An 85,724-nucleotide genomic window follows, 5' to 3' on the forward strand; every position below is an offset into this window, starting at 1 on the left:
AGTGTCCAGGCACAGACCGGCGTCAACCTGGCGGTCGCCGTCACTTCGCTGGACCTGATCCATTCGTTCAAATAGCGGCGCAGCATGGCTCCCGAGCGGCGGGGAGCGTAGGTGTCGGCCTGCGAATAGCTGCCGAAGGCTCATAGATTCCGGCAGGCCCACTCCGCAGAGGACGGGCCGCCCTGATGTTCAAGGTTGCGGCGCTCGAAGATCACGGCATGGCAACTGTGTTCATGCCGTTACCGTGACCGAAGATTGCGGCGATCCAATATTGCTTGTCTTCGGTCTGACCAGAATCTCAACGCCTCGTGATCGTCCCCCATCGCACAATTTTGAAATCCGCCACGTCAACGGCGATCAAGACCGCTTGATCTCAACTACGGTTGAGGTTCTAGAAGTCCTCCCATACTGCGGCATGTACTCATTTGGACGTGAAGAACGCTCCAATACTTCAGACCAGCGTCTGAGAAAGCCTGGGGGACCGGATGACCAAGACAAGCACAAACAGGGTCGACTGGCGCGCGCTGTGGGCGAGCGGCGACCTGGCGCGCTTCTGCTTCATCAGCCTCGGCATTCTGCTGCACGCCACCAACGAAACCATGGTAGCAACGGTCATGCCGGCCATGGTCGGCGAACTTGCCGGCGTGCAACTGGTCGGCTGGTCGCTGGCGATCTACGAGCTCGGCGCCATCGTTGCCGGTGCGGCCGCCGGACGGCTGGTGAGCTATGTCGCGCTGCGTACCAACATGATGGTCGCCGCAATGCTCTATGCCGCCGGCGCGCTGGTCTGCGCCACCGCGCCTTCGATGCCGCTGTTCCTCTGCGGCCGCCTGATCGAAGGGCTCGGTGGCGGCGCGCTGGTGTCGCTCGCCTTCGTCTCGGTCGAGCGGCTGTTTGCCCGCGCGATCTGGCCGCAGCTTTTCGGCGTCATGTCGGCGATCTGGGGTGTCGCCGCCTTCAGCGGGCCGGTGCTCGGCGCGGTCATGACCGAATTGCTGTCCTGGCGCTGGGCCTTCGGCGTCTTTACCCTCGGAGGCACGGCCATGGCGCTGGCAAGCTTCCTTGTGCTCGATACGCCTGAAGCAACGAGGCCGCAGGCGACGGGCGGCTCGGCGCCGCCCTTCCCCTTTGCGGCACTTGGCTGCCTCGCCGTCAGCGTCGTGCTGATCGCCACCGCTGGCGTCGACATCGCCCTGCTGCGCTCGTCGCTGCTGCTCACCCTCGGCCTGATCAGCCTGGCGCTGTTCATCCATATCGATGCACTGAAGCCGCGCTCGCGGTTGTTCCCGTCGCGGCTGTTCTCATGGCGCTCGCCGGTCGGCGCGGGCATGACCATGGTCGCGGCGTTTTCGGTGGCGACCTGCTCGTTCGCGGTCTACGGACCACTGCTTCTGACCAGCCTGCACGGCATTCCGATCCTGACCACCGGCTACATCATCGCCGCCGAATCGATCGCCTGGTCGATCCTGTCGATCCTCGTAGCCAATGCGCCGCCGGAACGCGAGCGGCTGATCATCGTCGGCGGGGCGCTGATGATCGCCACGGGCGTCGCCGGTTTCGCCTATACGGTGCCGGCCGGCTCTATCCCGTTGATCCTGCTTTGTGCCTTGCTGCAAGGCGGCAGTTTCGGCATCGCCTGGCCGTTCGTCACGCGTGTCATCGTGGCATCGGCCAAGGAAGGCGAGCAGACGATCGCCTCGGCCGCTGTGCCGACCATGCAGCGCATCGGTTATGCCGTGGGTGCTGCACTGACCGGCATCGTCGCCAACGCCAGCGGCTTTTCCGAAGGCCTGAACCGTGAGGCCGCGGCAACTGTCGCCGCCTGGCTGTTCCTGGCGTTTATCCCGCTCGGAATCCTGGGATGCCTTGCCGCCTTGCGGATTTCGGGGGCGACCGACACGAAGCCGGCGAAGCTGTCAATCTCCGTGGGGGAGATTGACTAGACAACGACCGTCTTCATCCGGTCGGCGATCAGCGCCGCGAGCCGCGTCGCCACCTCGTCCTTGCTCATCTCCGGCCATTCCTCGACGCCGGCCTTCGAGACGATCCGCACCTTGTTGCGGTCGCCGCCCATCACGCCCGGGGAACCATCTTCATGGGAGACATCGTTGGCAACGATAAGATCGGCACCCTTTTTTGCAAGCTTGGCCTGGGCATTCCTGACCAGGTCCTGCGTCTCCGCGGCGAAACCGACCACCAGCATCGGCCGCTTTTTGTGATGCCCGACACCGGCGAGAATATCGGGATTTTCCACCATCTGCAGCGCCGGTGGCCCCTCGCCCGCCACCTTCTTGATCTTTTCCCCGGCCGAACTTTGAGTGCGCCAGTCGGCGACAGCCGCGACGAACACTGCCGCGTCGGCCGGCAGCAGCTGCTCGACGGCGTCCTTCATCTCGACGGCCGTTTCGACGTGCAGCGTGGCGACGCCGGCCGGATCGGCAATGCCGACCGGGCCGGAGACGAGACGCACGTCGGCGCCGAGCCTGGCCAGCGCCGCCGCGATGGCGTGGCCCTGTTTGCCCGACGACCGGTTGGCGATGTAGCGGACCGGGTCGATCGGTTCATGCGTCGGCCCGGAGGTGACGATGATCTTCCTGCCCGCCAGCGGCTTTGGCCGGCTGTCGAGCAGCGCCTCGATCGCGGCGACGATCTCCAGCGGCTCGGCCATGCGGCCCTCGCCCACCTCGTTGCTCTCGGCCATCTCGCCCTTCGCCGGGCCGACGAATGCGACGCCGTCCTTGCTCAGCGTCGCACGGTTGCGGCGGACCGCCGGATGCGCCCACATTTTCGGGTTCATCGCCGGCGCCACCAAGACGCGCTTGTCGGTGGCGATGAGCACGGTCGAGGCAAGGTCGTTGGCATGGCCATTGGCGAGCTTTGCCATCAGGTCGGCGGTGGCCGGCGCCACGACCAAAAGGTCGGCCTCGCGCGACAGCCTGATATGGCCGATGTCGTGCTCGTCCTGCCGGTCGAACAATTCGGTGAAGACGTGGTCGGCCGACAGCGCCCCGGCCGACAGCGTAGTGATGAACTCCTGCGCCGCCGCGGTCATCACCACGCGCACCGAAGCACCGCGCTCGCGCAGCCGGCGGATCAGGTCGAGCGCCTTGTAGGCGGCGATGCCGCCGCCGATGATCAGCAGGATGCGCTTGCCGGAGAGGATGCCTCGCGGGCTGGAGACGGCGACCACCGGCGCTGCTGGACTCTGCGAACTCGTCAGTTCGCGCAGTGTTTTCTCGATCTGGTCGATGCGACCGGCCGAACCGAACTGACCTTCGACCGCTGCGCGGATCATCACCCGCGCCTGGTCTTCCATCGACCGGCCATTCTCCGCCGCCAGTCGGCGCAGCAGGTCCTTGACCTCGTCATCAAGGTTGCGGATCGTGATGCTGGCCATCTGATTGCACCTTGCCCGGAATTGCTGAGTGCAATGATAGCAATGCAATCACTTTGCAACAAGCGCTAGAAAATACGCCAGGCGATATACACCAGCGTCAATGCGATCACCCACAGCGCCAGCCGGCCGGAGCGGGTGTAGCGCGCCTCGGCCTTGCCGATCGCGCGTGCGGTCCTTTCGTCGAAGCGCAGGCCGTGTTCGGCCATCAGGTCGATCTCACGCGACAGCCGCTCGGTGCGGGCGGCGAGGTCCGGTGCCTGGCGGGCCAGCGCCAGCAGCGCGTTGGCACCGTCGCGCGCATCGGCCAGCAGGGCGCGCGGGCCGAGATTGCGGGCAATCCAGCCGCTGACCACCGGCTCCGACGTCTTCCACATGTTGAAGGCCGGGTCGAGGGTGCGGGCGACGCCTTCGACAACGACCATGGTCTTCTGCAGCAGCACCAGCTCGGACCGCGTCGCCATGTCGAAGAGGTCGGTCACCTCGAACAGCAGCGTCAACAGCTTGGCCATCGAGATGGTCTCGGCCGGCTGGCCGTGGATCGGTTCGCCGATTGCCCGGATCGCCTGGGCGAAAGCCGCGACATTGTGCTGGCGCGGCACGTAGCCGGCCTCGAAATGAACTTCGGCGACGCGCTGGTAATCGCGCGTGATGAAGCCGTAGAGGATTTCGGCGAGGAACCGGCGCTCCTTCCTGCCGAGCCGGCCGGCAATGCCGAGATCGACGGCGACGATGGTGCCGTCGGCTTCTATAAACAGGTTGCCCGGGTGCATGTCGGCGTGGAAGAAACCGTCACGCAGCGTATGGCGCAGAAACGACTGAACGAGGTTGGCGGCAATCGCCTTCAGGTCGTGGCCGGCGGCGGCTAGACCGGCAATATCGTTCATCTTGATGCCGTCGACCCATTCCATGGTCAGCACGTCACGACCGGTGCGCTCCCAGTCGACCGACGGCACACGGAAGCCGGGATCGTCCTTGGTATTCTCGCCGAGCTCCGAAAAAGCCGCCGCCTCCAGCCTCAGGTCCATTTCGATTTTGGTCGTCTGGGCCAGTGTCTCTGTCACCTCGACCGGCCGCAGCCGGCGCGACGACGGGATGTATTTTTCCTGCAGCCGGGCGGCGAGGAAATAGCTCTCGAGATCGCGAAAGAAGCGGCGGCGCACGCCCGGCCGGATGACCTTTACTGCTACCCGGGTAATGACGCCGTCCTGCAGGGCTTCGGCGGTATGAACCTGGGCGATCGAGGCGGCGGCGACGGCCTCGCCGAAACTGACATAGAGCTCCTCGATCTTGCGTCCGAGCGAGGCTTCTATCGCTGCAACGGCCTCGGCCTTCGCAAACGTCTGCATCTTGTCCTGCAGCATGGCGAGATCAAGCGCGATATCGTTTCCGACGACATCCGGCCGTGTCGCCAGGAACTGGCCGAGCTTGACGTAGGACGGGCCGAGCCGCACGACCGCCTTGGCCAGCCTGTCGCCGCGCTCATAGGCAAGCGCGCGACGGCGGGTGAACAGCCGGGCCATGCGCCAGCCGAATTTCGGCAAGCCGAAGAGCTCGTCACCGGGCAAAGCCGCGATGACACCCTCGCGGACCAGCACCCAGCCGGCCCGTACGAGCCTGAAACCAGCGCCGATGCTGCTCATGGCTGGCTTTGCCCCGCCGATTTCCTGGACCGGCGAAGAGCACATTGAGTACGAAAGATACGGGCCAGCCTCAAAGCTTCCAGCCCGAGTGGAGCGCGGCGATGCCGCCGGAGTAGTTGCGGAACGAGGCGCGCTCGAAGCCCGCGCGCGAAATCATCGCCGCGAAATTCTGCTGATTGGGAAACTTGCGGATCGATTCGACCAGATAGGAATAGGGCTCGTCATCGCCGGTCACCACCTTGCCGATCCGCGGAATGGCGTTGAACGACCATGCTTCATAGACCTTGTCGAGCAGCGGCATCTCGACCTCGGAAAATTCAAGGCAGAGAAAGCGCCCGCCAGGCTTCAGCACGCGATAGGCTTCGGCAAGCGCCACATCGATGCGCGGCACGTTGCGGATGCCGAAAGCAATGGTGTAGGCATCGAAAGTAGCGTTGGCAAAAGGCAGTTCCTCGGCATTGGCCTCGACGAAATCGGTATTTGCCGACAGGCCCTTTTTCTCGGCCCGGTCGCGGCCGACGGCGAGCATCGAGCCGTTGATATCGAGAACCGTTGCATGAGCGTGCCTGCCGCTCGCCTCGACGATGCGGAAGGCGACATCGCCGGTGCCGCCGGCAACGTCGAGAACGCTCCAGCCCGGCCGCTTCGGTGGATTGAGCCAGGCGACCATGGCGTCCTTCCACAACCGATGCAACCCGGCCGACATCAGGTCGTTCATCAGGTCGTAGCGGTTCGCCACCTTGTGGAAAACATCATTGACCAGGGACTGCTTGTCGCCTGGCCCTACCCGCCTGAAACCATAGGAGGTTTCCATGCCGCCCGCAGCCGTGGTTCTTTCAACCGACATCGTTTTGATCCGCCATAAAATCGGCGGGACCATAGCCGATCGATGGTGCGGGCGCTATTGTTTAAGGCGCGGTGTTCGGCCGCGCTTCGAAGCAGGTTCCGGAAAAGTGTCACACGGTTTTCCGACAAGAACCTGCGTCATAAGAAAAAGCCTGACGGGATAATTGAATGCCTTTGAAAGCAGAACTGCACTGCCACATCGAAGGGGCAGCGGCGCCTGAACTCGTCCTCCGCCAGGCTGAGAAATACGGCAAGGATGCCTCGCCCTACATCCAGGACGGCTCCTTCGTCTGGCACGACTTCACCTCTTTCCTCGCCGCCTACGACTTCTCGTCGGACCTGTTCCGCACCGAAGAAGACTATGCGCGGCTGGCCGACCATTACCTGACCAGCCTCGCCCGCGACGGCGCCATCTATTCCGAGGTTTTCACCTCGCCCGACCATGCCGGCAAGGCCGGGCTGTCGCCGAAGGCCTATACCGACGCGCTCGGCGAAGGCATGGCCCGCGCCAAGGCGAAGACCGGCATCGAAGGCCGCATGATCGTCACCGGCGTGCGCAATTTCGGTGTCGAATCGATCGAGCGGGCGGCGCGTTTCGCCGCCCGCTGCGGGCATCCGCTGGTCACCGGTTTCGGCGTCGCCGGCGACGAGCGGATAGGCGACCTGGAAGATTATGTCAGGGCCTTCGAAATCGCCCGCGAGGCCGGCCTCGGCATCACCGTCCATGCCGGCGAATTGATGGGCTGGGAGAGCGTCGAGGCGGCACTCGATCACATCCGCCCGTCTCGCATCGGCCATGGCGTGCGCGCCATCGAGAACCCCGAGCTTGTGCGGCGCATCGCCGACGAAGGCGTCGTGCTCGAATGCTGCCCTGGCTCCAACATCGCCCTGAAAATCTTCGACAGCTTCGCCGACCATCCCTTCCCCGCCTTGCGGGCAGCGGGCTGCAAGGTGACGCTCAACTCCGATGACCCGCCCTATTTCTGGACCTCGCTGAAACGCGAATACGACATCGCTGCCGGGCATTTTGCGATGGACGACAAGGCGCTCACCGCCGTCACCAGGACGGCCATCGAGGCAGCCTTCGTCGACAGGAAGACCAGGGCGGTGCTGCTGGGCAGGCTCGGCGCCAAGGGCAGGTGAATGGTGAATGGTGAATGGTGAATGGTGAACCCGGCGCTTCGGTTCGTCAACCGCGAGTTTTCCGCGCAACCAAGGACTCGCAAACCAGTTCACTATTCACTATTCACCATTCACTATTCACCTGCGCAGTTGGAGAACACCATGAAGGGCGTTACCGTCGTCGACCATCCGCTTGTCCAGCACAAGCTGACCATCATGCGCAAGAAGGAAACCTCGACGGCCGGCTTCCGGCGGCTGCTGCGCGAGATCTCGCTGCTGCTCGGCTACGAGGTCACCCGCAACCTGGAACTGACGACGACGACCATCGAGACGCCGATCGAGACGATGGAGGCGCCGACGCTGGAGGGCAAGAAACTGGTCTTCGCCTCGGTGCTGCGCGCCGGCAACGGCTTGCTCGAAGGCCTGCTCGATCTGGTGCCGGCGGCGCGTGTCGCCCATATCGGCCTCTATCGCGACCATGAGACGCTGGAAGCGGTCGAGTATTTCTTCAAGGCGCCGGGCGACCTCGCCGACCGGCTGGTGATCGTCGTCGATCCGATGCTGGCGACCGCCAATTCGGCGATCGCGGCGATCGACAAGCTGAAAGGCCGCGGTGCCACCAACATCCGCTTCCTCTGCCTGTTGGCGGCACCAGAGGGCCTCGAGCGGTTTACCCAGGCACATCCCGATGTTCCCGTCTTCACCGCTTCCATCGACCGCCAGCTCAACGAAAAGGGCTACATCATGCCGGGTCTCGGCGATGCCGGCGACCGCATGTACGGCACCAAATAGATCTGTTTACCGATTGTTTACGCAAACGACTGGTTTCCGCACTCGTTAAAGCCGCAATCACCATGTCGGACTAAGGATCGGCAACCACAAAGGCCGGTCCATGCTGCGCAAGCTCCTCATCCTTGGCGTGTTTGCCGGAACGTCGGCATCGCTGCCCATCGTCTATCAGTCCAATTCACAGGTAATCGAGCGGCTGTTGAAATCCGCCATCGGAGCCAGGCCGGCCGACACCCAAACCGACCTGAATCTCGCCGCCGTCCCGGACAGGCCCACAACGCCGCAGCCGCTCGGCCGCAAGGTCGTGGTCACCGCGGACTCGCGCGGGCATTTCATGTCGGTCTTCAAGTTGAACGGCCGCCAGATCGACGGCATGATCGATACCGGTGCCACGCTCGTCGCCATCAACAGTTCGACCGCGCGCAGGATCGGCATCTCGCTCAATTCGGCGGACTTCAGCCATCAGGTCAACACCGCCAATGGTGCGATCAAGGCCGCCGTAGTGACGATTGATCGCCTGCAGATCGGCAAGATCACCGTCGAGGGCGTCGAGGCCGTCGTGCTCGACGACAGGGCGCTGCACACCAACCTGATCGGCATGAGCTTTCTGCAGCGGCTCGAAAAATACCAGGTCGAAGACGGCAAGCTGCTGCTGGTTCAGTAGAACGTGATCCCGAACCGCAGGTCCGCGCCAGCGAAAAGTGGGGACCGGTTTTCGGACAAGATCGTGGTCCAAAGAAAGATAGAGCCCATCCGATACCATCGGAATGGCTCTACCCGCGCGGCAGGATCCGCCGGATGACGGTTTTCTCCGTGGCCGGTTTGGAAGTGCCGATGGTATAGGCCGAAAGCACGGCGGCCGCGGCCGCTTCGGCATCCTCGCTATTGCGGGCATGGACCAGCGCCAGCGCTTCGCCGGCCCGCACTTCAGCGCCGACCGGCAACAGCCTGGTGATGCCGACGGCGTGATCGATCCTGTCGTCGGGCCGCGTCCGCCCGCCGCCAAGCCCGACCACGGCAAGCCCGATCTCGCGGGTCGCGATGCCGGTGACAAAGCCGTTCGCGCTCGCCTTGACCGCGAATTCCGTTGCCGCTTTCGGCAGATATTTTTCCGGATTGTCGACAAAGTCGACGGGACCACCCAGTGCCGCCACCATGCGCGCGAAGATGGAAGCGGCGCGGCCGCCGGCCAGCGTTTCGGCGGCGCGGCGCAGGCCGTCCTGGTTGGACGATACCAGGCCTGCCGATTGTAGCATCTCGGCGGCCAGCGCCAGCGTCACGTCCTCCAGCCGCCGGTCGCGAAAGCGGCCGGTGAGAAAATCGACGGCGTTGCGCACCTCGACCGCATTGCCGGCGGCGGACGCCAGCGGCTCGTTCATGCCGGTGACCAGCGCCGAGGCCTTAAGGCCGGCGCCATTGGCGACGTCGACCAGGCTGTTGGCCAGTGCGGTTGCGTCGCGCGATTTCTCCATGAAGGCGCCGTTGCCGACCTTGACATCGAGCACCAGCGAACCAAGGCCGGCCGCCAGCTTCTTCGACAGGATCGAGGCGGTGATCAGCGGCACCGATTCCACCGTTCCTGTCACATCGCGGATGGCGTAGAGCCTGGCGTCGGCGGGTGCGAGATCGGCGGTCTGGCCGATGATGGCGCAGCCGGTTTCGAGCACGGTCTTGCGGAACCGCGCAACATCCGGCTGGCTGATATAGCCGGGGATGGCATCCATCTTGTCCAGCGTGCCGCCGGTATGGCCGAGACCCCTGCCGGAAATCATCGGCACATAGGCGCCACAGGCAGCGACGATCGGCGCCAGCATCAAGGAGACATTGTCGCCGACGCCGCCCGTCGAATGCTTGTCGGTGACAGGGCCGGGCAGATCCGACCAGTCGAGCACATCGCCGGAATCGCGCATCGCCATAGTCAGCGCCACCGCCTCGTCGCGGCTCATGCCGTTGAAGAATACCGCCATGGCGAACGCCCCGACCTGAGCGTCGGTGACGGTGCCGGCGGTCAGGCCCTCGATGAAAGCCGATATCTCCTCAGCCGAGAGTTTTTGACCGTCGCGCTTGCGGCGGATGATTTCCTGGGGAAGCATCAGGCGTCTACCCCGTGCTCCGGAAGCCCGTCCTGAAAAACACGCTGCAGAATGGTCGCCAGCCGCGCGCCGCCGACCGGCGCCATGTCCTTGGTCTCCTGGTGCGACAGCTCGGCTCCGGTCATGCCGGCGGCAAGGTTGGTCACGACCGAACACGCGGCGACGCGCAGCCCAAGGAAGCGGGCGAGGATGACCTCCGGCACCGTCGACATGCCGACCGCGTTGGCGCCCATGACGCGCGCCATGCGGATCTCGGCGGGCGTCTCGAAGCATGGGCCGGAGAACCACATATAGACGCCCTTGTGCAGCGTGGTGCCGGTGGCCTTCGCCGCCTGCTCGATGGCGGAGCGGAGACCGGCGTCGTAGGCTTCGGTCAGGCCGACGAAACGGCGGTCGCTCGGTTCGCCGATCAGCGGGTTGGAGCCCGAGAAATTGATGTGATCGGTGATCAGCATCACCGAGCCCGGGCCCATCCCGGGATCGACCGAACCGGCGGCGTTGGTGAGGATCAGCCTGGAGATGCCGAGGCCGGCGAGCACCTCGAGTGCCGGCCGCATCGCCGCCGCGTTGCCGTGCTCGTAATAATGCGCCCGGCCGGACAGCATCAGCACCGGCGTGCCGGCAAAGAGCCCCGCCACCACCTCGCCGGCATGGCCGCTGACTCCGCTTCGGGGAAACCCCGGCAAGTCGGCGTAGGAGATTCGCACCGCATCCTCGACTTGGTCGACAAGCCCGCCAAGCCCTGACCCCAGCACCAAGGCGGTAGTCGGCGCCAGCCCGTCCAGCCTTTCGACGAGGTGATCGAGCGCTTCCTTCATTTCAGCACATCGCCTTCAAACCCGTATGGCAGCAACTCGCCCATGGTCACGGTCTCGACCACGCCGCTATCATCGCAGAGATAGAACTTCGTCTCCGGCCGGCAGAATTCCGCCAGCCGCTGCCGGCAGCCGCCGCAGGGCGAGCATTTTGCCACGCGTTCGGCGATCACGGCGATTTCCGTGATTTTGCCGCCGCCGCCCATGATGTAGTTGGCAAGTGCGGTGGTTTCGGCGCACCAGCCCTCCGGATAGGACGCGATCTCGACATTGGCGCCGGTGAAGACACGGCCGTCCTCGGTGCGCAACGCCGCGCCGACCGGAAATTTCGAATAGGGCGCATAGGCCTTGGCCATGGCGGCTTTCGCCGCTTCGAACAGATCATGAGCCATGATAGATCAGCGTTCCTTGACATAAGGCACGCCGCCGGCGCGCGGCGGGATTGCCTTGCCGATGAAGCCGGCAAGCAGGATGACGGTCAGCACATAGGGCAGCGCCTGCATGAATTGCACCGGCACCTTGCCGATCAGCGGCAGCGGCGTGCCTTGCAGGCGGATCGACGCGGCGTCGAGGAAGCCGAACAGCAGGCAGGCGAACATGGCGTTGACCGGTTTCCATTTGGCGAAGATCAGCGCGGCCAGCGCGATATAGCCCTTGCCGGCGGTCATGTCCTTCACGAAGCCGCCATTCTGCACCATCGACAGATAGGCTCCGGCAATGCCGGTGAGCACGCCGGTGCAGATCAGCGCCCGATAGCGCAGCCAGGCGACTGATATGCCGGCGGTGTCGACCGCGGCCGGGTTCTCGCCGACGGCGCGCAGGCGGAGCCCGAAGCGGGTGCGAAACAGCACCCACCAGGTGAACGGCACGGCCAGGAAGGCGAGATAGACCAGCACGGAGTGGCCGGAGATGAGTTCCGAATAGATCGGCCCGAGGATCGGAACGCCCCTGAGCGCATCCGCGCCGGGCCAGACGATTGCTTCGAAGCGCTCGCCGGCGGCGAGCGCCGGCGTGCGCCCGCCTTGCTGGAACCAGGCCTGGCCGAGCATAATCGTCGATCCGGCGGCAATGAAATTGATCGCGACGCCGGAAACGATCTGGTTGCCGCGATGGGTGATCGAGGCAAAGCCGTGGATCAGCGCGAAGGCGACCGAGATGAGGATGGCCATGCCGAGGCCGATTAAGGCCGAGTGAAAGACCGAGGCGGCGGCCGCACCGGCGAAGGCTCCGACAAGCATCTTGCCCTCGAGCCCGATGTCGAAGACGCCGGCCCGCTCCGAATAGAGGCCGGCGAGGCAGGCGAGCAGCAAGGGGACCGAAAGGCGGATGGTCGAGTCCAGGACCTGCACGATAGCGTTGAAGAAATCCATCTCAGGCGCCCTTCCCCTTGACCGCTTCCATGCCGACTGATCTCGGGCTGAGCGAGGCGAACAGCGCCTGGACATAGGGCCGGAACATATGCTCGAGCGCGCCGGCGAACAGGATCACGAGGCCCTGGATGATGACGATCATGTCGCGGCTGATCGCCGGCATCTCGAAGGCGAGCTCGGCGCCGCCCTGGTAAAGCATGCCGAACAGGACCGCCGCCAGCACGATGCCGACCGGGTGCAGGCGTCCCATCAGTGCCACCGCGATGCCGACGAAACCGGCGCCCGAAACGAATTCGAGCGCGACATTGTGCTGGTCGCCCATCGTCGGGTTGAGCGCCATCATGCCGGCCAGCGCGCCCGAGATCATCATCGCGATGATGATGATGCGGATCTCCGAAATCCCGGCATAACGCGCCGCTTTCGGGCTGTGGCCATAGGTGCGCATCTCGTAGCCGAGCTTCGTGCGCCAGATCAGCACCCACACCAGAAAGGCCATGGCTAGCGCCAGCAGGGAACTGACGTTGAATGGCGCCGAACGGATTTTGGCGCCGAACAATTCGATGACCCAGTTGAGCTTCGGCAATTGCGCGCCTTCGAGGAAGGTGCGCGTCTGCGGCGCCATCGAGCCGGGCGGCTTCAGCATCCCCACCAGCGCATAGACCATGACGCTGGCGGCGATGAAATTGAACATGATGGTGGTGATGACGATGTGCGAGCCGCGCTTGGCCTGCAGATAGGCCGGGATCAGCGCCCATAGCGCGCCCATCGCCGCGGCGGCGATAATGGCGATCGGGAAGGTCAGCCACCAAGGCAGCACGCTGTCGAAGGCCAGGCAAACAATGCCAATGCCGAGACCGGCGATATAGCCCTGGCCCTCGCCACCGATGTTGAACAGGCCGCAATGCGCCGCAACCGCTACCGAAAGCCCGCTGAAGATGAAGGTGGTGGCATAGAAAAGCGTGAACGCGATGCCTTGGCCGCGGCCGAAGGCACCCTCGACCAGGACGACGGCCGCACGCAGTGGGTTCTCGCCAACCAATATGACGACGAAGCCGGCAACGACGAAGGCGACGAACAGGTTGATCAGCGGGATCAGGACGTAGTCGGCCCAGGCCGGCAGCTTGGCATAGGGAGTGCTCATTCCGCCGCCTCGCGCTGCTCGACGCCGGCCATCAGCAGGCCGAGCTCGCCCTCGGTCGCGTCGGGGCCGCGTTCGCCGACGATGCGGCCGGCAAACATCACCAGGATGCGGTCGGACAGCGAGCGGATCTCGTCGAGCTCGACCGAAACCACCAGCACCGCCTTGCCCTGGACGCGCATGGCGATGAGGCGCTTGTGGATGAATTCGATGGCGCCGACATCGACGCCGCGGGTCGGCTGGCCGACGATCAACACGCCGGGATCCTGTTCCATTTCCCGCGCCAGCACGATCTTCTGCTGGTTGCCGCCGGAGAAATTGGCGGTCTTGAGGCGGCAGTCCGCCGGTCGGATGTCGTATTTGACGATCTTGTCCCTGGCATCGTTACGGATGGCGTCGATGTCGAGGAACGGCCCCTTTAGATAGCGCTCGTCGTCCTGGTAGCCGAGGATCGAATTCTCGTTCTCCTCGAAGGCCAGCACCAGGCCGACATGATGGCGGTCCTCCGGCACATGGGCAAGGCCGCGCTCGCGCAGCTCGCCAGGGTCGGCGGCGCCGGTGAGGTCGATCGGCTTGCCGTCGAGCATGACCGAGCCCGAAACGGCATGCCTGATGCCGGAAATCGCCTCGAGCAATTCGGACTGCCCGTTGCCGGCGACGCCGGCAATGCCGACGATCTCGCCGGCATGGACGTCGAAGGAGACGTCGTCGACCATGGTGACGCCGCGGGAATCCTTGACCGTCAGGTTCTTGACCGCGAGCTTGACGCCACCGGCCTTCGCCTCGCCCTTCTCGACGCGCAGCAGCACGCGCCGGCCGACCATCAGCTCGGCCAGTTCCTCGACCGTAGTCTTCTTGGTCTCCCCGGTCGCCACCATCGTGCCCTGGCGCATCACCGAGACGGTGTCGGTGATCGCCATGATCTCGCGCAGCTTGTGGGTGATCAGCACGATCGTCTTGCCCTGCTCCTTCAACTGCTTGAGGATGCGGAACAGGTGGTCGGCCTCGGCCGGCGTCAGCACGCCTGTCGGCTCGTCGAGGATCAGGATCTCGGCGCCGCGATAGAGCGCCTTGAGGATTTCGACGCGTTGCTGCAGGCCGACCGGCAACTCCTCGATGATGGCGTCGGGATCGACTTCGAGCCCGTATTCGCGCTCGAGCCGCTCCAGCTCGGAACGCGCCTTGGCGATGCTCTTCTTCAGCAGCGCATCGCTTTCGGCGCCGAGAATGACGTTTTCCAGCACCGAGAAATTGTCGACCAGCATGAAGTGCTGATGCACCATGCCGATGCCGAGCGCGATCGCATCGTTCGGTGTCTTGATCGATGCCGGCTGGCCGCCGACACGGATCTCGCCGGAATCGGCCTGGTAGAAACCATAGAGGATCGACATCAGCGTCGACTTGCCGGCGCCGTTTTCGCCGACGATGCCATGGATAGTGCCGCGCATAATCTCCAGATTGATGTCGCGGTTGGCGCGCACGGCGCCAAAGCTCTTGTCGATGCCGATCAGCTCGATTGCGGCTTGCGCCATGCAGCCTGTTCCCACTGTTATTTTTTTACCGCTTGGTCAAACGCCTAGCATGACGCCCAGTCTGTGCCAATTGGGTCCGTACCAATTGGCCGGAGCAGGGTTCACTCTCGACAAATCCCGCCATGCTTGTCAATTTCCAACGTGGCCGCAGCCTGCACAATCGCCTGATCGAGGATTTCAAATGACCATGCCCGAGGACCGGCTGACGACGCTGGAAATCCGCGCCGCCGAGCAGGAGAAGACCATCGAGGAACTGTCCGGCCAGATCGCCGAGCAGTGGAAGGTGATCGAGCGCATGCAGCGCAAGCTCGACGCGCTGGCCGAGCGCTTCCTGGCGCTGGAGGAACAGGCCGCACCCGACGTGCCGGTGACCAAGCCGCCGCACTGGTGAGCGGGCCGACAAGACAAAACCGCCGGGCTTTCACCCGGCGGCTCGTCAGTTCAGCAGTGCCAGTCGATCAATAACGGCAATCGATCAATACGGGCAGGCATTGTCCGACATGTAGTCGTGCACCTTGATGGTGCCGGCGATGATGTCGGCCTTGGCTTTTTCGACCGCCGCCTTCATCGCATCGTCGACAAGCGCCTTGTTGTTGTCGTCCATGGCGTAGTCGACGCCCCCTTCCTTGAGGCCGAGATCGTTAACGCCGGCCGTGAACTTGCCGTCCTTGGCATCCATGAAGGTGTTGTAGACGGCAACGTCGACGCGCTTGACCATGGAGGTCAGCACCTTGCCGGGCTGCAGGCCGTTCTGGTTGGAATCGACGCCGATGCCGAGCTTGCCGGCGTCGGCCGCTGCCTGCAGCACGCCGACACCGGTGCCGCCTGCCGCCGCGTAGACCACGTCGGCGCCCTGGTCGATCTGCGTCTTGGCGATCTCGCCGCCCTTGGCCGGATCGTTCCAGGCCGCTGGCGTATCGCCGGTCATGTTCTGGATGACGTCGGTGGCGCCGGCCGCCTTGGCGCCGCCGACATAGCCGCAGCCAAACCTGCGGATCAGCGGAATGTCCATGCCGCCGACGAAGCCGACCTTCTTGGTCTTGGAAGCCATCGCCGCCATCACGCCGACGAGGTAGGAGCCTTCCTGCTCCTTATAGACCAGCGAGCGGACATTGGGCTTGTCGACGACCATGTCGATGATGGCGAATTTGGTATCGGGGAACTCGGTGGCGATCTTGTCAAGCGCGTCAGCCCACGAGAAGCCCGCCATGACGATCGGGTTGCGGCCGTCCTCGGCGAAACGGCGCAGCGCCTGCTCGCGCTGGGTGGCGTTGCTGACCTCGAATTCCACATAGGGGATGCCGGTCTCGGTCTTGAACTTTTCAGCGCCGTGGAAGGACGCCTCGTTGAACGACTTGTCGAACTTGCCGCCGAGATCATAGAGGATCGCGGGTTGAATGTCCGCGGCGAAGGCCGGAAGAACCATTGCAGCTGCGGCCATGAGGCCGAGAACGATACGTTTCATGTGATCCACACCCCTGTCGGTTATTTGTCCATTATGCATCGCATGCCGGCCCGGTTCTCCGGCAGGCGTGCGGTGTCGGGCAGGAGTGTCTTCCTCCCGCTTCGGGTCAATCTGGCACGGCCCGAAACAAAATTCACGTGGAATTTTGACCTTTTGGAAAAGCATGGCGCCGCATCGCGGCGCCACAGCATATTCCTTGCGTCAGGGGCATAAAATCAGGCGGAGACGGCGGCCGGAATGGCGCAGGAGACGCCGGTTCCCTGCAGGCCGCAATAGCCGTAGGGGTTCTTCGCCAGATATTGCTGGTGGTCTTCCTCGGCGAAGTAGAATTCCGGCGCCGGCGCGATCTCCGTGGTGATCTTGCCGCGTCCGGCGCCGCGCAGCGAAGCCTCGTAGGCGTCGCGCGAGGCGATCGCAGCCTGGTGTTGAGCGTCGTTGAACGTATAGATCGCCGAGCGGTAAGTGGTGCCGACATCATTGCCCTGGCGCATGCCTTGCGTCGGGTCGTGGCTTTCCCAGAACAGCTTCAAGAGCTCGGCATAAGACACGATCTTGGGGTCGTAGACGACGAGCACGACTTCGGCATGGCCGGTGAGCCCCGTGCAGGTTTCCTGATAGGTCGGGTTGGGCGTGACGCCGCCGGCATAGCCGGCCGCCGTGACCCAGACGCCCTCGACTTGCCAGAACAGGCGCTCGGCGCCCCAGAAGCAGCCCAGGCCGAACATCGCCGTTTCCATCCCTTCGGGATAAGGACCCTTGAGCGGCCTGTTCGAGACAAAGTGCTTCGATGCGGTCGGGATCGGCCGGTCGCGGCCGGGCAACGCCTCGGAGGGTTTCGGCAGGTTGAGCTTCTTGTTCAGCATGTCGCTGAGAAACATGTGTGGCTTCCTTTTCTTCTTGGTTGAGCCTTCCTGGTACGGGAACACCGGGTCAGGCTGGAAATGTCAGGTTGCGGCGAACCGCCCGCTGGGGCGCTGCCGCCTGTAACCGATGGCATAAAGAATGAACGCCAGCACCGCGAACACGGCAAAGCCGGGCTGGCTGAGCACCCAGGCGATGGCACCGTCCCACAGCAGTGGGTTGATCTTATCGCGGACGAAGCTTTCGAAGGCGCTGCGCGTATCCGGCGAGACAGCGAGCCAGCTGGTGTTGAGCGGGGTCATCACCAGCGCCGAAGCCGCCACCGAGCGGGTCGCATCGAGCACGGCCATGATGACCGAAACCGAAAGCGCAATCATTGCGGCAAGACGGAAGATAAAGCGGAACATCCGGACCCTTCCTCCCCAGGAGTTTATCAGAATGTCGTGTGGACTGTTAAATAGGATCTGCGTGCTTTATCCGCAATCGCGACACGCGAAGTTGAACCTACGGCAGCCGGGTTCGCCGAAACCGTCGGCGCGCCGGGGACGGCAAGCACACCTCCGCCGCTCCTTTCGATAGGCTCCCAACGGGTGCTCCGATAACATGGGCTGAGCATCCGTATCCGGCAAAGCGAATAGACTGCCGTTATGTCTTGGCATTCGGCACCGGATCGACTAGATGAGCCCCGCGCCTGTTGCTTTGACGGCTCGGGTGCGGGGAAAGGGTATCCGCTGGTTGACGGCGCCCACGGCCGGAATTCCGGCCGGAATCCCAAAGGAGATGCATCTCCCCAACCCGCGCGGCGAAACCGGCCGCGTCGAAAATGCTAAAAAGACGGAGAGGTGGCCGAGTGGTTGAAGGCGCACGCCTGGAAAGTGTGTTTACGGGAAACCGTAACGCGGGTTCGAATCCCGCTCTCTCCGCCAGTTGCCTCGCCAAATTGCTGAAATACCTAATAAATTTCATGGCTCGCAGTATTTGACCCACTTTTTGCCCCACATAATTGTGTGGATTAAAATGGCTGTCACAGGCTTTCTCTGGACGCTATCTCTAGCAAGAGCGCTTCATTGTGGAGCGAAGTTGAGCGCCCCTCCAACTATGTGAGTCTGGGGCCGGATGGTCCTGTCACTACTGGGACGACGGCGACGTTGGCGGGTGTGTGGAGAGGCTTTGATTTTGACCTGTCGCCCGATCCTGTGGGGAGCGAAAGATGGTGACGATACTGAAGTGGATTGCCATCGCTGTACTTGGGCTGCTGGCATTGATGCATGCGGCACTGACTGCTTCACTGATCTGGCACATGTTCCGCTACGATGTACCCGGAGCTTGGATTGGGGAGCCCGAATTAGTCAGGCAATACCTGATTCCGCTGGCTTCCATTTTTGGTCTCTTGATACTGATGCGATACGCCAAGCCGACCGAAAGAAAGGCGTGCATCGCAGTTCTCGCTGCCGTTACTGTGTCCTTTGCGCTGTTTCTATTGTTGCATTTAACCGGTCGATTGACGATCAAATAGAGGGGACACTTGGGGCCCGCGCAGCGATTTTTGGCTGTTCTGCATGCTGATTTTTGCCTCTGATAGTGCTTCGCGCGGGTAGAATTTTGCGTTCGCGGCCTGCAAATTTTGTCATCGAATCCGGTTTGCGCGCACGAAATTTGGGCTCTTCTTGCGGTAAGCTAGCGCGGTTTCTCGTGCATCGGCGAGCGGGATGATCGACGTGCCGCCCAATCCGATGTCTCTACGCCTGCCATGGACGATGATCCGGAGGAGCCAACGCTTCGCTCCCGACGGGTCCACGACGAGGTAAAGGCCATTGCCATCGGCATATCGTCCCGGAGTCTTAGCCGCCGCACCTCGATCGCGCTTAGCGCCTTGTCCGGGTGCTTTCCCGATTTTTGCATCGTCCGCCCAACTCACCCCACCCCACATTTTCACCCACATTGTATCGGCGATTTTGTTGGACGGCAATGAATGTCGTTGGACGAACTGAAAAATTAACAACTTGATTTCAAAGCGTTATTGGACGCTATTGGCCGCAGACGAACAGCCGACTGGCTGCCGCTCTCTCCGACAGATAAATCTCACCGGTTCGCCAGCCTAAAGGGACGCTGGATGGCTACTGCCGCTGCGGTGCAGGTATCTTGGGGCAGGCAGAGGGGGCGCGAAGGCTACGGAGCGGCTTTCATCTTCGCCGCACCCTTACCTCAGATCAGCCTACAACCAATCGGCCCGCGCTTCACCAGAAGCACGGGCTTGGTCGACTCGGCGCCATCGCCGCCCCGTCTAGCGCGGGACCGCTTGTATTCCCGAGACCGAGCGCTCTGTTTCGGCGGAGAAAACCACGAAGGCAAAGATCAGCACGGCGACAGCGACAATCATTGAGCCGGTGGCGACGATCGGCTCGAGCGCCGGGTTTCCCTGCAGCATCAGGTAAAGAGCCGGCAGCATCACGACCAGGCCGAGATTGTAGACGCCGTAGTGGATCATGGCGCTCCTGCGGGCAGCCTTCGCCGGATTCAGCGCATAATAGCCGCCGAATATTGCACTGGTGACCCACCCCAGCAGATTGATGTGCGCGTGTGCCGGAAACGCGCCGTGATCGCCTGAAATTGCCATCTGCAGGCCAGCTGCAATTCCCAGAATAAGAAAGACGATGGCTGTCTTGAAAAAGAGCTCCGAAACTTTAGGCATGCTATTTCTCCCAAACCCGTTTTGCCGCCGCATCATGCTGTGGTTCCGGCGATCTTGCCAAGGGACCGTCGGGCCTGCGGAAGCATGTGTTGCCGGCCTGACAGCCCGTTGGCGACCGGTCGCCGGGCCTGGCCGGTTGCGAGTCCAGCCTGCAAAAAATATGCGCTTACGCTAATTTAATTGCAACATCACCGGCCAGGCTTCGATGTCGTTCTCGCTAGCGAACTGTCCTGCGCGATGGTGGTGCCCATACGCGCCAAAGGTCTGCCCGTCAGTGTTGCAGCAGGGCCTCGCCAAACTTCTCCCACAGCTGTTCGCAATCTGTTGCTCTGAGGCTGGGGGTTCCGAGTGGGCCATATCTGATGACGGCGGCGTGAACATCATAGCCAACGATAGGTGCATTGGCGACAAAGTGGATAGCCTCGCCCAATCGGCGAGAGCCAATTGGCGCATCGGTTTTGTTGGTGATGTCGAAGACACCACAAATATCCACTTCCTGGTTCCTGGCTGCCAACGCAGCTTCCATTACCTGTTCGTGCATCATCGAAGTCTCTCCTATCGGTCTAAGTCTAAGAACCGCGGCTTGTGTTGGCCCGGCAACTGACAACCGGCAAATCGAAGTGCCTTTTGCAGCATCTCGATTGGCTCTTGCTGCGAGCCACTCCGCCCGCTCCCGCGGCAAGCCGATAAGGCAACTGCCAGCGAAGTCCGCAGGCACGTCCACCGTCGCATCAAACACGGCCCACGTGCCAGTCGGCTCCTGAATGGGCAAAAAACGTCATAGAAGCGCCTGCTAATATACGTATGCCGACTGTGGGGACGGAGCTTTGTTCCTACATCGATTAAACGAATGAGAAATGGAGTCGAAATGTCAGGCGACGCTGGTCGAAAACAAATCGTCGGCGACATCGCCAGGAATGCGCTTGAGCTGCGATCCGGCCGCATTCGGGGCTCGCCGACAGGGCGAGCACACGACGCAGCAGGCAAGCGCGGCCAAATGCTCATCCAGAATCGCGATTTCGTTGCGGATAGATCGTCTCGCCGCGCTTCAGCATCTCCACGAAAGCCGCGATCTTCTTCTTGCGTCCGGCTTCGGTTTTCATGTTGTGGATGCGGAAGGCGAGCGCGAAGCGGTTTTGCTGGCTGAGTTTTGCCAGCATCTCTTTCGCCATGGGCTCGGCGTCTATTGCCGCCTGGAGGTCGTCGGGGATCTTCATCTCCTTGCCGCTCTTGTAGGCGCGCGCCCAGCGGCCGTCGGCCTTGGCTGCCTCGACCTGCCTCAGCCCATGCTCGGTCATCCGGCCCTCCTCGATCAGCCGAGCGACATTGTCGACATTGATCTGGCTCCAGATGCTCTTCTTGCCGCGCGGGGTGTAGCGCTGCAGGTAGCTTTTGCCGTCCAAGGCCTTGCGCACCGCATCGATCCAGCCCCAGCACAACGCCACGTCGATGGCTTGCTTCGGAGTGATCGACGGCAGTCCCGAATCGAGCCTATGGATCTTGATCCAGACTTCGTCCTCGCTGTCGTGATGCTCGCCAAGCCAGGCATGGAAGCTTTCGGCATCCCTGAACTCGCGCACCTTGGCGGGGTCGACCTTGACGGGCGCCATCAGCCGGTCCGCCCATGACGCGAGCGCGTAACGACGCCAAACCGCTTGCCGGCCGCGCGCGCGCTCATATCAGCTCCGAGTCCGCAATCCGCAGGCCTGGTGATTCTCGCCGGCACGCATTCAGCCCGCACGATTGGGCGTTCCGAGGACATGGGATTTCGGCGGCAGCATGACGTTGTCGAATGTCTGCGTGAACATCGCCGCCGCAAAGAAAGCGACGGCGCGCAGGGTTTCGGTGCCGGTGTTGACGAGGTCGTGCCGGACCGGCGTCGGAAGTACCAGGACGCTGCCGGGCCCGACCGGGTGGGTGCTGCCGCCCTCGATGTGCAGCTCGCCGGTGCCGGCGATGATGTATTGCGTCTCTTCGGTGGCGTCGCTGTGCCAGCCGAGCCGCTTGCCGGGCTCGATCTCGTAGACAATGACCGAGGACTGGGTGGTGCCGTGCCCGCCGCAAACCGCGAAAGCGCCGGCCCATTTGACCGACGGATCGTCCTCTGCCCAAACCAGCGAACGTTCGAGCCTGTCGGATGCGACGACTGCTGTCACGGCTTCGTTCCTCTCAGCGAATTGCGAACACGAATCTAGATGATTTTTCTGGTCTGCGTCAGCAAAACTGGCTGCTGACCGTTCCCTCGCCTATTGCGCGTGACGATTTGTCGGGCCGCGATCCGACCTATTCTACTCTCGGGCCGGATCACTGAGCCGATTCCCCAATGCAACCAAGCCTTTACCTTTTAGCCAGTTTTGAGTTGCCCCTGCGTTGCGTTCGTGGTCAGGTACAACCAGGGCGCTCAATGCGGCATTCGGCAACGGTCGCCTCACCGACCGTCAAGGCAACACACCGTCGAGCCAATGGGCATTTTCGACAGTATCAAAGGTGCGATTTTCGGAAGCGCGGTTGCGGCCGAAGCGCCGTCGGCGCAACCGTCTGCCGCGCCGGCTCCGAGCACGGCCACGCAGCCGACGGCGCCTACCCGATCCGCCCCGGCTGCAACCCCGGCTCCGGCCGCGCCGGCCGCGCCGTCCTCCGCCCCAGACATCGCTGCCATTCTCGACAAGGCGGTGGCCGCGAAGGGGCAGAAACTCAACTGGAAGAATTCGATCGTCGACCTGATGAAGGCTCTGAATATCGACAGCAGCCTCGGCGCCCGCAAGGAGCTTGCCCACGAGCTGAACTACACCGGCGATATGAACGACACTGTAACGATGAATCTGTGGCTGCACGACGCACTGATGAAAAAGCTGGCCGAGAATGGCGGCAAGCTTCCGAGCGATCTGGCCGCCTAGAGTCATAAGACAAGCAATTCCGGGAAAAATGTGAACGGTTTCCGCCCGGCATTGCGTCAAGCAAAAAAGACAGACCGGTTCGGCGCTTCCGTGAAACGACGAACCGATCTAGTCCTGTCCGCACCGCGGTCTTGCTGCGCTGACTTCAGCCGCAACCGAGCAAACCAGACTGCCAAGCCATCAAACTGCAAAGTAAATAAATTGGGACCCATCCCGGCCGCCGGGATTGGGTCTGTGGCGAAGTCGCATGGCACAAAAGCGCTGCCGCCTCGCCCGGCTTGTCTCACTCAAAACCGATGATTTTCGGTCGCCGTCCGCACGCTGGTAGGACCACCATTTTGCTGGCGAAACGCGACGTTCGGCGTATCATTCTCCCGGGCGAGGGTTCATGGTGGGAGGAAGCCAATGAACGTGGTGCAGAGGGTGACTGTCGCCGACTTGACGGCCCAAGAGCTTGTTTCATCTGCGCTTTCAAGATTCGGCGCCGGCGACACCATATCGACGAGGGCGATGCTGGACATCCTTCGCCGGACGGCCCCAGCCTGCGGCGACAGTGACGACGATCTGGTCGAGCTTATCGTCATGACGGCCGTTGGTAGGACCATGGGGGTCGTGTTCGACCATCGCTCCCGTTAGCAATCCGGAACGAATACCAGGCTGCACCGTTCAGTCCGCAAAACTTATCTCGCTTGAGTTGTGGAATGGTGCCATGCGTGATGAACAATTCGACGTTCCCGTGACAATCGAAACTGGGCGGAACGGACGCATCCTGACGGTGACGCGGGCGGTCGAGGCCGCATCACTGCTGGTCGAAAAGTGGCCGAACGAAAAGCGCGGGCCGAAATACCGCTCGGCCTTGCAAGCAATGATGGACGCCCTGGAGCAGCGGCGGGCGGTTGGCAGCGCTCGACGGGCATTCACCGCGGCCGCCAAAGAGGCCAGCCTTTTTGTGCGCGAAGGCCGGCCTGACACCAAGCCCTTGTTTTGAGCAAAATCGCCGCGCATACCGGGTCATGCCCGAGGGCAGGCAATTGGGCGACACGCTCGAAGGAACTCGCTGAAATCTTGCCCGTTATGCTCTCGTCGAGATGAGGAGAGCTGGCATGGCCGACGACAAAACCAAGACCGATAGTCGCGACCGCTCACGAGTGGCGGGCGGCGGCGAAGATTATGAGGTACATCATTTCGCCGAGGAAGCGGGCATTACCCCGGATCAGGCCCGTACGCTGATCAAGCGCCACGGCACCGACCGCAAGGTGCTGAACGAAATCGCCGAGAGCATAAGAGCGTTGTAATGGCTGACAAGAAAACCGCAATGGCCGACCGCAAGACGCGCGATCCGGACGAAAAGGAGGCTCTGCACCTGGCCGAAACCACCGACGTTTCGCCGAAGCAGGCGAAGGATCTGATGCGCAAGCACGGCAAGGACAACCCGAAGGTCGAGAAGGAAGCCAAGAACTTCAAGGCCGAGGGCTAAGCCGCCGAGCCGATTGGACGCGCGGCATAGGGGCCGCAATCCTGCGGCTTATCGGTTTTCTAACAAATTCGGCCTATGCCTTCCGCTATCGCGGCTCAGGGATGCCATATGCGCGGGATGTCTGGTGAGGCGAGGCCGTCGATAGATGACATGCAGCATGTGAGGCTGGTGTTTTGCCTGTTGGCCGCGGTTGTGATGGCGGCGGCGCTCCTCGCCTTTGCCACCTCCCTCCTGCAGGATCCCGATAGCTGGTGGCACATTAAGGTCGGCATTGATATGCTGGCAAGCCGCACATTCCCGACCATCGACATTTACTCCTACACTTTTGCCGGCCAGCCATGGATCGCCAAGGAATGGCTTAGCCAGGTTCTCCTTGCAATTGCCTATGAAGCCGGCGGTTGGAACGGCGTGGTGCTGCTGGCGACTGCGGTAATCGCGCTGACGGCCTTCTTGACGTCGTGGTATCTCAGCGCGTGGTTGAAGCCGACGCTGGCGATAGGACTGACGCTGGTGCTCGCGCTCGTGATCGGGCCAATCTATGTCGCCCGGCCGCACATCTTTACCTTGCCCATCATCGTCGTCTGGACCGCCGGTCTTTTCCAGGCCGCACGCAACGAGAAAGCACCGCCCTTATGGCTGCTGGCGCTGCTTTGCCTGTGGGCCAATCTCCATGCCACCTTCACCTTCGGTTTCGTCATCGCCGCCTTCGCCGGCCTCGATCTCGTCATGCGCACACGCTTGTCGAACCCCCGGCTGCTGGCCAAGTGGATCGTTTTCGGGCTGCTTTGCCCGCTGGTCAGCCTGCTCAATCCCTATGGCGTCAAGGCCATACTCGCCACATTCACCGTGGCCTATGGCAATGAGGCGGTGCCTTACATTGCGGAGTGGCAACCCTTCGACGCCTCGCGGCACACCCTCCAGGAGCTGGCCCTGCTGGTGGCGTTTTTCGGGCTGCTCGTGTCGAGATTGCGCATTGGCTGGGCCAAGGCGCTGTTCCTTGTCTTCACGTTGCACGTCTATCTCACCCACATACGGTTCATGTACCTGTTCTTTCTTCTCGTGCCGGTGGTCCTTACCGTCGAGGTCGCGCAACAATATCCAGTGCTTTCAGCCGAGAAATGGGCGGCGGAAAAGCGCGACGGACTTGAACAATTTTTCGCACGGAAATTTTCCAGGATTTGCGCTGGACTTGCCGTTTTGCTGGTTTTGGCGGCTGCCGCCTTCACGACCTATCCGGTCGCGCCGAGCCAGAAGACCTCGGCGAGGGACGCACTGGCCTTCGCCCAAACCCATAATCTGTCGGGCAATCTGCTGAACTCCTACGATTTCGGCGGTACGCTGATTTTTCATGGCATCAGGACGTTTATTGACGGCCGCGCGGATCAGCTCTTCCTGAATGGCTTTACGGAAACGGATGAGCAGACTGGGCACAGCCGGGGCAAGCCGATCCTGAAAGCCCAACTCGACAAATATACGATAGGCTGGGCATTGTTGACCGCCGACGACAGCCGCATTCCGTTCTTCGACCAACTGGGCTGGAAGCGGGCCTATGCGGACGATTACGCGGTGATCTACACCCGCGCGGACTGAGCCCCGGCAGCTTCGCGCGCCGGTGCGCACCTCCCCCCTGAAGCTGTGGCCAGCGCCGAGGCGGCGAAATCCTTATGGGATTTTGATTTCTTTGCTCCGCGTCCCGTCTCGAACCTTTATGGCACTTTGATCCATATTCACAGGAGCGGTGTATCCAGCCGCCGATATGATGCGGCGACGGGTTTTGATAGTTTGTTAAAGTAAACAAACAAATACAACATAAGGAAAACGCGCGGTGGACATAGTTGTTGTCGCGACTGGAATCGCGTTTTTTGCTCTATGCTTCGGCTACATCAAAGCTTGCGACAAGCTGTAAGTTTAGGGGATCGTAACATGCTTTTCGACTATATCCTCGGCGGCGCCGTGACCTTGTTTCTTCTCGCCTACCTGACATACACCCTCGTTCGCCCGGAACGCTTCTGATCTCCGCTGGCAAGGAGCCAACCCCATGACAATCAACGGATGGCTGCAGATCCTCGTCTATTGCGGGATCGTCGTTCTGCTGGCCAAGCCGCTCGGCGGCTACATGCATCGCGTTTTCAGCGGCGAGCGCACATTCCTGTCGTCAATTCTGGCCCCGCTCGAGCGCGGGCTCTACCGCATATCAGGGACCAGCGAGCGCGAGGAGCAGCATTGGACCTCCTATGCGGCGGCCCTGCTGTTCTTTAACCTGGCCGGCTTCCTGGTGCTCTATTCGCTGCAACGGCTGCAAGGCGGCCTGCCCTACAATCCGGCCGGCATGACCGCCGTCGAACCTGGGCTGGCCTTCAACACCGCCGCCAGCTTCATGACCAACACCAACTGGCAGAACTACGGCGGCGAAAGCACGATGTCCTATCTCGTGCAGATGACCGGCTTGACCGTGCAGAATTTTCTGTCGGCGGCGACTGGCGTCGCCATTGCGGTCGCATTGATCCGCGGCTTTGCTAGAGCCTCAGGCAAATCGATCGGCAATTTCTGGGTCGATATGACCCGCGGCACGCTCTACCTGCTTTTGCCCTTTTGCATCGTGTTGACTCTGGTCTATGTCTATCTCGGCATGCCGCAGACGCTCGCTGCCTACGTCAACGCGACGACGCTCGAAGGCGCGCAACAGACTATCGCGGTCGGGCCGGTCGCTTCCCAGGTTGCCATCAAGATGCTCGGCACCAATGGCGGCGGTTTCTTCAACGCCAATGCAGCGCATCCCTTCGAAAATCCCGATGCAATCTCCAACCTGATCCAGATGGTGACGATCTTCGCCCTCGGCGCGGCGTTGACCAATGTCTTCGGCCGCATGGTAGGCAACCAGCGCCAGGGCTGGGCAATTCTGTCGGCTATGGGCGTGCTGTTCATCGCCGGCGTTGCCGTCTGCTACTGGGCGGAAGCCGCCGGCAATCCGCTCGTCCATGCGCTGGGCGTCGACGGCGGCAACATGGAGGGCAAGGAGAGCCGCTTCGGCATCGCCCTGTCGGCACTGTTTGCCGTCATCACCACGGCCGCATCCTGCGGCGCGGTCAACGCCATGCATGACAGCTTCACCGCACTCGGCGGCATGATCCCCATCATCAACATGCAACTCGGCGAGGTCATTGTCGGCGGCGTCGGCGCCGGCTTCTACGGTATCCTGATGTTCATCGTCATTGCCGTTTTCGTCGCCGGGCTGATGGTCGGACGCACGCCCGAATATCTCGGCAAGAAGATCGAGGCCAAGGAGGTCAAGATGGCTATGCTGGCCGTGCTCTGCCTGCCGCTTGCAATGCTGATCTTCACCGCTATCGCGGTGGTGCTGCCGACCGGCGTTGCTTCCATCGCCAATGCCGGCCCGCACGGCTTCTCCGAGGTTCTCTATGCCTACACCTCGGCCGCGGCGAACAATGGCTCCGCCTTTGGCGGCCTCAGCGGCAACACGCCCTGGTACAACGTAACGCTCGGCATCGGCATGCTGATGGGCCGGTTCCTGGTCATTATTCCGGCGTTGGCGATTGCTGGCTCGCTGGTTGCGAAGAAGACCGTCCCTGCCTCCGCCGGCACCTTCCCGACCGACGGTCCGCTGTTCGTCGGGCTGCTGGCCGGTGTCATCCTGATCGTCGGCGGCCTGACCTTCTTCCCGGCCCTGGCGGTCGGACCGATCGTCGAGCACCTGGCGATGATCAACGGTCAGACATTCTGAAACGGCGATGCCCTGGTTCAAGATCATACCTCGAAAGGTCCGGCATCGCCCCGAGCCGGAGGGGGAGAAAACGCCCCCTCCTTTCCCGACGCTGTCCACATTCCTCGCTATTGCGGCAGCCTTGATCATGATCTGGCTGCTGGCTTACGGGCCGCCGCACCTTCGTTCGGCACACGATCGACCGGTCAACAACATCGACACTGGAGCTACCAAATGAGCCCGTCGAAATCCGTGAGCATCATGGATACCCGCATTCTGTGGCCCGCTATCGGCGGTTCCTTCAGAAAACTGAACCCGCGCACCTTGATGCGAAACCCGGTGATGTTTGTCGTCGCCGTCGTCTCGGCGCTCACCACCGTGCTGTTCGTCAAGGATCTCGTTACCAGCGGCGGCGATCTTGGCTTCACGCTGCAGATCATCATCTGGCTGTGGTTCACCGTGCTCTTCGCCAATTTCGCCGAAGCGGTGGCCGAAGGCCGCGGCAAGGCGCAAGCTGACTCGCTGCGTCGGGCGCGAACCGAGACACAGGCCAAGCTGTTGAACGGTGGCGACCGCAGCAAGTTCAAACTGGTGCCCGGCACCAGCCTGAAGGTCGGCGACATCGTGCTTGTCGAAGCCGGCGACATCATCCCCTCGGACGGCGAGGTGGTCGAAGGCGTGGCGTCGGTCAACGAGGCGGCCATCACCGGCGAATCCGCACCGGTCATCCGCGAATCCGGAGGCGATCGTTCGGCGGTGACCGGCGGCACGCAGGTCTTGTCCGACTGGATCCGCGTGCGCATCACTGCGGCTGCCGGTCATACGTTCCTCGACCGCATGATCTCGCTGGTCGAGGGCGCCGAGCGCCAGAAGACACCCAACGAGATCGCGCTCAACATCCTGCTCGTCGGCATGACGCTGATCTTCGTACTGGCGACGGCGACGATCCCGAGCTTCGCCTCGTATTCGGGCGGCTATATCTCGGTGACCGTGCTGGTCGCCCTGTTCGTTACCCTGATCCCGACCACAATTGGCGCCCTGCTGTCGGCTATCGGCATTGCCGGCATGGACCGCCTGGTGCGCTTCAACGTGCTCGCCATGTCGGGCCGCGCCGTCGAGGCGGCCGGCGATGTCGACACGCTGCTGCTCGACAAGACCGGAACCATCACGCTGGGCAACCGTCAGGCGACGGCATTTCGACCGGTCAAGGGCGTCACCGAACAGGAACTGGCCGACGCGGCTCAGCTTGCCTCGCTTGCCGACGAAACGCCGGAAGGCCGCTCGATCGTCGTCCTGGCGAAGGAAAAATATGCCATCCGCGCCCGCGACATGGCAAGCCTGCACGCGACTTTCGTGCCCTTCACCGCGCAAACCCGCATGAGCGGTGTCGATCTGGAAGGCTCCTCGGTCCGCAAGGGCGCAGTCGATGCGGTACTTGCCCACGTCAACCTCTCGACCGTTGCCACAGGCAGTACGCGCCCCAGCAGCGACACCGTCCGCGACCTTCAGGCGATCGCCGACGAGATCGCCAAATCGGGTGGCACTCCACTCGCGGTCGAGCGCGACGGGCGCCTGCTCGGCGTCGTCCATCTGAAGGACATCGTCAAGGGTGGCATCGCAGAACGCTTTGCCGAATTGCGCCGCATGGGCATCCGCACGGTGATGATCACCGGCGATAATCCGATGACCGCGGCGGCGATCGCGGCGGAAGCCGGCGTCGACGACTTCCTTGCCCAGGCGACGCCCGAGGACAAGTTGAAGCTGATCCGCGACGAGCAGGCCAAAGGCAAACTGGTCGCGATGTGCGGCGATGGCACCAACGATGCGCCGGCCCTTGCGCAGGCCGATGTCGGCGTTGCCATGAACACCGGCACGGTCGCGGCGCGCGAGGCCGGCAACATGGTCGATCTCGACAGCGATCCGACCAAGCTGATCGAGATCGTCGAAATCGGCAAGGCGCTGCTGATGACGCGTGGCTCGCTGACCACCTTCTCCATCGCCAACGACGTGGCCAAGTATTTTGCCATCATCCCGGCAATATTCGCCGTCTTCTACATCGCCCCGGGCCAGACCGCCGGGCCGCTGCAAGCGCTCAATGTCATGCATCTGGCGACGCCGCAGAGCGCTATCCTCTCGGCCATCATCTTCAACGCGCTGATCATCATTGCGCTGATCCCGCTGTCGCTGAGGGGCGTCAAATACCGCGCGGTCGGCGCCGGTGCGCTGCTCAGCCGCAATCTCATTGTCTATGGCCTTGGCGGCGTCGTAGTGCCCTTCGTCGGCATCAAGATGATCGACATGGCCATCACCGCTCTCGGTCTCGCCTAAGGAACCACGTCGATGCTCAATCAAATCAGGCCCGCGATCGTCATGATCGTCTTCTTCACCATTCTGACGGGTTTGGTCTATCCGATCGGCATGACCGGCATTGCCCAGGCGCTGTTTTCGCGCCAGGCCAATGGCAGCCTGATCGAGAAGGACGGCAAGCTCGTCGGTTCCGAGCTGATCGGCCAGGCTTTCGAAAGCGACCGCTACTTCCATGGCCGCCCGTCGGCTGCCGGCGACGGCTACAATGCCGCCGCCTCGGGCGGCTCGAATCTCGGCCCGACCAACCCGAAGCTCATCGACAGGATCAAGAGCGACGCCGAAAAGCTGAGAGCCGAAAACCCGAGCCAGCCGGTACCGATGAATCTGGTCACCACGTCCGGCAGCGGCCTCGATCCGCATATCAGCCCCGATGCGGCCTATTTTCAGGTTGCCAGGGTGGCCAAGGCCAGGGGCGTCGATGAATCCAGGATCAAATCGCTTGTCGACAGCCATGTCGAAGATCGCGAATTGGGATTCATCGGCGAGCCGGTAGTCAATGTGCTGGCCCTCAACCTTGCGCTGGACGATGCCATGAAACAGTGAAGGACCGGCGCCGGGATCGACACCGAAGCCGGCGCCGTTCATGATTGACCCGTATGCCAGACGACAGACGCACCGCCGAAACCAGGCCCTCTCCCGACGCGCTGCTCGAGCATGCCGAGCGGGAGGAGCGCGGCCGCCTGAGGATATTTCTCGGCGCCGCCCCCGGTGTCGGCAAGACCTACGAGATGCTGATGTCGGGCCGCGCCAGGCTGGCCGACGGGGTCGACGTGGTGATCGGCATCGTCGAGACGCACGGCCGCAAGGAAACCCAGACGCTGGTCGAAGGCTACGAGGTCATTCCTCGCCTTGAGATCGATTACAAGGGGCGGATCCTTGAGGAGATGAATCTCGACGCCATCCTCGCCCGGCACCCGGCGCTAGTTCTGGTCGACGAACTCGCCCACACCAACGTCGCCGGCAGCCGTCACCCCAAGCGCTATCTCGACGTCCAGGAAATCCTGACGCACGGCATCGATGTCTACACGACGCTGAATATCCAGCACGTCGAGAGCCTGAACGATGTCGTGGCGCAGATCACCCGCGTCAGGGTGCGGGAAACTGTCCCCGACTCCATAATCGACCAGGCCGACGACATCGAGATCATCGACCTCACCCCCGACGATCTGATCAAACGGCTTGAGGAAGGCAAGGTCTACATCCCCAGCACCGCCCAGCGCGCCATCGAGAACTATTTCTCGCCGGGCAATCTGACGGCGCTCCGGGAATTGGCGCTCCGCCGCACTGCCCAGCGGGTCGACGAGCAGTTGCTGACCCACATGCAGGCCCACGCGATACCCGGGCCTTGGGCGGCGGGGGAAAGGGTTCTCGTCTGCGTCGATGCGCGTCCGGGCGGGGCGGCCCGTGTACGTTATGCGCGGAGGTTGGCCGACCGGCTCCGCGCCCCTTGGACGGCGCTTCATGTCGATACCCCTCGTTCAGCTGCCATGCCCGAGGAGGACAAGGATCGGCTGGCGACGCAGCTGCGCCTTGCCGAGCAGCTCGGTGCCGAGGTGACGACCATTCCGGGTCAGAACGTCGCGCAAGACATCGTTCGGCATGCGACGGCGAACAACTTCACCCATATCGTGATCGGCAGGCCGACCCGATCGCGCTGGCGGGAATTGATCGAAGGCTCGCTCACTTACGATCTCATCCGCAATGCCGGCGACATCAGCGTCCATGTCATTTCGGGAAGCGAACGCAACGCCGAGGCGACGTCGAGGACCGTCAAGGCGGCGGACGAGCAGTGGCAGTTCGAGATCTGGCCCTATCTCATGGCCACGGCCTATGTTGTTGGCTCGCTCGCCTTCGCCGTCCTTCTCGACCAGTTTCTCGACGTCCGCAATCTGGCGATCATCTTTCTCATTGGGGTCCTGACGTCGGCGGTGACCGGCGGTCTCTGGCCGGCTTTGTATGCCTGCCTCATCAGCGCCATTGCCTTCAACTATTTCTTCCTGGAACCACGCTACACGCTGACGATCGAGGATCCGGAGAGCATCGTTGCGCTGGCTGTCTTCCTGGTTGTTGCGGTCATTGCCAGCAATCTAACAGCGCGCGTGCAGCGTCAGGCGGTCGCTGCGCGCTCGCGGGCACGCGCCACGGAAGATATTTATCTCTTCTCAAAGAAGCTCGCCGGCGCTGGGACGCTTGATGACGTTCTCTGGGCGACTGCCTTCCAGATCGCCTCGATGCTGAAGCTGCGCGTGGTGCTGCTTCTGCCGGAGAACGGCACAATTGCGGTCAAAGCCGGCTACCCACCCGACGACACGCTGGCCGAGGCCGACATCGCAGCAGCCCGCTGGGCCTGGGAGCATAACCGCGCCGCCGGGCGCGGCGCCGACACGCTGCCCGGAGCAAAGCGCCTCTATCTGCCCTTGCGGACCGGACGCACGGCGGTAGGCGTTGTCGGCCTCGACAACGACAAGCAAGGTCCGCTGCTGACACCCGAGCAGCAGCGTCTGCTCGATGCGCTCGCCGACCAGGCGGCGGTCGCCATCGAGCGCATCCAGCTCGTCGCCGATGTTGACCGGGCCAAGCTTGCGGCCGAGGCAGACCGTCTGCGCTCAGCCTTGCTCACCTCCATTTCCCACGATTTGAAAACGCCGCTTGCCGCCATCATGGGCGCGGCCGGAACACTCAGGGACTTCGAGGCCGCGCTTCCCGAGCAGGACCGGGCGGAACTGCTGTCGACCGTGCTCGATGAAGCGGAGAGGCTTAACCGCTTCATCGCCAATCTGCTCGATATGACCAAGATCGAATCCGGCACGATGGAGCCGAACTATGCGTTTCACTATCTCGGCGACATTGTCGGTTCAGCTCTGTATCGGGCCCGCAAAATCGTCGGCGAGCATAAGACCGAGATCGACATTCCATCGGATCTGCCGATGTTGCGGGTCGACCCCGTTCTGTTCGAACAGGTGCTGTTCAACCTCCTCGACAATGCTGCAAAATACGCGCCGCCAGGTTCGACGATCCGCCTGCAAGCCTGGGCCGACAACGGCTTCGTCATCCTGCAGATCATGGATGAGGGACCAGGCATTCCGCCAGCGGATCTAGAGCGCGTTTTCGACACTTTCTACCGTGTGCGCAAGGGTGACCAGGTGCGTGCCGGCACGGGGCTCGGCCTGTCGATTTGCCGCGGCTTCATCGAAGCGATGGGCGGGACGCTCTTGGCGGCAAACAGGTCCGACCGCTCGGGGGCGGTTTTCACCATCAGGATGCAACTGGTGCCGGCGGAACTGCCCAATCTCGGCGAACCCGAGACGGGCCATCAAAATATGGACGATCTGGCATGACGAGCCTGGACGTCAGGATATTGGTGGTGGACGACGAACCGCCGATCCGGAAACTGCTTCGCGTCGGGCTTGGCAGCCAAGGCTATGCGATCAGCGAGGCGCCGAACGCCAGGGCGGCGATTGAACTCATCGCGACGGAAAAGCCGGACCTTGTGCTGCTCGATCTCGGCCTGCCCGGCATGAGCGGGCATGAGTTGCTCCGCAAATGGCGGGATGATGGCCTGGACATTCCCGTGGTTATTCTTTCCAGCCGAACCGACGAGGCCGGCATCGTCTCGGCCCTCGAACTCGGCGCCGACGATTATGTCACCAAGCCATTCGGTATGAACGAGCTTGTCGCACGCATCCGCGTCGCGCTTCGCCACAAGTTCCAGCAGCAGGGTGAGAGACCGGTGTTCCAGACCGGCGACCTCTCCGTCGATCTGGTGAAGCGCATCGTCAAGGTCGAGGACAAGGAGATAAAGCTCTCGCCGAAGGAATACGACATTCTTCGCACCTTGGTGCAGCACGCCGGCAAGGTTCTCACCCACCAGTTCCTGCTGAAGCAGGTCTGGGGCGATTCCACCGACGTTCAATATCTCAGAGTCTATGTCCGGCAACTCAGGCTAAAGATTGAGAAGACGCCCGACCAGCCCCGCTATATCACGACCGAGACCGGCGTCGGATACCGGCTGCGCGAAGTCGATTGACGGGACGAGCATCCGAAGCGGAAATGCCCCTTCCAATCCGCTTCAAATCAGCGGCGGCCATGGTGTCGCCGGACAAAAGCCCTATATTAAGGGAAGATCGGTTTGTGCGGGAATGAATGGATGTCACGGCTTCGTCTATTGACGTTTTTAGGGTCGGCAATGCTGACTGCGGCGATGCTGTCGGGCGTAAATCCTGCTGCATCGGCACAGGTCGTCAGTCCCGCCGACCGCAACGTGTTGATCCAGCAGGACCAGTTGCAGATGTTGGAGAACAGGCTGCGTCGGCAGCAATACCAGCAGCAGCAACAGCAGTACCGTGCCCAGGATCGCCAAATCCCAATACCGCAACGGCAGGAGGTGCCGCAGATGAGGCCAACTTGCCAGTTGCTGCCGTCGGGGAGCGGCTTTGTCAGCTCTTGCCGCTGACGACCGGTCCCTTTCATTTATTTAGCCGACTTATATACTGGGGAAACCGCTCCGCCTGCGCCCCATTGAAAGCGGGCGAGTTTGCAACGCTGCCCTTGCCGTCTGGGCACCGATTCGACTGGATTATCGAATGGCAGCCAGCAAGAAGAAGGTTGTACGCAAGGCAAGGAAGGGCGACGGGGTTCGCCAGGTCGCGGCGATCCCCTTTCGGCTGAATGGGCATGGCGGAGTCGAGGTGATGCTCGTCACATCGCGAACGACGAGGCGCTTCATCGTGCCGAAGGGCTGGCCGATGAAGGGCAAGAGCGGCCGCAAGGCGGCCACTATCGAAGCACAGGAAGAAGCCGGCGTTCTCGGCAAGACACTGAAACAACCGGCCGGCACCTATTCCTACTGGAAGCGGCTGGCAAACCGCTTCGTCCGTGTCGACGTCGTCGTCTATTTGCTGGAAGTAACCGAGGAACTTGCCGACTGGCAGGAAGCCAGGAGGCGGCAGCGGGCATGGCTGGCACCAGCCGACGCGGCGTTGCTCATCGACGAGCCGGATCTTTCGGCGCTGGTGAGGAACATCAGGATTGCCGAGCTGGAGCATAATCCCAAAAAGCAGAGTCCGGCGTTCGGAAAAGATCCCGCTCAATAGAAGATGGAGGCCTGTCCCGACTGTGTCGGGATGGAATTGATTCCAGCGCCCGCCGCCGCCGTCTCTTGAACCGATGCCTCACTGACTGCCATCGTCTTCCTCGGGCAGAGGCCGCGCCGGCGTGCCGGCATAGGCCCACAGCCATTCGCGCGGCAGCGGCCCCTTGTTGCGGTCGCTTTCCTGCGACTGTTCCCACGCATGTGCGAGGATACCGACCGAGCGCGACAGCACGAAAAGGCCGCGCGTCAGCGGCGGCGGAAAGCCGAGCTCGCCGTAGATGACGGCCGTGGCGCCGTCGATATTGAGGGGGATTTTTTTGCCCTTGCGCCGCGCCACCTCGGCCTCGATCGCCTCGGCGATGTCGGCGAAGCGCCCGCTGACGATGCCGCGCGCGGCAAAGTCGTGGGTTAGCTCGATGAGGCGGGGCGCCCGCGGGTCGACCGGATGGAAACGATGGCCGAGCCCGGGCACATAGCCGTTTTCCCCGGCAAGGAAACGATCGAGCCGCGCCGACACGGCGTCCGCAAGCGGCATGCCGGCGTCCAGTTCGGCAGCGATGTCTCCGTAGAAGGAAAGCGCCTGTTCGCCGGCGCCGCCATGCACATCGCCAAGCACGTTGACGGCTGATGCCATGGCGCTGTTGATGCCGACGCCGCAGGTGATCGCCATACGGGCGATGGCGATCGACGGCGCCTGCGGCCCGTGGTCGACGGCAGCACCCAGCGCGATGCCAAGCAGCGCCGCCTGCTCCTCGCTTGGCAGTTCGCCGCGCAGCATCAGCCAGATCATTGCCGGAAAGCTGACGCGGCCGATCAGATCCTGGATTTCATAGCCGCGCAGCCGGATGACGCCGGGGCGCATCTCGATGATGCCGGTCTGCCACCATTCCTCGCCGCGTGTGCGACCAGTCTTGTTTTGCGTTCCGCTCATGCCTTCGCTCTTTTCCTGGCACGCGGCGGCAGGCCGGCAAAAACCTCGTCCATATGCTCGCCGAGCCCCGGCGGCGGCCTGCTCGGCAAAGGTGCCTCGCCATCGACCATGAAGCCGCCGCGCACCACGGTCAGCGGTCTGGCCATCCCGGACACAGCCTGGAAGCGTGCCGTCATGCCGCGCTCGACCACCTGTTGCTCCTGCAGGACCTGCGGGATCGTCAGCACCCGGCCGGCCGGCACGCCGGCGCGATTGAACGTCTCCTCCCAGGCGGCGGCAGAGCCGCTCGCCAGGGCGTCCTCGATCAGCGCTTTCAATGCGATCCGGTTCTGCTTGCGCGTTTCGCGCTCGGCAAAGCGGACATCCGAGGCCAGCTCCGGCCGGCCGATCAATCGGCAGAGCGCGACGAACTGCTCCTGCTTGTTAGCGGCGATGTTGAGCAAGCCGTCGCCGGTGCGAAACGCGCCAGACGGTGCGGCCGTCATGTTTTCATTGCCCATCGGCTGCGGCTCGACGTCCGCCGTCAGATAGTTCGACACCGGCCAGCCGAGCGCAGAAAGCGTGCATTCGAGCATCGACACGTCGAGGAACGCGCCCTCGCCAGTCGTCTTCTGCTTGACCAGTGCGGCGGTAATGGCGAAGGCTCCGACCAGCCCACCAAGCGTATCGGCGACGGGATAGCCGACACGCAGCGGCGCCGTTTCCGGTGTACCGGTGATGCTCATGATGCCGGAAAGACCCTGGATGATCTGGTCGTAGGCTGGATTGTCGCGCATCGGCCCGGTCTGGCCGAAGCCCGATATCGCACAGTAGACAAGGCTTGGCCGGACCTCCTTCAGCCTGGCATGGCCAAGCCCCAGCCGGTTCATCACGCCGGGGCGGAAATTCTCGACCAGCGCGTCGGCCGAAGCGACCAGATCGAGGAAGCGTTCGCGGTCGGCCTCCTGCTTGAGATCGAGCGCCACCGAGCGTTTGCCGGCATTCTGCGCCAGGAACGAAGCGCCCATGCCCGCCCGGTTGAGCTCCGGAGAGGCGCCGAGCTGGCGCGCCAGATCACCGCCTTGCGGCGTCTCGACCTTGATGACGTCGGCCCCGAGCAACGCCAGCTGGTAGGCGCAATAGGGGCCGGCCAGCACATTGGTCAGGTCGAGAACGCGGATGCCGGAAAGCAGGTCTGTCATGACGTCACGAACAGCTCAGGCATCGCCCGGCACGTGCTCCGGTCCACGCATGCGCCTGTGCTCGATGTAGGCCCAGATATGCGGTCCAACCAGCCCGATGAAGGCCAGCGTCAGCAGCGTCAGCGACAGCGGATGCTTGTAGAACACCGTCCAATCGCCGTTCGAGATGGTCATCGCGCGGCGGAACTGCGTTTCCGCAAGCGGCCCGAGAATCATGCCGATGATGACGGGCGCGGTCGGGAAATCGAAACGCCGCATCAGAAAGCCCGCGGCACCGAGCAGATAGAGGATGGCGAGGTCGATCGGCGATTGCGAGATGCCGTAGGTGCCGACCGTGGCGAACACCAGGATGCCGGCATAGAGCTGCGGCGCCGGGATCTTCAGCAATCGCACCCAAAGCCCGATCAGCGGCAGGTTGAGGACGACAAGGATGACATTGGCGATGAACAGGCTGGCGATCAGCCCCCACACCAGGTCGGCCTGCGTCGTCAGCAGCAGCGGCCCCGGATTGATGCCGTAGCTCTGAAACGCCGACAGCATGATCGCGGCCGTCGCCGAGGTCGGCAGGCCGAGCGTCAGCATCGGCACCAGCACGCCGGCCGCGGATGCATTGTTGGCCGCTTCCGGCCCGGCAACGCCCTCGATGGCGCCGACCGTGCCGAACTCCTCCTTGTGTCTGGAGAGTTTCTTCTCGATCGCATAGGACAGGAAGGTCGGGATTTCGGCGCCGCCGGCCGGCATGGCACCGATCGGGAAGCCGATCAGGGCACCGCGCAGCCATGGCTTCCACGAGCGCGCCCATTCGGCTGCGGTCATGTAGAGCGAGCCCTTCAACGGCACGATATCGTCCTTGCCGGCATAGCGGCGCGAGGCCATGTAAAGCGTCTCGCCAACGGCGAACAGGCCAACGGCGACGACGATGACGTCGACGCCGTCGAGCAATTCGCTCGTGCCGAAGGTGAAGCGCGGCTGCCCCGTCTGCAGGTCGACGCCTATCATACCAACAACGAAGCCGACGAACAGGCTGGTCAGGCCGCGCACCGACGACGAGCCGAGCACCGCCGAAACCGTGATGAAGGCCAGCACCATCAGCGAGAAATATTCGGCCGGGCCGAAGGCCAGCGCGAATTTGACGACGATCGGCGCCAGGAAGGCAACGCCGATCGTGCCCAGCGTGCCGGCGACGAAGGAGCCGATCGCCGAGGTCGCCAGCGCCGCACCGCCACGGCCGGAGCGGGCCATCCGGTTGCCTTCCAGCGCGGTGACGATGGTGGCGCTTTCGCCAGGCGTGTTGAGCAGGATCGATGTCGTCGAGCCGCCATACATGGCGCCGTAGTAGATGCCGGCAAACAGGATGAACGACGCCTCCGGTGCCACCTGGTAGGTGATCGGCAACAGCAGCGCGATGGTCAGTGCCGGCCCGAGGCCGGGCAGCACGCCGATCGCAGTCCCCAGCGTGGTGCCGACCAGGCACCATATGAGATTGATCGGCGAGAAGGCGACCGAAAATCCGTGCGCGAGATGGCCGAGCGTTTCCATGGCGTCAGCCCCTCAGCATGGCAACGACCGAATCGACGATCGCGTTCAGCTGGTTTTCGATGAAGCCGGCGCCGATATTGACGCCAAGCGCCCTGGCAAAGCCGAAATAGGCGGCCAGCGCCAGGATCAGCCCGAGCAGCACGTCACGCAGCGGACGCCGGCTGCCGAAACCGTGGCAGATGAGAACGAACATGACGACAGATGCAGCGGTAAAGCCGAGCGGCTGGATCAGCACGAGGTTGGCGATCAGTCCGAGGGCAGCGATGCCCATCGCCTTCCAGTCGGTCGGCGTCTCCTTTTCGTCCTCCGGCTGCCAGCCGCCCCGCAAGGCGGCAATGATGAGCAGCAGCGACAGGATCACCATCCCGGTCATGGTGATGTAGGGAAAGACGGTCGGACCGACCTTGGAATAGAGCGGCGACACCGGGATTGCCAGCGTCTGCCAGGCAACCGCACCGGCACAGGCGAGGAGCCCGACGCCGATCAGCAGTTCGGGCACTGCAAGGCGCGGCGGCGCCGGCTGGTCGCTGGTGCTCATCATCGTCCTCCCAATGTCGGTCCCTTGGGGCCGGTTCTCCTTAGACCGGTCTCACTCGGCCGATCTCGGCGTAGTTTCACCTCCGGCGCCGCGTATGTCCATGCGGCTGGCGAAAGTCGGCAAGGGTTGGCGCAGGCCGCCCCTTGCCGAGAGCATCACGCCAGGCCGAGGTCCTTGAGTATCGTCCCGATGCGGGCCGTGTCTTCGGCGACGAATTTCGTATAATCGTCACCGGTGAGCAGGATCTGCGTCCAGTTGCGGTTCTTGCATTCGGTGGCCCAGGCGTCGCTCTTGGCCATGGTCTCGATCAGCTTGATCATTGCTGCCTTGTCGGCGTCCGAGACGCCGGGCGGTGCGAAGACGCCGCGCCAGTTGAACAGCTCGACATCGATGCCGGCTTCCTTCATCGTCGGCGCATCGATTCCCTCCTGGCGTTTATCTGCGGAGATGGCCAGCAGCCGCAGCGCACCCGCCTTGACCTGTTCGGCGAACTCGCCATAGCCGGAGATGCCGGCCGCGACCTGGTTGCCGAGCAGCGCCGAGAGCGCCTCGCCACCGCCGGCAAACGGCACATAGGAGAGATTGGTGGCCGGAACACCGACGGTCTTGGCGATGAGGCCGAACAAGATGTGGTCCGAGCCGCCAGCCGAACCGCCGGCGACCGGAACCTGCGTCGGGTCGGCTTTGAGGGCGGCAACAAAGTCGGCCGCAGTCTTGAATGGCGAGGCGGCCGGCACCACAAGCGCCTCAAACTCGCCAGTAAGGCGGGCGATTGGCGTGACCTCGGTAAGGTTGTTAGCCGCCTTGTTGGCGATGATCGCGCCGACCATGACCATGCCAGCCACCATCAGCGCATTGCCCTTGCCCTTCCACTGGTTGACGAATTGCGGCAGGCCGACAGTACCGCCGGCGCCGCCGACATTGGTGATCTGCGAGCCGGAGATCAGTTTTTCGCTGCGCAGCACCTGGTCCATGGCGCGCGCCGTCTGGTCCCAGCCGCCGCCTGGCGCCGCTGGCACGAAAATCTGCAGCTGCGGCGCGTCCTGCGCGAAGGCGGGGATAAAATGCGATTGCGCGAGTCCGGCAGCACCTGCTGCCGCGGTGCTCATCAAGAATCGGCGTCTGTTCAGCATGGGATTCCTCCAAATCGCGACACCTCCTCCGGTGCCTGCCAGAAACGTGGCCTGACTTCAGACCCGCTCGATAAAATTCATGCAGAGTTTGCGTCCTCCTGTCAAAGACAGAACACTCCGCATGCGGCAATCGGCCTGCGCGATTTTCAGGCTGGCGAACCGGACGCCCGAAGACGACGTGGCAGGCAGTGCCAAACAGCATCCGTCAGGGTTGCCGCTCCAGCAGGATGGTCGGCTTGCCTTGGTAGACGGTTCGCAGCACTTCGCCATAACCACATTTTGCCGCGACGTTCAGCGATCCGGTGTTTTCCGGATCGATGATGCAGACGGTCTTCGCGGCGCCGAACGTCTCGTCGCCCCAGGCAAGCACCCGTGCGACGACTTCGCTGGCCAACCCCTGGCCATGCACGCCCGAAACCAGAGCCCAGCCGGCCTCCGGAATGCCCTCGATCGACGGCGTCATGTCGCGTTTCAGATCGTGAAAGCCGGCCTCGCCGATGAAGCGGCCGGTCGCCTTTTCCTCGATCGCCCAGAAGCCGTAGCCCAGAAGCGACCACAGGCCGGCATGCCGCAGGAAGCGCATCCAGCTTTCCTCCCGCGTGCGCGGCTTGCCGCCGATAAAGCGGGTGACGACGGGATCGGCCCACATTGCGACATAGGCGTCGAAATCGTCAAGCCGGTGCGGCCGCAGGACCGTGCGCGAGGTCTCAATCACTGGGGCGACAATTGTATGCGGACTGGCCATGATCATGTCTCGGTTGTGTTGCCGGTGCCTAATGCAGGTCTTCCAAAAGTGGGGACAGCGACACGCCCGAGACGGGAAATCCAAATCCGTTGCGAAAAACAAGAGCCAAGGCTGTGTAGATCATCTTCCAGGCTGATGTGAATCCTGCCAGGCGGTGTTAGTTTTTCTCCAGTACTGGTTCAGGCGCGTTGGGTTTCGGCGCTGCCGTCCGACAGAGGGGAACAGCATGGACACCACCGACCTTGTGCTTGCCATCTTCCATCATCTGCTGGTGTTTTCGCTGGCAGGCATCATCGGCGCCGAGTTCGTCCTGATCCGCAGCGACTTGTCCGCCGCGACGCTGAAGCGGCTTGTCGGCATCGATCGCCACTACGGCATCATCGCCATGCTGATCATCGTCGCCGGCATCGGCCGCGTCGTCTATGGTCTGAAGGGCTGGGAATTCTACGTCTACAATTGGATGTTCTGGGCAAAGATGGCCGCTTTCGCCATTGTCGGCCTGTTGTCGATTATCCCGACCATCCGTTTCCTGTCCTGGAACAGGAAGGTAGTCGCCAATCCCGGCTTCCAGGTGCCTGCGGCGGAGCTAACGTCCGTTCGCACCTATGTCCGCACCGAGGCATTGATCTTCCTATTGATCCCGGTGTTCGCGGCGGCGATGGCGCGCGGCTATGGCTACTAGCATAGGTTGGAGGAAGGGCATCGCACGGCCCAGCCTTCCCACTCATTTGCGCGGATAGACGTGCAGTTTGCCGTTTGAGCCCGATTGTCATTTGTCGGGTTGCGCTAGTTATTGCTCCATCTACATTCGGTTTTGAGAGGAACTCCGCGCAGCGGTTGGCAATCATATCCTGGGAGGAATCACGATGAGAAAATTCGTCGCCGCGCTAGCTGTCGCTGCGGCCGCCATGCTTTACCCACCGGCCGCTGGCGCGCAGACCTACCCCGAACGCACCATCACCATTGTCGTGCCGTTTTCGGCCGGCGGCCCTACTGACACCGTCACGCGTCTTGTCGCGGAAGCCATGTCGAAGGACCTCGGCCAGCAGGTCATCGTCGAGAATGTCGGCGGCGCCGGCGGCACGCTCGGCGCGGGCCGCGTCGCAAATGCCGAGCCTGACGGCTACACGCTGCTCCTCCATCACATCGGCATGGCGACAAGTGCTACGCTCTACAGAAAGCTCGCCTACGACACGCTGAACGCATTCGAATATGTCGGCCTCGTCACCGAGGTGCCGATGACCATCGTCGGCCGCAAGGACCTCGAGCCGACCGATCTGAAGGGGCTGGTCGACTACGCCAAGGCCAACAAGGACAGCATCACCGTTGCCAATGCCGGGATCGGTGCCGCCTCGCATCTGTGCGGCATGCTGTTTATGAGCGCCATCGGCACGCCGCTGGTCACCGTACCCTATAAGGGCACCGGCCCGGCCATGACCGATCTTCTCGGCGGCCAGGTCGACATCATGTGCGACCAGACGACCAATACCACCAAGCAGATCCAGGGCGGCACGATCAAGGCTTATGCCGTAACCTCGCCGCAACGGCTAGACGTGCTGCCGGACGTTCCGACGACGGTAGAGGCCGGTCTTCCCCAGGTGCAGGTCGGCATCTGGCACGGCATCTATGCACCCAAGGGCACGCCGGCCGAGATCACCGAACGCCTGTCGAAATCTCTGCAGGTGGCGCTGAAGGACCAGAACGTCGTCGCCCGATTTGCCGAACTCGGCACCAAGCCGTCGCCCGAGGCCGATGCCACGCCGGCCGCGCTCAAGGCCAAGCTGGAAAGTGAGATTGCGCGCTGGAAGCCGATCATCGAAGCGGCCGGCCAGTACGCCGACTAAAGGTTTTTAACGGGGCGCCGCCAGCGCCCCGTTTTTACACCGGCATCGGCACGCCCGTGAGGCGGGCCGGGAGGACGCCATGAAACCTTTCGCAATCGACAGAACCAACGGCATATGCGCCGCGCTGTTCATCTTTCTCGGCGCCTTTTTTGCGCTGCAGTCGCTCGGTCTCGAAATCGGCACCGCATTCCGCATGGGACCGGGCTATTTCCCCTTGGTTCTGGCGATCGTGCTCATTCTGCTCGGCGCCATCATCCTGGTCGAGGCAGTGCGCTTCGAGAGCGAGCCGATCGGTTACATTGCGTGGCGCGGCATGCTGTTCATCCTGCCTGCTCCGATCTTCTTCGGCCTGACGGTGCGCGGCCTCGGCTTCATCCCGTCGATCTTCCTGACGGCGCTGATCGCATCGTTTGCCAGCGGCCGCATGAAGCCGCTGACCGCGCTCGTGCTGTCGGCCGGCCTGACGCTGTTCGCGTTCGTCGTCTTCAGCTACGCACTCGGCCTGCCGTTTCGGCGTTTCGGCCCGTGGTTGCCCCTATCGTTGTGAGGAGATGAAATGGAACTCCTCAACAACCTCGCACTCGGCTTTTCGACCGCCACATCATTGGCAAACCTCGGATTCTGCCTGATCGGCGTCCTTCTCGGCACGCTGATTGGTGTCCTGCCCGGCATCGGCGCCACCGCGACCATCGCCATGCTGTTGCCGATCACCTTCCAGATCGGCGATCCGGTTTCCTCCCTGATCATGCTCGCCGGCATCTATTACGGCGCGCAGTATGGCGGCTCGACTACCGCTATTCTCATCAACATGCCCGGCGAATCCTCGTCGGCCGTCACCGCCATCGACGGGTACCAGATGGCCAGGAACGGCCGCGCCGGGGCGGCACTGGCGACCGCGGCGATAGGCTCGTTCTTTGCCGGCACGGTGTCGACCTTCCTCGTCGCCATCTTTGCCCCGCCGCTGACGGCCATAGCGTTGAAATTCGGTGCTGCCGAGTATTTTTCGCTGATGATTGTCGGTCTGGTCTCGTCCGTCGCGCTCGCCCACGGCTCGATCGTCAAGGCGCTGGCCATGGTCGTGCTCGGCCTGCTGCTCGGCCTTGTCGGCACAGATATCTACACCGGTACACCCCGTTTCACGCTCGGCATCCGCGAATATGCCGACGGGCTGAATTTCGTCGCAGTGGCGGTCGGTGTCTTCGGCGTCGCCGAGATACTGCGCAACCTCGAAAACGAGCATGAGCGTTCCGTGCTGATCCGAAAGATCTCCGGCCTTATGCCGACCCGCGAAGATTTTCGGCGCATGGCGGCTCCCATCGTGCGCGGGACAATCATCGGTTCCGCGCTCGGCATCCTGCCGGGAGGCGGCGCGATCCTTGCCGCCTTTGCCTCCTACACCGTCGAAAAACGTGTCTCGAAAAATCCCGGGGAATTCGGCAAGGGCGCAATCGAAGGCGTCGCCGGACCGGAATCGGCCAACAATGCCGGCGCACAAACCTCCTTTATCCCGATGCTGACGCTCGGCATTCCGGCCAACCCGGTAATGGCGCTGATGATCGGCGCGATGATCATCCAGGGCATCGTGCCCGGCCCCAATGTCGCCATCGAACAGCCTGCGCTGTTTTGGGGTATCATCACCTCGATGTGGATCGGCAATCTGATGCTGATCGTCTTGAACCTGCCGCTGATCGGGCTTTGGGTGAAACTGCTTACGATCCCGTATTACGTGCTCTTCCCGATCATCATGGCGTTCTGCTCGATCGGCGTTTACAGCGTCAACACCAACGTCTACGACCTCTATGCCGTCGCCCTTTTCGGCTTGCTTGGCTATCTCCTGACCAAGCTGCGCTGCGAACCTGCGCCGCTGCTGCTCGGCTTCGTGCTCGGCCCGCTGCTCGAGGAAAACCTGCGCCGCGCCATGATCCTCTCGCGCGGCGATCCGAGCACCTTCGTGACGCGGCCGATCAGCGCCAGCCTGCTCCTCATCGCGCTTGCCGTGCTCGTCATCGTGTTTCTCCCCGCGGTCAGGAAGAAGCGCGAGGAGGTGTTCGTCGAGGAGAGTTCCTGAACGTGGACGGCGCCACATACGAGGAACTTCACAGTCACTTGCCGGGCACTGACTCAGTAGCCGCTTCTACTGGCCCGAGCGGCGCGATCTCGACCAGCGGTGCAGGCACGCTGGTCGTCTTTTCCTTGGCCTTGCAGATATCGGCGATGACGCAGGCCGGGCAATCCGGCTTGCGCGCCTTGCAGACATAGCGGCCGTGCAGGATCAGCCAATGATGCGCGTGCCGCATATATTCATCCGGAATGATCTTCAGGAAACCTTGCTCGACCTGTTCCGGCGTCTTGCCCGGCGCCAGGCCGAGCCTGTTACCGATGCGGAAGATGTGCGTGTCGACCGCCATCGTATGCTGGCCGAATGCCACGTTGAGCACGACGTTGGCGGTCTTGCGGCCGACACCCGGCAGCTCGACCAGCTGATCGCGATCTTCAGGCACCTCGCCGCCATGGTCGCGGATCAGCGCCTCCGACAGCGCGATGACGTTCTTGGCCTTGTTGCGCCATAGCCCGATGGTGCGGATATGGTCGCCGAGCCTGACCTCGCCCAGCGCCAGCATCTTTTGCGGCGTGTCGGCAATTTTGAACAGCGCCCGCGTCGCCTTGTTGACGCCGGCGTCCGTCGCCTGAGCCGAAAGCACCACCGCCACCAACAGCGTGAAGGCGTTGATATGTTCGAGCTCGCCCCTCGGTTCCGGCCGCTGAACGGAAAAGCGCCGGAAAATCTCATGCACCTCGGCCGCGCTGTAAAGCACCCGCGATCTCGCCGACCGCGGACGCGGCTTGACGTTCGAGCCGTCGCGGCGGCCGGGCAACAGGTCTTTTTTTAGCGCAGAAGAGTTTTTGGGCTTGGGGCTTGTCATTGCCTTCCTATAATATTCCCCAATGAGCGACACAAACGCCTCATTTCAGGCCGACGAGCCATTTTTCCAGGCGCTGCTGACACCGCACCGGTCGCTGAGCAAGACCGGCTTTGCCATCCTGATGGGCGCCCTGCTGTTCGGCTGGCTGGTGACCGGAGCTTTTTTTCTGTCGCGCGGCGCCTGGCCGGTGTTCGGCTTCTTCGGCCTCGACGTGATCGCCGTCTACATCGCCTTCCGCGCCAATTATCGTGCCGCCCGGGCTCGCGAGGAGGTATCGGTGTCGCGCACCAGCCTCGACATCCGCAAGACTGCCCCGTCAGGCAAATCGGAAGCACACCGCTTCAATCCGTTCTGGGCGCGCTTTTCGATCGCCCGCCACGCCGAGATCGGCATCACCAGAATGGCGGTCGAGGCGCAAGGAAGAACCGTCTCGATCGGCGGCTTCCTCAACCCTGACGACCGCGAAAGTTTTGCCACCGCATTTTCGCGCGCTCTGGCGACCGCCAAGACGCGCTGAGCCAGCGTTTCAGAACCGATAGCGCAACAGCCTGCCGATCTTGCGCAATGCTGGAATGTATTTCCAAAGGCGAACGAACAGTTTCGCGAACCAGCGCATGCGAGCGGCATGTTCCGGCTTATAGGCAGGGATGTCCTCGACGAACCGCAGCTTCGGAACGGCTCGCTCCAATTCATGCGGGTTCTCGATGCTCCAGTGGACCTCGGCACCGGTGGCGCGGAAGGAGGAATTGAGGCGAATGATCTTCAGGCCCAGGCGACTATAGGCATCGAAAACCAGTTCGCCGCTCGAAAGATGTCCCACCAAACGAGAAAACAGTTGCTGCCCCTCCTCGGCGCCCAGGTAGGGAGTCAGGCCTTCCGCCACGACTATGGCCGGGCGATCCCGAGGTACTTCGTTCAGCCATCCCGGTTCGGTGACCGACGAAGCGATCAGGTGGTAGTGATCCCGCACTGGATAGAGCTTGCGCCTGAGGTCGATGACTTCGGGATAGTCGACGTCGAACCAGTCCACGCCGGCTGGCGGGTCGATACGGAATATGCGCGTATCGAGCCCACACCCGAGATGCAGTACGATGGCGTCAGGATTTCGGGCGAGAAAGTCCTGAACGCAGACGTCCAGCGTCTTTGCCCTGATTGCTAGACCGATGCCGAGATTGTTGTCGACCTTGAGCCGTGAGAAATCATAGTCGATGTTGCGCACCGCCTCGTCGGCAAAGTAGTCCCTGAGCAGCGAATTGGGCAGCCGGCTCTCCAGCGCCTTGCCGTAAAGTGTCAAAAGCAAAGTCTCCTTTGCCCCGGTCAGGTTTACTTTTTCACCAGCCACGACCGTCCTCCCCATTCAAAGCCCAGCTCTATCTGGGCACATGCCGCGGGAAAGCAAGTTTCGGGTGGTGATCGGCGCCGCGAAGGACGATATTCGCATTCAAGGAGATACTGCCATGAACGCCCAAATGCCTCTCAAAACGACAGCAATCCTTCAGAAAGACATCACGCCTGAAGGTGGTGACTACGAAATCGTCCGTCGTGCCATCGAAAAGATCAGCCTCGACTATCGCGACCAGCCTTCGTTGGAAGTGCTGGCCGAGGAGGTCGGCGAGACGCCGACCGGGCTGCAGAAGCTGTTCACCCGCTGGGCCGGCCTGTCGCCCAAGGCTTTTCTGCAGGCCGTCACCCTCGATCATGCGCGCAAGCTGCTCGATGCCGGCATGCCGCTGCTTGAAACCTCGTTCGAACTCGGCATGTCCGGCCCAGGCCGGCTGCATGATCTGTTCGTCACCCACGAAGCGATGTCGCCGGGGGATTACAAAACCCGCGGCGCAGGGCTCACCATCCGCTACGGCTATCATATCTCGCCTTTCGGCATCGCGCTGATCATGGTGACTGACCGCGGCCTTGCCGGCCTCGCCTTCAACGACCCAGGCGGCGAGCGTGCGGCCTTTGCCGACATGTCCAGCCGCTGGCCGAATGCGACCTATGTCGAGGATATGGCGGCGACGGCGCCCTATGCCGCGCGCATCTTCGATCCGTCGCTGTGGCGCGCCGACCAGCCGCTGCGCGTCGTCATGATCGGCACAGACTTCCAGGTCCGTGTCTGGGAGGCCTTGCTGCGTATTCCGATGGGCCAGGCCTGCACCTATTCCTCGATCGCCGCGCGCATCGGCGCACCGAGCGCCAGCCGGGCTGTCGGTGCCGCGGTCGGTGCCAATCCGATGTCCTTCGTCGTGCCGTGCCACCGGGCTCTCGGCAAGTCCGGCGCACTCACCGGCTACCATTGGGGCCTGACCCGAAAACGCGCCATCCTCGGCTGGGAGGCGGGACAGGTCTCTTGAATAGCCAACGAATGGAAACGACACGAGCGACGCAAGGACCGCTAGGGTGACAAGCAGCGATCTTACGGAGTAGCTTCCCGCGCAATTAGAGTGGTATGCGCTAGCGGGAGGCATTTCTTGATCGTCGTCATCGGCTCCATCAATCTCGATCTCATCGCAAGTGTCGACCGCTTGCCCGGTCCCGGCGAGACCGTGCGCGGCTCCGGTTTCGCTACTGCCCCCGGCGGCAAGGGCGCCAACCAGGCGCTGGCCGCCGCCCGCGCCGGCGCCAAGGTGCGCATGGTCGGCGCGGTCGGCAAGGACAGCTTCGCCAGCGACGCTCTGGCGCTGCTGCGCGACGGCAAGATCGACCTGTCCGGCGTCGGCGAGACCTTTGCCTCGACCGGTACCGCGTTGATCATGGTCGGCGCCGACGGCGAGAACGTGATCGCCGTTGTGCCGGGCGCCAATGATTCGGTCGTGCCGGGTGACCTTTCCAAGGCCTTCCTGAAAAACGGCGACATCGTGCTGCTGCAATTGGAGATCCCGCTGCAGACCGTCGAGGCAGCACTCGACGCGGCAAGGACAGCCGGCGCGATCACAGTGCTCAACACCGCACCTTTCCATGGCGACGCGGCCGGCTTCCTCGGCAAGGCCGACTATCTCGTCGCCAACGAAACCGAGTTCGACCTCTACGGCGAGGCGCTGTCGTTGAATGGCCGCGACCGCCCGGCACGGATGCGCGACTATGCCGCGAGAACCGGCCGCACCATCGTCGTCACGCTTGGCTCGGACGGCGTTCTGGCGGCAACGCCGGACGATCTCCTGATGGTTCCGGCGCTGAAGATCAGTCCGCTCGATACGGTCGGCGCCGGCGACACGTTCTGCGGCTATTTTGCAGCCGGGCTGGCAGCCGGCCTGCCGCTCGACCAGGCGCTTGCCCGCGCTGCCGCAGCCGGTTCGCTGGCCTGCCTGAAGGCCGGTGCACAGCCGGCCATCCCGCTGGCCAGGGACGTCGATGCCGCCCTGCAGAAATCTGCAGGCTAAAGCGGGATGACAGCCATGCGCCCGACGACGAAGCACGCGGTGCCGCCCGCCGGCGACATCTGCCGCCTGTCTGCCGTGGAGCTTGCCGGGAAGATCAGGCGCCGGCAGCTTTCGGTGCGCGAAGTGGTCGCGGCATTCCTCGACAGGATCGAGGCGGTGAACCCGCTGGTCAACGCTATCGTTTCATTGCGTGAGCGTGCCGACATCCTGCGCGAGGCCGACAGCGCTGACGCTCATCTGGCGCGAGGAGGAGATACCGGATCGCTGTTCGGCCTGCCGATCGCGATCAAGGATCTTGCGCTGACAAAAGGCCTGAGAACCGCCTTCGGCTCGCCGATCTTCGCCGATTTTGTGCCTGAGGAAGACGACTTCTTCGTCGAGCGCGTCCGCAAGGCCGGCGCGATCATCATCGGCAAGACCAACGTTCCCGAATTCGGGCTCGGCTCCAACACCTACAACACCGTGTTCGGACAGACGCTCAACGCATTTGACCCGGCGCTGACCGCCGGCGGCTCGAGCGGCGGTGCGGCGGTCGCGCTGGCGCTCGACATGGTTCCCGTTGCCGATGGCAGCGATTTTGGCGGTTCCCTGCGCAATCCCGCTGCCTACAACAATGTCTATGGCTTCCGTCCATCGCAGGGATTGGTGCCGGCCGGCCCTGACCTTGATGTGTTTCTTGCGCAAATGGGCGTCGAAGGGCCGATGGGGCGTAACGTGCGTGACATGGCGTTGCTGCTCGACGTTCAGGCCGGCTATCATCCTCGCGCGCCGCTGTCGCATGATAAGCCAGGCTCGTTCCTCGAAGGGCTGGAAGCACCGGCGGCCGGCGGGCGCATCGCCTGGCTCGGCGATCTCGAAGGCCATCTGCCGGTTGAAGCAGGCGTTCTACAGCTTTGCGAGGCAGCACTCGGCCGGTTCGCGGATGTATCCTTCGAGGCCGAGCCGCTGATGCCGGAATTCGACTTCGAAGCGCTGTGGCAAGCCTTTGTAACGCTTCGCCAGGCGAGCAGCGGTTGTGCACTCAAGGCGCATTACGACGATCTCCTGAAACGAAGTCTGCTGAAGCCGGAGGCCGTTTGGGAGGTGGAACATGCACTGCGCCTCACCGCGCCGCAGATCCACGCCGCCACGGTGAGGCGCTCGTCCTGGCATCGAATGCTGCTGTCGCTCTTCGAGCGTTTCGACCTGATTGCGCTGCCAGCCGCACAGGTCTTTCCCTTCGATGTCGTCACCCACTGGCCAAGGGAAGTGGCCGGGCGTGCCATGGACAGCTATCACCGCTGGATGCAGGTCTCAGCGCTCGCCACGCTGGGCGGCTGCCCGGCGGTCAACGTACCGGCGGGCTTCGACGCCAGGGGCAGGCCAATGGGCATGCAATTGATCGGGCGGCCGCGCGGTGACCTATCCGTGCTGAGGGCGGCTGCCGCGTATGAGGCCACGCTGCCATGGCAGGCCGGCGCCTGCTGAAATCAGCTCCGTATTGTCGGCGCCTCGCCGACTTGCACGCAACTCATCGTCATGCATTGATCGCGACAGCGCGCCGCACGAGCGGCATTCTGTGGAGGGAAAAATGTCGCTGGAACTCTACGCCACCTACGTCGTCGCCTGCATCGTCATCATCCTGGTGCCGGGGCCGACGGTGACGCTGATCATCGCCAACAGCATCCGCCACGGCTCGCGCGCCGGTCTCGCCAATGTCGCTGGCACCCAGGCCGGGCTAGCCATCATGATCGCCATTGTCGGCATCGGGCTGACCTCGCTGATCGCCGGCATGGGCCACTGGTTCGAATGGGTCCGGCTGATCGGCGCCGCTTACCTGATCTGGATGGGCGTGCAGATGTTCCGCTCGAAAGGCAAGCTTAACGCCGACGGATCGGCAAAAAAGCCGCGTGGCGGCTTCTTCCTGCAGGGCCTGCTGGTGGCGATCAGCAATCCAAAGACGCTAGTGTTCTTCGGCGCCTTCTTTCCGCAGTTCATCGCGCCTGAAGGCAATTACGCGTTACAGATCGGCGTCATGGGTCTCACCGCGATGATCTTCGCCGCCGTCTCGGATTCGACCTACGCGCTGGCCGCTGGCCGCGCAGGGCGTCTGCTGTCGGCCGGCCGCGTCAAGCTCTTGTCGAGGATCAGCGGCAGCTTCCTGGTCGGCGGCGGCCTGTGGCTGGCCTTTTCCAAGGCGAAGTAACGGCCGCGAGCCCGGCGACGCCAACAGCAACATCCTGGAATAGGAAGGCCGATTGAAAGTCGGCCTTCAGGCCACCACATGGATCAACAGTTGGGGATTCATGTCTATGCCGTGGACTTACGCGGATTTGAAAAGGAACGCGTTTGGCGTGATCCTGCTCATTGGTTTGTTCGCGGTTATGGTTCCGTCGGCTCTGAACAAATGGGCGAATGACGCAAGTCCGATCCGGTCGGTTGATCCGGTCGATGCAACGATCAAAAGTGGACAGGGTAAAGGGCGGAATATCCAACATCTGCTGGTCCTTGAGAACGGTTCGACGGTCCTGGTTTACGACGACCTCCCGCATCTGATCGGCTCGCGCGTCGGCATCGAGCGCGTCACGCGCGACAATGGCTTCGTCTTTTACCGGTTTGCAAATTGAACCATGCCAAGAGCGCGGCTGGCCTTCACCTTGTTGATGCTGCGGGAAAACCTCCGGGGCGTCATTATCACCAGCCTTGTGGTGGGCGTCTGCATTTTGGCAATCGGTGCACTGATTGCAAGGCGGAGCAGCCCCATCGTCGATGTGGAGCGCGTGACAGGCACGGTGGTTAACGTCCTCAATGCTGAAGGGGCGGTCGGTGACGGATTCCGCTATCTCTATGGAATCCGTCTCGAAGAAAGTAACCTCCTGGTGTTCGTGTATGGCGACCCGCGCGCGCCGCGCGCCATCGGCTCGCAAGTATTGATCGAGCGACAGCGTCGCATGAACGACACCGAAACGTATCGTCTGCTTCGGGAATGAAAGACGGCGCTAAAGCCGCCCCAGCCTTTCCAGCAACAGCGCGAAAAACGCATCATGGTCGATGTCGCGCATCACCATGGCGTTCTTCGGCCGTTTGGTCACCCCCCACCAGTCGATCACCGTCATGCCCATGGTGAGCTCCGAGGCGGTTTCCACGCTGACATTGCAGTTGCGACCCTTGAACAGCTTCGGCTTCAGCAGATACGCGATCACGCAAGGATCGTGCAGCGGGCCGCCGTCGGTACCGTATTTCTCCTCGTCGAAACGTTCGAAGAATTCCAGCATGTCCGCGGTGGCCGTGCCGACCCTGGTGCCGAGCTTACGGAAGGCCTTCGTGCGCTTGGCGGTGGTCAGCGCCTTGTGGGTAACGTCGAGCGGCATCATCACGATCGGAATGCCGGATTTGAACACGACATCGGCAGCATGCGGGTCGACATAGATGTTGAACTCGGCGGTCGGCGTGACGTTGCCGCCCTCGAAGAAGCCGCCGCCCATCAGCACGATTTCCTTGATGCGCGGCGCGATTTTCGGCTCGCGGATCAGCGCCAGCGCAACGTTGGTGAGCGGCCCGAGCGCGCAAAGCGTGATCGTGCCGCTCTCCTCCCTCATCAGCGTCTCGACGATGAAATCGACCCCATACTCTTCCTGCAGTTTCATCTTTGGTTCGGGCAGTTGCGGCCCGTTGAGGCCGGTCTTGCCATGCACTTCCTCGGCGGTGACCAGTTCGCGCGCCAGCGGCCGGATGGCGCCTGCATAGACCTTGACGTCCGGCCGGCCGGCCAGCTCGCAGATCTTGCGGGCGTTTTTTTCGGTAAGTTTCAACGGCACGTTGCCGGCCACCGCGGTGATGCCGACGATCTCCAGCTCGGCGCTGCCGAGCGCCAGCAATATGGCGACGGCATCGTCCTGGCCGGGGTCAGTGTCGATGATGATCCTGCGGGATTGGGGCATTTCAATTCCTTGTTTTGGCAAGTCTTTTTGGGCGGGACGTGTGACGGCTTGAAGTCTGCCGGGCGGCGGACCATATCAAGACCATCGGGAAAAATGCCATCCGGGTTTTTCCACTTTATGTCGCTCTTGAGAGGACACTGTAACATGAGCCGAATGACGCCTTTTTCCAGCCCGCTTCTCCTCGGTTTTGATTCCATGGAAAAGACGCTGGAGCGCTTGGCAAAGTCCGGTGACAGCTATCCTCCCTACAACATCGAGCGCCTCAGCGGTGCCGACGGCAAAACCGAAAGGCTGCGTATCACGCTCGCCGTCGCCGGTTTCGCGGAAAACGATCTCGATGTCACAACGGAGGAGAACCAGTTGGTCGTGCGGGGCCGTCAGAACGACGACACCGAGCGCGAATTTCTCCACCGCGGCATCGCCGCGCGCCAGTTCCAGCGCTGTTTCGTGCTGGCCGACGGCATGCGGGTGATTGCGGCGGAATTGAAGAATGGCCTTCTGTCGATCGATCTCGATCGGCCGGAATCCGAACGGCTGGTACGAAAAATAAACATATCGGTGAAAGACTGATTTTTGCCGATAGCTCTCATGCGGGATGGCCTTGAGCGGCGTCTCGCGGCAAGGAGGCTTGAAATGACCAGAACTAACGAGAATATCATCATGACCAGCGGCGAATTCGCCCATCTCGGCGAAGGTTCGGTCGCCTATCTCAGGAAAGTGTCGAGCGACGATCTGCGCGGCCGTTTCCCGGGCCTCGGCGAAATCGCGCCGGGTCTGGAACTGTGGGCCCTGTTTGCCGCTAATGGCCAGCCGATCCTGCTTTCGGACGCTCGCGACCGGGCACTGGCTGGCGCGCTGGAAAACGATCTGACCCCGGTCGCTATCCACTAACGTCGCTATCCACCAACATTGGCGCCATCAACTGACAAATATGGCGCAGCGATCTGGCTGGAAACAGACAGGGCCGCTCACGGCGGCCCTTCAACGGATTTAATCAAAACCTCAAGCGGCGTGCGAGGCCTGCGTGTCCGACAGCAGCGCATGGATGGCCACGGCGTCGCGCGTGCCCCTGATCTTGGCAACCGTGTCGGCGTCGCGCAGCACCCGCGCGATGCGCGACAGCGCCTTGAGGTGGTCGGCGCCGGCACCTTCGGGAGCCAAAAGCAGAAACACCAGGTCGACCGGCTGATCATCGAGGGCCTCGAAGTCCACCGGTGTCTCCAGCCGGGCAAAAACGCCGGCAATCCGCTTCACCCCAGCCAGCTTGCCGTGCGGAATGGCGATGCCGTTGCCGACGCCGGTGGAGCCGAGCCGCTCGCGTTGCAGGATGGTGTCGAACACCTCTCGCTCCGGAATCCCGGAAATCGCCGCCGCCCTTTCGGACAGCAATTGCAGCAGCTGCTTTTTGGAGTTCGCCTTCAACGCCGGCATGATTGCCGGAACGCTGACGAGATCGCTCAGATCCATGCTTGAAATCCCTTGTTCGCCTGCCGTCGCCAGTCCCCACGCTCGCGTGCGGCTGGTCTTTACCCCTGCGCGACCTTGGCCGTGGACGGGTCGATCCAGCCGATATTCCCGTCCGGCCGGCGATAGACGATGTTGAGATGGTCGTTTCCGGCATTGCGGAAGACCAGGACCGGGCTGTCCTTGGTGTCGAGTTCGATCACCGCTGACGCCACCGACATGGTCCGCAGCGTCATGGTCGATTCGGCGACGATGGCCGGCGCGAAATTCTCCGGTATGTCCTCCTCGTCGTCGGCAAGCGGCGCCATCACCGTATAGGCGACGTCGGTGAGCTCGCCGTTGCTATTGCCCGAATTGTGCGACTTCAGCCGGCGCTTGTAGCGCCTGAGGCGCGTTTCCAGACGGTCTGCCGCGGTATCGAAGGCAAGCGTTGGATCCTGGGCATCGCCGGTCGCCTGCAGCGAAGCACCGGAGTCCAGCCGGATCATGCAATCGGCCGTGTAGCGCGACCCCGATTTGACGACTACGATTTGCCCTGAAAAGCCCCGATCGAAATATTTCCCGATCACTTCCCCGACACGGTCGTTGATGCGCGTACGGAACGCATCGCCGATATCCATGTGTTTTCCCGATATGCGCAGTGTCATCTGAAAACTGACCTTCCTTGCTCAGGCTTCAAACTGTCCCGAGTTTATACTCGTGGTCCGCGCGCACAAGCTTTTGCGGCGTCACTTGCGCCGATTTTAGATCCGAACTTTCCGGTTGATCACAAGCCGCCTTCTTGGCCGTCCCGTGGCCTACGTCGTGACGGACCATCTCTCGTGCGGGCATCGGCGAACTCAAATCCACTCGCCAGCCCGTCTCATGCGGGCGGGCTTCTAGCCACTTCGTCGCCGCTTGTCAATGAAGGGCGAAAGCTGTGGAAATTCCGCCGGAGATCAACGGCCGGCGCTGGCCAAAGCGCGTTTTTCGCGCCGCCGCTGCACCGAAGAGGGTATGTTCATGCCTTCCCGGTATTTGGCCACCGTGCGCCTGGCGATGTCGACGCCGCTTTCCCGCAGCATGTCCACGATGGCATCGTCGGAAAGCACATCGATGGCTTTCTCCTCGTCGATCAGCTGCTTTATGCGGTCGCGCACCGCTTCCGACGAATGCGCATCGCTGCCACCTGACGAAGCGATCGAGGCGGTGAAGAAATAGCGCAGCTCGAACACACCGCGCGGCGTCAGCATGTATTTGTTTGCCGTGACCCGGCTGACCGTTGATTCGTGCATGCCGATGGCGTCCGCCACCGTGCGCAGGTTGAGCGGCTTCAGGTGCCGCACGCCGTGGACGAGAAAAGCGTCCTGCTGGCGCACGATCTCAGAGGCCACCTTGAGAATGGTCTTCGCCCGCTGGTCGAGGCTGCGCGTGAGCCAGTTGGCGTTCTGCAGGCATTCGGCAAGGAAATCCTTTTCCGCCTGGTTTTTCGCATGTGGCGTGACCTGGGCGAAATAGATGTGATCGACCAGCACGCGCGGCAGCGTCTCGGCATTGAGCTCGACCGTCCAGCTGCCGTCATTGGCTGCACGCACCTCGACGTCGGCCACGATCGCATCGCTGGCACCGCGCGAAAACGCCATTCCCGGCCGCGGGTCGAGCGCCCGGATCTCGGCCAGCATGTCGAGCAGATCCTCCTCGTCGACGCCGCAAATCCGCTTCAGCGTCTGGAAATCGCGCCGTGCCAGGAGTTCGAGATTGGCGATCAGCGCCTTCATCGCCGGATCGAGCCGGTCACGCACGGCAAGCTGCAGCAACAGGCATTCGGCGAGGTCGCGGGCGAAGATGCCGGCGGGCTCGAATGTCTGGCAGACCGCCAGGACCGTTGCCACCGCCGTGGCGTCCGTGCCGAGGCGGGCGGCGATCTCGGCCATGTCGGCACGCATGTAGCCGGCCTCGTCGAGGCCGTCGGCAAGCTCGCCGGCGATCAGGCGCGCCGCCGGATCGGCAAAGGCGAGCGCCACCTGCTCGCCGACATGGTCGCGCAGCGTGATGGCCGCCGCCGCCATATCCGCGACGTCGAAGCCGTCGGAGGAAGAGGTGGAACCGTTGCCGGACGCCGATTTCCATTGTGCCGTCAGGTCGGGCCCGAGCCGCTCGCTCGTACCAGGATCGTCAGGAAACAGGTTTTCCAGCGACGTATCGAGCTTTTCCGAGATCGCCTCGGCGCTCCACGCCGTTTCCGCCTCGAACCAGTCACCGTCGGCAGCCGGTTCCGATGCGGCGTCGCCCTTCTGCGCCTGGTCGCTGGCGGCGTCCTCCTGCGGTTCGGCGCGTTCCAGCAGGGGATTGCGTTCGATCTCGTCGTCGATGAAGCGTTCCAGCTCGAGATGGGTGAACTGCAGCAGGCGGATCGACTGCATCAGCTGCGGCGTCATCACCAGCGACTGCGACTGTCGTAGCTGTAGTTTTGCCGCCAACGCCATGGTTCGGTTTCAAACGCTCCGTCTACGCACCCGCACTGCTGGAAGGAATTTTCCAGGCCAGCATAGAAACTGGCCCGGCTTTTGCTTGTCAAGGCGAGGAGCGGTAAAACTCGCCTGCCGGCGCCTTTTCAGGCAGAAAATTGAAGAAAAAGCTGCTGGACTACGCCGGAAATCCCGCTCGAGCCGGAATTTCGCACTTAGAGTGTAAATCCCTCGCCGAGATAAAGCCGCCGCACATCGGCATTTGCGACCACTTCGTCGGCTCGACCATGGGTCAGCACCTGGCCGGCATGGATGATGTAGGCGCGGTCGATCAGGCCAAGTGTCTCGCGGACATTGTGGTCGGTGATCAGCACGCCGATGCCACGTGCCGTCAAGTGGCGCACGAGCTGCTGGATGTCGGCGACGGCGATCGGGTCGATGCCGGCGAACGGTTCGTCGAGCAACATGTAGGCGGGGCGGGTTGCCAAGGCGCGGGCAATTTCGAGGCGTCGCCGCTCACCGCCGGAGAGTGACAGCGACGGAGCCTTGCGCAGATGGCTGATGTGAAATTCCTCGAGCAATTCGTCGAGCAGGCGCTCACGCTCCTTGCGGCTCTTTTCGACCACTTCGAGCACGGCCCGGATGTTTTGTTCGACATTCAGGCCGCGAAAAATCGAGGCTTCCTGCGGCAGATAGCCGATGCCGAGACGGGCGCGGCGATACATCGGCATCGACGTGACGTCGAAACCGTCGATTTCGATCGTGCCTTCATCGACCGGCACCAGGCCGGTTACCATGTAGAAACAGGTCGTCTTGCCGGCGCCGTTGGGGCCGAGCAGCCCAACCGCCTCGCCGGCGCGCACGCCCAGCGTCACGCCGCTGACGACTTTGCGACCCTTGTAGCTTTTGGTCAGCCCCTTGGCGATCAAGGTTCCCTTGAACTTTGCCGCTTCGACGGTGACCCTGGCCGGTGCCGCAAGTTTGCTGGCGGCGCGCCCTGGAAGACGCGCCAGCAGCGACGATATACCGGTCATCAGGGTTTCGCTGCTCCAGACTTCGCCGGCGGCGTGATCGACATCATGACGCGGCCGCCGCAAGCGTCGACCTGGGCAAGGCCGCTCTTCATCTGCACGGTAAGCTTGCAGCCGACAAGCACGTTGTCGCCTTGCGAGAGCACGACCTTGCTGCCCGAAAGCACCAGCACTTCGGTCTTCATGTCGAAGGTGCCGCGGTCGCCGGTAGCAACCTGATTGTCCGATTTGATGTAGACCTTATCGTCGACCTCGAGATGGTCGATGTTGGCGGATCCGGTCATTGCCGCGGCACCCGCGGGCTGGGCGCCTTTAGCGGCGCCTGCATCCCTGACGTAATAGACCGTCATTTTGCCGGCCTTGAGCACGGTTGGACCCTGGACGACGTTGACGTTGCCGGTGAAGACGGCGACGCTTTCCGCCTGGCGCACCTCGAGCTTGTCGCTTTCGATCTGGATAGGCTTGTCGCCCGACAGCCTGAGGCCGGACATTTGGCTGGTGGCACTGGATTGCGCCAGCGACGGCGCCGTCCCGAAGGTCAGCCCCAAGGGCAACCCAAGCGTCAACGCCGAAATCGCGGCGAGGCGCCGTGCCGAACTACTGAACCGCATTGGTCTCTCCGCTCTTTGCCTCTGCCGCCTTCAAACTGGCGGGATCGATGTCGACGCGCACCTTGTTCTCGAAAACCAGGACCTTGCCATTGTCCTGGACCGACATCGAATCCGCCCTGATCCGCGACCCGCCGCGGCTGACATCGACGGGCTCGCTTGTCTTCATAGTGCCTTCGCCCATGTCGAGATAGACTGATTTGAATTTTGCCACCACACCATCCGTGGTCGACACGGTCACATCGCTGGTCAGGCTGAGCGTGTTGCCGTCGCGATCATAGGTGCCGTGCGTGGCATCGATGGCGGCCGTGTTGTCGGCCGCAATCGGCAGCTTGGCCTTGATGCCCTCCAGATCGATGATGCCTTGTTTGCTGACATCCTGTATGGCGCGCAGGGCTGTCATCGAATAGGGCAGGTTCTGTTTGGTGAAGCCGTTGAGCTTGGGGTTGGCCATCACCAGCTTGCCATCGGCAAAGGCGCCGCCGTCGGCCTGCACCTCGATTGCAGCGGGAGCCATGAGATAGGAATAGACAGGAAACGCGACCGCAATCACGGCAGCGACCAGCGGAACGGCCAGCTTGAGGACACGGACCCGGCGCGAATGACGCTGTGCAACGTCAAACGCGTCGACCCGCGCCCGGCCTGCGGCCTTGGGAGCCAACTCCGTCTCGGTGTTGGTCGGTTCGATTGGTCCCGCTAACATGACTGCTTCTTCTAAACCCCTGCCCGCCAGGCCGCCCTATAGGTGGGGTGCCGGCGCCCTCAAGCAAGCACAAGCCGAGGAAAACCGCAAAAATGTGACAGCCGCCCCTGTACAATGAAAATGGCCCCAGCGCAGCCTGTACCTCATACCAGATATGGGCGCACAGTGTTAGAGCCCGTGGAACGTGACAGGTTGAGGTTTGCCGCGAATGCCTAACGGCCTTTGGCGCAAGGCCGTCAGGAAACGGTAGCCGGGCGCGAATGGTTGCTTTAAAAGCATCTGCTCCCACCGACTACGAGGCTGACCATGGCATTGAGAGCCGACGACCTGATCGACCGCCGCCGCTTGCGCCGCAAGCTGACATTCTGGCGTGTTGCGGCGATTATCGTCGCAGCAGCGGGACTGATCGCCTTCTCGGCATGGATCTATGGTGACGACTTCACCGGCGCGGCTGTCGACCACATCGCCAAGGTCAAGATCGAAGGTACCATCACCGAAGACGAAGAACTGGTCAAGCGGCTGGAGGCAATCCGTCAGTCGCCGCGCGTCAAGGCTGTGATCCTGTCGATCGATTCACCCGGCGGCACCACCGTCGGTGGCGAATCGATCTATGAGGCAGTGCGCAAGCTCGCCGCCGACAAGCCGGTGGTGGCCGAGGTCGGCACGCTCGCGGCTTCGGCGGGCTACATGATCGCCACTGCGGCCGACCATATTGTCGCACGCAAATCGTCGATCGTCGGCTCGATCGGCGTGCTGATCCAGTACCCGGATGTCAGCGGCCTCATGGACAAGCTCGGCGTCAAGCTGGAGGAGGTGAAATCCTCGCCCTTGAAGGCCTCGCCTTCTCCCTTCAAGCCGACCAATGACGATGAGCGCGCCATGGTCCGCAAGCTCATCCTCGACAGCTACGACTGGTTCGTCGGCATCGTCGCCGAGCGCCGCAACATGACCAAGCCGGAGGTGCTGGCGCTCGCAGACGGGTCGATCTTCACCGGCCGGCAGGCGGTCACCAACAGATTGATCGACGCGGTCGGCGGCGAGGCCGAAGCAATCGACTGGCTTGCAGGCAAGGGTGTCGATGCCAAGCTCAAGGTGGTGGAATGGAAGGACACGGAAAAACGCGGCGGTTTCCTGTTCTCCAAAGCGATGGCGCAGACCGTCGGTGCTGCGCTTGGCCTGGCCGGCCATGACGGCGACGTCCTTCACGAAATTGGAGCGGACCGCTTGTTTCTTGACGGTCTCGTTTCCGTCTGGCACCCTTGAGGAACCGCTTGGGACGAGTGAAAAACCAAATAAAATCATTCTGATAATTTCGGCGGCACTGCTTTTACGGGGAGCCTTTTCATGATCAAATCCGAACTTGTGCAGATCATCGCCACGCGTAATCCGCATCTTTTCCTGCGCGACGTCGAAAACATTGTCAGCGCCATCTTCGATGAAATCACCGACGCGCTTGCCGAGGGCAACCGGGTCGAGTTGCGCGGCTTCGGCGCGTTTTCGGTGAAAAATCGTCCTGCCCGCACCGGCCGCAACCCGCGCACCGGCGAATCCGTAGAGGTCGAGGAGAAATGGGTACCGTTCTTCAAGACCGGCAAGGAATTGCGTGAAAGGCTGAACGGAGGCAAATAGGCGCGGCGCCCGCCACCGCTGGTGCCTTTGCTTCCGAACGGAAAAACATGTTCAATCGCTTCATTCTCATCGTGGTTTTCGTGCCGCTGGCCGTCATCCTGATTGCGCTGGCCGTCGCCAACCGCGAACCGGTGGCCTTCACACTCGATCCGTTCAATCCCGGCAATCCGGCGCTGACGCTGACCATGCCGCTCTTCATTTTCCTGTTCCTGGCGCTGGCCATCGGCATGATCGTCGGCAGCCTGGCGACCTGGATCAAGCAGGGCCGCTACCGCAAGCTGGCGCGCCAGCGCGGCGCCGAGGCCGAGAACCTGCGCCAGGCGGTCAGCCGCGCGCCTGCCGCGTCGCAGAGCCCAGCCTTGCCGAAGCCGACGAACTGAGCCGCGGCTCGGGCCTGAAGCACAACCGGCCCAGTTCTCCACGGAGCCTTTCATGCTGACCATTTCCGCCGCCGAGGTCGACCGCGCGCTGACCTTTTCCGGGCTGGTCGAGACGTTGCGCGCCGCCTTTCGCGATGGCGCCGTGCAGCCGGTCAGGCACCATCACACGGTCGAGCGGCCCGATGGCGCCGCCTCGACGCTGCTTTTGATGCCGGCCTGGACGGACTTCAACGCAGCCGGCACCTCGGCCGATGGCCATATCGGCGTCAAGATCGTCACCGTGTCGCCCGACAACAATGCCGTCGGCAAGCCCGCGGTGATGGGGCTTTACCTCTTGCTCGACGGCACCACCGGCGAACCGCAGGCATTGATCGATGGCCAGCGGCTGACACAGTGGCGCACTGCCTGTGCCTCGGCGCTGGCCGCCTCCTATCTGGCCCGCGAGGACGCATCGCGGCTGCTGGTGGTCGGCGCCGGCGCGCTGTCGCCATTCCTTGCAAAGGCGCATTCGGCGGTGCGTCCGATCAAGAACATCCGCATCTGGAACCGCACGCCGGCGAATGCCGAAAAGGTCGCGGCAAAATTGCGTGCCGAGGGTTTTGCAGCCGAAGCCGCAGGCGATCTCGACGCCGAACTCGGAAAGGCCGATATCGTATCGTCGGCGACCATCACCACCACGCCACTGATCAGGGGCGCCCTCTTGAAGCCCGGAGCCCATGTCGATCTGGTCGGCGGCTTCACGCCGGCGATGCGCGAAAGCGACGACGACGCGATCGTACGCGCCCGCGTCTATGTCGACACCCGCGCCGGCGCCACCAAGGAAGCCGGTGACATCGTCCAGCCGCTGGCCTCCGGCGTGTTGAAGCCGGAAGCCATCGTCGCCGACCTTTATGAACTCACGCGCGGCCAGAAAAAAGGCCGGCAGAACGACGACGAGATCACGCTGTTCAAGTCGGTCGGCGCAGCCCTCGAGGACCTCGCCGCCGGCATTGCCGTGTATCGCGCAAGCGTAGGGCAGTAGGGCAGTTGGGCAGTTGGGCAGTTGGGCAGTTGGGCAGTTGGGCAGTTGGAAACTGTACTGATCGTGCGGCGCCGCGCCAGCTATATTTCCTGTCACGTACTGCCCTACTGCCCTACTGCCTTACTGCCTTACTCCCTTTGCCAATAAACCCGCAGCCGGTGGTTGTCCGGATCGAGCGCGACGAAGGTGCGGCCGAAATCCATGTCGGTCGGCGTCTGCAGAATTTTCAGCCCGCGGCCGGACCACTCGGCATGGGTGGCGTCGACGGCGCCAGGCGTATCCAGCGCAAAGACGATCTCGGCGCCACCGCCTGCTGCCGCGGCGGCCGGTTCCACGGTGTGACGCGACCAGAGGCCGAGCTTGAAGTCGTTGTCGAGCACGAACAGCACGAAGGTCGGCGAGGTCTCGACCGGTTGCCGCCCAAGCAGCGCGCTGTAGAAGGCGCCGCTTTGCTCAGGCTTGTCGACATAGAGGATGACGAAATTGGGCGGTGTCATGAATTGCTCTCCAGATGGTTTCGACTGGAGGAGCATAGCGTATGCCACTGCCAGATTCTGGCAGCAGTCTCAACTGAGCAGCAGCCTTAGCTTAGCGTGTCGAGCGTCGCCCGCCATTCTTTGAGCAGCACCTGACGGCGGCGCGGATAGCGCATCTCGGTGGCATTGAGGCCGGATATCCGGTCGGCGCGAAAGTGCCTGAAATCCTGGCGCATCTCGCACCAGGCCGCGACGACGCGCACCTTGTCGAAGAAGCCGAGTGCGAACGGCCAGACGGTGCGCTCGGAGGCAGCGCCGCCGGCGTCGCGATAGACAAAGCTCAGCTTGCGCTCCTCGCGGATGGCCTGCCGCACCACGCCGAGATCGATGCCTTCGGTGACCTCGGTGCGCGACCCGACCAGCAGCGTCGAGGCATCGAGCTCTTCGCGCAAATCGTCCGGCAGCACCGCCGCGATCTTGGCCAGCGCGTCGGTGGCGGCGTTCGCAAGCCGCCAGTCCGGCTGCTTGGCCACCCAGCGCGAACCGAGCACGATCGCCTCGATCTCCTCATCGGTGAACATCAAGGGCGGCAACATGAAACCGGGCCTGAGCACGTAACCCAACCCCGCCTCGCCCTCGATCGGCGCGCCCTGCCCCTGCAGCGTGGCGATATCGCGATAGAGCGTGCGGATCGACACACCCATTTCGCCCGCAAGGCTGCGGCCGCTGACCGGCCGGCGATGCCGGCGCAGGATCTGGATCAGGTCGAGCAGGCGTTCAGCACGGGACATGAATCATGACCTAGTTTCAATCACGATAGAGCCCCAGCACTTTCGGCGGCAAGCGACATGGTGGCGGACGGGAACGTCTGCGCCCCGACGCCGTTGTCTCGCCATTATGGATATACGCGGGTTCCTGTTGTTCTGGTCGGTTTTGACCGCAATCGTCGCTGCGCTCAGCCTCGGACCATCCTTCGCCCATGTGCTGGAATCGGTGCCGCGGCTGACCAGATGGCCGCCTTCGCTCTGGCGTGAAACCACTGTCTTCAACGCTCAGTTCCAATTCTTCGCGATTGTCGGCGCACCGCTGGACGTGGCCGCGATCGCCTGTCCGGGGCTTCTCGCCTGGATGCTGCGCAGCGACCGCCCGGCATTCTGGTGGATTTTGGCCGCCACCGTGCTTTATCTGATGGCCCTCGTGGCGTGGTTTACCCTGGTCAAACCGGCAAACGATGTCCTGGCCACCTGGGTGCCTGGACCGATCCCGGACAATTTCGAAAGTATCCGGAGCCGCTGGGAAACCGGCCATATGGTCGTCACCGGCTTCAAGGCCGTTGGTTTCATAACGCTCGCAGTCGGCCTGCTGTCGATCAGGCGCGGCTGATCCGGTTGCACACGTCGGCAGCCCTTTTGTTGCGCCGGTCAATGTGCTGTGGCAGAAGCGGCGAGCCGCCTTCCGGAGATGCGCCTTCTTGAAACCTTTTCGCGACAAACGCCGCGACAGCCGCCCGCCCGCGAAGGGCGGGGCGGAGCAGCCGCGGCGGCGCGACGCCGGCCTGACCGCCGGTTCGGAGCCTAAACTGCAGGACCGGTCCGAGCCGAAAGCCGCGCCGCGCCCTCTATCCCGCCGCGATGGCGCGCTGCCTGCCGAACATCTGCCGCTGATCCTCGAGGTCGGCCCCAATCAGGACTACGCGCTGCTCGACAGCGGCGCCGGAGAAAAACTCGAGCAATACGGCCCCTACCGCATCGTACGGCCGGAGGGCCAGGCGATCTGGCAAAAGGCTTTGCCGGCCAGGGACTGGGAGCGCGCCGACGCCATTTTCACCGGCGATACCGACGAGGAAGGCATCGGCCGCTGGCGCTTCCCCAAGACGCCGCTCGGCGAGACCTGGCCGATGAAGCATGACGGCATAGATTATCTCGGCCGCTTCACTTCGTTTCGCCATGTCGGCGTCTTTCCCGAGCAGGCCTCGCACTGGGACCACATGGCCGGACTGATCGCGGCGGCAAAACGGCCGGTGAAGGTGTTGAACCTGTTCGGTTACACCGGCCTTGCCTCCTTGGTGGCGGCGCGTGCCGGCGCCGAGGTCACCCACGTCGATGCTTCCAAGAAGGCGATCGGCTGGGCGCGCGAAAACCAGGAAATGGCGGGCTTGTCGCAAAAGCCGATCCGCTGGATCGTCGACGATGCCGTGAAATTCGCCGAGCGCGAGGAGCGCCGCGGCAGCCGCTACGACATCATCCTGTTCGACCCGCCCGCCTATGGCCGCGGACCGAAGGGCGAGGTCTGGCAGCTGTTCGAGGACCTGCCGGCGCTGACCGATATCTGCCGCGCGATCCTGACGCCGAAGCCGCTCGCCGTGGTACTGACCGCCTATTCGATCCGCGCCTCTTTTTTCGCTATCCATGCCCTGATGCGCGACACCTTCGCCGGCATGGGCGGCACGGTCGAGTCGGGTGAATTGATCATCCGCGAGAAATCTGCCGGTCGGGCGCTTTCGACCTCGCTGTTCTCACGCTGGGTGGCCTAAATGAGTGCGTACGAACGGCACGCGGGCGCGCCAGGGCAGGTGAAGGAAGTCACCAGCCTCGCCAACCCGCTGGTCAAGGACATCAAGGCGCTCGCGCTGAAGAAATTCCGTGACCAGCAGAATGCCTTCATGGCCGAAGGCCTGAAGCTGGTCATCGACGCGCTCGATCTCGGCTGGTCGATCAGGACATTGGTCTTCGCCAAGGCCGGACGTGGCAATACGGCGGTTGAAAAGATCGCGGCGCGCACGGTCGCCGCCGGCGGCACCGTCCTTGAAGTTTCGGAAAAAGTGCTGGTCGCCATCACCCGCCGCGACAATCCGCAAATGGTCGTCGGCGTGTTCTCGCAGAAATTCCTGCCGTTGAAGGACATCCGCGCCCGTGACGGCGACGTGTGGGTGGCGCTCGACCGCGTCCGCGACCCCGGCAATCTCGGCACCGTCATCCGCACGGTCGACGCTGTCGGGGCCAGGGGCGTCATCTTGGTCGGCGAGACCACCGATCCCTTTTCGGTCGAAACGGTGCGCGCCACCATGGGCTCGATTTTCGCCGTGCAGGTGGCCAAGGCGTCGCCCGAAGCTTTTCTCGCCTGGCGAACGAGCTTTCCCGGCCTCGTCGCCGGCACCCATCTGAAGGGTGCGGTCGACTACCGCTCGGTCGATTTTTCAAAAGGCCCGGTGCTTTTGATGATGGGTAACGAGCAGCAAGGCCTGCCTGACGAGCTTGCCGCAAGCTGCGACAAACTGCTGCGGATACCGCAGGCCGGCCGCGCCGATTCGCTCAACCTTGCGGTGGCCACCGGCGTCATGCTGTTCGAGATCCGGCGCGGCGCGCTGAAGCTCGGCCCGGAGGACGCCAGATCGTGACATCTCAAACCGTGAAACTGCAAACCATGAACTCCTGGAGGCCGTATGCTCTTCTGGTCGTCGCCGCGATAGCGCTCGACCAGTGGGTGAAATACCTAGTCGAAACCGGTCTTGCCTTTCAGGAACGGCTCGACCTGCTTCCGTTCCTGGCGCTGTACCGCACCTACAACACCGGCATCGCGTTCTCGCTGTTTTCGTCCTTCGGCGACACCGGCCTGGTGGTCGTCGCGGTTGTGGTGGTCGCTTTCGTGCTCTATCTTGCGGCCCGCACGCCGCCGGGCCACCTGCTTGCCCGCATCGGCTTCGCGCTGATCGTCGGCGGCGCGCTCGGCAATCTGATCGACCGCGCTATCTACGGTCATGTCATCGACTATATTCTGTTTCACACGCCGGTCTGGTCCTTCGCGATCTTCAACCTCGCCGATGCCTTCATTTCGGTCGGTGCCGTGCTGGTCGTCTTCGATGAGCTCATTGGCTGGCGGCGCGGAGCGTCGAGCGATTGACCTCACTCGCCTGGCGCCGCACATTCTGATCTGCAAGCCCGAGGAGAAAAAATGCCCGAAACCTTCAAAGCCATCCTCGTTTCGCGCGACGCCGAGAAAAACCAGTCGGTCGCGGTGACCGAGCTTACCGAGGCAGACCTGATGGAGGGCGACGTCACCGTCGCGGTCGAGGCGACGACTGTCAACTACAAGGACGGCCTTGCGATTGCCGGCAAGGCGCCGGTAATCCGCCGCTGGCCGCTGGTGCCGGGCATCGATTTCGCCGGCACCGTCATCTCGTCTTCCAATCCTGGCTGGCGCAAGGGTGACAAGGTCATATTGAACGGCTGGGGCGTCGGCGAGACGCATTTCGGCGCCTTTGCAGGGCGCGCCCGCGTCAAGGGCGACTGGCTGGTGCCGCTGCCGGACGGCATGAGCCCGCATGATGCGATGGCGGTCGGCACCGCCGGCTACACCGCCATGCTTTGCGTCATCGCATTGGAGCGGCACGGCATCGTGCCCGACCGCGGCCCGGTGGTGGTGACCGGCGCTGCCGGTGGCGTCGGCTCGGTCGCGGTCTCGATCCTGTCCAGCCTCGGCTATCACGTCATCGCCTCGACCGGCCGCGCTGCCGAAAGCCCCTATCTGATCGACCTTGGCGCCGCGGAAGTGATTTCACGCGACGAGCTCGCCCAGCCGGCAAAACCGCTCGCCAAGGAACGCTGGGCCGGCGGCGTCGATGCGGTCGGCAGTCACACGCTGGCCAACGTTCTGTCGATGACCTCCTATGGCGGCGCCGTCGCCGCTTGCGGCCTCGCCGGCGGCATGGACCTGCCGGCAAGCGTCGCCCCCTTCATCCTGCGCGGCGTCTCGCTGCTCGGCATCGATTCGGTGATGGCGCCGAAGGCGGTCCGCCTCGAGGCCTGGCGCCGCATCGGCGCCGATCTCGACCACGCAAAGCTTGCCAACCTGTCGACGAGCATCGGCTTCGACGGCATCATCGGCGCCGCGCATGACATCGTCGAGGGTAAGATCCGCGGCCGCGTGGTGGTGGATATGTGAGCCCCCAAGGGACAAAAAGAGCGCGACCGCTAAAATTCGAGCGATCAACCACAACCTTCGATAAGCTCTGTCTGGCAGGATTTCCGTATGATTGCGGAACCCGGCTTCAGAGAGGCGGAACCAGCCGAACGGGCCGATGGGACGGCCCCCGCGGCGCCAGGACGGCAGCTTGTCGCCGCGCCACCGCTGGCGCCGGAACTGCCGGCCTCCAACCGCGAAGGCCTGCCCTTCCTGACGCTCGTCGCCATCGTCGTGCTGGCAGGCTTTTCGCATCTGACCGGGGCGCCGATCTTCATCACCATCGGCCTTTTGGCGACAGCCATCGCCGGGCTCGCCATGCATCTGCGCAACAGGCGCACCGAGCGCCGCGCGGTGGCCCTGCTCGATGCCACGACCGCCCGCAGCCGCGCCGAAATCGAGACGCTGGCCGACCGCATGTGGGAGATGCAGGAGAGCGAGGAGCGCTTTCGCGGGCTGATCGATGCACTCGGCGATCTCGTCGTCCATCGTGACCGCGACGGCCACATTGTCTACGCCAACAAGGTTTTCGCCGACCTTGTCGAAACCGACCAGCGCGACCTTGCCGGCAAGACCCTGGCCGAACTAGGCATCGATGTCGGCATCGTCCCCGACGCCGCGTTTTCCGACCATGAATGCCTGAGTTCCACCGACGTCGCCATTTGCACGCCGGACGGCCCACGCTGGTTCTCTTGGATCGAGCTGTCGGTGCGCGACAAGGACAGCGGCGCCGTTTCGCATCGCGCCATCGCCCGCGACATCACCGCTCGCAAGCGCGCCGAATCCTCGCTGATCACCGCCCGCGAGCGGGCCGAATATGCGAGCCAGGCCAAATCGCGCTTCCTCGCCACCGTCAGCCACGAGATCCGCACGCCGATGAACGGCATCATGGGCATGGCCCGGCTTCTCGCCGACACCAGCCTTTCGCCCGAGCAGCGGACCTATGTCGGCGCCATCTCGACCTCGGCCAGCGCGCTGCTGGCGCTGATCGAGGACCTGCTCGACTACTCCAAGATCGAGGCCGGCCGCTTCGATCCCGAACCGCAGCCAATGTCGGTGCGCGAGATCGCCGACAATGTCATCGAGCTTTTGGCGGCGCGGGCTTTTGCCAAGGATATCGGCCTCGGCTGTCATGTCGAACCCGACGTGCCGCAGCTGATCACCGCCGACCCCGGCAGGGTCAGGCAGGTGCTGCTCAATCTCATCGGCAACGCCGTCAAGTTCACCGACAGCGGCGGCGTCCTGGCAAGCATCGCTCGCGTCCGCACCGAAACCACCGACCGCATCCGCTTCACCATCACCGACACCGGCCCCGGCCTGCGCGAGGAGGACATGGAGCGCATATTCGAGGACTTCGAACAGGCTGACGGCACCTCGACCCGTGCGCATGGCGGTGCCGGCCTCGGTCTCGCCATTTCCAAGCGCCTGGTGACCGCCATGGGCGGCGCTATCTCGGTGTCGAGCCGGCTTGGCCAGGGGTCCGAATTCGTCTTCGATATTCCCGCTATTTCCGCCGTCGAGGCGCCGCAGATCCGCCAGGACGCGCTGTCGGGCCGGCATGCGGTGATCGTGTCGAAGAACCTGGTCGAGGCCGAAGCCCTCGCCCGCACCATTCGCGCCAATGGCGGCACGGTCGATCTGGCCACCGCCGCCGCCCAGGCCACCGCTTTCGCCGAGGGCTGTGACGTGCTTCTGATCGATGCTGCCATGGAGCAAAGCGACGGCAGGCTGCTCAGGCGCCTGCGCCAGAGCGGATTTGCCGATTGCGAGGCAGTGACGCTGATCGCGCCGACCGACCGCGGCATGCTTGGCGAGTTCCGTGCCAACGGTTACGCCACCTTCCTGGCGAGGCCGGTGCGCGGCGAGACACTGCTGCGCGTGCTTTTGACCAGCCATGCACCGGTCATCGCCGAGCCGCAACTGCAAAGGCGCGGCGCGCAGGCGGGGCACGCCATTGGCGCCCGCCAGCAGGGCCTGTCGGTGCTGATCGCCGAGGACAACGACATCAACGCCATGCTGGCCCGCGCCACGCTGCTGAAGGCCGGGCATCGCGTGAAAGTGGTCGGCAACGGCAAGGCCGCGGTCGAGGCGGTCATCAGCACCGGCCACAAGCACCGCTACGACGTGGTGCTGATGGACTTGCACATGCCTGTCATGGACGGTCTGGACGCCATCGCCGCCATCCGCCGCCATGAGGAGGAGACCGCGGTGCCGCCGGTGCCGATCATGGTGCTGTCGGCCGACAGCCAGGAAAAGACCCGCCACGCCGTGCTCGCTCACGGTGCCAGCGGCTTCGTCACCAAGCCGCTCGACCCCGATGCCCTGGTTCATGCGGTCGAAGGGCAAGCGGCCGCCTGAGGCACAACATAGACGGTTGATAGATTACCCAGCCGACGAAGTATTGCCCGCAGAGGCGTATCACGGTACTGTCACAATCCTGTTGCACCTACACCGTATCCCCGTGCCAAGAGGGATGGCTCGAAGGAGAATCACTCGTGCATACAGTCATGCCGGAATGTGATGCTCGGCCGAACGCCAGCGGGCCTTTGCTCGTCGGCCGGAACGCCGATGCCGTCATAAAAGGCGCATCGCTCGGCCGCATCGGCAATCTCGAAGTGCGGCTCGCCCGCAACGAGGCCGAGATCGCTGCCGCGCAGGAAGTGCGCTACCGGGTGTTCTACGACGAGCTTGGTGCCAGGAAGGACCTGTTCCAGATGCAGGACCGCCGCGATGCCGATCGCTTCGATCCCCTCTGCGATCATCTGCTGGTCTTCGATACTTCGCTTTCCGGCCCCGAGCATCGCCGCATCGTCGGCACCTACCGCCTGCTGCGGCAGGAGATTGCCGCGGCCGCCGGCGGCTTCTATTCCGAAGGTGAATTCGAGCTGACCAAGCTGATCGCGCGGCATCCCGGCCAGCGCTTCCTCGAGCTCGGCCGCTCCTGCGTTCTGCCGGAATACCGCTCGAAGCGCACCATCGAGGCGCTGTGGCAAGGCATCTGGGCCTACATCAACCATTACGGCATCGGCGTGATGACCGGCTGCGCGTCGTTCCACGGCACCGTGCCGGCGGCACATGCGGAGGCGCTGACCTATCTTGCCCACCACTGCCGGACGAATTCATCCTGGGACGTGCGCGCCGTCGCCGGGCGCTATTGTTCCATGGATCTGATGCCGATCGAGGCCGTCAATACCAAGGCGGCGATCGCCGCGATGCCGCCGCTGGTCAAGGGCTATCTGCGCGTCGGCGCGCGCATCGGCGACGGCTGCGTCATCGACCGTGAATTCTCGACGGTCGACGTGTTCGTGGTGATGCCGGTCAAGGAGATCGGCGCCCGCTACGTCAATTATTATGGCGGAGAAGCGCAGCGGTTTGCGGCCTGACACCTTAAATCAGGGAATATCTTCCGGACGCCGGCCAGGCTTGCTTTTGTAGGACGGAAAGGCCCAGCCGAATTTCAGCGCGCCGCCGCGTACGCAGAAAGCCGCCATGAAACCTGCCAGGCCCGACGCAAGCGGCGGCAGTCCGGCGAAATCGCCAAGTGTGTAGAGGCCGGCGCCGGCAAGCGCTGCGGTAACGTAGATCTCCGGTCGCAGGAGCACCGAAGGCTCGCCTGTCAATAGATCGCGCAGAATGCCGCCAAGGGTTGCGGTGAGCATGCCGGTGACGATCGAAACTGCAGGTGACCCGGTGATCGTCAGCCCCTTGGCCGCGCCCATCACCGAAAATGCGGCAAGACCTATGGCGTCGAGCCAGAGCAGCAATTTGTAGCGGGACTCCAAACGATGTGCGCTGAAGAAGACGACGACCGCCACCGCTGCACAGATTAGCACATAGTCGCGGTTTCCCACCCAGAACACGGGCACGTTGAGGATGACGTCGCGAAACGTTCCGCCCCCGATGCCGGCAACGCTAGCCAGAAACAGGTAACCGATAATGTCGAGCTGTTTGCGCGAGGCGGCCAGCGCACCGGTCGCCGCGAAGACGGCGACGCCGGCATAGTCGAGAAGCTCGATCGGGTTCATGGGGTGAATAATGAAATAGCGAGTGGGGAATAGCGAGTGGCTCCTGCGAATCTGGATTGATTCCAGATAAATTAAATGATTGAATTGTTCATTCAATTATTTAAGTGGACGTCTATGTCCCCTCGCCGCTACAGCATGGGTTCCCGGACTGCCGCCTTCGCCAAGACGAGGCAGCGCATTCTCGACGCGACAATCAAGCTGCACACCCAGAACGGCATCTTTGGCACGACTTGGAAGGACATCGCTACGGAAGCCGATGTCGCCGTTGGCACCGTCTACAAGCATTTTCCTACTCTGGATGACCTGGTGCCGGCGTGCGGCGAAGTGCTGATGGAGCGTCTGCGTCCTCCGTCGCCCGAATCGGTGACTGAGATAATCGGCGGGGCGACGCACCCTAAAGAACGGTTGCGCCGGGTCGCCAACGAGCTGTTCGCCTTCTACCACCGTGGCGGACGGCATCTCGAAAGCGACCTGCGCGAGCGCGAGCTTCCAGCCATGCGGGAATGGGAGGAATACCTGCGACACATGGTGGCCGGATTCGTGCGCGAGGCCCTGGCCAACGACGGTCCCGGCGATGATGTCGTGCAGGCAATCAGCTTTCTATTCGACTTTCCGACGTTCAACGCGATGCGGATACGCGGCATGACGGTGGACCTCGCAGTCGAAACGGCAACAGAAATGGCGCTCTGCTGGCTCAAAGGCCAAGGCCGAACGAGCACGTCTTGAGCGAACAGAATGCGGGAGGCGAAACAAAGGTCAGGTAGCAAAGGGAGGAAGTCATGGACACGAATGTCGTTGAAATCACCGAATTTGCATTGAAGCCCGGATTCACCGAGCAGATGTTCCTGCAGACCAGAGATGAAGTGAATGACGAGGTGCGGAAGCTCAAGGGTTTCATCAATCGTCGCCTCCTTAAATCCGAGGGAGGCTGGACGGAGATACTCGAATGGGCGGACATTGACAGCGCCAAGTCGGCTGGCGAGGTCTGGTCCACCCTGCCCGGCATCAAAAACTATTGCTCGATGGTGAATTCCGCCTCGATCAAGGTCGGCTACCATTCTGTGGCGGCTGTGGCTAGCGGCGGAGCTGGCAGGAGCATTCCCCACGCCTTTTGCAGTCACGCCTTGGATGGAGAGGCGCGCTGGTGGCTTGGCTCGCTGGCGGTGATCAAGGCGACAGCAGCCCAGACGGCGGGCCAGTTCACGCTGGTTGAAGTCCTCGAGAGCGAAGGTGAGGCGCCGCTGCACGTCCATCATCGCGAGGACGAGTCATTCCTGGTGATGGAAGGCGAGATCGAGTTCGAGATCGGCGGTAAGGCGATTATGGCTGGACCCGGTTCGTTTCTCTTTGGGCCACGCGATGTGCCGCACCGCTATACGGTCAAGCGTGGGCCGGCCCGGATGCTGTTCCTCTTCACGCCCGGTGGGTTCGAGGAGCTTTTAGAAGCGACCAGTGTGCCTGCCGGAGACAGGCGCATCCCTCCGGACGGCGAAGGAATGCCGGACATGAAGACATTCCCCGACGTGGTCCGCCACTATGGGTGTGAACTGCTGGGCTGAGGGCAGGAAAGCCCTGCACGGCGACCTGTTTGATCGCCCCCTGAACTCGGACAGGTTGGGGGGCGGTCGATCATCCCTCACGCTTTGGTGGCGGTTGCTGCCGAACGGTGCACTATTCCCAGTTCACGCATCCTTCTCAGCCTGCTCGTTGACCGGCCCCGGCTCCACCGGCGCTTCGCTTGCCACATGCTTGGGGCCGCCCTTGGCGACGCCGACCATGGCCGGCCGCAGAACACGCTCGCCGATCGAATAGCCGGGCTGCACGACCTGCACGACCGTATTTGCCGGTACGTCGGGATTGGGCACCTCGAACATGGCCTGGTGGAAATTCGGATCGAATTTCTCGCCCTCGGGCTCGAGCTTCTTCACGCCGTGCCGCTCCAGCGCCGACAGCATGGCGCGCTCGGTGATCTCGACGCCGTCGATCAGCGCCTTGAAGCCGGCATCGCCCGAAGCCTTGGCCTCCTCCGGGATGGCATCCAGCGCACGGCGCAGATTGTCCGACACCGAAAGCATGTCGCGGGCAAAATTGGCAACCGCATAGGCGCGCGCGTCGTGGACGTCGCGGGCAGTGCGGCGGCGCAAATTCTCCATGTCGGCCGCGACGCGCAGTGCGCGATCCTTCAGCTCTTCGTTTTCCTTCAGAAGCCGGACAAGCGCTTCATAGTCGCCGTCGACGCCACCTTCCCTTGGCTCCGCGGCAGCCTCGGTCTTCTCGGCTTCATCGGGCGCGCGTTCGTCTTTTGCCTGGTCGCTCATCGCCGTTTCCCGTCATTTTCGAATGGTGTGGATTTGCGCCCGATATCGAGGTTTAGCGGCCAAAAATCAAGGGGCAAGCGATACTGCAGCCGCTGTCGCCGCTTGATGGCGGACGGCGCAGACCTCTCGATTTTAATTCAAACTTTACCGTACCCGACGGCTTTGCTTGCCGGGACACTACAATGCGGGAACCATTCCTCCCTTGGAAGAGTTTCGAAGCCGACACAGGATTTTGGATGATGCCCCGCAGGAATGGCGAAAAACGCGACGGGCTCGCCGGCGATATCCGGCGCCAGCTCGGCACCGAGGCGACCAAGCGCTTTCTGCGCACCTTGCCGGCCTTCCGCACGGAGTCCGATATTCCCGACCGTCTGAAGGAATTGCTCGACCGCCTGGACGGCGTCGAAGCCAAGGTGGTCGCAGGCGGGCGCCGTCGGTAGGCGCCGTTGCCGGCGACGCGCCCGGCGACTGCGGCCACCAATTCCTCGCCATCGCGCGACATTTACCCGCAGTAACTTTGCGTGATCGCCGCCTTGCGGCAGCGCCCTGCTCCGCCTATGTTTCATAATGAACATGATTTCCCCCGAAGCTGTGGCAAACAGCAAGCGCGCCTGGTTGAAAATCCTGTCGCGCTATAAAAAGCCCGACAGGCGTCGCAGCGCCGTCGAACTCGCCATCACCCTCATTCCTTTCGCCACGCTGTGGGCATTGTCCTCGGCCGCTTATGCCTATGGCCATTGGTGGGGTCTGGTCCTCATCCTTCCGGCCGCCGGCTTTCTGGTGCGGATCTTCATGATCCAGCACGATTGCGGCCACGGCTCCTTTTTTGCCAATCGCTATGCCGACGACTGGATCGGCCGCGTCCTTGGCGTGCTGACGCTGACGCCCTACGATTGCTGGCGCCGCGCCCACGCAACCCATCACGCCAGCGCAGGCAACCTCGACGAGCGCGGCACCGGCGACATCAAGACACTGACCGTCGCTGAATATCGGCAACTGTCATGGCGAGGCCGGCTCGCCTATCGCCTTTATCGCCATCCGCTGGTGATGTTCGGCCTTGGCCCGATATGGATCTTCATTTTCGAGCAGAGACTGCCCTTGGGCATGATGCGGGGCGGTTTCACCCCCTGGGTGTCGTCGATGTCGACCAACCTCGCCATCGCGGTCATCGCCGCGCTGCTCATCTGGTTCGTTGGCCCCGGCGCGTTTCTGGTCGTGCATTTGCCGATCGTCATCCTCGCCGGATCGGCCGGCATCTGGCTGTTTTATGTCCAGCATCAGTTCGAAGAGACGGAGTGGACAAAGGACTCCGAGTGGGAATTCCAGCACGCTGCCCTGCACGGTTCGTCCTATTACGACCTGCCGCCGGTGCTGAACTGGATCACCGGCAATATCGGCGTCCACCACGTGCACCACCTCTCGGCCAAGGTGCCATGCTACCGGCTTCCGGAAGTGCTGAGGGACTATCCGGAGCTGCGTGAGATCGGCCGCGTCACACTCCTCGACAGCCTGCGCTGCGTCAAGCTGGCGCTGTGGGACGAGAGCCGCAGCAAGCTGGTATCGTTCCGCGAAGCGCGGATGGCCGTGTAGACGCACCGCCGCACCTAAAGCGCGTCGCGCTCGACCGGCCTCATGCGACGCGCTTTAGGTTCTTGTTTATGCATGCCGTTATCGCAAAACCGCTGAACACTTTTGCGCGACATGCGTTAGGGGTGCGGCGGGCTCCACATTCCGAACTTAAGCCGCCTGGCGCTGGTCGCGCATCAGGATCTCGCCTTGGCGGATCTCGGTGCCCAGCACTTTCAGGCATTCGCGCATGAACGCGGCAAGGCCCGGCCAGCCCTTGGCCGACACCAGATTGCCGTCGACATGGGCGCCGGTCGGCGTAACATCGATATAGATGCCGCCGGCCAGCGTGACTTCCGGCTCGCAATATTGCAGCGCCGCGACTTCGCGGCCGCGCACCACGCCGTCGACCGCGATCAGGATCTGCACGCCGTGGCAGATGGTGAAGATCGGTTTTCCCGTCTCATGGAAATGCCGCACCAGCGCCTGCACGCGCTTGTCGATGCGGATATATTCCGGCCCGCGCCCGCCCGCCGCGTAGACGGCATCGTAGTCGGCCGGATTGACCTCAGAAAACGTCTTGTTGAGGATGTAGTCGTGGCCGAGCTTTTCCGTATAGGTCTGGTGGCCCTCGAAGTCGTGCAGCGAGGTCTTCAGGATATCGCCGGCCTTCTTGTCGGGGCAAACGACATGGACGGTGTGGCCCACCGCATGCATGGCCTGTTCAAAGACGAAAATCTCGTACTCCTCGCTGAACTCGCCAACGAGCATCAATATCTTCTTGCCAGCCATACCCGGTTCCTCCCTTGTGGCCACATTTATTCGGATCGCGAAATAATGGGCCTATCCTAAGGCGGAGAGGCGCAAAATAAAAGGCTGAATCGGGAATGTGGTCCGACCAGATAGGGCTTCTGGTCCCCTGGAGCGGATCAGCCGGCGCGCACCCGCCGCCAGGAATATTTCGGGCCTTTGGCCTCCGGCTTCACCGCCGGCTGATAGAACAGCGGCAGTCCGCCTGTGCGGCCTTGCTCGAGCCGCTTCAGCAGCACCGGGTGTGATATCTCGAATTCATCGAAGCCGAGGCGCAGCATATGCGGCAGCTGATCGATCAGCACCTGCCCGGTGGCGCGCATAGCGCCTGCAAAATGATAACGGCTGCGCAGCAATTCGCCCTTGGAGAACGAGCGGCCGTCATTGAACGCCGGAAACGCCAGCGCCACCAGCGACAGCTGATCGAGCAGGCCTGCGATCTTTTCGAGCTGATCGCCGGGCTGCAGCAGCACACCGATGCGCTCCTTCGCCGACCGCCGCACCTCCGGATCGAGGCCGAGAAACGCCTGCAACGGCAGGATGAAACGGCCATTGCCGACCAGCGCCTCGGCACTTTCGGCATGAACCCACTCGTCCTCGCGGAACCCATCCGGTGTCCACAGCCTCATGGCGTTTTCGGCTATCAAGTCGCTCATCAAGAAAATTCCCAAGTCCACAATATTCTCAAATTCAAAACACCCCAGGGTGTGTCGAGATTCAGGTCAGGCCGAGCCGAAGCCGACGGCGGGCGCGAAGCGACCAAACTGGGTGGCTTCCGACAACCGGAGCGGAGCGTACTGTTGGGTACGTGAGCACCGGAAGCCGCCGTTTGCAGGCCGGCTGAATATCAACATATCCTAAAGCGAGGCGTCGGTCAGCGACCTTTCCAGCCCCGACAAGTGGATGCCGCATTCGGTCTTGGCGTGCCCGGCCCAGCGGCCGCTGCGCGCGTCGTCGCCCGGCTGCACCGGCTGCGTGCATGGGAAGCAGCCGATCGACAGATAGCCATAGGCGACCAGCGGGTTTTCACGCAGCGCATGTGCGCGCATGTAGCCGGCCTGGTCCGATGTCGTCCAGTGCGCCAGCGGATTGATGCGGATGCGCGAGCCGACCGCCTCGAACACCGGCAGCGCTGCCCGGGTCGCTGCCTGGAAGCGCTTGCGGCCGGTGAACCAGGCGCGGAACGGCTCGACGCCGCGCGCCAGCGGCTCGACCTTGCGGACGTCGCAGCAGGCGTCGGTGTCGGTCTCGTTCAGATTGCCGGTCGGGTCGATCCTTGCCAGCGCCGCCTCGTCGGGCCTGATCACCCGGATATCGCTCAGCCCGAAATCGGCGGCCAGCGCGTCACGATAGCCGAGCGTCTCCTCGAAATGCTTGCCGGTGTCGAGAAAGATCACCGGCAGCGTGCGGTCGATCTCGGCGATCATGTGCAGCAGCACCGCCGAATCCGCGCCGAAGGACGAGACGGCGGCGATTTCGCCGTGAAAGAACTCCCGGGTCGACCGCTCGATGATCTCCAGCGGCTTCAGATGGCCGTAGAGCGCGTCGAGACCCGCCGCTTGGGCGGCAATGCCGGCCTCGACATCGACGATCCGGTCAAGCGGCCTTGGCTTCGCCAGCATAGAGCGCCTCCTTGAACGGCGCGGGACCGACTCGGCGGTAGGCGTCGATGAATCTTTCGTTTCTGTCCAGCCGAAGCCCGAGATAGGTCTCGACGATCTGCTCGATGGCGTCGGTGATCTCTTCTGAACTGAAGCCGCGGCCGATGATCTCGCCGACCGAGGTGTTCTCGTCGGCCGAGCCGCCGAGCGTCACCTGGTAGAGCTCGGCGCCTTTCTTCTCGACGCCGAGGATGCCTATATGGCCGACATGGTGATGGCCGCAGGCATTGATGCAGCCGGAAATCTTCAGCTTCAATTCGCCGATCTCGCGCTGGCGCTCCAGCGAAGCAAAGCGCCGCGAGATTTCCTGCGCCACGGGGATGGAACGCGCCGTTGCCAGCGCGCAATAGTCAAGGCCGGGGCAGGAGATGATGTCGCTGATCAGGTTGGAATTGGCCGTCGCCAGCCCGATATCGACAAGCGCGTCATAGACCGCCTTGAGGTCGGCCCGCGCCACATGCGGCAGGATCAGGTTCTGCTCGTGACTGACGCGCAGCTCGTCGAATGAATATTTTTCGGCAATGTCGGCGACCGCTTCCATCTGGCTGTCGGAGGCATCGCCCGGCGTCTCGCCGATGCCCTTGAGCGAGATGGTCACCGCCGCGTAGTCGGGATGGCGATGGGTGACCACATTCTGGTCCAGCCATTCGGAAAAGCTCTTCGAGTCGAGGCGGGCAAGCTTGACCGCCTCGTCGCCTTCCGGCCGGTCGACAAGCGCCGGCGGCGCGAAATAGGCATCGATGGCGCGGATGTCTTCTTCCGGCAGCCTCAGCTCGGCGTCCTTCAACTCCTGCCATTCGGCCTCGACCTGGCGGGTGATCTCCTCGACGCCGGTCTCATGGACCAGGATCTTGATGCGCGCCTTGAACTTGTTGTCACGACGGCCGTAGAGGTTGTAAACGCGCAGGATCGCCGTGCAGTAGGACAACAGATCCGCTTCGGGCAGGAAATCGCGGATCTTCTTGGCGACCATCGGCGTGCGGCCCTGACCGCCGCCGACATAGACGGCGAAACCGAGCTCGCCGGCAGCGTTCTTCTTCAGATGCAGGCCGATGTCGTGCGTCTGGATGGCGGCGCGGTCGCGCTCGGCGCCGGTCACCGCGATCTTGAATTTTCGCGGCAGGAACGAGAATTCCGGATGCACCGACGACCATTGACGCAGGATTTCGGCATAGGGGCGCGGATCGGCAACCTCGTCAGCGGCGGCGCCGGCGAAGTGGTCGGCGGTGACATTGCGGATGCAATTGCCGCTGGTCTGGATGGCGTGCATCTCGACGCTTGCCAGATCCGCCAGGATCGCCGGGATGTCCGACAGCGCCGGCCAGTTGAACTGGATGTTCTGGCGCGTCGTGAAATGCCCATAACCTTTGTCGTATTTGCGGGCGATGTGGCCAAGCATGCGCAGCTGCTTGCTGTTTAGCGTGCCGTAGGGCACCGCGATGCGCAGCATATAGGCATGCAGCTGCAGATAGACGCCGTTCATCAGCCGCAGCGGCCGGAACTGGTCCTCGGTGATCTCGCCGGCAAGCCGCCGCGCGACCTGATCGCTGAACTCGGCGACGCGGGCCTTGACGAAATCGTGGTCGAACTCATCGTAACGGTACATATTCAGGTCTTTCCGGGCGCGTCCGCCCGTTTCATCAGTGTGTGGTCGTTTACGCCGCGCGGGCTTGCGGACGGGCCTGCTTGCCCAGGTCGTTGCGGGTGGTCGGGCCGGCGGCACGAATCTTTTCACGCAGCCGGACCGCTTCGACCATGCCGTTGGCCACGGTCACGTCTATCAGGTTGACGTCGACCACTTCGTTGTTGGCGGAGGCCTTGGCGCCGATCGCCTCCAGCCGGTCCTCGGCCGCCTTGTCATGGGCGATGTCGGCATGGTCGATGGTCTCGGCCCAGCCGCCATTGGCGTACCAGACGGCTATGCCGTCGGCGAGGCGGTTCGCGGTCAGGACCTTCATTGGTTCACTCCTTGCGCGGCAGCACGGGCCATGCTTTCCTGCCTGTGTGCCGCCAGCGGCTCGGACCGTTCGAAGTTGGCGCCGGCGACGGCGTCGCCAATGATGGTCATCACCGGGCCGCTGAGGTCGGCACGCGCCTCCAGCGACGGCAGGTCGGCGAGCGTGCCGTGGAAGCGGCGGCGGTTGGCAAGGCTGGCATTCTCGACCACGGCGACGGCCGTATCCGGCGACAGGCCGGCTTCGATCAGCCGGCCGGCGACCTCGGCGGCGACCGAGCGCCCCATATAGACGGCGACCGTCGCGCCGGAAATGGCGAGCTTTGCCCAGTCTGGCAGCGAATTTCCCTTGAGGTCGTGGCCGGTGGTGAACACCATGGACGACGACACGCCGCGCAGCGTCAGCGGCAGTTCGAAATCGGCGGCGGCCGCGAAGGCCGCGGTGACGCCCGGAACCACTTCGTAGGCGACGCCGGCATCGCGAAGTGCCGCCATCTCCTCGCCGGCCCGGCCGAACACCAGCGGGTCGCCGGACTTCAGCCGCACGACACGCTTGCCGGCGTGGCCAAGCTCGACCAGCAGCGCATTGATCTCGGCCTGGCTCTTGGAATGGCAGCCCTTGCGCTTGCCGACCGGCAGGCGCTCGGCATCGCGGCGGCCCATGGCGACGATCGCCTCCGGCACCAGCGCGTCATGGACGATCACGTCGGCTTCCATCAGCAGGCGATGGGCGCGCAGCGTCAAAAGGTCCTCGGCGCCTGGACCGGCGCCTACAAGCGCGATATGGCCCGATGCCGGTTCTTTCGAAAGCAGCAGGCCGACGGCCGCATCATGCGCCTGCGAAAGCTCGCCGGCCTCGACAGCGCGGGCCGGCGCGCCGCCAAAGAAATCGCTCCAGAAGCGGCGGCGGGCATTGCCCTTCGGCAGCAGTCTTTCGGCGGTGTCGCGAAACGACGCGGCGAGCGCCGCGAGCGGACCGAGCGAGGGCGCCAGCATGCGGTCGATGCGGCTACGCAGCATCTGCGCCAGCACCGGGCCGGCACCTTCCGTGCCGATGGCAATGGCGACCGGCGCGCGGTTGACCAGTGCCGGCGTGAAGAAATCGCATAGCTCCGGCCGGTCGACGGCATTGACCGGAATGCCCAGCCGGCGCGCATCCCCGGCAACGCGGCGATCGAGGGCCTCGTCGCCGCTGGCGGCAAACACCATCACCGCGCCATTGAGATGTGCTGCATCATAGGCGTCGGCGATGTGGGCGGCCCGCGTCTCGGCGATAAAGGCCAGCAGCTCCGGGCTTGTTTCATCGCTGACGATGCGCAGCACAGCGCTCGACTGCGCGAGCAGCCGCGCCTTGGCCAGCGCTTCCTCTGCGCCGCCGACGATGGCTATGGCTTCGCCCTTGACCCGCATGAAGACGGGAAAGGCATTGAGCTTGGGCGTGGCTTGCGGCATGACGAGCGGAATCCTGGAACCGTTTGTCAGTTCTACGCGGGGGCGCGAAAAACCAGAAGGCACCCACTCGCGCATCGCTTCGTAGCAGGCAATCTCTTTTCTGCAAGCATGAAGGCCAAGAGAAAAATATTCCACATTCAAATGCGGAGCAGATTGAAGCTGCTGTTGCAGCCCTTGATCCGCTGCCTTTTTAGCGACCGGAGGAGCTAACCACAAAACAGATTTTTCTAAATTCTATCAATTTAGTAGATTAAGCCGCCAGATGCTGACCGAGCGATCGACGGCAGCCCCGCGCTCTCGCCGACCCCCTGTCGGAGCACCGGGTCCGAGTGCCGGAACATTCCCGCCTCGGCACGCGTTTGCCCTATGGACCCAGGCCCGGTCACACCTCTGCGGCAAAGGCCCGGCGATGGGTTCGAAAAAACAAAAAAGGAGCGCCCCATGAGCAACGTCAGACTGAAACGCGGACTGTGGATCGTGGTGGCAGATGGCGAAAAGGCGCTGTTCCTCGAGAACCGTGGAGACGTCCAATATCCCGACCTTCAGGTCGTGCACGAGATGGAGCAGGAAAATCCGGCAACCCGAGAACAAGGCACGGACCGCCCCGGCCGCTACAGCGACGGCCCTTCCGTCCACCGCAGTGCGGTCGAGGACACCGACTGGCACCGTCTCGGCAAGGAGCGTTTTGCCGAAGAGATTGCCGACAGGCTCTACAAGCTCGCGCATCGCGGCAGCTTCAAGGAGATCGTGCTGATCGCGCCGCCGCCGGTGCTGGGCGACATGCGCAGGAAGCTGCACAAGGAGGTCACCGACAAGATAACGGCCGAAATTCCAAAGACGCTGACCAACCACAGCATACCCGATATCGAGAGCCTGCTGCAGGCGACCTGATCGGCATCGGCGGCGCGCAACTTTCGTTTCCGTAGCAAGCGCCTGCTTGGAGCAGGCCGCGCCGGGTGGCAACGCTTGCCGGCTCTCCGTCTTTTGCTGCTTTGTCATCGATTTCATGAGGAATGCGGGGTTGTCTCGCGACTGTCGCAGCCTCCATACTGCCACGGCGGCGGCTTTTGGACGGCGCATGTCCGACATCGCGATTCCTGAAGGCGCTCCATAGACAATGCCGCATGACACGCCCCTTATCGCCACCATCGTCGCCGGTCTGGGGCTGGCTTTCGTCTTCGGCGCACTTGCCAACCGTTTTCGCGTGCCGCCGCTGGTAGGCTATCTCATCGCCGGCGTTCTGGTTGGACCGAACACGCCGGGTTTCGTCGCCGATGCCGGCCTCGCCAATGAACTTGCCGAGATCGGCGTCATCCTGCTGATGTTCGGCGTCGGCCTGCATTTCTCGCTGAGGGACCTGTTGTCGGTCCGCGCCATCGCCGTGTCCGGCGCCATTGTGCAGATCGGCTTCGCGACAGCCCTCGGCGCCGGCCTTGCCTGGATGCTCGGATGGTCGATCGGTGCGGGACTGGTCTTGGCCTGGCGCTTTCCGTGGCCTCGACCGTGGTGCTGTTGCGCGCCCAGGAGCGGCGGCTGATCGAGACCGAGCGCGGCCGCATCGCCGTCGGCTGGCTGATCGTCGAAGGCGCGCGCAGAAATCTTCCAAGGAAAAATCGTGAAAAAGCCGGTTGGTGACGCCGGACTTGTACGGCCCGCGTCTAAAAAATAGAACGGTTGATAATAGGAAGGGGAACCAAAGAAGCGTAGCCTCATGGACTTTAACTCTGTTAGGAAGAGGTAGTATTTTCCGCGGGAGGGGATAATGACTACTTATGAGATCATTGTGACTGATGTAACTCGCTATGGTACGCTCTACTGCGTCGCTGGCTGGGATCGGATCAGAGGCGGCATGATCCGACCCGAACCATCCGGTGCTATCGCCGCGAATGAGCCTTCAAGGTTTTGGGACGGGCAACATGCGGGACCTAATAGAACGTTTGCGGTAGGCAATATCGTAAGGTTTGACGCAAACGCGCCAGCTGCCAATTTTCAATTCCCACATGCGACGGAAGACCGAATTTTAGTCGCAGGACAACCAATTATGTTGGTGGGGCAACAAACGGTGGCCCAAACCGCTCAAGCCGTAGCAGGAGGAATATCGCCGACGCTCGAAGCCGCCTTTAACAACGGCTTGATAAGGGCCGCGTCCAATAAGGCGCACGTACCCATCGGTTACAACGGGCGGTCCCTAGGAGCGATTGAAATAGCACCTAACCAAATTCAGTTTTATGTCCAGTCGTTTGATCCTGCAAAGCCGCAGCTGCGATCTAGGATTACCGTTGGAAACAACCTGTATGATCTTTCAGTGCCTGCTGACGCCGCCAAAAGCCGCTGGCAGGGTCAAGGCTTAGCCGGTTTGCAAGCCGATGCTCAGGCCAGCATGCGCATTCATGTGCGGGTTGGATTGTCACGGCCTTTCGCAGCGATGCCAAACTCGTGCTATTCACAGGTCAATGGCCTATATTTCCTGTAAGAGTCTGGTGCCTGTGCGGGAACGGCACCGGCTGAATCCATTCGGTAATGTGAAGGCATCTGAAAAAGAAGCGATCTGATGACTGACCAACTAGAGGTGCTTACGATTGGGCATTCGACACTGACTTATGAGCGGCTGCTTCACCTATTGCGGCAAGCGTCGGTAACGGCGGTTGCCGACGTGAGGTCTGCGCCGTACTCTCGCCATTTCCCTCACTTTAATCGTGACTCTCTTAGAAAAGAGTTGGCTCTGGACCAGATAGAATACAGGTTCGTGGGCGAAGCGCTCGGAGGTAGACCGACAAATACAGGATTCTTTTGTGAAGGCGTTGCTGACTATGAGAAGATGGCAAAAGCGCCGAACTTTGAACGGGGATTAGCGCTCATAGCTGAAGGGGCAAAGAAGCATCGCATTGCGATGATGTGCTCGGAGCATGATCCGCTTGATTGCCACCGATGCTTGCTGGTTGGCCGAGCATTGAACGACCGAGGCTTAGCCGTCAGACACATCCTTTCCAACGGACAAATTATCGGCCAATCCGATATTGAATCCAAGTTGCTGGAACTCGCAGGAGCGACAGATGACGATCTTTTTGATCCGAGCCACAAACGACTCGCGTTCGCGTACAGGCAAAGGGCTATGAAGGTTGCATATGTTGATACAAAGCTAGTCTCAGGGAAATCCTTGGCTGCGGAGTAATATATTGGATAATATAGAAGTCTCGACGATCGGTTTTACAAAATCGACAGCGAAAAATTTCTTCGAAAGATTGAAAAAATCCGGTATAAAGAAGGTAATTGACGTACGCCTTCATAATACATCACAGCTTTCTGGGTTTGCGAAGGCAGATGATCTTTCATATTTTTTGAAAGAAGTTTGTCATGCCGAATATGTTCATGTACCGATGCTGGCACCAACCGACAACATACTCAAAGCCTACAAGAAAGATAAGGGTGATTGGTCTGAATATGAGAGATTATTTCTGAAACTCATATCAGAAAGACAGATTGAAAAACGCCTTAAGCCGGACCTGTTTCATGGGACATGTCTCCTGTGCTCCGAGGCCACTCCGCATCATTGCCACCGCAGATTGGTTTGCGAATACTTGAATGAGAAATGGGGCGGCTCGCTAACCGTTCGCCATCTATAGTGGCGCTGTCGAAGCGCCTTGATTAGAAGCGTCGGACGTTCAGTTTGAATCGCGAGGGATTCCAGTGAGGCGTGGTTCATGATTCACTTCCTGTAGGAGGTGATTTGCCATGCCCAAGCCCTATTCGCTCGATTTGCGTGAACGTGTTGTGCGG

At 62.7% G+C, this 85,724-nt stretch carries 95 protein-coding genes, 1 tRNA gene and 1 pseudogene (1 of these 97 cut by a window edge); 55 read left to right on the forward strand and 42 right to left on the reverse strand.

Features of this window, described 5'->3' with window-relative positions; translation table 11 throughout:
• Together NKH16_RS05150 and NKH16_RS05155 are read left to right on the forward strand one after the other, a co-directional pair.
• Window positions 1-75 carry the final stretch of a DUF992 domain-containing protein gene (locus NKH16_RS05150; protein WP_023675329.1) on the forward strand. The gene continues 399 nt to the left of window position 1, outside the view, so only the last 75 of its 474 coding nucleotides appear in the window; its start codon lies off the left edge, out of view; it ends in the stop codon at window positions 73-75.
• A gap of 410 nt (window positions 76-485) precedes the next feature.
• The gene (locus tag NKH16_RS05155; RefSeq protein ID WP_352742131.1) at window positions 486-1,943 is read left to right on the forward strand and encodes an MFS transporter; all 1,458 of its coding nucleotides are present in this window, start codon (window positions 486-488) and stop codon (window positions 1,941-1,943) included.
• Here the strand turns inward: NKH16_RS05155 and coaBC are convergent.
• From coaBC to ubiE, 3 genes are all read right to left on the reverse strand, one after another.
• Window positions 1,940-3,397, reverse strand: coding sequence for a bifunctional phosphopantothenoylcysteine decarboxylase/phosphopantothenate--cysteine ligase CoaBC (coaBC, locus tag NKH16_RS05160; RefSeq protein WP_352742133.1), 1,458 nt, complete (start codon window positions 3,395-3,397; stop codon window positions 1,940-1,942). The genes NKH16_RS05155 and coaBC overlap by 4 nt on opposite strands.
• A 65-nt stretch (window positions 3,398-3,462) precedes the next feature.
• Window positions 3,463-5,037 carry a 2-polyprenylphenol 6-hydroxylase gene (ubiB, locus tag NKH16_RS05165; protein WP_352742135.1) on the reverse strand — a complete coding sequence of 525 codons (1,575 nt, stop codon included), beginning with the start codon at window positions 5,035-5,037 and terminating at the stop codon, window positions 3,463-3,465.
• Window positions 5,038-5,107: 70 nt separating this feature from the next.
• The gene (ubiE, locus tag NKH16_RS05170; protein WP_352742137.1) at window positions 5,108-5,884 is read right to left on the reverse strand and encodes a bifunctional demethylmenaquinone methyltransferase/2-methoxy-6-polyprenyl-1,4-benzoquinol methylase UbiE; all 777 of its coding nucleotides are present in this window, start codon (window positions 5,882-5,884) and stop codon (window positions 5,108-5,110) included.
• Between the two features lie 167 nt (window positions 5,885-6,051).
• Between ubiE and NKH16_RS05175 the strand changes: the two genes are divergently transcribed.
• The 3 genes from NKH16_RS05175 to NKH16_RS05185 all read left to right on the forward strand — a co-directional run bounded on the left by NKH16_RS05175 (window position 6,052) and on the right by NKH16_RS05185 (window position 8,458).
• Window positions 6,052-7,026, forward strand: a complete 975-nt coding sequence (locus NKH16_RS05175; RefSeq protein WP_352742139.1) for an adenosine deaminase — start codon at window positions 6,052-6,054, stop codon at window positions 7,024-7,026.
• Between the two features lie 141 nt (window positions 7,027-7,167).
• Window positions 7,168-7,797, forward strand: a complete 630-nt coding sequence (gene upp, locus NKH16_RS05180; protein WP_023675320.1) for a uracil phosphoribosyltransferase — start codon at window positions 7,168-7,170, stop codon at window positions 7,795-7,797.
• Window positions 7,798-7,897: 100 nt separating this feature from the next.
• Complete coding sequence (locus NKH16_RS05185) at window positions 7,898-8,458, forward strand: TIGR02281 family clan AA aspartic protease (protein WP_352821155.1); 561 nt, start codon at window positions 7,898-7,900, stop codon at window positions 8,456-8,458.
• Between the two features lie 109 nt (window positions 8,459-8,567).
• Here the strand turns inward: NKH16_RS05185 and deoA are convergent, their stop codons facing one another.
• From deoA to NKH16_RS05215, 6 genes are read right to left on the reverse strand one after another with little or no spacing between them, the layout of a single operon-like run.
• Window positions 8,568-9,887 (reverse strand): thymidine phosphorylase, encoded by a 1,320-nt coding sequence (deoA, locus tag NKH16_RS05190; RefSeq protein WP_352742143.1) that lies wholly within the window; start codon window positions 9,885-9,887, stop codon window positions 8,568-8,570.
• A complete protein-coding gene (locus NKH16_RS05195; RefSeq protein ID WP_352898568.1) occupies window positions 9,887-10,705 on the reverse strand; it encodes a purine-nucleoside phosphorylase in 819 nt (272 codons plus the stop codon). Before NKH16_RS05195 ends, deoA begins: the two co-directional genes overlap by 1 nt.
• Complete coding sequence (gene cdd, locus NKH16_RS05200) at window positions 10,702-11,094, reverse strand: cytidine deaminase (protein ID WP_352488680.1); 393 nt, start codon at window positions 11,092-11,094, stop codon at window positions 10,702-10,704. Before cdd ends, NKH16_RS05195 begins: the two co-directional genes overlap by 4 nt.
• Before the next feature lie 6 nt (window positions 11,095-11,100).
• Window positions 11,101-12,072: an ABC transporter permease gene (locus tag NKH16_RS05205; protein WP_352742145.1), complete on the reverse strand. Its 972-nt coding sequence runs from the start codon at window positions 12,070-12,072 to the stop codon at window positions 11,101-11,103.
• 1 nt (window position 12,073) lies between these two features.
• Window positions 12,074-13,213, reverse strand: a complete 1,140-nt coding sequence (locus NKH16_RS05210; RefSeq protein WP_352677550.1) for an ABC transporter permease — start codon at window positions 13,211-13,213, stop codon at window positions 12,074-12,076.
• Window positions 13,210-14,742: an ABC transporter ATP-binding protein gene (locus tag NKH16_RS05215; RefSeq protein WP_352742147.1), complete on the reverse strand. Its 1,533-nt coding sequence runs from the start codon at window positions 14,740-14,742 to the stop codon at window positions 13,210-13,212. The genes NKH16_RS05210 and NKH16_RS05215 overlap by 4 nt, the downstream gene beginning before the upstream one ends.
• Before the next feature lie 181 nt (window positions 14,743-14,923).
• Between NKH16_RS05215 and NKH16_RS05220 the strand changes: the two genes are divergently transcribed.
• Window positions 14,924-15,133, forward strand: a complete 210-nt coding sequence (locus tag NKH16_RS05220) for a SlyX family protein (protein WP_031211352.1) — start codon at window positions 14,924-14,926, stop codon at window positions 15,131-15,133.
• An 84-nt stretch (window positions 15,134-15,217) separates the two neighbouring features.
• Here the strand turns inward: NKH16_RS05220 and NKH16_RS05225 are convergent, their stop codons facing one another.
• The 3 genes from NKH16_RS05225 to NKH16_RS05235 form a co-directional block, all read right to left on the reverse strand.
• Entirely contained in the window at window positions 15,218-16,207 is a 990-nt protein-coding gene (locus NKH16_RS05225; RefSeq protein WP_292657345.1) for a BMP family lipoprotein, read from the reverse strand.
• Window positions 16,208-16,422: 215 nt separating this feature from the next.
• Window positions 16,423-17,085, reverse strand: a complete 663-nt coding sequence (gene msrA / locus NKH16_RS05230; RefSeq protein WP_352448283.1) for a peptide-methionine (S)-S-oxide reductase MsrA — start codon at window positions 17,083-17,085, stop codon at window positions 16,423-16,425.
• Between the two features lie 66 nt (window positions 17,086-17,151).
• Window positions 17,152-17,475 carry a hypothetical protein gene (locus NKH16_RS05235; protein ID WP_352448284.1) on the reverse strand — a complete coding sequence of 108 codons (324 nt, stop codon included), beginning with the start codon at window positions 17,473-17,475 and terminating at the stop codon, window positions 17,152-17,154.
• 429 nt (window positions 17,476-17,904) lie between these two features.
• On the opposite strand from NKH16_RS05235, the gene NKH16_RS05240 reads away from it, so the two are divergent.
• Window positions 17,905-17,994 (forward strand) — tRNA-Ser (locus NKH16_RS05240).
• Between the two features lie 284 nt (window positions 17,995-18,278).
• Complete coding sequence (locus tag NKH16_RS05245; protein WP_352719647.1) at window positions 18,279-18,584, forward strand: hypothetical protein; 306 nt, start codon at window positions 18,279-18,281, stop codon at window positions 18,582-18,584.
• 111 nt (window positions 18,585-18,695) lie between these two features.
• Here NKH16_RS05245 and NKH16_RS34990 read toward each other — a convergent pair whose 3' ends face one another.
• The 5 genes from NKH16_RS34990 to NKH16_RS05270 all read right to left on the reverse strand — a co-directional run bounded on the left by NKH16_RS34990 (window position 18,696) and on the right by NKH16_RS05270 (window position 21,916).
• Window positions 18,696-19,070, reverse strand: a complete 375-nt coding sequence (locus NKH16_RS34990) for an Arm DNA-binding domain-containing protein (protein ID WP_502911664.1) — start codon at window positions 19,068-19,070, stop codon at window positions 18,696-18,698.
• A gap of 282 nt (window positions 19,071-19,352) precedes the next feature.
• Window positions 19,353-19,760 (reverse strand): hypothetical protein, encoded by a 408-nt coding sequence (locus tag NKH16_RS05255; protein WP_352448423.1) that lies wholly within the window; start codon window positions 19,758-19,760, stop codon window positions 19,353-19,355.
• A gap of 271 nt (window positions 19,761-20,031) precedes the next feature.
• A complete protein-coding gene (locus NKH16_RS05260; RefSeq protein WP_352448287.1) occupies window positions 20,032-20,304 on the reverse strand; it encodes a hypothetical protein in 273 nt (90 codons plus the stop codon).
• 457 nt (window positions 20,305-20,761) lie between these two features.
• Window positions 20,762-21,370, reverse strand: coding sequence for a YdeI/OmpD-associated family protein (locus NKH16_RS05265; RefSeq protein WP_352742151.1), 609 nt, complete (start codon window positions 21,368-21,370; stop codon window positions 20,762-20,764).
• A gap of 120 nt (window positions 21,371-21,490) precedes the next feature.
• The gene (locus NKH16_RS05270) at window positions 21,491-21,916 is read right to left on the reverse strand and encodes a cupin domain-containing protein (protein WP_352742153.1); all 426 of its coding nucleotides are present in this window, start codon (window positions 21,914-21,916) and stop codon (window positions 21,491-21,493) included.
• 306 nt (window positions 21,917-22,222) lie between these two features.
• Between NKH16_RS05270 and NKH16_RS05275 the strand changes: the two genes are divergently transcribed.
• The 14 genes from NKH16_RS05275 (at window position 22,223) to NKH16_RS05340 (ending at window position 35,315) form a co-directional block, all read left to right on the forward strand.
• Window positions 22,223-22,657 carry a DUF3597 domain-containing protein gene (locus NKH16_RS05275; protein WP_352821153.1) on the forward strand — a complete coding sequence of 145 codons (435 nt, stop codon included), beginning with the start codon at window positions 22,223-22,225 and terminating at the stop codon, window positions 22,655-22,657.
• A 405-nt stretch (window positions 22,658-23,062) separates the two neighbouring features.
• Window positions 23,063-23,293 carry a hypothetical protein gene (locus NKH16_RS05280; protein WP_352702982.1) on the forward strand — a complete coding sequence of 77 codons (231 nt, stop codon included), beginning with the start codon at window positions 23,063-23,065 and terminating at the stop codon, window positions 23,291-23,293.
• Between the two features lie 73 nt (window positions 23,294-23,366).
• The gene (locus NKH16_RS05285; RefSeq protein ID WP_352702984.1) at window positions 23,367-23,645 is read left to right on the forward strand and encodes a DUF982 domain-containing protein; all 279 of its coding nucleotides are present in this window, start codon (window positions 23,367-23,369) and stop codon (window positions 23,643-23,645) included.
• Window positions 23,646-23,760: 115 nt separating this feature from the next.
• Complete coding sequence (locus NKH16_RS05290; RefSeq protein WP_352742158.1) at window positions 23,761-23,952, forward strand: DUF3606 domain-containing protein; 192 nt, start codon at window positions 23,761-23,763, stop codon at window positions 23,950-23,952.
• Window positions 23,952-24,134, forward strand: coding sequence for a hypothetical protein (locus tag NKH16_RS05295; protein WP_352677561.1), 183 nt, complete (start codon window positions 23,952-23,954; stop codon window positions 24,132-24,134). Before NKH16_RS05290 ends, NKH16_RS05295 begins: the two co-directional genes overlap by 1 nt.
• Before the next feature lie 150 nt (window positions 24,135-24,284).
• Window positions 24,285-25,724 (forward strand): hypothetical protein, encoded by a 1,440-nt coding sequence (locus NKH16_RS05300; protein ID WP_352742159.1) that lies wholly within the window; start codon window positions 24,285-24,287, stop codon window positions 25,722-25,724.
• Between the two features lie 333 nt (window positions 25,725-26,057).
• The gene (kdpF, locus tag NKH16_RS05305) at window positions 26,058-26,147 is read left to right on the forward strand and encodes a K(+)-transporting ATPase subunit F (protein ID WP_352898578.1); all 90 of its coding nucleotides are present in this window, start codon (window positions 26,058-26,060) and stop codon (window positions 26,145-26,147) included.
• A 25-nt stretch (window positions 26,148-26,172) separates the two neighbouring features.
• On the forward strand, window positions 26,173-27,876 hold the full coding sequence (kdpA, locus tag NKH16_RS05310) for a potassium-transporting ATPase subunit KdpA (RefSeq protein WP_352742161.1): 1,704 nt from the start codon (window positions 26,173-26,175) through the stop codon (window positions 27,874-27,876).
• A 213-nt stretch (window positions 27,877-28,089) separates the two neighbouring features.
• Window positions 28,090-30,183 (forward strand): potassium-transporting ATPase subunit KdpB, encoded by a 2,094-nt coding sequence (gene kdpB / locus NKH16_RS05315; RefSeq protein ID WP_352742163.1) that lies wholly within the window; start codon window positions 28,090-28,092, stop codon window positions 30,181-30,183.
• Window positions 30,184-30,195: 12 nt separating this feature from the next.
• Window positions 30,196-30,765, forward strand: coding sequence for a potassium-transporting ATPase subunit KdpC (gene kdpC, locus NKH16_RS05320; RefSeq protein WP_352502664.1), 570 nt, complete (start codon window positions 30,196-30,198; stop codon window positions 30,763-30,765).
• A gap of 53 nt (window positions 30,766-30,818) precedes the next feature.
• Window positions 30,819-33,560, forward strand: coding sequence for a DUF4118 domain-containing protein (locus NKH16_RS05325; protein WP_352742165.1), 2,742 nt, complete (start codon window positions 30,819-30,821; stop codon window positions 33,558-33,560).
• On the forward strand, window positions 33,557-34,249 hold the full coding sequence (locus NKH16_RS05330; protein ID WP_352448298.1) for a response regulator transcription factor: 693 nt from the start codon (window positions 33,557-33,559) through the stop codon (window positions 34,247-34,249). The genes NKH16_RS05325 and NKH16_RS05330 overlap by 4 nt, the downstream gene beginning before the upstream one ends.
• Before the next feature lie 120 nt (window positions 34,250-34,369).
• A complete protein-coding gene (locus NKH16_RS05335; RefSeq protein ID WP_352702998.1) occupies window positions 34,370-34,675 on the forward strand; it encodes a hypothetical protein in 306 nt (101 codons plus the stop codon).
• A 130-nt stretch (window positions 34,676-34,805) separates the two neighbouring features.
• The gene (locus NKH16_RS05340) at window positions 34,806-35,315 is read left to right on the forward strand and encodes an NUDIX hydrolase (RefSeq protein ID WP_352703000.1); all 510 of its coding nucleotides are present in this window, start codon (window positions 34,806-34,808) and stop codon (window positions 35,313-35,315) included.
• 78 nt (window positions 35,316-35,393) lie between these two features.
• On the opposite strand, the gene NKH16_RS05345 is transcribed toward NKH16_RS05340, so the two are convergent.
• From NKH16_RS05345 to NKH16_RS05370, 6 genes are all read right to left on the reverse strand, one after another.
• Window positions 35,394-36,245, reverse strand: a complete 852-nt coding sequence (locus NKH16_RS05345) for a citryl-CoA lyase (protein ID WP_352703002.1) — start codon at window positions 36,243-36,245, stop codon at window positions 35,394-35,396.
• Window positions 36,242-37,426: a CaiB/BaiF CoA transferase family protein gene (locus NKH16_RS05350; RefSeq protein ID WP_352448302.1), complete on the reverse strand. Its 1,185-nt coding sequence runs from the start codon at window positions 37,424-37,426 to the stop codon at window positions 36,242-36,244. The genes NKH16_RS05345 and NKH16_RS05350 overlap by 4 nt, the downstream gene beginning before the upstream one ends.
• 15 nt (window positions 37,427-37,441) lie before the next feature.
• Window positions 37,442-38,965 carry a tripartite tricarboxylate transporter permease gene (locus tag NKH16_RS05355; RefSeq protein ID WP_352742169.1) on the reverse strand — a complete coding sequence of 508 codons (1,524 nt, stop codon included), beginning with the start codon at window positions 38,963-38,965 and terminating at the stop codon, window positions 37,442-37,444.
• Between the two features lie 4 nt (window positions 38,966-38,969).
• Window positions 38,970-39,503: a tripartite tricarboxylate transporter TctB family protein gene (locus NKH16_RS05360; protein WP_352448304.1), complete on the reverse strand. Its 534-nt coding sequence runs from the start codon at window positions 39,501-39,503 to the stop codon at window positions 38,970-38,972.
• A 155-nt stretch (window positions 39,504-39,658) separates the two neighbouring features.
• Entirely contained in the window at window positions 39,659-40,636 is a 978-nt protein-coding gene (locus tag NKH16_RS05365) for a Bug family tripartite tricarboxylate transporter substrate binding protein (RefSeq protein WP_352448305.1), read from the reverse strand.
• 205 nt (window positions 40,637-40,841) lie between these two features.
• Window positions 40,842-41,381 (reverse strand): GNAT family N-acetyltransferase, encoded by a 540-nt coding sequence (locus tag NKH16_RS05370; RefSeq protein WP_352448306.1) that lies wholly within the window; start codon window positions 41,379-41,381, stop codon window positions 40,842-40,844.
• A gap of 226 nt (window positions 41,382-41,607) precedes the next feature.
• Here NKH16_RS05370 and NKH16_RS05375 point away from each other — a divergent pair, with 226 nt between their 5' ends.
• The 4 genes from NKH16_RS05375 to NKH16_RS05390 all read left to right on the forward strand — a co-directional run bounded on the left by NKH16_RS05375 (window position 41,608) and on the right by NKH16_RS05390 (window position 45,293).
• Window positions 41,608-42,063: a DUF2214 family protein gene (locus NKH16_RS05375; protein ID WP_352821148.1), complete on the forward strand. Its 456-nt coding sequence runs from the start codon at window positions 41,608-41,610 to the stop codon at window positions 42,061-42,063.
• Window positions 42,064-42,247: 184 nt separating this feature from the next.
• Window positions 42,248-43,225 (forward strand): tripartite tricarboxylate transporter substrate-binding protein, encoded by a 978-nt coding sequence (locus tag NKH16_RS05380; RefSeq protein ID WP_352742174.1) that lies wholly within the window; start codon window positions 42,248-42,250, stop codon window positions 43,223-43,225.
• 79 nt (window positions 43,226-43,304) lie between these two features.
• Window positions 43,305-43,772 (forward strand): tripartite tricarboxylate transporter TctB family protein, encoded by a 468-nt coding sequence (locus NKH16_RS05385; protein WP_352742176.1) that lies wholly within the window; start codon window positions 43,305-43,307, stop codon window positions 43,770-43,772.
• A gap of 9 nt (window positions 43,773-43,781) precedes the next feature.
• Window positions 43,782-45,293 (forward strand): tripartite tricarboxylate transporter permease, encoded by a 1,512-nt coding sequence (locus tag NKH16_RS05390; protein ID WP_352742178.1) that lies wholly within the window; start codon window positions 43,782-43,784, stop codon window positions 45,291-45,293.
• A gap of 34 nt (window positions 45,294-45,327) precedes the next feature.
• On the opposite strand, the gene nth is transcribed toward NKH16_RS05390, so the two are convergent.
• Entirely contained in the window at window positions 45,328-46,149 is an 822-nt protein-coding gene (gene nth, locus NKH16_RS05395) for an endonuclease III (RefSeq protein ID WP_352742179.1), read from the reverse strand.
• A gap of 22 nt (window positions 46,150-46,171) precedes the next feature.
• Between nth and NKH16_RS05400 the strand changes: the two genes are divergently transcribed.
• Window positions 46,172-46,666, forward strand: coding sequence for a DUF2244 domain-containing protein (locus NKH16_RS05400; protein WP_352742181.1), 495 nt, complete (start codon window positions 46,172-46,174; stop codon window positions 46,664-46,666).
• Between the two features lie 9 nt (window positions 46,667-46,675).
• On the opposite strand, the gene NKH16_RS05405 is transcribed toward NKH16_RS05400, so the two are convergent.
• Window positions 46,676-47,491: a class I SAM-dependent methyltransferase gene (locus NKH16_RS05405; RefSeq protein ID WP_352742183.1), complete on the reverse strand. Its 816-nt coding sequence runs from the start codon at window positions 47,489-47,491 to the stop codon at window positions 46,676-46,678.
• A 115-nt stretch (window positions 47,492-47,606) separates the two neighbouring features.
• On the opposite strand from NKH16_RS05405, the gene NKH16_RS05410 reads away from it, so the two are divergent.
• The 6 genes from NKH16_RS05410 (at window position 47,607) to NKH16_RS05435 (ending at window position 52,492) form a co-directional block, all read left to right on the forward strand.
• Window positions 47,607-48,497, forward strand: a complete 891-nt coding sequence (locus tag NKH16_RS05410; protein WP_031211349.1) for a methylated-DNA--[protein]-cysteine S-methyltransferase — start codon at window positions 47,607-47,609, stop codon at window positions 48,495-48,497.
• A 117-nt stretch (window positions 48,498-48,614) separates the two neighbouring features.
• Window positions 48,615-49,523 carry a ribokinase gene (locus tag NKH16_RS05415; protein ID WP_352640818.1) on the forward strand — a complete coding sequence of 303 codons (909 nt, stop codon included), beginning with the start codon at window positions 48,615-48,617 and terminating at the stop codon, window positions 49,521-49,523.
• A 6-nt stretch (window positions 49,524-49,529) separates the two neighbouring features.
• Complete coding sequence (locus NKH16_RS05420) at window positions 49,530-50,990, forward strand: amidase (RefSeq protein WP_352742185.1); 1,461 nt, start codon at window positions 49,530-49,532, stop codon at window positions 50,988-50,990.
• A gap of 103 nt (window positions 50,991-51,093) precedes the next feature.
• Window positions 51,094-51,708: a LysE family translocator gene (locus NKH16_RS05425; RefSeq protein ID WP_023675274.1), complete on the forward strand. Its 615-nt coding sequence runs from the start codon at window positions 51,094-51,096 to the stop codon at window positions 51,706-51,708.
• Between the two features lie 52 nt (window positions 51,709-51,760).
• Window positions 51,761-52,129 (forward strand): hypothetical protein, encoded by a 369-nt coding sequence (locus NKH16_RS05430; RefSeq protein WP_352677586.1) that lies wholly within the window; start codon window positions 51,761-51,763, stop codon window positions 52,127-52,129.
• A 3-nt stretch (window positions 52,130-52,132) separates the two neighbouring features.
• On the forward strand, window positions 52,133-52,492 hold the full coding sequence (locus tag NKH16_RS05435; protein ID WP_352742188.1) for a hypothetical protein: 360 nt from the start codon (window positions 52,133-52,135) through the stop codon (window positions 52,490-52,492).
• 9 nt (window positions 52,493-52,501) lie between these two features.
• Here NKH16_RS05435 and NKH16_RS05440 read toward each other — a convergent pair whose 3' ends face one another.
• On the reverse strand, window positions 52,502-53,443 hold the full coding sequence (locus NKH16_RS05440; protein WP_352742190.1) for a nucleoside hydrolase: 942 nt from the start codon (window positions 53,441-53,443) through the stop codon (window positions 52,502-52,504).
• A gap of 144 nt (window positions 53,444-53,587) precedes the next feature.
• Between NKH16_RS05440 and NKH16_RS05445 the strand changes: the two genes are divergently transcribed.
• Complete coding sequence (locus NKH16_RS05445) at window positions 53,588-54,013, forward strand: Hsp20 family protein (protein WP_352742192.1); 426 nt, start codon at window positions 53,588-53,590, stop codon at window positions 54,011-54,013.
• Between the two features lie 63 nt (window positions 54,014-54,076).
• Window positions 54,077-54,334, forward strand: a complete 258-nt coding sequence (locus tag NKH16_RS05450; RefSeq protein WP_023675269.1) for a BQ00720 family protein — start codon at window positions 54,077-54,079, stop codon at window positions 54,332-54,334.
• A 111-nt stretch (window positions 54,335-54,445) separates the two neighbouring features.
• Here NKH16_RS05450 and ptsN read toward each other — a convergent pair whose 3' ends face one another.
• From ptsN to lptC, 6 genes are all read right to left on the reverse strand, one after another.
• On the reverse strand, window positions 54,446-54,910 hold the full coding sequence (gene ptsN / locus NKH16_RS05455; RefSeq protein WP_023675268.1) for a PTS IIA-like nitrogen regulatory protein PtsN: 465 nt from the start codon (window positions 54,908-54,910) through the stop codon (window positions 54,446-54,448).
• A 59-nt stretch (window positions 54,911-54,969) separates the two neighbouring features.
• Entirely contained in the window at window positions 54,970-55,554 is a 585-nt protein-coding gene (hpf, locus tag NKH16_RS05460) for a ribosome hibernation-promoting factor, HPF/YfiA family (RefSeq protein ID WP_023675267.1), read from the reverse strand.
• Between the two features lie 291 nt (window positions 55,555-55,845).
• Window positions 55,846-57,372 (reverse strand): RNA polymerase factor sigma-54, encoded by a 1,527-nt coding sequence (gene rpoN / locus NKH16_RS05465; RefSeq protein WP_352898594.1) that lies wholly within the window; start codon window positions 57,370-57,372, stop codon window positions 55,846-55,848.
• A gap of 197 nt (window positions 57,373-57,569) precedes the next feature.
• Entirely contained in the window at window positions 57,570-58,388 is an 819-nt protein-coding gene (gene lptB, locus NKH16_RS05470; RefSeq protein WP_292664962.1) for an LPS export ABC transporter ATP-binding protein, read from the reverse strand.
• Window positions 58,388-58,996, reverse strand: a complete 609-nt coding sequence (locus tag NKH16_RS05475) for an LptA/OstA family protein (RefSeq protein WP_292664963.1) — start codon at window positions 58,994-58,996, stop codon at window positions 58,388-58,390. Before NKH16_RS05475 ends, lptB begins: the two co-directional genes overlap by 1 nt.
• Window positions 58,983-59,696 carry an LPS export ABC transporter periplasmic protein LptC gene (gene lptC, locus NKH16_RS05480; protein ID WP_352469430.1) on the reverse strand — a complete coding sequence of 238 codons (714 nt, stop codon included), beginning with the start codon at window positions 59,694-59,696 and terminating at the stop codon, window positions 58,983-58,985. The genes NKH16_RS05475 and lptC overlap by 14 nt, the downstream gene beginning before the upstream one ends.
• A 306-nt stretch (window positions 59,697-60,002) precedes the next feature.
• Here lptC and sppA point away from each other — a divergent pair, with 306 nt between their 5' ends.
• From sppA to lhpI, 4 genes are all read left to right on the forward strand, one after another.
• Window positions 60,003-60,959 (forward strand): signal peptide peptidase SppA, encoded by a 957-nt coding sequence (gene sppA, locus NKH16_RS05485; protein WP_352742194.1) that lies wholly within the window; start codon window positions 60,003-60,005, stop codon window positions 60,957-60,959.
• An 81-nt stretch (window positions 60,960-61,040) separates the two neighbouring features.
• Window positions 61,041-61,325: an integration host factor subunit beta gene (locus tag NKH16_RS05490; protein WP_023675261.1), complete on the forward strand. Its 285-nt coding sequence runs from the start codon at window positions 61,041-61,043 to the stop codon at window positions 61,323-61,325.
• Between the two features lie 47 nt (window positions 61,326-61,372).
• Window positions 61,373-61,705 (forward strand): LapA family protein, encoded by a 333-nt coding sequence (locus tag NKH16_RS05495; RefSeq protein ID WP_352742196.1) that lies wholly within the window; start codon window positions 61,373-61,375, stop codon window positions 61,703-61,705.
• A 52-nt stretch (window positions 61,706-61,757) separates the two neighbouring features.
• A complete protein-coding gene (gene lhpI, locus NKH16_RS05500) occupies window positions 61,758-62,726 on the forward strand; it encodes a bifunctional Delta(1)-pyrroline-2-carboxylate/Delta(1)-piperideine-2-carboxylate reductase (protein ID WP_352742198.1) in 969 nt (322 codons plus the stop codon).
• 128 nt (window positions 62,727-62,854) lie between these two features.
• Here lhpI and NKH16_RS05505 read toward each other — a convergent pair whose 3' ends face one another.
• Entirely contained in the window at window positions 62,855-63,223 is a 369-nt protein-coding gene (locus NKH16_RS05505) for a VOC family protein (RefSeq protein ID WP_352742199.1), read from the reverse strand.
• 86 nt (window positions 63,224-63,309) lie between these two features.
• Window positions 63,310-63,993 carry a helix-turn-helix transcriptional regulator gene (locus tag NKH16_RS05510; protein ID WP_352742201.1) on the reverse strand — a complete coding sequence of 228 codons (684 nt, stop codon included), beginning with the start codon at window positions 63,991-63,993 and terminating at the stop codon, window positions 63,310-63,312.
• A gap of 106 nt (window positions 63,994-64,099) precedes the next feature.
• On the opposite strand from NKH16_RS05510, the gene NKH16_RS05515 reads away from it, so the two are divergent.
• From NKH16_RS05515 to olsB, 7 genes are all read left to right on the forward strand, one after another.
• Window positions 64,100-64,585, forward strand: coding sequence for an anthrone oxygenase family protein (locus tag NKH16_RS05515; RefSeq protein WP_352742203.1), 486 nt, complete (start codon window positions 64,100-64,102; stop codon window positions 64,583-64,585).
• Between the two features lie 88 nt (window positions 64,586-64,673).
• The gene (locus tag NKH16_RS05520) at window positions 64,674-65,735 is read left to right on the forward strand and encodes an RsmD family RNA methyltransferase (protein WP_352453977.1); all 1,062 of its coding nucleotides are present in this window, start codon (window positions 64,674-64,676) and stop codon (window positions 65,733-65,735) included.
• Window positions 65,736-66,599: a TrmH family RNA methyltransferase gene (locus NKH16_RS05525; protein ID WP_352742205.1), complete on the forward strand. Its 864-nt coding sequence runs from the start codon at window positions 65,736-65,738 to the stop codon at window positions 66,597-66,599.
• Window positions 66,600-66,625: 26 nt separating this feature from the next.
• Window positions 66,626-67,102, forward strand: coding sequence for a signal peptidase II (gene lspA, locus NKH16_RS05530; RefSeq protein ID WP_352742244.1), 477 nt, complete (start codon window positions 66,626-66,628; stop codon window positions 67,100-67,102).
• Between the two features lie 51 nt (window positions 67,103-67,153).
• A complete protein-coding gene (gene acuI, locus NKH16_RS05535; RefSeq protein ID WP_352742207.1) occupies window positions 67,154-68,143 on the forward strand; it encodes an acrylyl-CoA reductase (NADPH) in 990 nt (329 codons plus the stop codon).
• 87 nt (window positions 68,144-68,230) lie between these two features.
• Entirely contained in the window at window positions 68,231-70,519 is a 2,289-nt protein-coding gene (locus tag NKH16_RS05540; RefSeq protein WP_352898601.1) for a hybrid sensor histidine kinase/response regulator, read from the forward strand.
• Between the two features lie 149 nt (window positions 70,520-70,668).
• Window positions 70,669-71,544: a l-ornithine N(alpha)-acyltransferase gene (olsB, locus tag NKH16_RS05545; RefSeq protein WP_023675251.1), complete on the forward strand. Its 876-nt coding sequence runs from the start codon at window positions 70,669-70,671 to the stop codon at window positions 71,542-71,544.
• A gap of 9 nt (window positions 71,545-71,553) precedes the next feature.
• Here the strand turns inward: olsB and NKH16_RS05550 are convergent, their stop codons facing one another.
• On the reverse strand, window positions 71,554-72,186 hold the full coding sequence (locus NKH16_RS05550; RefSeq protein ID WP_352448334.1) for a trimeric intracellular cation channel family protein: 633 nt from the start codon (window positions 72,184-72,186) through the stop codon (window positions 71,554-71,556).
• A 75-nt stretch (window positions 72,187-72,261) separates the two neighbouring features.
• Between NKH16_RS05550 and NKH16_RS05555 the strand changes: the two genes are divergently transcribed.
• Window positions 72,262-72,912 (forward strand): TetR/AcrR family transcriptional regulator, encoded by a 651-nt coding sequence (locus NKH16_RS05555; protein WP_352448335.1) that lies wholly within the window; start codon window positions 72,262-72,264, stop codon window positions 72,910-72,912.
• Between the two features lie 53 nt (window positions 72,913-72,965).
• Window positions 72,966-73,745 carry a cupin domain-containing protein gene (locus NKH16_RS05560; RefSeq protein WP_352448336.1) on the forward strand — a complete coding sequence of 260 codons (780 nt, stop codon included), beginning with the start codon at window positions 72,966-72,968 and terminating at the stop codon, window positions 73,743-73,745.
• Window positions 73,746-73,868: 123 nt separating this feature from the next.
• Here the strand turns inward: NKH16_RS05560 and grpE are convergent, their stop codons facing one another.
• A complete protein-coding gene (gene grpE, locus NKH16_RS05565) occupies window positions 73,869-74,504 on the reverse strand; it encodes a nucleotide exchange factor GrpE (RefSeq protein WP_023675250.1) in 636 nt (211 codons plus the stop codon).
• A 239-nt stretch (window positions 74,505-74,743) separates the two neighbouring features.
• On the opposite strand from grpE, the gene NKH16_RS05570 reads away from it, so the two are divergent.
• Complete coding sequence (locus tag NKH16_RS05570) at window positions 74,744-74,944, forward strand: hypothetical protein (RefSeq protein ID WP_502894801.1); 201 nt, start codon at window positions 74,744-74,746, stop codon at window positions 74,942-74,944.
• A gap of 127 nt (window positions 74,945-75,071) precedes the next feature.
• Window positions 75,072-76,094 carry a fatty acid desaturase gene (locus NKH16_RS05575; RefSeq protein WP_352469420.1) on the forward strand — a complete coding sequence of 341 codons (1,023 nt, stop codon included), beginning with the start codon at window positions 75,072-75,074 and terminating at the stop codon, window positions 76,092-76,094.
• A 147-nt stretch (window positions 76,095-76,241) separates the two neighbouring features.
• Here NKH16_RS05575 and NKH16_RS05580 read toward each other — a convergent pair whose 3' ends face one another.
• From NKH16_RS05580 to cysG, 6 genes are all read right to left on the reverse strand, one after another.
• Window positions 76,242-76,862, reverse strand: a complete 621-nt coding sequence (locus tag NKH16_RS05580; protein WP_352703057.1) for a DJ-1/PfpI family protein — start codon at window positions 76,860-76,862, stop codon at window positions 76,242-76,244.
• Window positions 76,863-76,999: 137 nt separating this feature from the next.
• A complete protein-coding gene (locus NKH16_RS05585) occupies window positions 77,000-77,536 on the reverse strand; it encodes a DUF934 domain-containing protein (RefSeq protein WP_352742213.1) in 537 nt (178 codons plus the stop codon).
• Between the two features lie 201 nt (window positions 77,537-77,737).
• Window positions 77,738-78,502, reverse strand: coding sequence for a phosphoadenylyl-sulfate reductase (locus NKH16_RS05590; RefSeq protein ID WP_352898607.1), 765 nt, complete (start codon window positions 78,500-78,502; stop codon window positions 77,738-77,740).
• Window positions 78,477-80,147 carry a nitrite/sulfite reductase gene (locus NKH16_RS05595; protein ID WP_023675244.1) on the reverse strand — a complete coding sequence of 557 codons (1,671 nt, stop codon included), beginning with the start codon at window positions 80,145-80,147 and terminating at the stop codon, window positions 78,477-78,479. Before NKH16_RS05595 ends, NKH16_RS05590 begins: the two co-directional genes overlap by 26 nt.
• A gap of 49 nt (window positions 80,148-80,196) precedes the next feature.
• Window positions 80,197-80,499 carry a DUF2849 domain-containing protein gene (locus tag NKH16_RS05600; protein WP_352742214.1) on the reverse strand — a complete coding sequence of 101 codons (303 nt, stop codon included), beginning with the start codon at window positions 80,497-80,499 and terminating at the stop codon, window positions 80,197-80,199.
• Window positions 80,496-81,947 (reverse strand): siroheme synthase CysG, encoded by a 1,452-nt coding sequence (gene cysG / locus NKH16_RS05605; RefSeq protein WP_352742216.1) that lies wholly within the window; start codon window positions 81,945-81,947, stop codon window positions 80,496-80,498. The genes NKH16_RS05600 and cysG overlap by 4 nt, the downstream gene beginning before the upstream one ends.
• 441 nt (window positions 81,948-82,388) lie before the next feature.
• Between cysG and NKH16_RS05610 the strand changes: the two genes are divergently transcribed.
• From NKH16_RS05610 to NKH16_RS05630, 5 genes and pseudogenes are all read left to right on the forward strand, one after another.
• The gene (locus tag NKH16_RS05610; protein ID WP_352448343.1) at window positions 82,389-82,838 is read left to right on the forward strand and encodes a baeRF12 domain-containing protein; all 450 of its coding nucleotides are present in this window, start codon (window positions 82,389-82,391) and stop codon (window positions 82,836-82,838) included.
• A 226-nt stretch (window positions 82,839-83,064) separates the two neighbouring features.
• Window positions 83,065-83,531 (forward strand): annotated as a pseudogene (locus NKH16_RS05615) (cation:proton antiporter domain-containing protein); the annotation flags it as partial.
• Between the two features lie 178 nt (window positions 83,532-83,709).
• Window positions 83,710-84,420, forward strand: coding sequence for a dual OB domain-containing protein (locus NKH16_RS05620; RefSeq protein WP_352742218.1), 711 nt, complete (start codon window positions 83,710-83,712; stop codon window positions 84,418-84,420).
• A gap of 78 nt (window positions 84,421-84,498) precedes the next feature.
• Entirely contained in the window at window positions 84,499-85,119 is a 621-nt protein-coding gene (locus NKH16_RS05625) for a DUF488 domain-containing protein (RefSeq protein ID WP_352742220.1), read from the forward strand.
• Between the two features lie 4 nt (window positions 85,120-85,123).
• The gene (locus NKH16_RS05630; protein ID WP_352742222.1) at window positions 85,124-85,570 is read left to right on the forward strand and encodes a DUF488 domain-containing protein; all 447 of its coding nucleotides are present in this window, start codon (window positions 85,124-85,126) and stop codon (window positions 85,568-85,570) included.
• Window positions 85,571-85,724: the final 154 nt, after the last annotated feature.

Origin of the sequence: Mesorhizobium sp. M1307 (assembly GCF_040318155.1) — a bacterium.
Taxonomy (GTDB): Bacteria; Pseudomonadota; Alphaproteobacteria; order Rhizobiales; family Rhizobiaceae; genus Mesorhizobium.

Coding starts and splice junctions, on each gene's coding strand:
- NKH16_RS05155 (WP_352742131.1), top strand. CDS start 486: ATGACCAAGACAAGCACAAACAGGGTCGACTGGCGCGCGCTGTGGGCG.
- coaBC (WP_352742133.1), bottom strand. CDS start 3,397: ATGGCCAGCATCACGATCCGCAACCTTGATGACGAGGTCAAGGACCTG.
- ubiB (WP_352742135.1), bottom strand. CDS start 5,037: ATGAGCAGCATCGGCGCTGGTTTCAGGCTCGTACGGGCCGGCTGGGTG.
- ubiE (WP_352742137.1), bottom strand. CDS start 5,884: ATGTCGGTTGAAAGAACCACGGCTGCGGGCGGCATGGAAACCTCCTAT.
- NKH16_RS05175 (WP_352742139.1), top strand. CDS start 6,052: ATGCCTTTGAAAGCAGAACTGCACTGCCACATCGAAGGGGCAGCGGCG.
- upp (WP_023675320.1), top strand. CDS start 7,168: ATGAAGGGCGTTACCGTCGTCGACCATCCGCTTGTCCAGCACAAGCTG.
- NKH16_RS05185 (WP_352821155.1), top strand. CDS start 7,898: ATGCTGCGCAAGCTCCTCATCCTTGGCGTGTTTGCCGGAACGTCGGCA.
- deoA (WP_352742143.1), bottom strand. CDS start 9,887: ATGCTTCCCCAGGAAATCATCCGCCGCAAGCGCGACGGTCAAAAACTC.
- NKH16_RS05195 (WP_352898568.1), bottom strand. CDS start 10,705: ATGAAGGAAGCGCTCGATCACCTCGTCGAAAGGCTGGACGGGCTGGCG.
- cdd (WP_352488680.1), bottom strand. CDS start 11,094: ATGGCTCATGATCTGTTCGAAGCGGCGAAAGCCGCCATGGCCAAGGCC.
- NKH16_RS05205 (WP_352742145.1), bottom strand. CDS start 12,072: ATGGATTTCTTCAACGCTATCGTGCAGGTCCTGGACTCGACCATCCGC.
- NKH16_RS05210 (WP_352677550.1), bottom strand. CDS start 13,213: ATGAGCACTCCCTATGCCAAGCTGCCGGCCTGGGCCGACTACGTCCTG.
- NKH16_RS05215 (WP_352742147.1), bottom strand. CDS start 14,742: ATGGCGCAAGCCGCAATCGAGCTGATCGGCATCGACAAGAGCTTTGGC.
- NKH16_RS05220 (WP_031211352.1), top strand. CDS start 14,924: ATGACCATGCCCGAGGACCGGCTGACGACGCTGGAAATCCGCGCCGCC.
- NKH16_RS05225 (WP_292657345.1), bottom strand. CDS start 16,207: ATGAAACGTATCGTTCTCGGCCTCATGGCCGCAGCTGCAATGGTTCTT.
- msrA (WP_352448283.1), bottom strand. CDS start 17,085: ATGTTTCTCAGCGACATGCTGAACAAGAAGCTCAACCTGCCGAAACCC.
- NKH16_RS05235 (WP_352448284.1), bottom strand. CDS start 17,475: ATGTTCCGCTTTATCTTCCGTCTTGCCGCAATGATTGCGCTTTCGGTT.
- NKH16_RS05245 (WP_352719647.1), top strand. CDS start 18,279: ATGGTGACGATACTGAAGTGGATTGCCATCGCTGTACTTGGGCTGCTG.
- NKH16_RS05255 (WP_352448423.1), bottom strand. CDS start 19,760: ATGCCTAAAGTTTCGGAGCTCTTTTTCAAGACAGCCATCGTCTTTCTT.
- NKH16_RS05260 (WP_352448287.1), bottom strand. CDS start 20,304: ATGATGCACGAACAGGTAATGGAAGCTGCGTTGGCAGCCAGGAACCAG.
- NKH16_RS05265 (WP_352742151.1), bottom strand. CDS start 21,370: ATGGCGCCCGTCAAGGTCGACCCCGCCAAGGTGCGCGAGTTCAGGGAT.
- NKH16_RS05275 (WP_352821153.1), top strand. CDS start 22,223: ATGGGCATTTTCGACAGTATCAAAGGTGCGATTTTCGGAAGCGCGGTT.
- NKH16_RS05280 (WP_352702982.1), top strand. CDS start 23,063: ATGAACGTGGTGCAGAGGGTGACTGTCGCCGACTTGACGGCCCAAGAG.
- NKH16_RS05285 (WP_352702984.1), top strand. CDS start 23,367: ATGCGTGATGAACAATTCGACGTTCCCGTGACAATCGAAACTGGGCGG.
- NKH16_RS05290 (WP_352742158.1), top strand. CDS start 23,761: ATGGCCGACGACAAAACCAAGACCGATAGTCGCGACCGCTCACGAGTG.
- NKH16_RS05295 (WP_352677561.1), top strand. CDS start 23,952: ATGGCTGACAAGAAAACCGCAATGGCCGACCGCAAGACGCGCGATCCG.
- NKH16_RS05300 (WP_352742159.1), top strand. CDS start 24,285: ATGCAGCATGTGAGGCTGGTGTTTTGCCTGTTGGCCGCGGTTGTGATG.
- kdpF (WP_352898578.1), top strand. CDS start 26,058: ATGCTTTTCGACTATATCCTCGGCGGCGCCGTGACCTTGTTTCTTCTC.
- kdpA (WP_352742161.1), top strand. CDS start 26,173: ATGACAATCAACGGATGGCTGCAGATCCTCGTCTATTGCGGGATCGTC.
- kdpB (WP_352742163.1), top strand. CDS start 28,090: ATGAGCCCGTCGAAATCCGTGAGCATCATGGATACCCGCATTCTGTGG.
- kdpC (WP_352502664.1), top strand. CDS start 30,196: ATGCTCAATCAAATCAGGCCCGCGATCGTCATGATCGTCTTCTTCACC.
- NKH16_RS05325 (WP_352742165.1), top strand. CDS start 30,819: ATGCCAGACGACAGACGCACCGCCGAAACCAGGCCCTCTCCCGACGCG.
- NKH16_RS05330 (WP_352448298.1), top strand. CDS start 33,557: ATGACGAGCCTGGACGTCAGGATATTGGTGGTGGACGACGAACCGCCG.
- NKH16_RS05335 (WP_352702998.1), top strand. CDS start 34,370: ATGTCACGGCTTCGTCTATTGACGTTTTTAGGGTCGGCAATGCTGACT.
- NKH16_RS05340 (WP_352703000.1), top strand. CDS start 34,806: ATGGCAGCCAGCAAGAAGAAGGTTGTACGCAAGGCAAGGAAGGGCGAC.
- NKH16_RS05345 (WP_352703002.1), bottom strand. CDS start 36,245: ATGAGCGGAACGCAAAACAAGACTGGTCGCACACGCGGCGAGGAATGG.
- NKH16_RS05350 (WP_352448302.1), bottom strand. CDS start 37,426: ATGACAGACCTGCTTTCCGGCATCCGCGTTCTCGACCTGACCAATGTG.
- NKH16_RS05355 (WP_352742169.1), bottom strand. CDS start 38,965: ATGGAAACGCTCGGCCATCTCGCGCACGGATTTTCGGTCGCCTTCTCG.
- NKH16_RS05360 (WP_352448304.1), bottom strand. CDS start 39,503: ATGAGCACCAGCGACCAGCCGGCGCCGCCGCGCCTTGCAGTGCCCGAA.
- NKH16_RS05365 (WP_352448305.1), bottom strand. CDS start 40,636: ATGCTGAACAGACGCCGATTCTTGATGAGCACCGCGGCAGCAGGTGCT.
- NKH16_RS05370 (WP_352448306.1), bottom strand. CDS start 41,381: ATGGCCAGTCCGCATACAATTGTCGCCCCAGTGATTGAGACCTCGCGC.
- NKH16_RS05375 (WP_352821148.1), top strand. CDS start 41,608: ATGGACACCACCGACCTTGTGCTTGCCATCTTCCATCATCTGCTGGTG.
- NKH16_RS05380 (WP_352742174.1), top strand. CDS start 42,248: ATGAGAAAATTCGTCGCCGCGCTAGCTGTCGCTGCGGCCGCCATGCTT.
- NKH16_RS05385 (WP_352742176.1), top strand. CDS start 43,305: ATGAAACCTTTCGCAATCGACAGAACCAACGGCATATGCGCCGCGCTG.
- NKH16_RS05390 (WP_352742178.1), top strand. CDS start 43,782: ATGGAACTCCTCAACAACCTCGCACTCGGCTTTTCGACCGCCACATCA.
- nth (WP_352742179.1), bottom strand. CDS start 46,149: ATGACAAGCCCCAAGCCCAAAAACTCTTCTGCGCTAAAAAAAGACCTG.
- NKH16_RS05400 (WP_352742181.1), top strand. CDS start 46,172: ATGAGCGACACAAACGCCTCATTTCAGGCCGACGAGCCATTTTTCCAG.
- NKH16_RS05410 (WP_031211349.1), top strand. CDS start 47,607: ATGAACGCCCAAATGCCTCTCAAAACGACAGCAATCCTTCAGAAAGAC.
- NKH16_RS05420 (WP_352742185.1), top strand. CDS start 49,530: ATGACAGCCATGCGCCCGACGACGAAGCACGCGGTGCCGCCCGCCGGC.
- NKH16_RS05425 (WP_023675274.1), top strand. CDS start 51,094: ATGTCGCTGGAACTCTACGCCACCTACGTCGTCGCCTGCATCGTCATC.
- NKH16_RS05435 (WP_352742188.1), top strand. CDS start 52,133: ATGCCAAGAGCGCGGCTGGCCTTCACCTTGTTGATGCTGCGGGAAAAC.
- NKH16_RS05440 (WP_352742190.1), bottom strand. CDS start 53,443: ATGCCCCAATCCCGCAGGATCATCATCGACACTGACCCCGGCCAGGAC.
- NKH16_RS05445 (WP_352742192.1), top strand. CDS start 53,588: ATGAGCCGAATGACGCCTTTTTCCAGCCCGCTTCTCCTCGGTTTTGAT.
- NKH16_RS05450 (WP_023675269.1), top strand. CDS start 54,077: ATGACCAGAACTAACGAGAATATCATCATGACCAGCGGCGAATTCGCC.
- ptsN (WP_023675268.1), bottom strand. CDS start 54,910: ATGGATCTGAGCGATCTCGTCAGCGTTCCGGCAATCATGCCGGCGTTG.
- hpf (WP_023675267.1), bottom strand. CDS start 55,554: ATGACACTGCGCATATCGGGAAAACACATGGATATCGGCGATGCGTTC.
- rpoN (WP_352898594.1), bottom strand. CDS start 57,372: ATGGCGTTGGCGGCAAAACTACAGCTACGACAGTCGCAGTCGCTGGTG.
- lptB (WP_292664962.1), bottom strand. CDS start 58,388: ATGACCGGTATATCGTCGCTGCTGGCGCGTCTTCCAGGGCGCGCCGCC.
- NKH16_RS05475 (WP_292664963.1), bottom strand. CDS start 58,996: ATGCGGTTCAGTAGTTCGGCACGGCGCCTCGCCGCGATTTCGGCGTTG.
- lptC (WP_352469430.1), bottom strand. CDS start 59,696: ATGTTAGCGGGACCAATCGAACCGACCAACACCGAGACGGAGTTGGCT.
- sppA (WP_352742194.1), top strand. CDS start 60,003: ATGGCATTGAGAGCCGACGACCTGATCGACCGCCGCCGCTTGCGCCGC.
- NKH16_RS05490 (WP_023675261.1), top strand. CDS start 61,041: ATGATCAAATCCGAACTTGTGCAGATCATCGCCACGCGTAATCCGCAT.
- NKH16_RS05495 (WP_352742196.1), top strand. CDS start 61,373: ATGTTCAATCGCTTCATTCTCATCGTGGTTTTCGTGCCGCTGGCCGTC.
- lhpI (WP_352742198.1), top strand. CDS start 61,758: ATGCTGACCATTTCCGCCGCCGAGGTCGACCGCGCGCTGACCTTTTCC.
- NKH16_RS05505 (WP_352742199.1), bottom strand. CDS start 63,223: ATGACACCGCCCAATTTCGTCATCCTCTATGTCGACAAGCCTGAGCAA.
- NKH16_RS05510 (WP_352742201.1), bottom strand. CDS start 63,993: ATGTCCCGTGCTGAACGCCTGCTCGACCTGATCCAGATCCTGCGCCGG.
- NKH16_RS05515 (WP_352742203.1), top strand. CDS start 64,100: ATGGATATACGCGGGTTCCTGTTGTTCTGGTCGGTTTTGACCGCAATC.
- NKH16_RS05525 (WP_352742205.1), top strand. CDS start 65,736: ATGAGTGCGTACGAACGGCACGCGGGCGCGCCAGGGCAGGTGAAGGAA.
- lspA (WP_352742244.1), top strand. CDS start 66,626: ATGAACTCCTGGAGGCCGTATGCTCTTCTGGTCGTCGCCGCGATAGCG.
- acuI (WP_352742207.1), top strand. CDS start 67,154: ATGCCCGAAACCTTCAAAGCCATCCTCGTTTCGCGCGACGCCGAGAAA.
- NKH16_RS05540 (WP_352898601.1), top strand. CDS start 68,231: ATGATTGCGGAACCCGGCTTCAGAGAGGCGGAACCAGCCGAACGGGCC.
- olsB (WP_023675251.1), top strand. CDS start 70,669: ATGCCGGAATGTGATGCTCGGCCGAACGCCAGCGGGCCTTTGCTCGTC.
- NKH16_RS05550 (WP_352448334.1), bottom strand. CDS start 72,186: ATGAACCCGATCGAGCTTCTCGACTATGCCGGCGTCGCCGTCTTCGCG.
- NKH16_RS05555 (WP_352448335.1), top strand. CDS start 72,262: ATGATTGAATTGTTCATTCAATTATTTAAGTGGACGTCTATGTCCCCT.
- NKH16_RS05560 (WP_352448336.1), top strand. CDS start 72,966: ATGGACACGAATGTCGTTGAAATCACCGAATTTGCATTGAAGCCCGGA.
- grpE (WP_023675250.1), bottom strand. CDS start 74,504: ATGAGCGACCAGGCAAAAGACGAACGCGCGCCCGATGAAGCCGAGAAG.
- NKH16_RS05570 (WP_502894801.1), top strand. CDS start 74,744: ATGCCCCGCAGGAATGGCGAAAAACGCGACGGGCTCGCCGGCGATATC.
- NKH16_RS05575 (WP_352469420.1), top strand. CDS start 75,072: ATGAACATGATTTCCCCCGAAGCTGTGGCAAACAGCAAGCGCGCCTGG.
- NKH16_RS05580 (WP_352703057.1), bottom strand. CDS start 76,862: ATGGCTGGCAAGAAGATATTGATGCTCGTTGGCGAGTTCAGCGAGGAG.
- NKH16_RS05585 (WP_352742213.1), bottom strand. CDS start 77,536: ATGAGCGACTTGATAGCCGAAAACGCCATGAGGCTGTGGACACCGGAT.
- NKH16_RS05590 (WP_352898607.1), bottom strand. CDS start 78,502: ATGCTGGCGAAGCCAAGGCCGCTTGACCGGATCGTCGATGTCGAGGCC.
- NKH16_RS05595 (WP_023675244.1), bottom strand. CDS start 80,147: ATGTACCGTTACGATGAGTTCGACCACGATTTCGTCAAGGCCCGCGTC.
- NKH16_RS05600 (WP_352742214.1), bottom strand. CDS start 80,499: ATGAAGGTCCTGACCGCGAACCGCCTCGCCGACGGCATAGCCGTCTGG.
- cysG (WP_352742216.1), bottom strand. CDS start 81,947: ATGCCGCAAGCCACGCCCAAGCTCAATGCCTTTCCCGTCTTCATGCGG.
- NKH16_RS05610 (WP_352448343.1), top strand. CDS start 82,389: ATGAGCAACGTCAGACTGAAACGCGGACTGTGGATCGTGGTGGCAGAT.
- NKH16_RS05620 (WP_352742218.1), top strand. CDS start 83,710: ATGACTACTTATGAGATCATTGTGACTGATGTAACTCGCTATGGTACG.
- NKH16_RS05625 (WP_352742220.1), top strand. CDS start 84,499: ATGACTGACCAACTAGAGGTGCTTACGATTGGGCATTCGACACTGACT.